This is a genomic window from Archangium primigenium, from assembly GCF_016904885.1.
GTDB lineage: Bacteria > Myxococcota > Myxococcia > Myxococcales > Myxococcaceae > Cystobacter > Cystobacter primigenius.
The window spans coordinates 5,548,466-5,663,808 of sequence record NZ_JADWYI010000001.1 but is presented as its reverse complement, the minus strand read 5'-3'; the positions used below and the strand labels follow the sequence as shown (position 1 = coordinate 5,663,808).

General features: G+C 71.5%; 85 protein-coding genes and 1 pseudogene (2 of these 86 running past the window's edge). 51 read left to right on the top strand and 35 right to left on the bottom strand.

Annotated elements, in window-relative coordinates:
- Positions 1–666, bottom strand: partial view of a methylmalonyl-CoA mutase subunit beta gene (locus tag I3V78_RS23185; RefSeq protein WP_204490633.1) — the start only. 1,143 nt of this gene lie to the left of the window's left edge; the window shows 666 of its 1,809 coding nt (coding positions 1–666); the start codon lies at positions 664–666; its stop codon lies off the left edge, out of view.
- Between the two features lie 85 nt (positions 667–751).
- Positions 752–1,270, bottom strand: coding sequence for a hypothetical protein (locus tag I3V78_RS23180; RefSeq protein ID WP_204490632.1), 519 nt, complete (start codon positions 1,268–1,270; stop codon positions 752–754).
- Positions 1,271–1,421: 151 nt separating this feature from the next.
- On the opposite strand from I3V78_RS23180, the gene I3V78_RS23175 reads away from it, so the two are divergent.
- The 4 genes from I3V78_RS23175 to I3V78_RS23160 all read left to right on the top strand — a co-directional run bounded on the left by I3V78_RS23175 (position 1,422) and on the right by I3V78_RS23160 (position 6,490).
- Positions 1,422–4,148, top strand: a complete 2,727-nt coding sequence (locus I3V78_RS23175; protein ID WP_204490631.1) for a bifunctional acetate--CoA ligase family protein/GNAT family N-acetyltransferase — start codon at positions 1,422–1,424, stop codon at positions 4,146–4,148.
- Positions 4,145–5,233 carry a serine hydrolase domain-containing protein gene (locus I3V78_RS23170; protein WP_204490630.1) on the top strand — a complete coding sequence of 363 codons (1,089 nt, stop codon included), beginning with the start codon at positions 4,145–4,147 and terminating at the stop codon, positions 5,231–5,233. The genes I3V78_RS23175 and I3V78_RS23170 overlap by 4 nt, the downstream gene beginning before the upstream one ends.
- The gene (locus I3V78_RS23165) at positions 5,230–5,574 is read left to right on the top strand and encodes a hypothetical protein (protein ID WP_204490629.1); all 345 of its coding nucleotides are present in this window, start codon (positions 5,230–5,232) and stop codon (positions 5,572–5,574) included. The genes I3V78_RS23170 and I3V78_RS23165 overlap by 4 nt, the downstream gene beginning before the upstream one ends.
- 532 nt (positions 5,575–6,106) lie before the next feature.
- Positions 6,107–6,490, top strand: coding sequence for a DUSAM domain-containing protein (locus I3V78_RS23160; RefSeq protein ID WP_204490628.1), 384 nt, complete (start codon positions 6,107–6,109; stop codon positions 6,488–6,490).
- 81 nt (positions 6,491–6,571) lie between these two features.
- Here the strand turns inward: I3V78_RS23160 and I3V78_RS23155 are convergent, their stop codons facing one another.
- Positions 6,572–7,810, bottom strand: a complete 1,239-nt coding sequence (locus I3V78_RS23155; RefSeq protein ID WP_239576545.1) for an MFS transporter — start codon at positions 7,808–7,810, stop codon at positions 6,572–6,574.
- A gap of 137 nt (positions 7,811–7,947) precedes the next feature.
- On the opposite strand from I3V78_RS23155, the gene I3V78_RS23150 reads away from it, so the two are divergent.
- The gene (locus I3V78_RS23150) at positions 7,948–9,171 is read left to right on the top strand and encodes a vWA domain-containing protein (protein WP_204490627.1); all 1,224 of its coding nucleotides are present in this window, start codon (positions 7,948–7,950) and stop codon (positions 9,169–9,171) included.
- On the opposite strand, the gene I3V78_RS23145 is transcribed toward I3V78_RS23150, so the two are convergent.
- From I3V78_RS23145 to I3V78_RS23130, 4 genes are all read right to left on the bottom strand, one after another.
- Positions 9,168–10,034: a DUF1206 domain-containing protein gene (locus I3V78_RS23145; RefSeq protein ID WP_204490626.1), complete on the bottom strand. Its 867-nt coding sequence runs from the start codon at positions 10,032–10,034 to the stop codon at positions 9,168–9,170. The two genes, I3V78_RS23150 and I3V78_RS23145, sit on opposite strands and share 4 nt — an antisense overlap.
- A gap of 131 nt (positions 10,035–10,165) precedes the next feature.
- The gene (locus tag I3V78_RS23140) at positions 10,166–10,798 is read right to left on the bottom strand and encodes a DsbA family oxidoreductase (RefSeq protein ID WP_204490625.1); all 633 of its coding nucleotides are present in this window, start codon (positions 10,796–10,798) and stop codon (positions 10,166–10,168) included.
- A 76-nt stretch (positions 10,799–10,874) separates the two neighbouring features.
- Entirely contained in the window at positions 10,875–11,477 is a 603-nt protein-coding gene (locus I3V78_RS23135; protein WP_338023717.1) for a hypothetical protein, read from the bottom strand.
- A gap of 202 nt (positions 11,478–11,679) precedes the next feature.
- Entirely contained in the window at positions 11,680–12,441 is a 762-nt protein-coding gene (locus I3V78_RS23130) for a hypothetical protein (protein WP_204490624.1), read from the bottom strand.
- A 207-nt stretch (positions 12,442–12,648) separates the two neighbouring features.
- Between I3V78_RS23130 and I3V78_RS23125 the strand changes: the two genes are divergently transcribed.
- From I3V78_RS23125 to I3V78_RS40215, 5 genes are all read left to right on the top strand, one after another.
- Entirely contained in the window at positions 12,649–14,307 is a 1,659-nt protein-coding gene (locus I3V78_RS23125) for a carotenoid oxygenase family protein (protein ID WP_204490623.1), read from the top strand.
- A gap of 94 nt (positions 14,308–14,401) precedes the next feature.
- Entirely contained in the window at positions 14,402–15,211 is an 810-nt protein-coding gene (locus tag I3V78_RS23120; RefSeq protein ID WP_204490622.1) for an SDR family NAD(P)-dependent oxidoreductase, read from the top strand.
- A gap of 62 nt (positions 15,212–15,273) precedes the next feature.
- The gene (locus I3V78_RS23115; protein ID WP_204490621.1) at positions 15,274–15,924 is read left to right on the top strand and encodes an SMI1/KNR4 family protein; all 651 of its coding nucleotides are present in this window, start codon (positions 15,274–15,276) and stop codon (positions 15,922–15,924) included.
- 106 nt (positions 15,925–16,030) lie between these two features.
- Entirely contained in the window at positions 16,031–17,968 is a 1,938-nt protein-coding gene (locus I3V78_RS23110; RefSeq protein WP_204490620.1) for a hypothetical protein, read from the top strand.
- 73 nt (positions 17,969–18,041) lie between these two features.
- On the top strand, positions 18,042–19,241 hold the full coding sequence (locus I3V78_RS40215) for a trigger factor (RefSeq protein ID WP_204490619.1): 1,200 nt from the start codon (positions 18,042–18,044) through the stop codon (positions 19,239–19,241).
- Here the strand turns inward: I3V78_RS40215 and I3V78_RS23100 are convergent.
- Positions 19,238–21,229, bottom strand: coding sequence for a TIM44-like domain-containing protein (locus tag I3V78_RS23100; protein ID WP_204490618.1), 1,992 nt, complete (start codon positions 21,227–21,229; stop codon positions 19,238–19,240). The genes I3V78_RS40215 and I3V78_RS23100 overlap by 4 nt on opposite strands.
- Before the next feature lie 167 nt (positions 21,230–21,396).
- On the opposite strand from I3V78_RS23100, the gene I3V78_RS23095 reads away from it, so the two are divergent.
- Positions 21,397–22,173 carry an enoyl-CoA hydratase-related protein gene (locus I3V78_RS23095; RefSeq protein WP_204490617.1) on the top strand — a complete coding sequence of 259 codons (777 nt, stop codon included), beginning with the start codon at positions 21,397–21,399 and terminating at the stop codon, positions 22,171–22,173.
- 3 nt (positions 22,174–22,176) lie between these two features.
- Here the strand turns inward: I3V78_RS23095 and I3V78_RS40210 are convergent, their stop codons facing one another.
- A complete protein-coding gene (locus I3V78_RS40210) occupies positions 22,177–22,779 on the bottom strand; it encodes a TetR family transcriptional regulator (protein WP_204490616.1) in 603 nt (200 codons plus the stop codon).
- Positions 22,780–22,874: 95 nt separating this feature from the next.
- Between I3V78_RS40210 and I3V78_RS23085 the strand changes: the two genes are divergently transcribed.
- Positions 22,875–24,698, top strand: a complete 1,824-nt coding sequence (locus tag I3V78_RS23085; protein ID WP_204490615.1) for a flavin-containing monooxygenase — start codon at positions 22,875–22,877, stop codon at positions 24,696–24,698.
- 1 nt (position 24,699) lies between these two features.
- Here the strand turns inward: I3V78_RS23085 and I3V78_RS23080 are convergent, their stop codons facing one another.
- Positions 24,700–25,737 (bottom strand): NAD-dependent epimerase/dehydratase family protein, encoded by a 1,038-nt coding sequence (locus tag I3V78_RS23080; protein ID WP_204490614.1) that lies wholly within the window; start codon positions 25,735–25,737, stop codon positions 24,700–24,702.
- A gap of 75 nt (positions 25,738–25,812) precedes the next feature.
- Between I3V78_RS23080 and I3V78_RS23075 the strand changes: the two genes are divergently transcribed.
- From I3V78_RS23075 to I3V78_RS23060, 4 genes are all read left to right on the top strand, one after another.
- Complete coding sequence (locus tag I3V78_RS23075; RefSeq protein ID WP_204490613.1) at positions 25,813–26,706, top strand: LysR family transcriptional regulator; 894 nt, start codon at positions 25,813–25,815, stop codon at positions 26,704–26,706.
- A gap of 84 nt (positions 26,707–26,790) precedes the next feature.
- On the top strand, positions 26,791–27,369 hold the full coding sequence (locus I3V78_RS23070; RefSeq protein ID WP_204490612.1) for a hypothetical protein: 579 nt from the start codon (positions 26,791–26,793) through the stop codon (positions 27,367–27,369).
- A 184-nt stretch (positions 27,370–27,553) separates the two neighbouring features.
- Positions 27,554–28,150: a hypothetical protein gene (locus I3V78_RS23065; protein WP_204490611.1), complete on the top strand. Its 597-nt coding sequence runs from the start codon at positions 27,554–27,556 to the stop codon at positions 28,148–28,150.
- 114 nt (positions 28,151–28,264) lie between these two features.
- Positions 28,265–29,617 carry a hypothetical protein gene (locus tag I3V78_RS23060; RefSeq protein ID WP_204490610.1) on the top strand — a complete coding sequence of 451 codons (1,353 nt, stop codon included), beginning with the start codon at positions 28,265–28,267 and terminating at the stop codon, positions 29,615–29,617.
- Between the two features lie 3 nt (positions 29,618–29,620).
- On the opposite strand, the gene I3V78_RS23055 is transcribed toward I3V78_RS23060, so the two are convergent.
- Both I3V78_RS23055 and I3V78_RS23050 read right to left on the bottom strand, forming a co-directional pair.
- On the bottom strand, positions 29,621–32,218 hold the full coding sequence (locus I3V78_RS23055; protein ID WP_204490609.1) for a tetratricopeptide repeat protein: 2,598 nt from the start codon (positions 32,216–32,218) through the stop codon (positions 29,621–29,623).
- The gene (locus I3V78_RS23050; RefSeq protein ID WP_204490608.1) at positions 32,215–33,561 is read right to left on the bottom strand and encodes a DEAD/DEAH box-containing ATP-dependent helicase; all 1,347 of its coding nucleotides are present in this window, start codon (positions 33,559–33,561) and stop codon (positions 32,215–32,217) included. The genes I3V78_RS23055 and I3V78_RS23050 overlap by 4 nt, the downstream gene beginning before the upstream one ends.
- A gap of 255 nt (positions 33,562–33,816) precedes the next feature.
- Between I3V78_RS23050 and I3V78_RS23045 the strand changes: the two genes are divergently transcribed.
- The 3 genes from I3V78_RS23045 to I3V78_RS23035 all read left to right on the top strand — a co-directional run bounded on the left by I3V78_RS23045 (position 33,817) and on the right by I3V78_RS23035 (position 37,566).
- Positions 33,817–34,530 (top strand): transglutaminase domain-containing protein, encoded by a 714-nt coding sequence (locus tag I3V78_RS23045; RefSeq protein ID WP_204490607.1) that lies wholly within the window; start codon positions 33,817–33,819, stop codon positions 34,528–34,530.
- A 113-nt stretch (positions 34,531–34,643) separates the two neighbouring features.
- Entirely contained in the window at positions 34,644–36,371 is a 1,728-nt protein-coding gene (locus I3V78_RS23040; RefSeq protein WP_204490606.1) for an RICIN domain-containing protein, read from the top strand.
- A 274-nt stretch (positions 36,372–36,645) separates the two neighbouring features.
- The gene (locus tag I3V78_RS23035; RefSeq protein WP_204490605.1) at positions 36,646–37,566 is read left to right on the top strand and encodes a glycoside hydrolase family 19 protein; all 921 of its coding nucleotides are present in this window, start codon (positions 36,646–36,648) and stop codon (positions 37,564–37,566) included.
- Between the two features lie 182 nt (positions 37,567–37,748).
- Here the strand turns inward: I3V78_RS23035 and I3V78_RS23030 are convergent, their stop codons facing one another.
- On the bottom strand, positions 37,749–39,506 hold the full coding sequence (locus tag I3V78_RS23030; protein WP_204490604.1) for a LysM peptidoglycan-binding domain-containing protein: 1,758 nt from the start codon (positions 39,504–39,506) through the stop codon (positions 37,749–37,751).
- 134 nt (positions 39,507–39,640) lie between these two features.
- Complete coding sequence (locus I3V78_RS23025) at positions 39,641–40,543, bottom strand: LysR family transcriptional regulator (RefSeq protein ID WP_204490603.1); 903 nt, start codon at positions 40,541–40,543, stop codon at positions 39,641–39,643.
- A gap of 114 nt (positions 40,544–40,657) precedes the next feature.
- On the opposite strand from I3V78_RS23025, the gene I3V78_RS23020 reads away from it, so the two are divergent.
- Together I3V78_RS23020 and I3V78_RS23015 are read left to right on the top strand one after the other, a co-directional pair.
- A complete protein-coding gene (locus tag I3V78_RS23020) occupies positions 40,658–41,395 on the top strand; it encodes an SDR family oxidoreductase (RefSeq protein WP_204490602.1) in 738 nt (245 codons plus the stop codon).
- A 26-nt stretch (positions 41,396–41,421) separates the two neighbouring features.
- Positions 41,422–41,688, top strand: a complete 267-nt coding sequence (locus I3V78_RS23015; RefSeq protein ID WP_204490601.1) for a DUF2277 domain-containing protein — start codon at positions 41,422–41,424, stop codon at positions 41,686–41,688.
- A 13-nt stretch (positions 41,689–41,701) separates the two neighbouring features.
- Here the strand turns inward: I3V78_RS23015 and tpx are convergent, their stop codons facing one another.
- Complete coding sequence (gene tpx / locus I3V78_RS23010; RefSeq protein WP_204490600.1) at positions 41,702–42,193, bottom strand: thiol peroxidase; 492 nt, start codon at positions 42,191–42,193, stop codon at positions 41,702–41,704.
- A gap of 90 nt (positions 42,194–42,283) precedes the next feature.
- Between tpx and I3V78_RS23005 the strand changes: the two genes are divergently transcribed.
- Genes I3V78_RS23005 through I3V78_RS40205 form a run of 4 tightly spaced genes read left to right on the top strand, consistent with a single transcriptional unit; the run spans position 42,284 to position 47,404 of the window.
- The gene (locus I3V78_RS23005) at positions 42,284–43,177 is read left to right on the top strand and encodes a VanW family protein (RefSeq protein WP_204490599.1); all 894 of its coding nucleotides are present in this window, start codon (positions 42,284–42,286) and stop codon (positions 43,175–43,177) included.
- Complete coding sequence (locus tag I3V78_RS23000; protein ID WP_204490598.1) at positions 43,174–44,223, top strand: hypothetical protein; 1,050 nt, start codon at positions 43,174–43,176, stop codon at positions 44,221–44,223. The genes I3V78_RS23005 and I3V78_RS23000 overlap by 4 nt, the downstream gene beginning before the upstream one ends.
- A gap of 18 nt (positions 44,224–44,241) precedes the next feature.
- On the top strand, positions 44,242–44,982 hold the full coding sequence (locus tag I3V78_RS22995; RefSeq protein WP_204490597.1) for a hypothetical protein: 741 nt from the start codon (positions 44,242–44,244) through the stop codon (positions 44,980–44,982).
- On the top strand, positions 44,903–47,404 hold the full coding sequence (locus I3V78_RS40205; RefSeq protein ID WP_204490596.1) for a tetratricopeptide repeat protein: 2,502 nt from the start codon (positions 44,903–44,905) through the stop codon (positions 47,402–47,404). The genes I3V78_RS22995 and I3V78_RS40205 overlap by 80 nt, the downstream gene beginning before the upstream one ends.
- 120 nt (positions 47,405–47,524) lie before the next feature.
- Here the strand turns inward: I3V78_RS40205 and I3V78_RS22985 are convergent, their stop codons facing one another.
- On the bottom strand, positions 47,525–48,133 hold the full coding sequence (locus tag I3V78_RS22985) for a hypothetical protein (protein ID WP_204490595.1): 609 nt from the start codon (positions 48,131–48,133) through the stop codon (positions 47,525–47,527).
- 138 nt (positions 48,134–48,271) lie between these two features.
- On the bottom strand, positions 48,272–50,347 hold the full coding sequence (locus tag I3V78_RS22980) for a fascin domain-containing protein (RefSeq protein WP_239576543.1): 2,076 nt from the start codon (positions 50,345–50,347) through the stop codon (positions 48,272–48,274).
- Between the two features lie 241 nt (positions 50,348–50,588).
- Between I3V78_RS22980 and sitI6 the strand changes: the two genes are divergently transcribed.
- Positions 50,589–51,305: a SitI6 family double-CXXCG motif immunity protein gene (sitI6, locus tag I3V78_RS22975; RefSeq protein WP_204490594.1), complete on the top strand. Its 717-nt coding sequence runs from the start codon at positions 50,589–50,591 to the stop codon at positions 51,303–51,305.
- A gap of 6 nt (positions 51,306–51,311) precedes the next feature.
- Here sitI6 and I3V78_RS22970 read toward each other — a convergent pair whose 3' ends face one another.
- On the bottom strand, positions 51,312–51,656 hold the full coding sequence (locus I3V78_RS22970) for a DUF3703 domain-containing protein (RefSeq protein ID WP_204490593.1): 345 nt from the start codon (positions 51,654–51,656) through the stop codon (positions 51,312–51,314).
- Positions 51,657–51,733: 77 nt separating this feature from the next.
- Here I3V78_RS22970 and I3V78_RS22965 point away from each other — a divergent pair, with 77 nt between their 5' ends.
- The 5 genes from I3V78_RS22965 to I3V78_RS22945 all read left to right on the top strand — a co-directional run bounded on the left by I3V78_RS22965 (position 51,734) and on the right by I3V78_RS22945 (position 56,839).
- Positions 51,734–52,339, top strand: a complete 606-nt coding sequence (locus tag I3V78_RS22965; RefSeq protein WP_204490592.1) for a hypothetical protein — start codon at positions 51,734–51,736, stop codon at positions 52,337–52,339.
- Between the two features lie 210 nt (positions 52,340–52,549).
- A complete protein-coding gene (locus tag I3V78_RS22960) occupies positions 52,550–52,948 on the top strand; it encodes a hypothetical protein (RefSeq protein WP_204490591.1) in 399 nt (132 codons plus the stop codon).
- A gap of 16 nt (positions 52,949–52,964) precedes the next feature.
- Positions 52,965–54,770, top strand: a complete 1,806-nt coding sequence (locus I3V78_RS39400; RefSeq protein WP_239576542.1) for an RICIN domain-containing protein — start codon at positions 52,965–52,967, stop codon at positions 54,768–54,770.
- Between the two features lie 486 nt (positions 54,771–55,256).
- The gene (locus I3V78_RS22950) at positions 55,257–55,895 is read left to right on the top strand and encodes a hypothetical protein (protein WP_204490590.1); all 639 of its coding nucleotides are present in this window, start codon (positions 55,257–55,259) and stop codon (positions 55,893–55,895) included.
- Positions 55,895–56,839, top strand: coding sequence for a type VI immunity family protein (locus tag I3V78_RS22945; RefSeq protein ID WP_239576541.1), 945 nt, complete (start codon positions 55,895–55,897; stop codon positions 56,837–56,839). Before I3V78_RS22950 ends, I3V78_RS22945 begins: the two co-directional genes overlap by 1 nt.
- 22 nt (positions 56,840–56,861) lie before the next feature.
- On the opposite strand, the gene I3V78_RS22940 is transcribed toward I3V78_RS22945, so the two are convergent.
- The 3 genes from I3V78_RS22940 to I3V78_RS22930 form a co-directional block, all read right to left on the bottom strand.
- The gene (locus I3V78_RS22940; protein ID WP_204490588.1) at positions 56,862–57,206 is read right to left on the bottom strand and encodes a DUF3703 domain-containing protein; all 345 of its coding nucleotides are present in this window, start codon (positions 57,204–57,206) and stop codon (positions 56,862–56,864) included.
- A gap of 31 nt (positions 57,207–57,237) precedes the next feature.
- Positions 57,238–57,534 (bottom strand): hypothetical protein, encoded by a 297-nt coding sequence (locus I3V78_RS39395; RefSeq protein WP_239576540.1) that lies wholly within the window; start codon positions 57,532–57,534, stop codon positions 57,238–57,240.
- Between the two features lie 425 nt (positions 57,535–57,959).
- Positions 57,960–59,315: a cytochrome P450 gene (locus tag I3V78_RS22930; protein ID WP_204490587.1), complete on the bottom strand. Its 1,356-nt coding sequence runs from the start codon at positions 59,313–59,315 to the stop codon at positions 57,960–57,962.
- 142 nt (positions 59,316–59,457) lie between these two features.
- On the opposite strand from I3V78_RS22930, the gene I3V78_RS22925 reads away from it, so the two are divergent.
- A complete protein-coding gene (locus I3V78_RS22925; RefSeq protein WP_204490586.1) occupies positions 59,458–60,747 on the top strand; it encodes a hypothetical protein in 1,290 nt (429 codons plus the stop codon).
- A gap of 16 nt (positions 60,748–60,763) precedes the next feature.
- Here the strand turns inward: I3V78_RS22925 and I3V78_RS22920 are convergent, their stop codons facing one another.
- Positions 60,764–63,283, bottom strand: a complete 2,520-nt coding sequence (locus I3V78_RS22920) for an excinuclease ABC subunit UvrA (RefSeq protein ID WP_204490585.1) — start codon at positions 63,281–63,283, stop codon at positions 60,764–60,766.
- Between the two features lie 108 nt (positions 63,284–63,391).
- On the opposite strand from I3V78_RS22920, the gene I3V78_RS22915 reads away from it, so the two are divergent.
- From I3V78_RS22915 to I3V78_RS22905, 3 genes are all read left to right on the top strand, one after another.
- Positions 63,392–64,756 (top strand): DUF2380 domain-containing protein, encoded by a 1,365-nt coding sequence (locus I3V78_RS22915; RefSeq protein WP_204490584.1) that lies wholly within the window; start codon positions 63,392–63,394, stop codon positions 64,754–64,756.
- Entirely contained in the window at positions 64,753–65,223 is a 471-nt protein-coding gene (locus I3V78_RS22910) for an NUDIX hydrolase (protein WP_204490583.1), read from the top strand. The genes I3V78_RS22915 and I3V78_RS22910 overlap by 4 nt, the downstream gene beginning before the upstream one ends.
- 86 nt (positions 65,224–65,309) lie before the next feature.
- Positions 65,310–67,634, top strand: a complete 2,325-nt coding sequence (locus tag I3V78_RS22905; protein ID WP_204490582.1) for a GH92 family glycosyl hydrolase — start codon at positions 65,310–65,312, stop codon at positions 67,632–67,634.
- On the opposite strand, the gene I3V78_RS22900 is transcribed toward I3V78_RS22905, so the two are convergent.
- Together I3V78_RS22900 and I3V78_RS22895 are read right to left on the bottom strand one after the other, a co-directional pair.
- On the bottom strand, positions 67,622–69,523 hold the full coding sequence (locus tag I3V78_RS22900) for a hypothetical protein (protein ID WP_204490581.1): 1,902 nt from the start codon (positions 69,521–69,523) through the stop codon (positions 67,622–67,624). The genes I3V78_RS22905 and I3V78_RS22900 overlap by 13 nt on opposite strands.
- Positions 69,524–69,587: 64 nt before the next feature.
- Entirely contained in the window at positions 69,588–71,132 is a 1,545-nt protein-coding gene (locus tag I3V78_RS22895) for a carbohydrate-binding protein (RefSeq protein WP_204490580.1), read from the bottom strand.
- Between the two features lie 211 nt (positions 71,133–71,343).
- On the opposite strand from I3V78_RS22895, the gene I3V78_RS22890 reads away from it, so the two are divergent.
- Together I3V78_RS22890 and I3V78_RS22885 are read left to right on the top strand one after the other, a co-directional pair.
- Positions 71,344–73,230 (top strand): hybrid sensor histidine kinase/response regulator, encoded by a 1,887-nt coding sequence (locus I3V78_RS22890; RefSeq protein WP_204490579.1) that lies wholly within the window; start codon positions 71,344–71,346, stop codon positions 73,228–73,230.
- 47 nt (positions 73,231–73,277) lie between these two features.
- Positions 73,278–73,862 carry a chloramphenicol phosphotransferase CPT family protein gene (locus I3V78_RS22885; RefSeq protein WP_204490578.1) on the top strand — a complete coding sequence of 195 codons (585 nt, stop codon included), beginning with the start codon at positions 73,278–73,280 and terminating at the stop codon, positions 73,860–73,862.
- A 4-nt stretch (positions 73,863–73,866) separates the two neighbouring features.
- Here the strand turns inward: I3V78_RS22885 and I3V78_RS22880 are convergent, their stop codons facing one another.
- Positions 73,867–74,301, bottom strand: a complete 435-nt coding sequence (locus tag I3V78_RS22880; protein WP_204490577.1) for a nuclear transport factor 2 family protein — start codon at positions 74,299–74,301, stop codon at positions 73,867–73,869.
- A 74-nt stretch (positions 74,302–74,375) separates the two neighbouring features.
- On the opposite strand from I3V78_RS22880, the gene I3V78_RS22875 reads away from it, so the two are divergent.
- The 7 genes from I3V78_RS22875 (at position 74,376) to I3V78_RS22845 (ending at position 80,561) form a co-directional block, all read left to right on the top strand.
- On the top strand, positions 74,376–75,962 hold the full coding sequence (locus tag I3V78_RS22875) for a HEAT repeat domain-containing protein (RefSeq protein ID WP_204490576.1): 1,587 nt from the start codon (positions 74,376–74,378) through the stop codon (positions 75,960–75,962).
- 42 nt (positions 75,963–76,004) lie between these two features.
- Entirely contained in the window at positions 76,005–76,502 is a 498-nt protein-coding gene (locus tag I3V78_RS22870) for an ABA4-like family protein (protein WP_204490575.1), read from the top strand.
- Positions 76,503–76,516: 14 nt separating this feature from the next.
- On the top strand, positions 76,517–77,506 hold the full coding sequence (locus I3V78_RS22865) for a hypothetical protein (RefSeq protein ID WP_204490574.1): 990 nt from the start codon (positions 76,517–76,519) through the stop codon (positions 77,504–77,506).
- Positions 77,507–77,889: 383 nt separating this feature from the next.
- Complete coding sequence (locus I3V78_RS22860; protein ID WP_204490573.1) at positions 77,890–78,450, top strand: hypothetical protein; 561 nt, start codon at positions 77,890–77,892, stop codon at positions 78,448–78,450.
- 60 nt (positions 78,451–78,510) lie between these two features.
- On the top strand, positions 78,511–79,182 hold the full coding sequence (locus tag I3V78_RS22855) for a hypothetical protein (protein WP_204490572.1): 672 nt from the start codon (positions 78,511–78,513) through the stop codon (positions 79,180–79,182).
- An 8-nt stretch (positions 79,183–79,190) separates the two neighbouring features.
- Positions 79,191–79,856, top strand: a complete 666-nt coding sequence (locus I3V78_RS22850; RefSeq protein WP_204490571.1) for a hypothetical protein — start codon at positions 79,191–79,193, stop codon at positions 79,854–79,856.
- 30 nt (positions 79,857–79,886) lie between these two features.
- The gene (locus tag I3V78_RS22845) at positions 79,887–80,561 is read left to right on the top strand and encodes a hypothetical protein (RefSeq protein ID WP_204490570.1); all 675 of its coding nucleotides are present in this window, start codon (positions 79,887–79,889) and stop codon (positions 80,559–80,561) included.
- A gap of 3 nt (positions 80,562–80,564) precedes the next feature.
- Here I3V78_RS22845 and I3V78_RS22840 read toward each other — a convergent pair whose 3' ends face one another.
- The 6 genes from I3V78_RS22840 to I3V78_RS22815 form a co-directional block, all read right to left on the bottom strand.
- Entirely contained in the window at positions 80,565–84,404 is a 3,840-nt protein-coding gene (locus I3V78_RS22840; protein WP_204490569.1) for an ATP-binding protein, read from the bottom strand.
- 48 nt (positions 84,405–84,452) lie between these two features.
- On the bottom strand, positions 84,453–85,241 hold the full coding sequence (locus tag I3V78_RS39390; RefSeq protein WP_239576539.1) for a c-type cytochrome: 789 nt from the start codon (positions 85,239–85,241) through the stop codon (positions 84,453–84,455).
- Positions 85,242–85,254: 13 nt separating this feature from the next.
- Entirely contained in the window at positions 85,255–86,373 is a 1,119-nt protein-coding gene (locus I3V78_RS22830; protein WP_204490568.1) for a metallophosphoesterase family protein, read from the bottom strand.
- A 3-nt stretch (positions 86,374–86,376) separates the two neighbouring features.
- Positions 86,377–87,648, bottom strand: a complete 1,272-nt coding sequence (locus I3V78_RS22825) for a cytochrome-c peroxidase (RefSeq protein WP_204490567.1) — start codon at positions 87,646–87,648, stop codon at positions 86,377–86,379.
- Between the two features lie 117 nt (positions 87,649–87,765).
- Complete coding sequence (locus I3V78_RS22820; RefSeq protein WP_204490566.1) at positions 87,766–88,221, bottom strand: acyl-CoA thioesterase; 456 nt, start codon at positions 88,219–88,221, stop codon at positions 87,766–87,768.
- A 20-nt stretch (positions 88,222–88,241) separates the two neighbouring features.
- Complete coding sequence (locus tag I3V78_RS22815; protein ID WP_204490565.1) at positions 88,242–89,543, bottom strand: hydroxyacid-oxoacid transhydrogenase; 1,302 nt, start codon at positions 89,541–89,543, stop codon at positions 88,242–88,244.
- A gap of 276 nt (positions 89,544–89,819) precedes the next feature.
- On the opposite strand from I3V78_RS22815, the gene I3V78_RS22810 reads away from it, so the two are divergent.
- The 3 genes from I3V78_RS22810 to I3V78_RS22800 all read left to right on the top strand — a co-directional run bounded on the left by I3V78_RS22810 (position 89,820) and on the right by I3V78_RS22800 (position 93,248).
- On the top strand, positions 89,820–90,839 hold the full coding sequence (locus I3V78_RS22810) for a zinc-dependent alcohol dehydrogenase family protein (RefSeq protein WP_204490564.1): 1,020 nt from the start codon (positions 89,820–89,822) through the stop codon (positions 90,837–90,839).
- 61 nt (positions 90,840–90,900) lie between these two features.
- Positions 90,901–91,845 (top strand): hypothetical protein, encoded by a 945-nt coding sequence (locus I3V78_RS22805; protein ID WP_239576538.1) that lies wholly within the window; start codon positions 90,901–90,903, stop codon positions 91,843–91,845.
- A 131-nt stretch (positions 91,846–91,976) separates the two neighbouring features.
- Entirely contained in the window at positions 91,977–93,248 is a 1,272-nt protein-coding gene (locus I3V78_RS22800; RefSeq protein WP_204490563.1) for a vWA domain-containing protein, read from the top strand.
- Between the two features lie 5 nt (positions 93,249–93,253).
- Here the strand turns inward: I3V78_RS22800 and I3V78_RS22795 are convergent, their stop codons facing one another.
- Entirely contained in the window at positions 93,254–93,814 is a 561-nt protein-coding gene (locus tag I3V78_RS22795) for a DUF1801 domain-containing protein (RefSeq protein ID WP_204490562.1), read from the bottom strand.
- A 99-nt stretch (positions 93,815–93,913) separates the two neighbouring features.
- On the opposite strand from I3V78_RS22795, the pseudogene sitA5 reads away from it, so the two are divergent.
- Both sitA5 and I3V78_RS22785 read left to right on the top strand, forming a co-directional pair.
- A pseudogene (gene sitA5 / locus I3V78_RS40460) lies at positions 93,914–95,082 on the top strand (SitA5 family polymorphic toxin); the annotation flags it as partial.
- A gap of 12 nt (positions 95,083–95,094) precedes the next feature.
- Entirely contained in the window at positions 95,095–95,724 is a 630-nt protein-coding gene (locus I3V78_RS22785; RefSeq protein ID WP_204490561.1) for a hypothetical protein, read from the top strand.
- A 6-nt stretch (positions 95,725–95,730) separates the two neighbouring features.
- Here the strand turns inward: I3V78_RS22785 and I3V78_RS22780 are convergent, their stop codons facing one another.
- From I3V78_RS22780 to I3V78_RS22770, 3 genes are all read right to left on the bottom strand, one after another.
- Positions 95,731–96,945: a cytochrome P450 family protein gene (locus I3V78_RS22780; protein WP_204490560.1), complete on the bottom strand. Its 1,215-nt coding sequence runs from the start codon at positions 96,943–96,945 to the stop codon at positions 95,731–95,733.
- A 57-nt stretch (positions 96,946–97,002) separates the two neighbouring features.
- Positions 97,003–98,577, bottom strand: coding sequence for a PAS domain-containing sensor histidine kinase (locus tag I3V78_RS22775; RefSeq protein ID WP_204490559.1), 1,575 nt, complete (start codon positions 98,575–98,577; stop codon positions 97,003–97,005).
- A gap of 128 nt (positions 98,578–98,705) precedes the next feature.
- Positions 98,706–99,824 (bottom strand): glycoside hydrolase family 43 protein, encoded by a 1,119-nt coding sequence (locus tag I3V78_RS22770; protein WP_204490558.1) that lies wholly within the window; start codon positions 99,822–99,824, stop codon positions 98,706–98,708.
- A 431-nt stretch (positions 99,825–100,255) separates the two neighbouring features.
- On the opposite strand from I3V78_RS22770, the gene I3V78_RS22765 reads away from it, so the two are divergent.
- A complete protein-coding gene (locus tag I3V78_RS22765; protein WP_204490557.1) occupies positions 100,256–103,078 on the top strand; it encodes a M28 family peptidase in 2,823 nt (940 codons plus the stop codon).
- Positions 103,079–103,207: 129 nt separating this feature from the next.
- Positions 103,208–115,343, top strand: the 5' portion of a protein-coding gene (locus tag I3V78_RS22760) for a type I polyketide synthase (RefSeq protein ID WP_204490556.1). It continues 1,004 nt past the right edge of the window; the window shows 12,136 of its 13,140 coding nt (coding positions 1–12,136); its start codon is at positions 103,208–103,210; its stop codon lies off the right edge, out of view.

Sequence of the window (115,343 nt, the reverse complement as noted above, 5' to 3'; positions counted from 1 at the left end):
CAGCTCGTGCACGGCGGTGGCGCCCGCGTCCGCCCAGGGACGGGTGGACACGAGCAGCGCGCGCAGGCCCGGCGCCTCCTGGCGCAGGCGGGTGACGAGCGGCGCGGCCTCGGCCAGGGCGGAGAGGGGATCGATGCCGAGACAGCCCCGGAGGGCCGAGCGCGGGACCCGGGCCTGATCGGCGGCCCGCATGAGGAAGGGCGCGAAGGCGAGCGGCTCCGACGCCGGCTCCAGGTAGACGGGCGTGCGATCCAGGGGGACGTGGGCGAGCAGCCGCTCCAGGTCGGCCGCGTCCTTCACGGGGATGCCGCGCTCGCCCAGGTGCAGCCAGACGCCCTGGGTGCCGCGCTCCAGGTCCACCCGGAGGGCCTCGGCGGCGCGGGCCACGTCGGGCTCGCGGTACTCCTGGCACAGCAGCCAGCCGCCCTCGGTGTGACCCAGGGGGTGGTTGCCGCGCACGTAGGGCGCGACGCCCGGGGGCTCCGGGGGCGGGGTGCTGGCCGCGTCCCGCTGGGTGTAGAGCGGCTGGAGCGACAGGCCGCCTTCCAGCGGGGACTGGAGCGACGTGAAGGGCTTGCCCTTCAGGTCCTTGTCCACGAGCTTGCGCCACGCCTCCTCGGAGGGGGCGGGGAAGTCCTTGGCGATGGGGAGAGGCTCTCGCGACATGCCTTCTCCCATAGGCGCAATGCCGCGGCGGGGCAACCAGCGGATTGGGTGACACGTGCCCGTGACGCGGGGCGTCGCCCGGCGCTCACCGAGGAGCGCAGGTGGGCGGCCCCGTGACGAGGAATTCCTGATCCGTCGTGCGGCCCTGGCCATCCATCACGGAGACCACGATGACGTGGATGCTTCCGCCGAACCAGCACGGGGGCGCCGTCCACGTGACCTGGCTTTCATGCGGCGTATTGGCCTGCTTGTTCAACGCGCCCTCGGGCGAGAACCACATGAAGACCAGGGGGACGGACCTGGGATCCTCCCGGGGCATCCGCGCCTTGACCCGCAGGGTGACGTCCTCCCCGGGATTGGCCATGGTCGCCGACTGGTGCACCTCCTCGATGATCGGCGGCCCGTCGGCGACGGGCGTGTCCGTGCCCGCGTCCGTGCCGGTCTCCGGGTGGGCCTCGGGTGCCGGTGGCGTACACGTCGAGGGCTCGCGGACACATTCCGACCGCCGCAGTTCCTCGTCGAAGTCCACGCACCCTCCGCTCGCGAGCACCAGCACCATCCAAGCGGCGGTCCACCCTGGATGGAATGCACCACGACGCATCATCTCGAGGCCTCCTCGTTGGCGGACAACCTAGGAATCCGCACGAGGTGTGAAACCCGCGTGTCGCCCTGGAGTGACGGCTGGTGGACAGGAGCCGGAGCGCGCGCGAAGGGGGTTTGAATCGGGCGGGCCGGTCGGACGACAACGGGGGGCCATGGCCCAGCCCCCGCGTCCCTCGCCCAGCGATCCGTCCTATGACCTGCCGCACCAGCAAGGGCGCCACCCGCTGGAGGCCCTGTTCGCCCCGCGCAGCGTGGCGGTGGTGGGCGCGAGCGAGCGGCCGGGGAGCGTGGGCCGCACGCTGTTGTGGAACCTCATCAGCAGCCCGTTTGGCGGCACCGTCTACCCCATCAACCCCAAGCGCACCAACGTGCTGGGCATCCGCGCGTGGCCGTCCTTGCGCGCCCTGCCCGAGCCCGTGGAGTTGGTGGTCATCGTGACGCCCGCGGCCACGGTGCCCGAGGTGATGCGCGAGTGCGCCGAGGTGGGGGTGAAGAACGTCATCATCATCTCCGCGGGCTTCAAGGAGGTGGGGGCCGAGGGCGCGCGGCTGGAGCGTGAGGTGATGGAGATCGCCCGCGCGGCGCGCATCCGGGTCATCGGGCCCAACTGCCTGGGCGTCATGCGGCCGCCCACGGGGCTCAACGCCACCTTCGCGGGGGCCATGGCGCGCCCGGGCAACGTGGCCTTCATCAGCCAGAGCGGCGCGCTGCTCACCGCCATCCTCGACTGGAGCATGCGCGAGGGCGTGGGCTTCAGCACCATCGTCTCGCTGGGCTCGATGATGGACGTGGGGTGGGGCGATCTCATCGACTTCCTGGGGGATGATCCGCGCACGCGCAGCATCCTCATCTACATGGAGTCCATCGGGGACGCGCGGGCCTTCCTGTCCGCGGCGCGCGAGGTGGCGCAGCACAAGCCCATCATCGTCATCAAGGCGGGGCGCACGGCGCAGGCGGCGGCGGCGGCGGCCTCGCACACGGGCTCGCTCGCGGGCAGCGACGAGGTGCTCAGCGCGGCGTTCCGGCGCGCGGGCGTCCTGCGCGTGGACAGCATCGCGGACCTCTTCCACATGGCCGAGGTGCTCGCCCGCCAGCCGCGTCCCGAGGGCCGACGCCTCACGGTGCTCACCAACGCGGGCGGCCCGGGCGTGCTCGCCACGGACGCGCTGGTGACGGGCGGAGGCGAGCTGGCGAAGCTGTCGGACGCCACGCGCGCCCAGCTGGACACCTTCCTGCCCACGGCGTGGAGCCACGCCAACCCGGTGGACATCCTCGGCGACGCGGACCCCGAGCGTTACGCCCGGGCACTCCAGGTGGCCGGCGCGGACGAGAACAGTGACGGCCTGCTCGTCATCCTCACGCCCCAGGACATGACCGAGCCCACGCAGACGGCGGACCGGCTCAAGCCCTACGCGAAGCTGGGCAAGCCCGTGCTGGCCAGCTGGATGGGGGGCTCGGAGGTGGCCGCCGGCGAGCGCATCCTCAACGACGCGGGCATCCCCACCTTCGGCTATCCGGACACGGCCGCGCGCATCTTCAATTACATGTGGCGCTACAGCTACAACGTGGCCGCCCTGTACGAGACGCCCGTGCTCACCGAGGCGCCCGAGCGCCGCGAGGAGGCGGGCACCCTCATCCACGAGGCGCGCAGCGCGGGCCGCACGCTGCTCACGGAGCTCGAGTCCAAGCGCCTGCTCGCGGCCTATGGCATCCCCACGGTGGAGACGCGCCTGGCCACGAGCGCGGACGAGGCCGTGCGCGAGGCGCTCGCCCTGGGGCTGCCCGTGGTGCTCAAGCTGCACTCGCTCACCGTCACCCACAAGACGGACGTGGGCGGGGTGCGGCTCAACCTCGGGACCGAGGAGGCGGTGCGCGCGGCCTTCGCGGGCATCCGCCAGCGGCTGGAGGAGCTGGGCCAGGCGGACGCCTTCCAGGGCGTGACGGTGCAGCCCATGGTGCGGCTGGACGGCTACGAGCTCATCCTCGGCAGCAGCCTGGACGCGCAGTTCGGCCCGGTGCTGCTGTTCGGCGCCGGGGGCACACTGGTGGAGGTGTTCAAGGATCGGGCGCTGGGGCTGCCGCCGCTCAACACCACGCTCGCGCGGCGGATGATGGAGCAGACGCGCATCCACGAGGCCTTGCGCGGCGTGCGCGGGCGCAAGCCGGTGGACCTGGCGGCGCTGCAGAAGCTGCTCGTGCGCTTCAGCCAGCTCGTGGTGGAGCAGCGCTTCATCAAGGAGGTGGACATCAACCCGCTGCTCGCCTCGGACGAGCGGCTGGTGGCGCTGGACGCGCGCGTGGTGCTGCACGGCCCCGAGGTGACGGAGGCCGAGCTGCCCCGGCTCGCCATCCTCCCGTACCCCCAGGCGTACGTGGACCGCTGGCGCGCCCGGGACGGGGAGGAGCTGTTCATCCGCCCCATCCGCCCCGAGGACGAGCCGCGCATGGTGGACTTCCACCAGACGCTCTCCGAGCAGTCCGTGTTCCTGCGCTACGCGGGGATGATGAAGCTGGATCAACGCGTGGCGCACGAGCGGCTCGCGCGCATCTGCTTCATCGACTACGCGCGGGAGATGGCGCTCCTGGCCACGCGCGCGGACGGCACGGTGCTCGGGGTGGGGCGGCTCACGCGCCTGCCGGGCACCGAGGACGCGGAGTTCGCCATGCTCATCAGCGACACCGTGCAGCGCCAGGGCCTGGGCACGGAGATGCTCGGTCGGCTGGAGCAGGTGGGCCGCGACTGGGGCCTGCGCTGCATCGTGGCGGACATCCTCTCGCAGAACGGCGCCATGCAGCACGTCTGCCGCAAGCGCGGCTTCCGCATCCACACGGGCGAGCTGGGCGCGGACATGGTGAAGGCCGTCAAGGTGCTGTCATGAGCGTCTCGAGGCGCGCGGTGCTGGTGGGGACCCTCGGACTGGCCGGCGCGGCCTGTTCGTCGCGGCGGGGCCGGGCGCGGCACGAGGCCGAGGCCCTGGTCCGGGCCCAGGCCTTCAACGGCGTCGTGCTGTTGGGGGAGGGCGACCGTGTCGTGCACGCCTGGGGCGAGGGCATGGCGGACTTCGAGGCGGGCGTGCCCTCGACGCCCGGGACGAAGTACCAGATGGGCTCGCTGTCCAAGTGGATCGCGTCGATCGTCGTGCTCCAGCTCGTGGACGCGGGCGTGCTGTCCTTGACGGCGCCCATCGGGGACTACCTGCCGGACTACCGGCGGGACACGGGCGCGAAGCTCACGCTGCACCACCTGCTGTCGCACACCAGCGGGGTGCCCAACGCATTGGCGGTCGCCCTGCGCGAGACGCCGGAGCTGGCGGCCTTCATGGATGTCGGACTGGACGAGGCCGTGGCCCGGTACGCGAGCGGCGACCTCGTCTTCGAGCCGGGCACCCGGTTCGACTACGCGCACTCCAACTGGCTCCTGGTCCAGGCCATCCTTGAGCGGGTCACGCACCAGCCCTACCGCGAGGCGGTCCCCGCGCGGCTGTTCGCCCCGCTGCGGCTGGAGGACAGCGGCATCCTGCACGGGGACATCCTGGGGCTGCCCGGCATGGCCCAGGGCTACGGCACCCTCGTGCCCACGCCCACGCGCACGCCCGCGAGCCGGGTCTCGCCCATGCCCGACATCCTTACGTGCGTGGGGGGCTTCTACGCCACGGCGCCGGACCTGCTGCGGCTGATGGAGGCCGTGATCGGGGGGGACGTGTTGAGCCGGGCCTCGCGCGAGCGGCTGGGCACGGTGGTGGTCCCCGAGGAAGACTATGCCTACGGCGGTCGCGTGCGCACGCGGACGCTCGGGGGCCGGGCGCGGCGCGTGTTCTGGAACACCGGCTCCAACGGCGCCTACAAGACGCTGTCGGTCCACACCGAGGACGGCAAGAGCGTGGTGCTGCTCAACAACACCCGCGCCGACCTGGATGTGATCAATACGCTCGGCGCGGCGCTCCTGGAGCTGTTGTACCGATGAGCCTCAATGTCTCTGCCTACCGGCGTGAGGATCCGGAAAGTCCGCCCACCTTCCTCGATGAGGGGATGGCTCCGCCGTTCAATGAGCTTGCGGGACCCGAAACGGCCCGCCAGCTCTTCTGGGGCTCGTTGGCACTTGAGCGCCGGGGTCTTCGCCTGTTGCCGCTCCTCCATCACGGGGAGGTATGGGCTGAAGGAGCGGCGGAGCTCGATGCGTTGGAGTCAGAAGCCAGGCAAATCCTCGCCGGCCTCGATGCCATCTGCCGTGAGACGAAGAGCCGCCCGGGGGTGGAGTACTGGATTCAAAACATCCTCGAGGCATCCGGGTCGCGCGTCGAGTGACGAATGGAGTTGGGGGCGTCTACATCGGTTGAACCATGCTTCCCGAATCCCACTGCGGCCAGCCCGTCACCCCCTGTCCGGTTCTGGCGTCCCATGGTTGACTGCCTTAGCCTTGGCGGCATGGAAAACTTGCATTTTGCCTTTCGCCTCGGGGTAGTGGTGTGGGGGGTGCTCGCGTCGGGTTGCTCGGCTGGGACTGCTGCCTTGGGCCCAGCAGACTGCCGACCGGGAGACTCCACGATGGTGTGCTGTATCAAGAAACACCCCTATGAGCCGTTGGGGGCTTGTGGCGCCTCTCCCTCCGAGGTCGAGCAGGTGCTGAGAGCCGTGCGCTCCGATGTGGACGAGGACGAAGACGACTTCGCCAATAACGCTTCCCTGCCGGAGTGGAAACAGCGTTGCATGCGGTACTACTACGACTGCCAGCAAGAGGGGTGGTCGGGTAGATGTGATGATTGCCTGCGATACTGCGAGGGGCAACAGGGTGATTGGCCCTTCAATAGGTGTGACCGGCGCAGGAGGAGATAGGCGCATGACGGAAGAAACAGACTGGGATGATCTGCGAGCATTGGCGCAGCAGGTTCTTGATCGGGGCACCCCGTTAGAACTCACAGACGAAACGCGCGCCCTTCTTACTCGGACCGGGCTGCAAGTGGCCATCTGCCAGCGGGACGCTGAAAGCGCTCTGTACAGTCGATCCACCGCTACGACGTTGCTCCGGGAGATCCGCCAGCGCATCCGGGACGGGGGGATTCGGTATGGGGATGCTCTGCACCGAGCCTACCGCCTGCGGGATCAAGGGAACCTCGATGGAGCACGTCAACAAATGCGTGACGTTCTCTCCGTGGAGGTCGTGCCCTTCTACCGTGGCCGCGCAGAAATGGCCCTGGAGGATATGGACGCCGGAACGTTTTGAGCATAGCCGCAGGAGCACGGCCAGCATCTAGAGTGGGATTGATCCGCTGACGTGGCTCTCCGTCACTTCATGTGCTTCATATCAGGGCGCCACGTCCGGGTGCGCCAATGTCCCGGGCCGCACCGTCGCCGCCACCCACGCCACCGCCAGGGCACACACCGCCGCCGCGAGCGTGAAGTGCGCCGCGTAGCCCAGCGCCTCGGCGCTCCAGCCGCTCACCGCCGCCGCGCTGCCCGTGGCCAGCACCACCAGCGAGGCCTGGAGCGTGTAGTCCGAGGCGGCGTGCTCCGGGCGGCACAGGTCCATCATCCCGGTGAACAGCGCGGCGGTGGCCATGCCGCTGGCCAGGTGCTCCACGCCGCACACGAGCGCGAGCACCGGCAGCGACGCGCCCCCCCGCGCCGCCAGGGCATAGAGGCCCACGGCCACCGCCTGGAAGGTGCCGAAGACGAGCAGCGCCCGCCGGTGGCCCAGCCGGTTCACCAGCGCGCCGCCGCCCAGTGCCCCGAGCAGCCCCGTGGTGAAGCCCACGAAGCCGAGCATCCAGCCCACCTGCTCCAGGCCCAGCCCCACGTCCACCAGGAAGGTGCGCACCATGCCCGACGCCATGCTCTCGCCCGCCTTGAAGAGCACGAGCAGGGTGAACCACGCCCCCATGCCGGGCCGACGGCCCCAGTACGCCAGCGACTCGCCCAGCCAGCGCCACGCGCTCGCGGCGCGGGCGGCGGGCGGTGGGCCGCGTGGCTCGCGGAAGAGCGCCACCGGCACCGTGGCGACGAGCAGCATCGCGCCCAGGCTCCACAGGGTGGGGCGCCAGCCCAGCCGCGCGAAGACGAGCAGCATCAGCCCGCCCCCGAGGATCATCCCCACGCGGTAGCCCGCCACCTGGATGCCGTTGCCCCAGCCCCGCTCGGCCGGCGCGAGCAGCTCCACCGCCAGCCCGTCCGTCGCCACGTCCTGCGTGGCCGCCAGCAGGTTGACGAGCAGCACCGCCCCCATCAACACCGGCATGCCCACCGTGCCCTCGGACAGCCCCAGCCCCAGCAGCAACGCCGCCGACAGCGCCTGCAAGGGCAGGATGTAGCCGCGCCGCCGCCCCCACGTCTCCGAGCCGTACCGGTCCATCCACGGCGCCCAGAGGAACTTGAGCGCCCAGGGCAGGGCCAACAGGTGCGTCATCCCGATGGCCGGCAGGGACAGGCCCTGCTCGCGCAACAGCACCGGCAGCGCCTGGGTGAAGAAGCCATAGGGCAACCCCTGCGAGAGGTAGAGGCTCGTGAGCAGGCCGAGCTTCCGGGGCGTCGTCAGCGAGGTCTTCATAAGTTGGTCAAGCGACCTATAAACCCCCGGGTGTCTTTTCGTCAACCGGCGGTAGATCCGCCGCGCGGCCCGTCCGTTACAGCCCTCACTCCCGCTGACGGCCCTGACGGCTGGCGGCTCGACCCGGACCTCCCACCATGACCTTGAAGCCCTTCTCGCGCCCCCTCGCCGGGGCCGCGCTCGCCCTCTCCACGCTCGCCCTTCCTCTGGCCTTCGCGGAGACGCCCAAGCCCGCCCCGGTGGCCGAGCCCATGAAGAAGCCCGTGCTCCCCAAGGCGCCGCAACAGCCCGCGCAGGACTCGCGGCCGCGCATCGACCTGGTCTTCGTGCTGGACACCACGGGCTCCATGGGCGGGCTGCTCGACGGCGCCAAGCAGAAGATCTTCTCCATCGCCTCGCGCATCGCCCAGGGCAAGCCCACCCCCCGGGTGCGCGTGGGCCTGGTGGCCTACCGGGACGAGGGAGACACCTACGTCACCCGGCGCTTCGAGCTCACCGAGGATCTGGACAGCGTGTTCACCGAGCTGCGCAAGCTCGAGGCGGACGGCGGCGGCGACACGCCCGAGCACGTGGGGCGGGGGCTCGGCGAGGCCGTGTCCAAGCTGTCCTGGGACGAGCGCCGCGAGACCATGAAGCTGCTCTTCCTGGTGGGCGATGCGCCTCCCGCCGCGCGCCAGGACGGCTGGGACTTCAAGACGTGGGTGAAGAAGGCGGCGGACAAGCACATCGTGGTGAACACGGTGCGCTGCGGCGACGACGGCGAGACGGAGACGGCGTGGAAGTACGCCGCGAAGACGACGGACGGGCGCTACGAGTCGCTGGCGCAGTCCGGCGGCATGGTGGCGGTGGCGACGCCCTATGACGCCGAGCTGGCCAAGGTGAACGCGGAGCTGGCCGGCAAGGTGCTCTACGCCGGGCGGCGCGAGGTGCGGGCGATGAACGCGGCCCGCGCCGAACAGATGGCGACCCTGGCCCCCGAGGCCGCGGCCGAGCGCATCCAGTTCCTCAAGAAGACGCGCGGCGCGAGCGAGGGCGGGGGCGCGGCGGCCCCGGCGGCGGTGAGCAGCGCACCCGCGGCGGTGGGCGGCGCGGTGGACCTGACGGCGCGGCCCGACGCGCTCGCGGGCGTCAAGGACGACGAGCTGCCGCCCGAGCTGCGCGCCCTGGACGCCCCGGCCCGCCAGCAGAAGGTCCAGCAGCTCGCCGAGGAGCGCAAGGCGCTGGAGGCCCGCGCGGCCACGCTCGCCGAGCAGCGCGACAGCTGGCGCGCCAAGAACGTGGCGGACAAGGACGACGCCTTCGACGCCAGCGTCATGAGCGGCGTGAAGGCCAAGGCCGCGGCCTTTGGTCTCAAGTACTAGGCGTCGACGAAGCGGCGGTAGCGGGACACCACGGCCATGTACACCGCGTAGGCCACGAGTCCCGCCGCCGCGATCGCCAGCAGCACCGTGCCATGGGGCTGCTCGGCGAGCGCCGCCAGCGCGCCATCCAGGCCCCGCGCCTCGCGCGGGTTGGAGCGCAGCGCCGCCAGCAGGAAGAAGACGCCCATCAGCACGAACACGGCGCCCCGGGCCATGATGCCGCCCTTGCACACGTGCATCACCCACGCGGCGTGCCGGGCGTCCAGCTCGCCCAGCCGCAGCTTGTCGCGGAACTTCTCCGTCCACGCCTTGCGCACCTGCCACACCCCCACGCCCGCGATGACCAGGCCCACCACCGCCACGAGCGCCTGACCGAAGGGCTCCGACAGCAGGCGCGCCGTCCACGACTGGGCGCTCTGGTCTCCGTGCTTGCCCACGCCGCCCGCGCCCACCGCGAGCTTGAGCGCCGCCAGCGCGAGCGAGGCATGGATGCCCGCGCTCACCAGGTAGCCCACGCGGACGGCGATCCCCTTGGGCCCCGTGCCCTTGTCATCCGGGTCCATCCACGCCTGCACCACGCGCCAGAGCACGTAGCCCATCAGCCCCACCGCGAGCACCGCGAGCAGCACCGAGCCCCAGGTCTCCCGCGCCAGCGAGGCCAGTGCCCCGCGCGTGTCCGTCATCTCTCCGCCCTGACCGAAGGCGACCTGGAGCGCCAGGACACCCACCACGGCGTACACCACGCCCTTGGCCAGGTAACCCAGGCGGGCGAGCTTCTCCACCCAGGGGTGGCGCAAGGCCCGCTCCCCGAGTTGATCGCCTTGCTCCTTGAGTCGCGCTGCCTTGTGGCCGAGCCCGTTCATCCGTGCGCCCCCCTCGTGGCCGGACGTGCGCGGGCATCGTCCGGTGGTGGGAGCCAAGGTAGCCACCGTCCGCCCAGGCCTCCGCGCGGGCCCGAGTGGCCGCATGCCCTCCGAGGCGCGGCGATTTCGCCTTATTCCTGGAGCGCTTGCCGCAGGGCCTCGCGGAAGACGTTCTCCGGCTGGGCCCCGGACAGGGCGAGGCGATCATTGAAGATGAAGAAGGGCACGCCCTGGATGCCTTGCTGACGGGCCTCGTCGGCGTCGGCGCGGGTGGTGGCCAGCTCCTCGGTGTCCTGGAGGATCCGGAGCGTCTCCTCGTCGGTGAAGCCGTGCGCGCGCGCGAGGCGCTGGAGCACGTCCGGCGAGGAGATGTCGAGCGCGTCGTGGAAGTGCGCCTCGAAGAGCGCGCGGGCCAGGGCCTCCTGGGTGCCCTTGGCGTGGGCGTGGCGCAGGAGCGTGTGGGCGCGCACGGTGGGGTAGCTCATGGTCTGCCGGGACAGGTCGAGCGCGAGGCCGCTCTCGCGCGCGGCGGCCTCGACCCGGGCGAACATGGCCTGGGGATCCGCGCCGTACTTGGCCCGCAGCTCCTCGCGCAGGTGGGTGCCGCCCTCGGGAGCATCCGGCCGCAGCATGAACGCGTGGTAGCGCACCTGGGCCGTCTCCCGCAGGCCCTGGGACACGAGGACCTTGTTCAGCCGCTCGGTGCCGATGAGGCACCACGGGCACACGACGTCGGAGAAAATGTCGATCTTCACGGGCTTCATTCACGCGCTCCCGGGTTCACCGCGCCCATGCTCATAAGACCCGGAGGCGTCCTGGCGCAACCCGATGCGCGCGGGGTCAACGCCGTCCCAGGGCCCTGTCCCAGGCGTAGAGCTGTCCGTTCACCGCGTAGCGGTCGGCGCTGGAGAGCGAGGCGAAGTCTCCAGGCGAGAGCGCGGCGAGCCCCTCGCGCAGGAAGACGGGATCGGTGAGTCGCTCGCGGTTCTGGAGGTCCGTGTTCATCCGGACCAAGGAGGGCGCCACCCGGAGGATGGCTTCCAAGCAGTCCTCACGGGTCGCTCGGGCCATGTGCTCCACGGTCCGCGCCAGGTGCTCGCGCACCGAGGCCGATTCGCGAGGGCACCACGCCTCCAGGGTGAGGCCGTAGATGTACGCGATGAGTGCATCGAGGGTGTGGTGGGTGTCGGGAACCCTGTACGCGTAGCGGGGCCCCTGGAGCACGTCCCAGAAGCGCAGCAGCGCGGCGAGACGCGTGGCCATGTGCTCCGCGTCTCGTTGCGGGGGAGGGGAGATGGCATGGTAGAGCGCGCCCCACGGTGTTCCCAGGCAGAAGGTCTCGAAGGATTCCTCGACACGCTGCCGCTGATTGTCCGGAACGCCTTCCGCCAGTTCCATGAAGACGTCGACGAACATGTGGAGCCGCCAACTCGGACGGTCCATGAATTCGAACTCGGCCGCCGAATGCATCACCAAGGGCTCTTCAGATGGCACCTGGACCATCGCCGGGGAAGGGTGAAACCCCCGGTCTCGAGATACGCCCTCGCCCATTGTTGGCCCTGCGTTCTCACCTGACGCCGGATGGCACCAATGGAGCCGTGGAGCATCGCGGGGAACGCGAGGACAGGAGCGGGAGGCACCGTCGTCAGGGCTCCACGGCACGGGGCTCGGCGGGCGGCTTCGCCTTGGGCATGTAGCACTTGCCCTGGTGCTCGGCCTGGTCCTCGTCGCAGGGCGGCTTCTGGGCGACCTCCACCCAGCATCCGCCGTTGATCTCCACGACCACCTTCCTGCGCACACAAGGCGGCACGGCCTGATGGCGGAAGGGCTTGTCCGGCATGGGATAGCCGAGCGTTGCCAGCGGGTCCGCGTTCCCCAGGTACATCAACCTGTGCTCATCCCGGAGCGCCTCTCCGCCCGCCCTGTGTTCCCAGACCTGAGACATGTGCGGCCGCGCCAACAGGGTTCCTCCCGCCAGCAGGGCGAGTGCCAGGGGCAGGCGCCCCCGGAGTCGCCTCGATGAGGAAGGTCCGCCATCGCGTCCCGAGCCCAGGTGGGCGCCGAGCCGGGCATTGCCCTCCACGCGGGTGAGCGCGGCGGACGTCAGCACCAGCACGTTCGCCAACTCCTTCGTGGGCACGCCCGGAGGCGCTTCATCCACCTGGAGGGTGATGGGCGCGGCCGAGGTGTCTCCGGGTGGCGGCTGGCAGGCGATCCGCACCGCCCACCGCCCCGAGGGCCTCCAGTCCATCTGCTCCGTGAGGTAGAGCCGCAGGGCCGGCCGGCCCGTCCGCGCGTGCCAGGCCTCATGGAGACGTCCGAGGTCGGGTCCCACCTCGTCGTAGCTCCGACCCAACTCGAACGGCCCCACGCCCTCGTCCTGTCCGCCGCGCTTCTCGTCCGCCACGTGTGTTCCCTCCCGAGTCACCATCCAATCAACCGGACGGGATGTTTAAAGTCAAGTAGGGAAGGGTGCCTTTTCGAGTCACGTCCGCGTCATCGACTCCGTTGCCCTCGGAGCCTGAACTCCGCTGGACGGGCGGGAGCCGGGCGGGCGGCGCCCCGGAGGGAACGGAGGCGGGGGTGAAGAAGTTGATCGCCCCAGGAGGTGTCCATGTCCGTATCCGGTGGGATGATGCGCGCGCCCGGCCTGCCGCCGGGCACCCTGCGGCTCGAGGTGCGCGAGGGGCGCTGGCCCGAGGGGCTCCCGGGGCACACGTTCGTCATCGGGCCCACGCCCCTGCCGGGTCAGCCCTTCTTCTTCGGGCCCGGGGCCCTGCACCGCCTGGACCTGGCGCCCGTCGAGGGCCGCCTGCACTGGCACACGGGTCGGGTGATGACCGAGGGCCTCCAGGTCCTCTCCCAACTGCCGCGCGAGCTCTTCCAGGATCCCCGCTTCCTGCCGATGTTCGGGCCCGTGCCCAACGCCGCCAACACCGCCCTGGTGCCGATTCAGGACGGGCGGCTGCTGGCCACCTTCGACGCGGGTCGGCCCGTGGAGGTGGATCCCCGCGCGCTCGCGTACGTCACCCCCGTGGGCGCCCTCAGCGAGTGGAAGATCACCGCCCCGGGCGTGGTCCAGCCGCTCGTCATGTCGCCGGCGCACCCCTTCTTCGATCCCTTCGAGTCGCGCCTGTACACCACCAACACCACGAGCCAGCCGCTGCACGGCACCTCGCTGTCGCGCAAGGCGCTGGACACCTGGGTGTGCCGCTGGGACGGGGAGGGCGCCCTCCAGCGCTGGCACGTGAACGGCGCGCCGTTCTCCCAGTACATCCACGAGGTGCTCGCCACGCGCTCGTTCCTCGTGTGGACCGACTCGGCCGTCTACCCGCAGGAGCCCGGCGAGCGCTGGGGCCTGCCGCGCGCGCTGCCGCAGAACCCGTACACGGACATCGCCATCGTGCGCAAACGCGACCTCGTGGACGGGGCGCGCGAGGTCGAGGCGCGGGTCATCCGCGTGCCCCTGGAGGGGGCCCACATCTTCGCGGATTACGACGACGATGGCGAGCGGCTCACGCTCTGGCTCGCGCACGCCAACGCCATCGAGCTGCCCACCGTGGTGGCCCCCGGTGACGTGCAGTACCTCACCGGCGAGCCCGTGGATCCCGCCCTGTATGGCCTGCCCACCCAGGCGGACCTCAACCCCTTCGGCCGCTACGTGCTCCACGTGGACTCGGGCGAGGTGGAGTCGCACACGCGCGTGCTCAGCCCCGAGCTGTGGGGCCTGGGCCTGTTCGCGCGCGACCAGCGGCCCCAGGCGCTCGGCCGTCACCACACGGCCTGGGTCGCCTACTCGGGCTTCGAGCCCGGCGCGCTCACCCGGCGCATGATGGCGCTCTATGGCAACCACCCGCACCGCGTGGTGCCCCCGGCGCAGCTGCCCCGCGAGCGCAAGTCCTCGGCGCTCGTGCGCGTGGAGCTCGGGCGCATGGAGGTGACGGACGGGTACGCGCTGGGCGGGGGTCGGGTGGCCTCCTCGCCCACGTGGATTCCCGGCGACGGGGAGGGGTGGTTGCAGGCGCTCGTGTGGAGCGAGCAGGACACCGAGGTGTGGCTGTTCCGCGCGGACCGGCTCTCGGCGGGCCCGGTGGCGCGCCTGGGGGCGGAGGGCTTCCGGCTGCCCTACACCCTGCACACGGCGTGGCTGCCCGAGGCGCGCGCGCGCACGAGCGGCTACCGGGTGGACTTCGCCGAGGACATCGGCCCGGACTACCAGCGGCTGGCCGCGCCCGTGCGCGAGGCGGTGGAGCGGATTCTCGACCGCGGGTAGCAGTCCCCGGGCCGCGCCAGCACCCGGAGTGCGCTCCGGGAAGCGCCGCGTCACTCCCTTGACGGCCCCTTGGCGCCGGGAAAGGGTGCGCCCCATGAGACGCGCATACGCGGTGGTGACGGGGGCCTCCAGTGGGATTGGCCGGGAGCTGGCGAAGGTGCTCGCGCGCGAGGGTTATGCGCTGGTGTTGGTGGCCCGGCGCACCGAGGCGCTGCGCGAGCTGGCGGACGCGCTGCTGCAAGCGCACGGCACGCCCTCGGTGGTGGTGGGGGTGGACCTGGTGACGCCCGAGGGCGTGGACGAGCTGGTGCGCGAGGTGCGCACCCGCGGGCTGGACGTCGAGGTGCTGGTGAACAGCGCGGGCAGTGGCCTGGCGGGGGCCTTCACCTCGCTGTCCGTGGAGCCGCAACTGGCGATGATCGATCTCAACGTCCGGGTGCTCACCGCGCTCACCCATGCCTTCCTGCCCGCGCTGGTGACGCGGCGGCGCGGGTACGTGCTGCACCTGGCGTCGATGGCCGCCTTCCAGCCCGGGCCGCTCATGGCCGTCTACTACGCCACCAAGGCGTACGTGTTGTCCTTCTCCCATGCCCTCCACGAGGAGATGCGGGGCACGGGCGTGCACGTGACGGCGCTGTGCCCGGGCTACACGGAGACGGAGTTCGCCGCCCGGGCGGCCGAGGACAGCCGGCCCCGGCTCTTCCAGGGCTCGTTCGGCCGGAGCGAGCCGCGCGTGGTGGCCGAGGTGGGGTGGCGGGCCGTGCGCCGCAACCAGGCCCAGGTGGTGCCCGGCCTGCGGGGCGTGCTCGGCACGTGGTTCATGCGGCTGCTGCCCCGGCCGCTCCAGGTGCGCATGGCGCGCTACATCAATACGAGCACGGGCCCCGGGGTGTCCCGGGCGTGAGCGGGAGGGGGGAGGGGGGGGATGGCAACCCGGACGCGCTCGGGCAAGAATCCCGCCTCCCTATGGAAGACTCCCGCGCCCTCGTTCGACACATCCGCACCCGGCTCGGCGTGGCGCGGGACGTGTGGCGCGCGAGCGACGCGCGCGGCGGCGCGGCACGGGGCCACTTCTTCGGCGCGCGCAAGCACCGCTTCGAGCTGTCGCCCCCGGTGTCCGAGGAGGCCGTGCACCAGTGGGAGGCGGCGTTCCAGGTGGAGCTGCCCGGGGCCTACCGCACGTTCCTGACCCAACTGGGCGTGCAGGGCGCGGGGCCCTTCTATGGGCTGGACAGCCCCTGGGGCCTGTCGCGCAAGAGCGCCGAGGCCCGCGCCGACTACGGGCGGTGGATGCGGGCGCCCTGTCCGGTGCTCGAGCAGCTGCCCCCCGGAGACGCCGAGGACACGCGCTGGCTGGAGCTCATGGGCGGGCCGGACTGGGAGGCGCGCTTCGATCAGGATGTCTGGTCCCCCTCCCAGGGCACGCTGCCGCTCGTCCAGGTGGGCTGTGGCGAGGAGATCGTCCTCATCCTCAATGGCCCCCTGCGCGGGCGGCTGTGCCAGCTGTGCGAGGTGTGGCAGACCCCCCGGGTGCACGCCGCGCCGGACTTCCTCACCTGGTACGCGGACTGGCTCGAGGACGTGATCCTCGGCGCGGACCTGTCCGTCCGCGCCTGACGCGACGCGCCAAGACCCGGATCCTCCCCACTTCTCGCTTCCCAAGGAAACTTCGGGAGGGGGGAGGCGATAATGGAACTTCCTCTCAACTTCCAAGGTGGAAGCCATGTCCCTGCTCGGAATCGGTCGCAACCTCACCCGCCGTCTGTTCCGTCCGCCGCCTCCGCCCCCGCCGCCGCCCCGGCCCGCCGCGCGCGCCAACCCCATCGCCGCGCGCGCCGCCAGCACCTTCACCCCGAAGGCCGCCGCGCCGCGCCCGCTGGCCAACCTGGGCCGCACCGCCGCGGCCGTGGGCCGCACCGCCGCGCGCGTGGCCAGCACCACCGCCAAGGCCGTGGCCCGTCCGGCGCCCCGCGCGGCGGCGGCCTCCGCGGGCGGCGTGCTCGGTGGCATCGCCAACCGCGTGGCCAACGTGGCGCGGCAGCAGGCGAGCCGGATCGCCCCGGCCGCTCGCGCCGTGACGCAGGCCGCCGCGCCGGTGGCGAGGGCCGCCGCCCAGGTCGCCACCCAGCGCGTGCAGCAGACCGCCTCCAAGGTGGCCACGCGCGCCCTCGACAACCCCGTCACCCAGACGCTCTCGCGCGCGGGGGGCCTCGCCCAGCGCGCGCTCGAGCGCGCCAAGCCCGTCCAGGAGCTCAAGCAGAGCGTCCAGAAGGTGTCCACCCAGGCGCGGACGGCCGTGCGCGACGTGCGCGACGCCGTGCGCAACCGGGACCTCGGCCAGGGCCTGACGGCGGCTCGCTCCGTGGCGGACACCGTGCGCGCGGGCGGCGAGGTCGTCGCCAAGGCCGCTGGCGTCCGGGACGCGGCGCGCACCCTGCGCAACGACTTCCAGAGCACCTTCCCCCGCGCCGCCCAGCGCCTCGGTCAGACGTACCAGCGCGCCGCGGGCGTGGCCAACCAGGTGGCCCAGCGCACCGGACTGACCCGCGTGGCGGACACCGCCCAGCGACTTGCCACGCGCGTCACCCAGAACCCCGCCGCACAAGCGTTCCGGCGCACCGCGGGATTTGCCGCCCGGAGCCTGGGCAACGCCGAGAAGGTGCTCGGCCTGGGCGAGAAGGTGCGCGACGTGGCCACCAACGCCGGCACCGCGATGCGCGATGTCCGCGAGGCCATCCGCAACCCCAGCCTGGAGTCGGTGGGCAGCGCGCTCAACTCCGGCTACAACGCCGCGCGCTCCGTCGGGGACGTGGTCACCGCGGGCCGCGAGGCGCGCGACGCCGTGCGCGCCATCGGCCAGGACTTCTCCAAGACGTTCCCCCGGGCGGCCGCCCGCGTGGGCCAGACGTTCCAGCGCGCCGCCACCACGGCGGGCAACGTGGCCAACCGCCTGGGCCTGGACCGCGTGAAGGACGGCGCGAGCCGCCTGCTCACCCGCGCGGCCCAGACGCCGGTGGCGCGGGGCCTGCAGACCCTCCGGCAGAACACCCGTGGCCTGGGCGGCGCGGTGAACACGCTGGTGGACTTCGGCCGCAACGTGCGCAGCACGGCCAGCACCGTGGGCGGCGCCCTGGGTGACATCGGCAAGGCCGTGCGCGGCTTCAACCCGGCGGACATCTCCAAGGCGATCGACTCCACCAAGAGCGCCGTCCAGGCCGGCCGCGGCGTGTTCGAGGCCATCCCCGGCGTGCGCGGCGCGTTGAACACCGTGGGCAACGTGGCCCAGCGCGTGGCGCCGGCGGTGAGCGCGCGCGTGGCGGGCGCGGCGGGCCGTGCCGCCCAGGCCGTCACCCACTCCGCGCCGGCCCGCATGGCCGCGCGCGCCGCCGAGAGCGTGGGCGAGGCCGCGGCCCGCTCCGGCCTGCGCACGGCCGCCAAGTCCGCGGCCCGCTTCGTGCCGGGCGCCAACGTGGGCATGGCCATCGTGGACTCGGCCACCTTCGTGAAGAACCTGCGCGACCCCAACGCCAGCCTGGGCACGAAGATCACCAGCGGCATCACCGCGCTGGGCTCCATCGCCTCGGCCACCAACATCCCCATCGTCAGCCAGGTGGGCGCCGGCGTCTCCATGGTGTCCGACTTCATCGGCGGCTTCTTCTAGGCTTCAGTCCCATCCGTTTCCCGGGGGGAGGGCCGCTCCCTCCCCCCGGTGTCTTTTTCGTCAAGGAGTCATGGTGTCTGCTCGCAAGACTGTCGGGGGCGCGGGTCCTACCCGCACGAGTACGGGTTCCTTCGAGGGCGATCACCTCCTGCGCAAGCTGGAGTCGGCGCGCAAGGGGCCCGCCGCGGCGGCGCCGCCCGCCGACGTCCAGGATCTGGGTGACGAGGGGACCGACCCCGGGGCCAAGGCCCTGGTGGAGGGCCTCGAGGACGTCGTGGCCCCCTCGCTGGAGAACCTCAAGGTCACCGTGCCCAACGACCTGGGCGTCTCCCAGGGCGAGCTGCTGATGCGCTTTCACGAGCTCGTGCGCGCCCACTCGCCCTCGCGTCCGCGCAAGGCCGGGGAGCCCGTGCGCATGGGGGACCAGGTGGAGCTGGACACGCTCGGCTACGCCCAGGGCCGCCTCATTCCCTTCAGCGCCCGCACGGGCCTGGAGCTGGAGATGGCGCCCTCGGATCTGCTGCCCGGCCTGTGCGAGGGCCTGGAGGGCACGCCCGTGGGCGGCAGCACGCAGGTGGACGTGGTGCTGCCGGACAGCTACCCCGTGGAGGCGCTGCGCGGCACGCCCGCCACCTTCCTCGTGGACGTGGTGTCCGCGCGCGAGGTGAAGGTGCCCAAGGACGCCGAGAGCGATGCCTTCGTGCGCAAGCTGGGCCGCGGCGACACGCTCGAGGCGCTCATGGAGGCGCTCGCCTCGGACATCGCCGACGAGCGCGCGGACGACGCGTGGCTGGAGGCCCAGGAGCGCGTGCTCGACGAAGTCATCCTGCGCACCGAGGTGGCCATCACCCCGGAGCTGGTGGACGAGGAGATCCGCCGCAACTGGAACACCGGCGAGGCCCCCCTGTTGGTGAGCAAGAACTTCGGGCCGGACGAGATGCAGGAGTCGCTCGACGGCTGGATGATGGACCCCAACACCCGTCTGGAGACGGACCGGCGCCTGCGCATCGCGTACGCGCTCCGGGCCATCATCGAGCGCGACGGCGTGACGCTCACCCCCGAGTCGCTCGAGGAGGTGCTGCAGGAGGCCATCATCCCGTTCGGCCTGTCGCTGGAGGAGGCACGGAGCGCGCTGGCGGATCCCGCGCTGGCCGAGACCATCCGCCACTCGGCGCTCCAGGTGGTGGCGGTGCGCCACGTGATGCGCCACGCGGAGGTGGAGTTCGAGGGCGTGCCCGGCCGCTTCTCCGGCTCGGGCAAGCCCCTGCGCTAGCCGCGCCCCGCGAGCAGCTGGTTGAGCTTCGCCTCGAGCCCCAAGTGGGCGGCGGCGAACTCCAGCATGCGCCGCTCCTTGCGGTCGATGCGGCCGTCCACCAGCGCCATCTCCACGAGCCGCGCGAGGAAGACTTCCGCCGCGGGCGTGCCGCGCTGCACGAGCTTGGTGAAGAGGCTCGGGCCGGTGTTGATGGCCATCTGCACCTGACTCCAGGGCACGCTCCAGCGCCGGGCGCAGTCCTCCAGCAGCTTGCGCTCGGCGGCGTCCACCTGGCCGTCCGCGGTGGCGAGCGCGGCCATCATGAACAGCAGGCGCTGGCGCTCCTGGGGATCCGCGATGACGTCGTCTCCCCGGACGTCGTCGCCCCGGATGTCGTCTCCCCGGGCGGCGGCCGGTGGCGCCTCCGCGTGCGCGGCGACGGGCGGCGGGGCCAGGGGCCGCGCTCTGGACGCGGGGCGCTCGGGACGCCGGGCCCCGGCGCGCCAGGACTCCACGGGCTCGGCCGAGACGAGCACCCAGTCGCGCTCGCCCGTGCCCAGCCGCGTGCCGCAGAAGTCACACGTGGTGGCGGCCGAGTCCGTCAAGGGCGCGTTGCACTGGGCGCAGCGATCCGTGGACATGCCGTTGGAGGTGTTGGTGGTGGCGCCGTGCTGGCGCCGCAGCGTGAACACCCAGCGCTGGGGCACGGTGGGCAGGGCGGGGGGCTTCTCGTTCGCGGGGCCCTGGCCGGTGCGCGCGCTCCAGCGCACCTCGACGTGGACCCGGTCGAAGCCGCCGGGCTCCTGATCGAAGCCGCGCACGATCACCCCGCCCACGGCGCACTCGAGGAACACCCGCCGCAACTGGCGCTCGCGCAGCCGGGCCTGCTCCTCGTCCAGTCCGGCGATGAAGTCCGGGGTGGCCACCTTGTGCAGGCCCTGGGTGCTGGCGCGGCTCTGGGCGTCCACCCACTTCCAGAACAGGAGCGAGGTGCGATCCTCGAGGATCTCCAGGTTGAGCGCCGGGTCCGCCTCGCGCGCCTCGTCCAGCCGGTCCACGTGGAGGGCGTGGCGCGTGTACTCCACGCCCTGGGTGATCTCCGAGAGCGTCCAGTCGTAGTTGCCCGAGTTGACGATCGCCTGGCAGTAGCCGCACTGGTTGCTGGCGCCGCCGTCGTAGGGCGCGCCGCAGTGGGGGCACTTGCCCTGGAAGAGATCCGCGCCGATGCGCGTGCCCACGCCGGGCTTGCGCACGAAGGACCAGACCTCGGTGAAGGTCTCCATCCGGGCGCTCCGGGCGGCCTGGAGCGCCTCGGCATCCGAGGCGGTGGCGGGCACGTCCGTGTCGCGCATGCGCGCGCGCACGCGCAGGTGCACCGTGTCGAACCACTCGCTTTGCTCCAGCCCGATGAGCCCCACGTCCAGCACCTGGATGTCGGTGAGGGCGTCGCGCACGCCCTGCGCCTGCATCAGCCGCAGCTGCACGCCGAAGCGCTGGGACGTGGCGTCCGACAGGAAGGGCCGCACCGGGGCCATGTCCCGCTTGAACCAGGCGTCCTGCACCGCCAGGAACAGCCGCCGCGTGCGGTCGAGCAGGGGCTCGAGCTGGAACTGGGGATCCGCGCGCTGGAGCGCCTGGACCCAACCGTCCACGTCCCGCGCGGAGACGACGGTCTGCAGCTCGGCGTCGCGCTGATCCAGGGCGCGCTGGGTGGCGCCCGTGGGGTGCAGGTTCTTGCGGTAGAAGTACCAGGCCACGGCGCCCGCTCCGACGAGGGGCAGCATGATGTGCGGGTAGGAGATGACGAGCCGCACCAGCCAGTACACGAGCTCGATGGGGAGGGCACCGCCGCCGCCCCCTCCGGAGTCCCGGTCCCGACCCGAGCTGTAGTGCTCTCCGCCGCCGCCCCGGGCCTCGGCCACGAGGGGCAGGAGCAGCGGCACGAGCCCCAGGCCTCCGAGCAGCCAGGGGGTCCACGAGACGAGGCGATTGAACGAGGTCCGCATGGTGTCCTCAGGGTAACCCCTGTCGCGGCCCCGGGCCCGCGGGAAGTGCGGTCTTCGATTCTCCCCGGAGTCCAAGTGCTTCCTGCTTGTCAGGTCCCCGGACACACCGCAGGCTGGGCCACGTTCGAGCGACGGCCCGCGAGGGTCGGACCGGGAGGAGCGGGTACATGGCGGAGTTCAAGGTCGACGCACGCGGGCCCATCGAGATCTGGACCATCGACGGCGAGGGACGGCGCAACGCCATCAGCCGGGCGATGCTGGCGGAGTTCCAGGGCATGGTGGCCCGGGTGTCCCAGGGGCACGACACGCGCGTGGTCATCCTCACCGGCGCGGGGGACAAGGCCTTCTGCGCGGGGGCGGACCTCAAGGAGCGCGGCACCATGAGCGAGGCCGAGGTGCGCGCCTTCCTCGAGGGGCTGCGGCACACGCTCCGGGCGCTGGAGAAGAGCGACTGCGTGTTCATCGCGGCGCTCAACGGCGCGGCGCTCGGCGGCGGCACGGAGCTGGCGCTCACGTGTGACCTGCGCGTGGCGGCGCCCGCGGCGGAGCTGGGGCTGACCGAGGTGCGCCTGGGCATCATCCCCGGCGGCGGCGGCACCCAGCGGCTCACGCGGCTGGTGGGGCCGGGCCGGGCCAAGGATCTCATCCTCACGGGCCGCCGGCTCAACGCCGCGGAGGCCTTCAGCCTGGGCATCGTCAACCGGCTGGCGCCCGAGGGGCACCTGCTCGACACGGCCTTCTCCCTGGCGGAGAGCATCGTGGAGAACGCCCCCATCGCCGTGGCCACCGCCAAGCACGCCATCGACGACGGCGTGTCCCTGGCGCTCGACGACGCGCTCGCGCTGGAGCTCAAGCACTACGAGAAGGTGCTCACCACCGAGGACCGGCTGGAGGGGCTCAAGGCCTTCGCCGAGAAGCGCAAGCCCGTCTACCAGGGCCGCTAGGCCTCACTCGGCGCCCCGGATCGGGCGCCCGTCGACGATCGCCTGGGTCTCCGCCTCCAGCCAGCGGCGCGTGGAGGCCAGGCGCTCGTCGGTGAGCGCCCGCACGGGCAACAGCCGCGAGGCCGTGAGGAAGCCCGCCCAGAGGATGTTGAGCCGCGCCGCGCGCTCGTCTCCATCCGGCGGGCCCAGCCACTCGGCCAGCGGCGTGAGCACCTTGTCCTGGAGGAACTGCACGCTCGCCGCGTGCGCCGCCGGATCCGCCGCCGAGAGGATCATCATCGCCAGCGGGCCCGAGGCGCCCTCGTGGTGCACGAGCACCTCCGTCATCTCCTGGCCCAGGCGGGGCCGCAGCGCCTCGGTGAGGATGGGGGTGATGTCGATGACGTGCTCCAGCGTGGCGCGAAACAGCCCCTCCTTGGAGCCGAAGTAGCGCCCCACGAGCGAGGAGTTCACCCCCGCCAGCTCCGCCACCTCGCGCACCCCGGTGTTGGTGTAGCCCCGGGTGGAGAAGAGCGTCCGGGCGGCCTGGAGGATGGCCCCCCGGGTGCGCTCGGCGTCTCGCGGGCGGGAGGCCGTCTTGGGCTCGGGGGCGGGCGGGATGTACACAGTGGTTTACTTACAACGGGGGATGGGTTATGTCCATTCATGTACACGGCCGTGTACATGGACCGCGGCCGTCGAGCCGAAAGGACGCGAAGCACATGACGACGACCACTCCGGGTGAACGTTCCTTCTCTCCGGAAGCACTCAAGGAGAAGTACCGGCTCGAGCGCGAGAAGCGGCTGCGGACGGACGGCAACACCCAGTACCTGGAGCTCAGCGCGCTCTACGCGGACTTCGACAAGGACCCGTACGTGGAGCCGGGCTTCACGCGCCCCGCGCTGAGCGAGGACACCGAGGTGGTGATCGTCGGCGGAGGCTTTGGCGGCATGCTGGCGGCGGCCCAGCTGCGCAAGGCGGGCGTGCACGCCTTCCGCATCGTGGAGAAGGGCGGCGACTTCGGCGGCACCTGGTACTGGAACCGCTACCCGGGCGCCGCGTGTGACGTGGAGTCCTACGTCTACCTGCCGCTCCTGGAGGAGACGGGCTACATGCCCACGGAGAAGTACGCCAAGGCGCCGGAGATCTTCGCCCACTGCCAGCGCATTGGCCGGCACTTCGACCTGTACAAGGCGGCGCTGTTCCAGACCCAGGTGTCGGGCATGCACTGGGACGACACCGCGCGGCGCTGGCGCGTGACGACCCACCGGGGCGACACGCTCGCCGCGCGCTTCGTCATCATCGCCGGTGGCGTGCTGCACAAGGCCAAGCTGCCGGGCATCCCGGGCATCGAGACCTTCCAGGGCCACACCTTCCACACCAGCCGCTGGGACTACAACTACACGGGCGGCGGCCCCACGCGCCCCATGGACAAGCTGGGCGACAAGCGCGTGGGCATCATCGGCACGGGCGCCACGTCGGTGCAGGCCATTCCCCAGCTCGGGGCGGTGGCCCAGCAGCTCTACGTCTTCCAGCGCACGCCCTCGGGCGTGGGCGTGCGGGGCAACCAGCCCACGGACGAGTCCTGGGTGAAGACGCTCCAGCCGGGCTGGCAGCAGCAGCGCATCGACAACTTCAGCGCCATCGTCTCCGGCAAGCGCATGGACGTGGACCTGGTGCGCGACGGCTGGACGTACATCTTCGAGCGCGCCCAGGGCCCCAAGCCCACCTCGGCCGAGGAGGCCATGGAGCGCCGCCAGCTGCACGACTTCGGCAAGATGGAGGAGATCCGCGCGCGGGTGGACCGCATCGTGAAGGATCCCGCCACCGCCGAGGCGCTCAAGCCCTACTACAACCAGCTGTGCAAGCGGCCGTGCTTCCACGACGAGTACCTGGAGACGTTCAACCGGCCCAACGTGAAGCTCGTGGACACCAACGGCAAAGGCGTGGAGCGCATCACCCCCACGGGCGTGGTCGTCGACGGCCAGGAGTACCCGGTGGACTGCCTCATCTACGCCTCGGGCTTCGAGCTGTCGTCGAGCTACAGCCGGCGCCTGGGCTTCGAGATCCACGGCCGCGGGGGCACGACGCTCACCGACAGCTGGGCCACGAATGGCCCGTCCACGCTGCACGGCATGCACTGCCGGGGCTTTCCCAACCTGATGATGTTCAGCACGACCCAGAGCGGCTACGCCATCAACTTCGTGCACATCCTCGCGGAGCAGGCCCGGCACGCCGCCCACATCGTCCAGCACTGCGCCCAGCAGGGTGTCCAGGTCATCGAGCCCTCGGAAAAGGCGCAGGAGCAGTGGTGGCAGGTCATCCTCGCCCAGCTCATGAAGACGCCCATGGCCTTCGGCGGTCCGGACTGCACGCCGGGCTACTACAACAACGAGGGCGTGGCCCCGGGCCCGAACGCCATGCGCTACGCCGGCTTCGCGGGCGGCACGCTGGAGTTCGTCGAGATGCTCGACCTGTGGCGCAAGCAGGGAGACCTGGCGGGCCTGGAGCTCACGCGGGCCGGGAGCGCGCCCACGCCCGCCTGATTCAGGGCGCCAAGAGCCCGAAGCGCGCCAGGCTCTCGGCGGTGGCCACGAGCGCCTCCTCGTTGGAGCGGGGGTTCCAGCCCAACAGGCGGCGCGCCTTGTCGGACGTGGCGTTCTTGACCTTGCCGAGCTCCGGCAGCATCGCGCGCACCTCGGGATTCCACCGGGCGCTCAGGCGCACGAGCCAGTCGGGGAACTGCCGGGTGGGCACCTTCCGGGCCCGGGGGCCCAGGTGCCGCCGGAGCACCAGGGCGACCTCGCGCAGGGACAGGCACTCGCCCGCGACGGCGAGGAAGCGCTCGCCCCGGGCGGCCGGACTCGTCATGGCGCGCAGGTGCAGGTCCGCCACGTCCCGCACGTCGACGATCCCGAAGGAGCTGCGCGGAAAGCCCGGCATGGCTCCCTCGAGCATGCGCTTGAGCAGCAGGACCGAGCTCGCGAAGTCCGCCCCCAGTACCGGGCCGAACACCCCCACCGGGTTGATCACGACCAACTCCAGGGCGCCCCCCTCCCGGGCGATGAAGTCCCAGGCCGCGCGCTCGGCCAGCGTCTTGGACTTCACGTAGGCGGTCGCGCCGGGGCTCTGGGTGTCGGTCCAGTGCGTCTCGTCGAACGGGGTGTCCCGGGGCGGATGCCCATAGCCCACGGCCGCGAACGACGACGTCATCACCACGCGCCGCACCCCGGCGTCCCGCGCGGCGCGCAACACCCGGAGCGCGCCGTCGCGCGCGGGGCGGATCAGCTCGTCCTCGTGCTGGGGCTCGCCCGGGGGAAAGGGCGAGGCCACGTGCAGCACGTACGTGCAGCCGCGCACCGCGTCCGCCCAGCCCGCGTCCGCTTGGAGGTCCGCGGCGACGAACCCGAGGCGCTCGCCCGGCTCGGCGCCCGCCTGTCTCAACTGGGCGCGCACCTCGCCCTCGCGCTTGAGGTCTCGCACGGTGGTGCGCACCGTGTGGCCCGCCGCCAGGAGTTGAAGGAGGCAATGGCCCCCGATGAAACCGGAGCCTCCGGTGACCAGGACCGTCGTGGGGGAGTTCATGCCCGGAAGTGTGCGCGCGGACAGGCCCGGGGAGAACGGATGGAATCGAAAAGGACCTTGAAGTAGAGCTTCAGAATGTCCTTCACGCCCCTGCATGGCCTTCACGCCTTCGCCGTGGTCGCCCGCCATCGCGGCTTCTCGGCGGCGGCCCGGGAGCTGGGGGTGTCTCCCTCGGCGCTGAGCCAGTCCGTGCGGCAGCTCGAGGAGCGGCTCGGTGTGGTGCTGCTGTCCCGGACGACCCGCAGTGTCGCGCCGACGGAGGTGGGCGCGCGACTGCTGGAGCGCAGTGGGGTGCCCTTGGAGCGGGCGCTCGAGGGGCTGCGCACGGTGGTGCACGAGGCGGGCGAGCTGACCGGGACCGTGCGCCTGAGCGTGCCCGAGTTCGTGACGGAGCACGTCCTCGCGCCCCTCGTCGCGCGCTTCCTGGAGGCGCACCCCCGGGTGACGCTGGAGATCGACGTGGACAGCCGGCGGGTGGATCTGGTGCGCGAGGGCTACGACGCGGGCGTGCGGATGGAGAACATCCCCAAGGACATGATCCGCTCGCGGCTGGGCGCGCCGTTCCGGCTGCTGGTGGTGGGCGCGCCGTCGTACCTGGCGCGCCACGGCGAGCCGCTCAAGCCCGAGGACTTGCTGCGCCATCGGTGCCTCGGCATGCGCGCGGCCTCGGGGCAGGCGCACCCGTGGGAGCTGGAGCGGGGCCGGCGCGTCTGGAAGGTGCCCGTGAAGCCCGTGCTGCTCTGCGATGAGCGCAGGGCCCGGTTGGCCATGGTGGAGGCGGGCGTGGGGCTCGGCTACGTCGCCGAGCCCGAGGTCGAGCAGCACCTCGCGCGCGGCACCTTGCGGCCCGTGCTCGAGGCGTATGCCGCGCGCGTGCCGGGCCTCTTCCTCTACTACCCGAGCCGGCGTCAGGCGTCGCCGGCGTTCCGGGCGTTCGTCGAGAGTGTCCAGCGACACCGCCGGCCTTGAGCGGCGCCATGCGCGTCACGCGGAGGGCGTGCCGGTCCACGCCTTGCATCGCGCGGGGGCATGCTCCCGCCTCCCGCGTCTCCGATGCGTCGTCTGCGTCCGTTGTTCCTCGGCCTGCTCCTGTCGGGAGAAGTCCTCGCCGCCGGGGATGCGCCCCGGCTCGCGCGGCTCGAGGCGCCCCGGGAGGAGGAGGCGCGCCCGCCCGTGAACCGGGGCGCGCGCATCCTCGCGGAGGCGGGCGTGGGCGGCCTGGCCGCCGTGAGCGGTGCCCTCGTGCTGGGCCTGGGCAGCGCGGGCCTGTGTGAGGTGTCGGGCTGGGGCGGGGAATGGGACTGCCTGGGCGTGGGGCTGTTGGGCGGCGGCGCGGGCCTGCTCGCGGGCTACGGCCTGGGCGTCTGGGGCACGGGCGAGGCCCTGGGCGGTGACGGCCGCTTGTGGGCCACGCTGCTCGGGATGGGGCTGGGCGTGGGCCTGGGCGTGCCGCTGGTCCAGGACACCCACGGCGCGAGTCCCTTCGTGCTGGGCGCGGTGGGCGGCCTCCTCGGCTACGAGCTGTCCCAGTCCGAGGCACCCGAGGCCGTGGCGCTCACGCGGCCGCGCCTCGTGCCCGTGGTGTCCTTCTCCAAGCAGGGCGGGCTCCTGGGGCTGAGCGGACGCTTCTGAGTCCCCAGGCGTCCCCGGTGGGCGTGCAGCGCGCTGCACACCGCCGTGAACGACTCGGTACACACGGGGCACCCGCGGGCGTCGGAGGCCCCCTTCGCCCGGGTGGGGGTGGGCTGGTCCTCGCCTTGCAGTCGGGCCCGGCATGCCCCGTTCCCGTCCATGTGGTCTCTCGCTTCACGTGTGCGTGTCGTCCCTCGTCCTGTTGCTGTCCGGGGAGGTGTTCGCCGCCGGGGACGCCCCGCGGCTCGCGCGGCTCGAGGCGCGCGGGGACGGGGAGGAGGACCTGAGGGCCGAGGCGCGCCCGCCCATGAACCGGGGCGTGCGCATTCTCGCGGAAGTGGGCATGGGGGGCCTCGTCGCGTTGGGCGGAGGCTTCGTGGGCGGCGCGGTGGGGCTCGGCTTGTGCGAGACGGTGGGCCTGGGCCGCAAGGGCCACCTGCCGTGTCTGGGCACCACCCTGCTGGGCGCGGGCGCGGGCATCGCCGCGGGCTACGGCCTGGGCGTCTGGACCGCGGGCGAGCGCCTGGACGGCGATGGGCGGTTGTGGGCGGCGCTGCTCGGCACCGGCCTGGGTGTGGGACTGGGCCTGCCCCTGATCGAGCACGTCGGCGGTGCGAGTCCCTTCGTGCTGGGCGCGGTGGGCGGCGTGCTCGGCTACGAGCTGTCCCAGGCCGAGGTGCCCGCGTCGGGGGAGGCCCTGGCGCTCACGCGGCCACGCCTCGTGCCCGTGGTGTCCTTCTCCCGCGACGGGGGCCTGGTCGGCATGAGCGGTCGCTTCTGATGCGAGGTGTCATTTATTCACTTGTAGTGATTTTCATGTGACTCGGGGAGGATGTTCCTGGGTCCGGGCAGGGTGGGGTGGCCGCCCGCTGGATCCCCGAGGAGAACACAGTCGATGAAGCGATCGGTCCTGGTGTGGAGCTGCTGTGCCGTGTTGTGGGGGGCGTGTGGTGTGGATGATCCAGGGGTCGTCGACCGTCCCACGGACGGTGGGACCCGCCCCCCCGTTGAAAAACCCCCTCGCCCGGCGGAGCCGATCACCGTGCGCGGCAAGGTGCTCGGCGTGCTGGGGGCGCCCGCCACGGCCATGTCCGTCCTCATCCCCGGCGAGGGCCGCCAGGTGGTGCGCGTGGATGGCACGGGGGCCTTCAGCATCGCGGGCGTCACGCCGCCCTACGAGCTCATCGTGGCGGATCCAACGCGCCGCTTCGCCGCCGTCTACCAGGGCCTGACGCTCGCGACCCCCACGCTCGCCCCCGAGTTCGACTCCGAGGCCCCCCGGCGCTCGGCCACCGTGACGGGCTACGTCCTGGGCTCGCTGGGGAACGACACGCGGCTGAGGATCTCGCTGGGCGGCTCGGGAGCCAACGGCTCGGGCGTCGTGGAGTCCGTCCGGGGCAACGAGAACAACTACTCGCTGAGCGCGGAGTGGCGCGGGTACCCGTCGGTGGCCGCCACGGTCTACGCGCTCCAGGTGGAGGCGAGCGATGACGACGCGCCGCCCACGCGCTACCTGCGCTTCGGTCAGCGCGACGTGTCCCTGACCGACGATGTCACCTTGAGCCTGCAGGACTTCGACCTGCGGAGCATCACCCAGGCCAACCTCGAGGGCACCGTCTCCGTGCCGGCCGGACATGAGCTCCGAAGTCGCCGGATGTTCCTCTCGCCCAAGCCGGGCAGCGAGTTCGAGCTGTTCAGCGACACGTCCTCGGCGGGCCCGTTCAACTTCGTGGTGCCGCGGATCGACGGGGCCACGCTCGCCCTGTCCGTCTACGCGACCGAGACCCCCGAGACGGAGGACCGCGTCGAGCTGACCTACATCAAGCGGGGCCTGAGCGCCCGCGCCACCCCGGCCCCCCTGGTGCTCCCGGAGACGGTCCGGCCGCTCCAACCCGCGAACGAGGCGACGGCCCTGACGCGCGGCAGTGACTTCTCCTGGTCGGCCTTCCCCGGCGGCGTGCATCGGCTCCTCGTCGTGCAGGACGACGACGCGACCGAGACGCCCTACGCGCTGGCCGTGTTCACGAAGGACACCCGGGCCACGCTCCCGGACCTGAGCCCGTTCGGCATCTCCGTGCCCGCCAGCGCCGAGTTCTTCTGGTACGTCGACGGGCTGGGCCCCGCGGCCTCCGTGGACGACCTGGTCAAGCTCGTGGAGGGGGGTGACCCCCGCTTCCATGGCACGGGGGACTACGCCCTGAGCAGGACGCGCCGGCCGCGCGCGTTCACCACGTCCGCGACGCCCTGAGCGTCACGCCGGCCCTTGCTCCTCCAGTCGCTCGCGCAAGGCCCGGGCCTCCTCGCGTGCCTGGGCCGCGCGCTCGTGCTGGCCCAGGGCCTCGCGGACGACCGAGACATTGAGGAGCGCGGTGGCGAGTGCATCGAGGTCCCGGGGACTGTCGCCCACGCGCTCGTGGATCCGACGCCGCAGCGCCAGGGCTTCCTCCAGGGCGGCGAAGGCGGCCGCGCGGTCCAGATGCCATTGGACGGCGCCCACGTGATGGAGGGCACCGGCGAGGTCCCGCAGCGCCTTGGTCGTGTCCCCCCAGGTGGCGAGGCTCTGGCGGTCGAGCGCCAGGGCTTCCTCGACGGAGGCGAGGGCGGCCGGGAAGTCACCTCGGCTCTTCTGTTCCTGACCCACCCGGCCGAGCGAGAGGGAGAGATCTCGCAGGGTGCCGGGGGTGTCGCCCCCCAGGGCCCGAAGCTCGCGAGTGAGGGCCAGGGCCTCCTCGAAAGCGGCGAGGGCGGCCTCGCCGTCTCCCGTGGCCTGCCGCGTGTCCCCCGTCTTCGCCAGGATGACGACGAGGTCACGCAAGGCGTGAGGCGTCTCACCCAGGAGCGTGAGCGAGCGTCGGCAGAGGACCAGGGCTTCCTCGAGGGCGGCGCGGGCGGCCTCGCCTTCGCCCAGGGTCAACCGCATGTCGCCGACACGTTCGAGGGCCCTGGCGAGCTCCGACAGGGACTCGCCCGTCTCCCCCTGGAGGGCATGGAGCCGGCGATGCACGGTGAGCGCCTCCTCGAGGAGGGGCTGAGCGGCCTCGACGTCGCCCAGGCGCGAGCGCACGTCGCCCACGTCCATGAGGCTGTCGGCGAGCGCATCCAGCGCCTGGGCCGTATCCCCCCAGGCGGCGTGGAGCCTACGACGCAGCGCGAGCGCTTCCTCGTAGATGGGGAGGGCCTCCTCGAGGTCATCCAGCAGGAAGTGCATGCTGCCCACGAAGGAGAGGGCCGTGGCGAGCTCGGCGAGCGCCTCGGGGGTGTCTCCCCGGAGGGTGTGGAGTCGGCGGTGCAGCGCGAGCGCTTCCTCGTAGGCCGTGCGCGTGGCCTCGCGCTCTCCCAGATGATGCCGCACGTTGCCCACTCGCTCGAGCGCCGCGGCGAGGGTATTCAAGGCCTCGGGCGCGTCTCCCCAGGTGGCACGCATCTGGCGGGCGAGGGCCACGGTCTCGTCGTAGGCCTCACGGGCGGTCGTATGATCCCCCAGGCTCTGCCAGAGGCCGCCGACATTGGCGAGCGAGGTGATCAGGCCGTGCAGGGTCTGGGGCGTGTCGCCCTGGAGGGCGCGCAGCTCGCGGGCGAGGGCCAGGCTTTCCTCGAAGGAGGCGCGGGCGGCCGAGAGCTGACCCAGGCGCCGCTGGAGGGCGCCGACCCGACCGAGGGTGAGGGAGAGGTCATGCAGGGTATAGGGCGTGTCTCCCTGGAGGACACGCAGTTGGCGGGTCAGGGCGAGGGACTCGTCGAGGTACACCCGGGCGGCCTCGAGGTCCCCCAGATCCTCGCGCGCGCTGCTGGCCTTCTCCAGGGCGATGGCGAGGACCCGCAGGGTGGTGGGCGTCTCTCCCTGGGTGGCGCGCGCCTGGCGGCCCAGTTCGAGCGCCTGCTCGAACGCGGCGAGGGCCGAGGTCAGCTCTCCCCGTGACAGGGCGATGTCGCCTAGGGCGTTCAGCAGTTGCGCCCGATACGGAGCGTCGGAGGCGCCCACCGTGGCGAGCGCCTGCTCCAGGTGATCCGTCGCGGCGGCCGGGTCTCCTTGGGCTTCCTCGATCCGGGCGAGCAGGTGAAGGAGGATGGCGCGTTGCCGCGGGGTCAGCGTGGGGTGCCGGGCGGCGAGCCGTTGGGCCTCGCGGGCCGTCTTCAGCGCCTCGTGCGTCTGCCCCTCCTGGAGCAACGTTTCCGCGCGCTGTCCCAACACCTCCACCCGCCGGGGGTCGTCCTGCTCCGCCGTCGCCAGCAGCCGCTCGGACTCGGCGAGGGTGAACGCCGTCAGGGCCCGGGCCTCGGGGGAGGGCTCGCTCGCGCGCGGCACCGGCGGAGCGCTCGCGGGTGGACGCGCGCCCTCCGACCCGCGCTCCACCACGAGGGGCAGCTCGATCACCAGGCCCCGGATGGACCAGAGATCCGAGGCCGCCTCGCGCAGGAGGGGCTTCAGCTCCGGAGGCGCGGCGAGCACGAGGCCCCCGCGCAGGTGCCGGCGCAGGGCATCGCGTCGCTCGTTCAGGCGCGAGAGCAGCTCCAACCAGGCCTCGCGCCAGGGCCGCTCCGGCCCCTCACCGGGATCGAGCCGCAGGGCCTCCACCCACGTGCAGTCCGCGCTCGCGGCCTCGGGGGAGAACAGCACGGGCAGCAGCGCGCGCAACGCCGAGGGGCTCTCAGGCAGGTGGGTGTCCAGCCGGCGCGTCTGGCCTCGGAGCTGCCACTCGGCGCGGCGGCGCAGCACGCCCGTGCCCAGGGGGGAGGGCGCGAAGACGAAGCCGAGCCAGAACCCCTCGGACAGCTCCAACTGACGCCGGAGTCGCAGCCACTCCGCCTCGCCCTCGGGGCCGAGGTCCGCCTCGCCGGGCGGCCTCACGGCGCCGTCGCCGCGCGCAGACGCGTCTCCTCCACCTGGCGCCTCACGACGTCGCGCACGAGCGGGTGCACGTCGTACCACTCGTCGCCGTTGCGGTAGTAGAGCGCCAGGTGCGTGTCCAGGTAGCGCGCGAGATCATGCAGCTGCTTGATCTCCGGCAGCGCGACGCCGTGCGTGGTGGCGATGAGGTGGAGCCACCTGGCGTCCGCGTCGGCGATGGGGAGGAACTCGGTGCGCACCTGGGCGATGGCCGCGTCCACCGTCTCCGGGGACACGGGGAGCGTGTCGGCCCGGCGGATGATCTCGGAGAACAGCCGCAGGAAGTCGCGCAGGTGGCCGCCGGACAGGAGGCTCAGCCGATCGAGCGTCTCGCGCTCCGGGCCGAGCAGCCGCCGCCAGTCGCCGCGCGCGGAGACGAGCCGCTCGAGCAGCTCGAGCCCCGGGGGGAAGACCTCGCCGGCGGTGGCGCGCAGCTTCGGGTTGTTGCGCACCTTGAGGGCCGGCAGCACCTGGACACCGCCCGGCGAGTAGAGCGTGCCCAGGTTCGGGTAGAGCACCTTGAGGTAGGGGGGAATCGTGTAGACGACGTGCAGGTGATCGAAGTGCAGCTTGTCGCTGTGGCTGGTGAACAGGTTCACCACGGAGTCCTGCACGGCGGTGGCGTTGGTGGACGTGCCCCGGATGTGCTCCATGGAGTCCAGCAGGAGCACGACCTCCGTGTTGGGGCCGTGCTTGTCCTTGACCCGCTTCACGCAGCCGGTGACGTAGGCGCGCACGTCCTCCACCAGCGCGCCCAGGTGCCCGGACATGCGCTTTTGCAGCGTGTCGCGGAAAGACGGGTCGCTCTTGAGCGCCACCTTGATGCCCGACGTGGACAGGTCCGGCAGGCTGATATGGGTGCGCGTGAGCAGCTTCGCGAAGCGCTCCCAATAGCCCTCCCGGGCGGGATCGTTCGGCAGGAAGCCCTCCTTCTGGAGCGCGTCCCCGAAGGCACCGGCCACGGCCAGCAGGAAGTCGATGATGTCCACGCTCTGCGAGAGGTTGATGTAGTCCTCGATGTCGCAGAGCACGACCTTGTAGTCCCCCTGGGCGCTCAGGGCGCGGCGCAGGCGGTGCAGCTCGGTGCTCTTGCCGCTGCCCCGGAAGCCCGAGAAGAGCTGCACGCTCTGCCCGAGCGCGAACTGGATGGGCCGCGCCAGCAGCTTGACCGGATCATGCGGCGCCAGCTCGGGCGTCTCGTACAGGGGGACGTAGCGGCCCGCGTCGCTGCCCGTGAATTCGATGGGCTGATCGGTGACCGCGCGGAAGAAGGAACGGAGGAACGGCAGGTCGTCGGTCTTCATGCGCGGGGTTCCACGGGGAGGGAAGCGGCGGACACTCGGTCCGGCTCTAACAGATGCGCACGGGGCTGGGGCGGCGATCCGCGCTCCGGGGTGGAGACCGTTGTCATCAGGGGTCCTCTCCTCTGGTGAGTGATGTCACCGGGGGGATGGGCTCCGGAGACAGCGCGGCTGAGGAAAATCCAGGGGTTGGAGCTTGGCACGCGCGGTGCTTTGGGTCCTGGACATCCCCGCCGCCGAACTCCGAGCACCCACGCCATGTCCATCTCCCGCCTCTCCTCGTCCCCGTCGCCGTCCTTCCAGAAGTGCTCGCGCGCGCCCGAGGCCTCCGCGGGCGCCAAGGCGTCGCGGTGTGGCTCCACCCAGGCGGGAGGACCCCAGGCCGAGCAGCAGCTGGACGCGGTGGTGCAGCAGATCCAGCAGCTGCTCAAGAAGCTCAACTCGGACGGCTTCGACGCCGCGCCCAAGGGCGCCGGGAGCGCGGGCAAGCGCTGTGGGAGCGCGGGCGGCGCGGGTCCTGCCCCCCAGGCCGCGATCGCGCCGGAGTCCGCCCCGAAGGCGCCCGTCACGAAGGGCGCGGCCAACGCGGACGAGGTGGCCAGGCAGATCGCCCAGGACGCGACGAACTGGAAGTACGACTACTCGGGCGGCAAGTCGTTCGACCAGGCGGTGCGCAACGAGGACACCTTCGACAGCGGCAAGGCCGGCGTCTGCACCGACATGGCCCTGGAGGCCGCGCAGCGCTTCGAGGCCAAGGGCGTGGATGCCCGCGTCGTGGCCGGAGAGACCGATCGGGGCCTCCACGCCTGGGTCGAGTACAAGGGCGAGGACGGCCAGTACAAGCGGTTCGATCCCACCGCGGCCACCACCAAGGACGCCAGCAAGGCCATCGACACGGACAGCAACGGCTACGGCTACGGCAAGATCGTCGAGACCTACAACGACATCCCCGCCGAGGTGCCGTCCCTCTGACGCACGCGAGGACTCGGCGCGCTCCGGCCCCGCTTTTTGACGGGGCCGCGCCCGGGTGGGATATGTCTCCAGGTAACCCGATTATCCGGGTTAACCCCAACCCTCCGAGCCCCATGATCCGTTTGCTCCTCGGCGCCGTCACCGGTGCCTTGCTGTTGACCTCCGTCTCCCCGGCGCACGCCGCCGACCCCGTTCCCCAGGCCCGAGGCACGGCCTTCCACACCGAGGTGCACCCGCCGCACTGGATGCCGTGGACCACGGATGGCGCGCCCGCGATCACCAGTGGCCCGGCCTTCCTCACGCATGGCCTGCGCTGCAGCGGGCGCTATTGCGACGACGTGAGCCTGCTCAACGTGGAGTCGGGCTTCACGCACACCACCAGCTGGTGGACGGACGGCTTCTCGGAGGAGGGCAACAACGAGCGGGTGTGCGCCAACAACGGCTTCGTCACGGGCCTGTCGTGCGCGAGCGACTACTGCGACACGATCGCGCTGCGCTGCTCGCAGCTCGACAACGGCGGGGTGCGCGCCAACTGCTACTGGTCCGAGGCCGTCTCGGACGAGAGCGGCGGCACGTTCGTGGCGCCCGAGTCGATGTTCCTCGCGGGCGTGCGGTGCAGTGGCCGCTACTGTGACAACAAGCAGCTCTACCTCTGCCAGGCCAACGCGGGGGGGCCCACGCTGGACGTGAACGCGATGGCGCGGCAGTTCGCGCCCCGGCTGCGCTTCGATCAGGAGTTCTCCACGGGCTCGGGCGAGCAGAGCAAGTGCTTCCCGAGCGACCCTGGCACCTACTACACCCAGCGCGCGCAGGGGGTCTCGGCCGTGTCGCTGTGCAACAAGGACTACGGGCTCATCCGCGACAACCGGGTGCCCACGTACTACGTGGCGCAGCAGATCGGCACCAACACGGTGATGCTGCGCTACTGGTATTTCTATGCGTGGCAGAGCACGTGCTTCGCGTCGGCGGGCGCCCATGCCGCGGACTGGGAGTCGATGGCGGCGCTGATCGTCGACGGCAAGCTGAGCCGGGTGGCCTACTACCAGCACGGCGGATGGTACAGCAAGGAAGCGGGCACCTTCGAGCTGGCCGATGGCACGCACCCGGTGGGCTACGTGGGCAAGAATGCCCATGGCACCTATCACGACAACGGCGGCACGGGCGGCTGTCTGTATTTCGAGGACTACCGCAACCCCGGCGGCAATGACTATCGCATGGACACGTGGAACAACCTGGTGCCGCTCGCGCGGGGCAGCGGGGCGCCCGCGTGGGTGAACTGCACGGGCTCGGGCTGCTTCGATGGCATCGGCCACCCGCTGGAGCAGACGGGCGACCTGCGCGCCATGCGCGGCTGCGGCAAGGACGGCTGTGGCAAGTCGTCGGTGGGGGAGCTCATTCCCTTCCAGACGGATCCCACGGGCGCGGACCACACGGGCCTGTTCCCGCAGCACAGCGGCAAGGTGATCGAGGTGCCCGGCGCGAGCACCAGTGACGGCGCCAGGCTCACCCAGTCCACGAACCGGGGCACGGCCCACCAGCGCTGGCTGCTCGAGGCCACGGGGGATGGGTACTTCACGCTGCGCGCGCGCCACAGCGGCAAGTGCATGGACGTGGCGGGCGCGTCCACGGCGGGCGGCATGAACGTGAGCCAGTACACCTGCAACGCCAAGGACAACCAGCGCTACCGCCTGACCCCGGGCGCCAACGGCGTCTTCACCCTCCAGGCCAAGCACAGCGGCCAGTGTCTGGATGTCGCGGGCGCCACCCAGGACGACGGCGGCTTCCTCGTGCAGTGGCCCTGCGCCGGGACGACGAACGAGAACTTCCGCTTCGCCCGCTGAGCCCTTTGTCCCCCGCGTCCGCCGGTGATTGTGCTCCGTCTGGAACAATCCAGCGGAGCCGTCCCGGCGGGCCGGAAGGGGATGGCCAGACAAGAAAGTTTTTATCAGACAAGACAGACATCAACCCTGACCTGCCGTGAAATCGGGTTTAAACCCGAAAAAATGAGGGAACGGCTCAATACGGATGTCTTGCACATGCTGGACGATGGGGACGGCGCTGGTCGCCCTCCCGCTCGCACCCCCGCATCCCTTCGAAAGTCAGGAGACACGGATCATGATGGGTCTGAAGAAGCTGTTCTCGGCGGCGATGATGTTCTCGGCCATGGCCATGGGATTTGTCGCGCAGGACGCCGCGGCCGCCTGTCGTGGCAACTGGGCCGAGGGCACCGCCTATAGCGTCGGCGACGGCGTGAGCTACAACGGTGGCAAGTACACGGCGCTCCAGGCCCACACGGCCTGCGTGGGCTGCGGCTGGAACCCGGCGGCGACCCCGTCCTTGTGGAAGACCGGCGGTGACTGCAGCGGTGGCACCACGCCTCCTCCCACCGAGCCGCCTCCGTCCACGGGCGGCAAGGGCATCGCGGCCTTCCTGAGCGAGTCGCAGTTCAACCAGATGTTCCCCGGCCGCAACGGCTTCTACTCCTACTCGGCGCTGGTGGCCGCGGCCAACACCTTCTCCGGGTTCGCCACCCAGGGCAGCACCGACAACCAGAAGCGTGAGGTCGCCGCGTTCCTGGCCAACGTCGCGCACGAGACGGGCAACCTCGTCTACATCGAGGAGATCGCCAAGTCGACCATGTGCGACACCAGCTGGGGCCCCCCGGGCTGCGGCTGCGCCGCGGGCAAGCAGTACTACGGCCGTGGCCCCATCCAGCTGTCGTGGAACGGCAACTACTGCGCCGCGGGCAACGCCCTGGGCGTGGACCTGAAGAACGATCCGGACCGCGTGGCGCGTGACGCGACCATCGCCTGGCGCACGGGCTTCTGGTTCTGGATGACCCAGACGGGCGCGGGCTCCATGACGGCGCACAACGCCATGGCCAACGGCGTCGGCTTCGGCGAGACCATCCGCACCATCAACGGCGCGCTGGAGTGCGGGGGCCGCAACCCCGCCCAGGTCCAGAGCCGCATCAATAACTACACCCGCTTCTGCCAGATCCTCGGCGTGAGCGTGGGCAGCAACACCGGCTGCTAGGCCGCACGCGCAACACCTGACGTGAACGAGCCCCGGGGGGACACGGTCCCCCCGGGGCTTCGTCATGTCCGGGGTCGGGCGAGGGCGGGGGCGGGTGCTCCGGACATGAAAAGAGCCCCGGGAGAGGCGGGCCTCTCCCGGGGCTCTTCGTGCTTCATGGGCGGGGCGCGAGGCCCGGCCGGCTAGCCGTTGCGGCGCACCATGGCCACGTCGTAGCGGCGCTCGGTCACGGCGCCCGTGGCGGCCGAGCCCGGACGCGTCATCGCGCCCGTCTTGGCGTCCACGTAGAAGCGGTTGTTGGGGTTGGTGTCCTTGCCGCGGCTCGCGTTGGTCGTGCCCGGATCGTGGAACGTGTAGAAGGTGCGGCCCTTGTCGTCCACGCCCCGGCCGGTGATGGTGACGAAGTGATCGGTCAGCCCGTCCACGTTGTAGTCGGAGTCCTTGTGGCTCACGCCCACGACCACCGGCTTGCCCTTGTCGAGCTGCTGGTCGATGTAGGCGCGGCCCTCGGCGGCCTTCTTGGAGTTGACCTCGAGCTGGCCCTTGCTGTTCTCGCTCGTGCCCACCTGGATGCGGTCGGCCGGCCCGAGCACCCGGGCGCCCGAGGCACCCGCCATGGCCGTGGCCGCCTTGAAGCACGCGGTGTTGCTCGGCTCGTAGCCGTGGCCGCCCTCGAACTGGCTGTAGAAGGGCACGTTCACGTGCTTGGCCGGCGTGGCGCCCGGCTTCACCTGCGTGGTGTCGTTGGGGTGGGTCTCGGTGCTGGGGCCGGAGTTCGCCGGGCGGTTGGGGCGGGGGGCCGGCGTGGGCACGGGCTTGTTCGTCGCGGGCTGGCTGGCCGCGGGCTGGGCGGCGGGCGCGGCCGGCTTGGAGCCCTCGCGCTCGAGCATGGCCAGCGCGTCACGGGACTCGGCCTTGAAGCGATCGGCCACGCCCTTCTGCACGTCGGTGGAGCTGCGGGGGAAGTGCGCCAGCTTGCCGTCGGCGCGCACGCGGCCGCGCTCGGCGTAGATGTCCTTGATGAGCTGCGCGTCGCTCACCGTGGCGGGGTCGCGCCCCTTGAGCGCCGTCTTGAAGATGTCATCGGCCGCCTTGGGGCCGTGCTGCACGGAGGTGGACCAGGCCACGTCCCGCAGGGCGTGCGAGCGCGTGTTCACGTCCAGGCCGGTGGCCTTCTTGATCTCCGCGGCGCCCACGTCGTAGTGCGTGGCCTGGATGTAGTCGTGCTGGGCCTTGTCGAAGCCCTGGGGATCCTTGGCGGCCAGATCCTTCCAGGCGGCGGAGAAGGCCTTGGAGCCGGGCTCGTGGCCGCCGAGGGCCGCGTGGTACTGCGGGTGGCTCGTCTTGAGCGAGTTGACGAAGGCCTGCGCCGAGCCGTTGTTGGTGGCGAACTGGTAGGAGCCGTAGGACACGCCGCCGTGGTCCCCCTTGCCGGTGGACACGGTGCCGGCGCCGCGCGCCTCGTACTTGCGGCTCAGGCCGCCGAGCACCTCGCCCGCGGGCGGCGCTCCGGCCGGAGCGGACGGCCGGGAGGTGGCCGGGGCCGGGGTCGGCGCCGGGGTGGAGGGCCGCGGGGCGGACTTGCCCGGGGCGGTGGGCTCGAAGCTGGACGCGCCCGGCATCTTCAGCTGCTGGCCCACGGAAATCTTGTTCGTGTTCTTGATGCCGTTGGCCTGGGCGAGCGCGGCCACCGTGGTGTTGTTGCGCTGGGCGATGCCCGACAGGGTGTCACCGGAGCGCACCGTGTACGCGCCGCCCGACTTGCCGCCCTTGGAGGCGTCGAAGCCGTCCGGCATCTTCAAGGTCTGTCCGGCGGTGAGCCTGTCCGGGTTCTTGATGCCGTTGGCCTTGGCCAGCGCATCCACCGTGGTGTTGTTGCGCGCCGCGATCCCCGACAGCGTGTCACCCGAACGAACCTTGTAGTTGCTCACTCCAGCCATGGACACCGTTCCGGAAGGCCTCATCCCGAGGGACGGGCAAGTCGTGGGGGGATTATCGCGGCTCCCAGGGCGAAGTTTCCTTTTCCCCTCGAATCTTTTCACCCGGAGGCGAAGGGCGGTGGTGGGGCGAGCCGTCAGGCGAGCGTCTGGAGGAAGTCGAGGAAGGCACGCACCTTGGCGGCCGGGTGCTCGCGCGAGCGGTGGTACACATGCACCGGGTAGTGTTCGTCCGACCAGTCGGGGAGCAGCTGCACGAGCCGGCCCGCGTCGAGCAGCTCCCGCACGGCGAACTCGAAAGGTTGGCCGATGCCATGGCCCCCGAGCAGGGCCCCGATGAGGCTGCCCGCGTCGTTCACCACGAGCCGCCCCCCGACGTCGATTGGGAGTACCTCCTCGCCCCGCTGGAACTCCCACTCGAAGAAGCGCCCGGTGAAGGGCTCGCGGATCCGGATGCACTCGTGCGCCGCGTGCAGGAGGTCGCTCGGATGCTGGGGCAGGCCGTGGCGCGCCACGTAGTCGGGCGAGGCGCACGTCACCACCCGGTAGTACGCGAGCCGCAGGCGGATGAGGCCCGAGGGCTCGGGGTCCCCGAAGCGCACCGCCACGTCCAGGCCCTCGGCCACCAGGTCCCCGATGCGGTCGCGCACCACGAGCTCCAGCTCCAGCTCCGGGTGGCGCGCGAGGAAGGTGCCCAGGTGGGGGGAGAGCACGTAGTGCCCGAACGCCGCGTCCACGTTCACCCGCAGGCGGCCCCGCACCGTCGTGCGGGCCCCGGCCACCGCCGCCGTCGCGTCCTCGATGCCCGCGAGCAGCGGGGCCACCTCCTCATAGAAGCGCCGGCCCTCGTCCGTCAGGGTGACGGCGCGCGAGGTGCGATCGAACAGCCGCAGGCCCACCCGCTGCTCCAGCCGTGCCACCGCGCGGCTCACCCCGGACTGCGTCAGCCCCAGCACCCGCGCCGCCCCGATGAAATTGCCCGCCTCCACCACCGCCGCCACCACGCCGAGTCCACTGAGCAGCCCACCGTCGATCGCCATCCATGACTCCCTGTCATGCTTGAACTGAGCCACATGCGCTGGAAGCATTCTAATCCGCCGCGTACTTCTGTCCCAACAGCACGAGGCCCTTGAGGGCCCGACAAGGAGTGGGACATGCGGATGGAAGACAAGGTCGTCGCGATCACCGGCGCGTCCAGCGGCATTGGCGAGGCCACGGCGCGGGTGTTGGCCGCGCGGGGCGCGAAGGTGGTCATTGGGGCGCGGCGCACCGAGCGGCTGGCGGCGCTGGCCTCGGAGCTGGAGGGGAAGGGCGGCCGGGTGGCGTTCCGGGCGCTGGACGTGACGCGGCGCGAGGACGTGCGTGCCTTCGTGGACTTCGCCGGGGAGCGCTTCGGCCGGCTGGACGTGCTCGTGAGCAACGCGGGGCTCATGCCGCTCTCGCCCATCGCGCAGCTCAAGGTGGACGAGTGGGAGCGCATGGTGGACGTGAACCTCAAGGGCGTGCTCTTCGGCATCGCCGCCGCGCTGCCCGGGTTCCAGCGCCAGGGCTCGGGGCAGTTCATCCACGTCACCTCGGTGGCCGACCGCGTCGTGGTGCCCACCGCCGCCGTGTACTCGGGCACCAAGTTCGCCGTGCGCGCCATCTCCGAGGGCCTGCGCCAGGAGGTGGGCGGCTCCATCCGCGTGACGCTCGTGGCCCCGGGCGCCACCGAGAGCGAGCTGGCCCTGTCCATCTCGGATCCCGAGCTGCGGCGCCTGGCGATCGAGCAGTACCGCAAGGATCTGCTCCCGGCCGAGGCCATCGCCCGGGCCATCGCCTTCGCCATCGATCAGCCGGCGGACGTGGACGTCAACGAGCTCGTGGTGCGGCCGACCGCCCAGGGCTACTGAGCGCGGGGTGGGGTAGGCTCGGGGGCATGTGCCGAAGCATCAAGCCCCTGTTCAACTTCGCGCCCCCCGCCACCAAGGAGGACGTGCGCGCCGCGGCGCTCCAGTTCGTCCGGAAGATCGCCGGCACGCGCAAGCCCTCCCAGAAGAACACCGAGGCCTTCGAGCGCGCCGTGGAGGAGATCTTCCAGAGCTCCCAGCGACTGCTCGAGGGGCTCGTGGCCACCACGCCCCCGAAGGATCGGGCGCGCTTCGAGGCCCTCCAGCGCGCGCGCGTCAAACGCGCCGCGCCGTGAGGCCCCGCGCGGGCTACAGCTTCGCGAGCGCCGCGTCGTAGTTGGGCTCCTGGGCGATCTCCGGCACCTGCTCGGTGTGCAGCACCTTGCCGCCCTCGTCCAGCACGACGATGGCGCGCGCGTACAGGCCCGCCAGGCCCCCGTCCTGGATGGTGACGCCGAACTGCTGGCCGAAGTCTCCCCGGAAGCCCGAGAAGCTCTGCGCCTTCTCGATGTCCTCGGCGCCGCAGAAGCGCTTGAGCGCGAAGGGCAGATCCATGGAGATGTTGAGCACGGTGACGCCCGGCGTCTGGGTGGCGCGCTGGTTGAACTCGCGCACCGACGCGGCGCACACCCCGGTGTCGATGCTGGGGAAGATGTTGAGCACGCGCTTGCCCGGAATGGACGAGAGCTTCTTGTCCGCCAGGTCCGTGCCCGTGAGCGTGGCGTCCGGCGCCGTGCTGCCCACGGCGGGCAGCTCGCCCTGGGTGTGGATGGGGTTGCCCTTCAAGGTGATCTTCGCCATGGCGTCCGTGTCTCCGGGGAGGGGAAAGGCGCCCCGTCTACCCGGCCCCCCGGGACGAGCGCCAGGGAAACGTTGCATCATCCCCATCTCATGCGCCCTCCGGCCCCCCGTCTCTCCGACCTGTCCGCTCCGGCGTTGTGGTGGCGGCGCGGCAAGCAGCTCGTGCTCCAGGCCCAGCGGCTGGCACGCTGGACGGCCACGCCCGAGCGCTGGCCCGCGCCCCGGCTCGCGCCCTCCCAGGGGTTGTCCGTCCTCCAGGCCGTCCACCGCGTGGACCTGGCGCGGGCGGATCCCGAGGCGGACCCGAGGCTGGAGGCCGGCAAGCAGCACAACGTGCGGCTCGCGGCGCCCGCCTTCGACGGGCTGTGGGTGACCCCCGAGCGGCCCGTGTCCTTCTGGCGGGTGCTCGGGCGGCTCTCGGCGCACGCGGGCTTCCAGCACGGCCTGTCCTTGCGCGGCGGGTGCCTCACGCCCTCGCTCGGCGGCGGCATCTGCCTGCTGGCCAATGCGCTCTTCGAGCTGGCGGCGCGTCAGGGCTGGCACATCCTCGAGCGCTCCGGGCACACGCTGGAGGCCGTGCCCCCCGCGCCGGGCGTGCTCTGGGGCCTGGATGCCACGGTGGCCTGGCCCTACGTGGATCTGGTGGTGGCGCCGCGCGAGGGGCCGGTGCGGCTCGGGGCCCGGGTGGTGGACGGGCAGTTGCGGCTGAGCCTCCACGGCGAGGCGCCCCCCCGGACGCGCTCCCGGTTGTGGGCCGAGGACGACACCCGCGTGGAGACCGCCGAGGGCCCGGTGCGCTCCAACCGCATCGTGCGCGCGGTGGAGGACGTGGCCACGGGCCGGCTCCTGGAGACGGGGACGATCGCGGAGAACCGGCGCCGGCTGCTCGATGCGGCGGCGCGCCAGCGCACCTGTCTGTCGTGCGGCGAGACGGCGTGCCACGCCCGGGTCGAGGTGCCCGCGCACGAGGGCCGTGGGCCATGAGGCTCGTGCTCGTGCCGGAGCCCGCGCCGTGGCTCGCGCGGCTGGCCACCGTGCTGGGCGAGGGCCCACCCGCGGACGTGTGCGCCCCCTGGTCCCTGCCCGCGGGCCCCGAGCGCTGGTCCGCCGTGCCCGCGCGGCTGCGCGCGGCGTGGCGCCGCCGGGTGCCCGCCGTGTCCGAGGGCGCGCGGGTGTGGGGCCTTCCGGGCTGGTGGGCGGTGGAGGCGGGGCTGCGGCTGCGGGGGCGCTCGGCCTCGGCGGTCTTCCAGTCCCGCTTCCTGCTGCGCGAGGGGCTGGCGCATGCCGTCGCGCCGCTCGTACCCGCGCGGGTGGAGACGGTGGTGGCGCCCTCCCTGTGCGCCCGCGAGCCCTTCGCGGCGGCGCGGCGGCGGGGGGCGCGGTGTGTGTTGATCGAGGACTTGCCCTCGCTGCGGCAGTTGCACGCGGACCTGGACGAGGCGGCGGCGTGTCACCCGGAAGAGGCCTTCCTGCGCAACCACCGGGCGCGGGCGCGGGACGTGGCGCGCCAGGAGGCCGAGCGCGTGCTGGCGGACGAGATCTGGGTGCGCGGGGCCTTCGCCCATGCGCGACTCGTGGCCGCGGGTGTCCCGGCGGAGAAGCTGCGGGAACTGCGGCCTCCGGAGCCACCGCACGCCCGACGCGCCCCACGCACGGGGGAGGGCGAGCGCGTGGCGCTGCTCGCGGGTCCCGCCCTGGCGCGCGGAGGTCTGAACGAGGCCCTGGCCGTGCTCGAGGCCCGGCCCGGGTGGCGCTTGTGGGTGCGGCCCACGGAGGGCACGGCGCTCGCGCGGCTCGTGCACCCCCGGGTGACCCGGGTGACGGAGGCCGCCCAGCGGGGCCTCGAGGGCGTGGACGCCGTGCTGGCCCTGTCCTGGTGCGAGAGCCACCCCGTGGAGGTGGCGCTCGCGGCGGCGCGGGGCCTGCCCGTCATCGCCACGGACCGGGCCGCCGGCTTCGGGCCCTGTACGCGGGTGCCGCGCGGCGATGTGCCCGCCGTGCTCGCGGCGCTGGACGCCCTGGATGCCTGAATCCATTGTACCCAGTTCATGGATACGAGAGCACCCGCCCGTTCAGTCCTCTGTGGCCTGTTTTTCTTCCTGGGGGGCGCCCAGCCTGGACTCGCCCAATCGTCCGCCCCCTGGGATCAGAGCGCCAGCGCCTGTCCCGCGACCCTGGCGAACGTCCGGCGGTCGTGTGGGTGCGAGCCTCGTGAAGAGGCCGTCTTCAACAGCCTGGCGCAGACCCGGCTGAACTCGGACAACCTGCGCTCGCACGTGACGGGTTGCTTCAAGCTCGACGGCGACTTGAACGTCGACCGGTTGAAGGTGAAGGGGGTCGCGGGACTGTCCGGGTGCCTGTCGAAGGCGGAGGACCAGTACCCGGAGTACCGACAGACGCTCGCGGAGCTCGTGGCGGCGGCCAAGAACGTCCCGGATCGCAAGCTGGACATCTGGCTCGATTGCTACGGGAAGGTGCTCGGACAGGGACGCGAGTCGAGCCGACAGAAGCCCGAGCGCTCCGAGCCCACGCGGGCGCGTTCCAACACCGCAACGTCCACCGACGCCCCGCGGGTGAAGGCGCAGCCTGGTGCCGCGGCGTCGACGCCCGCGTCCGCGCCGGACATCGAGCAGCACATCGAGGCCGATGGCCGGGGTCGTGTCGAGATGGAAGGAATGGAGGCGATTCACGATGGCAGGACGGGCTCCGGTGTCATTCGGCAATCCATCAAGGCGAGCGGCGATGGGGTCATCACCACGGGCTCGGTCAAGGCGCGCGTTGGGCCTTAGTCTCCTGGTCGTCGTCCTGCTCGCCGCGTCCGCCGGACACGCGGGCGGTCCGTCGAGGAACAAGGGCGGAGGGGGCCCCAGCGGCACGTCTTCCGTCCACGAGCGGAGCGCGAGGGAATTCGTCTTCTGCGGCGAGGAGACGGTTCCGCGCAAGGCATTCCAGCGCAAGGGGGCGACGCACTTCGTCGTGGCCGATTTCCGCCCCCGCTCCGAGCGGGCGGAGGACATCGAGCTGGGTCGCGCGGCGGCCAATACCGTGGACCGCCTGCTGCGCGACTACATGGTCCGTGTGGCCATGGAAGAGGATGAGAAGCAGGCGCAGACGCAGACGTCGAAGGAATTGGAGGTCTACCGCTTGAGGTGCGTCATCCAGGACGCGACGGCGGCGCTCGCCATCGGGAAGGCGATGGGGGCCGACCTGCTCCTCTGGGGAGACGCGGTGTGTCCCCTGGGCCAGGGGCAGGGCGCGCGGTTGGTGAACATCATCACGACGATCGAGGCGAAGGACAACTCCCGCATCCACACGGGCGAGGTCTCGGCGGGGGTGGAATTGCCCAAGGTGGAGACGGGCTCGTTCTGCGCGCGTGCCTCCATGACCACACCCGACTGGCCCATGATGGACAGCGGTGGCGATGAGGCCCGCTCCGCATGGGTCCTGGAGTTGGGCAACGTGGAGCTGCCTCAAGTCGTCGCGGGCGACGCGTTGGGACTCACGCTGTTCGTGGGCGGACTGCACTTCTACAAGCGGGACGACTACCCGCGCGCGCTGCGCCTGTTTCGCCGTGCCTCGGAGACGCTGCGCACGGACTCACGAAGCGCGGCGACGTTGCTGCGGGTCATGGGACTGACCGAGTTCAAGGCGGGGCGCTCCGATCGCGCCGCGAACTTCTTCCAGCGTTGCGAGACCGTGGCGGAGGCGGACGCTCCAGTCTGGTGGAGCTGTCGTTCTCTGCGGGTGACGGCACACGCCCTCGCGGCGCACCTGACCGAGGCCAAGGCGCTCGCCGAAGACGCGCTCCAACGCGCTCGGCGGACGGGGCACCGGAACGGCGAGGCACTCAGTCTGATGAGCCTGAGTGTCCTGGCCCTGCACCTGTCGGATTTCAAGGAGGCCCGGGCCAGATACACGGAGGCCCTGTCGGTGGACCAGACGACTGGACTGACGACGATGCGCCTTCCCCTGTCGGCATTGGAAGACGAGGGCCTGGACACATCGGAGTTGAAGGAGGCGAGGGGGCGCCGTGAAATGGAGTTGGCCCTGTATGGATTCCTGGGGCGCCGCATGGAGATGGCGGTCACGCGGTTGGAACTGGGCGATCTCTCGCTGCGCCTCCTCGAGCCCGAGGAGGCTCGGAGTCAATATGAGCAGGCCCTGGGCCTGCGGGACGCCATCGGTGTCCCCGTGTTCGCCGCGGCGGTGTTGAACAGGTTGGGAAGCGTGGCACTGCTCACGTCGGACGTGAAGGAGGCCCGCGCGCGGTATCTAGAGGCGCTGTCGCTCTTTCGTGAACACGGCTCTCCCTTGGGGGAGGCGGAGTCATTGGCCACTCTGGGCGGTGTCGCGCTGCTCATCTCGGACATGAAAGAGGCCCGAGCACGATGCGCGGAAGCACTCGCTCTGTACCGGTCCATCGGATCACGGCAGGGCGAGCCTTATGCCCTGTCCTGCCTGGGCAGTGTCGCGCTGCTCACCTCGGACATGAAGGAGGCCCGCTCACGGTTCGCGGAAGCGCTCGCGCTGTACCGGACGCTCGGCCAGGTCATGGGTGAGGCCAATACGCTCAAGAGCCAGGGCGATCTGGCCTCGCGCCTGGCGGAGTTCGATGCGGCCCGGGAGAAGTACACGCAAGCCCTCGCGCTGTACCGGACCGCCCAACTGCCACTCGGAGAGGCCAGCGTGTTGAGGAGTCAGGGAGACTTGGCCCTGCGCATGTCGGAGGAGAACGAGGCGCGCGACACGTACGAGCAAGCGCTCGCCCTCTATCAGTCCCACCGCTTCCGCCTGGGAGAAGCGCACACGCTCAAGAGCCAGGGCGATCTGGCCCTGCACCTATCGAAGCCACAAGAGGCCCAGGAGAAGTACGAAGGGGCGCTGAAGCTGTTCCAGGCCATCGAGCCCGGTGCCCTTGAGGCGGGTGCACGCTTCGGACTGGGACGGGTCGCCGAGGCCCTGGGCCGCGAGGACGAGGCCTCCGCGGCGCACGCACAAGCGCGCGCGGGCTTCGAGCGGACCGGTTGCCGTCAGTGCCTCGTCACGATGGACTGGCGGCGAGGACTCGTCCTCTCCAAACGGGGCGAGACGCAGCGGGCCCGTGAGGTGCTCGTCGGCGCACGGCAAGCCGCGATGGACCTTGGCGAAGTGGCCTTGACCCGTGACATCCAAGCCTCTCTGGACGCGCTCGGCGGGGCGGCGCGTCCGTGACGTCACCTCGCGACGAGCGTGTCGCCACCATTGCTCGTCGCCGGGCACTCACGCGCGGCCGGTCGTGCCCCTTTGGGAGGGGACCACCGGCCTCACGTTGACCCGTCCGGCAGACCGCGCCTAGCGGTTCGTCTGATCGCGCGGGCCGGGCACCTGGCTCTTGGCCTTGTTGCGCGGCTCGGTGGGGTTGGTGTCCGTGCTGATGTTCGAGCCGGTCGCGTTGGTGCGCGAGCCCGCCTCGTTGTTCCACATGCCGTCACGGTAGCGCAGGTCGCGAGCCTGGCCGGTCTCCGAGTCCGTGGTGTCCCGGTTCATGCCCGACGAGGAGTCCACCTTCGTGCCCGAGCCGCCCGTGCCGTAGTCGGTCGTGCTCCCGGTGTTCATCTCCTCCTGGTGCGCCGTGGTCTCGGACGTGGTGCCCGCGCCGCCCAGGCCCTGCTGGGAGCTGGAGCCGTGCATCGGCGAGCCCATGGCGGAGGTGCCCGAGAGGTCCCGGTGGTGAACGTCGGAGTCCTGACCCGGCAGGCCGCGCAGGCTGTCCTGGCTGGGCGGCACGGTGCTGGGCGCCATCGTGCCGGAGGTGGACTCCAGGCCTGAGCCGCCCGTGCCCTGCAGATCCTGGACGTTCTCCCGTTGTGCGTCGCGGGGCTGATCCGAACGGCAGCCGGTCGCGCCCAGCAGCAGGGCCGCCGCCGCGGCGCCCACGATCATCAGTCGGGTGTTCTTCATGGAATGTCCTCCCAAGGGTGCGTTGTCCTGGAAGGTAGGGGGCGACATGCCGGGGTCACAGCGGCCTTGGACTTGAGGCGGGTCGCCCCACTGGCCCAGTGACCAGGAGCCAGGGGCCCGCCTGCCTGGCCGCCGTGCTCAGGGCACCGTGTAGAAGCCCACGGCGTTGGGATCCAGGGTGCCGCTCTCCAGTCGCAGGCCGGTGGCGGAGGCGATGGAGGCCAGGTCCGTGACGCCCAGATCCGCGAGCGAGAACGTCGCCGCCCCGAGCTTGGACTGCACCGTGCCCGCGGGGCTGCCGGTGACGCTCGCCACGCCACCCGTGTAGTAGACCGTGGCCAGGGCGTTGGACGTGTTGCCCGCGGCCGAGGCGGTGAAGTCCCCCGCGCTCAGCGCGAGCGAGAACGCGCCCACGCGCTGGTTGGACGCGTCGACGAGCGTGACGAGGGTGTCATCGCCGAGGGTGCCCGAGGCGAGGCCGCTCTCCAGGATGAAGAAGCGCGTCCTGGCGGTGAAGCCCGCGCCGAGCTGGAAATAGCCGGTGCCCAGGTTGTTGGCGCCGAGGTTCGCCCCCAGGCCCGAGGCGGCGGCATTGGCGGAGGCGGGCGCGGTGCCGCGCGAGTTGGGCGTGTTGGTGCCGGTGACGCCCGAGGCCGTGGCGCCCACGAGGTTGGAGAAGGTGCCCTCCGAGGTGGTGAGCGAGGTGAGCGTCGCCGTGCCGGTGAGCTGGGCCGGGGTGCCGCTCGTCACCGCGCCCGAGAAGGTGGCGCGCGTGGCGGGCTGGCGCCGGGACGGGAGCGGCTCGGCCTGGGCGGAGATCTCATACGCGATGCGGTGGATGTTGACCGCCTCGGTGGCGCTCAGGCCCAGGGCCGCCGCGGCGCTGCCCGAGCCCGTGGCCAGGGCGCGGGGATCCGCGCCAGTGAGCCGGGTGAACAGCACGGACGCGGACAGGTAGCTGCCGTACTTGCCCGCGTGGCGGCTGTCCGAGGCGCTCCAGAGGTTGAACTGGCCCGGGGTGATGCCGTTGGAGGGATCCGGATCCGCCACGCCCTGATCGATGGCGCGCAGGAAGCCCTCGCCCACGCGGGCCACGCCGGTGAAGCCGTACTGGGCCGCGGCGTTGGCATAGGCGCTGCGCAGGTCCTCCTGCATGGCCTTGAGGCCCGTGACGCCGCTGGGGTAGCCCTGGTTGGCGACCGAGGTGGGCGAGGCCCACGTCTGGTAGAGGAACACGCGGGCCGAGGGGTTGGCCGACAGCACGAGCCGCCGCAGGTTGTCCGCGCCGGTGGTGAACGCGGTGGGGTTGCCGCCCCGGGCGGTGGGCAGGGGCACGGTGCTGTTCTCCTGGAGCACCACGGTGTCCCAGGCGCGGCCGATGATGGCGGCCTTGGTGGCGTAGTGCCCGCCGAGCGTCTCGCCGCTCATGGTCTCGAGGGTGACGGCGTACGAGAGCCCCGCCTGCACGGTGAGCTGCTTGAAGATGCCCGGCACGCCGCCCTGCGCGCTGCCGTTGGCGTCGGTGACGGCGCCCCGGTTGTACGAATAGACGGGCTCCTCGTGGCCGTGGGTGAAGCTGTTGCCCACGAAGAGCACGGTGCTCGCCGCGATGCCGTTGCCGGGCACGCCCAGGGTGAACGTCTCCCACTCGCGCGCCGCGGCGCCCGTGGCGCTCACGGTGCCGCCGCCCGCGTTGGCCGCCGAGACGTACTGCCCGGTGACGACCGTCTTGAGCGCGAGCGTGTCCCCGGCGCCGATGGCGCCCGTGCCGTTGAGCTTGGTGACGGTGAACTGCTCCCAGGACTGGGCCGCAGTGGCGGTGAAGCGGATGGCGCCGCCGCCGCCATTGAGGGCCGAGCCGTACTGCCCGCTGACGCTCCGGAGCGTCACCACGTCGCCGCTCACGAGCGAGCCCCCGTTCAGGTCCGTGAGGGTGAACGACTCCCACTCCTGGGGCGTGGTGCTGGAGGCCAGGAGGTCCGCGCCGCCGCCCTTGTCCGCCAGGAGGTAGTGGCCCGACCAGGTGCGCAGGGTGACCGTTCCGGGCACGGCCGCGAGCGCGGCGGCCTGGGTCTCCGACTCCTCGCGCTCGTCAGGTGACGGGAGACCGCCACACCCGGCGCCTGTCACCAGCAGCATCACGGCGGCGAGGCCCGTCGGGACGCGGGCACGGCGGGGCGGGGAGAACAGCGCGGGGGCGGGACGTGGCTGCATGGGGCTCTTCCTCGTCGATGTCGGGGGGACCGCCCCCCGTCTTAGTGAAAAAGGCCCGTTTTTCAACGAAAACTGGTTTTGACAGTAGGTTCGTCCGCCGACATGCACCGTCGACCCTCCGCGACATGGCTCCTGCTCCTGCTGGCGTTCACCGCGTGCGCGGGTGCCACCCCAGGTTCCGCCTGAACGGACCGCTCACCTCCTACTATTGTCAGGGCTGACGCCAGGGGCACACCGATCGATGCGCTTCTTTAGAATCGAGGAGGACTCCTCCTCGCGCTACACCGGCGTCGTGGACGGTGTGCACCGCTGGGTGCTTCCTGGGATTCGCGATTGCCCAGGCTGCGGCGCCACCTGGAGCGGCGGGTCCAAGACGTACCCATCGGTGGATCTGACGCCCATCGCCTCCGTGGAGGACGTCGAGGAAGCCCGGGCGGAGTCCCTTGAGGAATACGAGAGACTGCGCGAGTGCGTGCGTCCCTTCCTTCCGCCGGCCGCTCTCGTGGAGCCGGGCTCGTCCTTCGGGCCGCTCCAGGGAAAGGGCCGAGGTCACTTCGGAGCGCTCGCGGCGCCTGTTCCCTGGTGGCTATTGGTCCGACGTCCGGCGCTCTCGCGACTCCAGGGTGAGCGCCTTCAGGGCCTCAAGGCCTGCCCCACGTCATTGCGCTTCCGTGAGCGGGATGCGCCCGAATTCCTCGAACTGGAACTGCTGCCCGTGGGCCGGGTCCATCCCGCGTGCCTCCCTCCAGACAGAAAGCCGCCGTGCGGACGTTGCGGTCGACGTGGCCTCCGATTGCCCGATGCGCTCCTCTTGGAAAGGGCGACGCTTCCCAATGACCTGGACGTGTTCCGGCTCGAGGACTTCTCCACGGTCGTCGTCTGCACCGAACGCTTCGCCGAGGCGTGTCGACGCCTGGGCTTGGACGGCGTGGGCTTCAGCGCCTTGGACACGCGATAGCGGGGCTCAGGGCTCGCGCAGCAGGGCCTGGAGATCCTCGGGGATGGGCATGGGGGTGAAGATGCCGACATCCGCTCCGCCCGTGTTGCCCCGGGGCGCCCGGCCGAGCACGGAGCCCGGCGCGGCGAGCAGCAGGCGCGGCAGTTGGCCGAGCAGCTCGCGCGTGTCCCGCCCGCGCCACGCGACGCCGAACATGCGCCCGTGCACCCGGAGGTGGGGCAGGGCGTGGGCCTGGCTGAGCACGTGCGCGCGCTCGAGGCACCGCCACGCCTCGGCCCGCGCGCCCCGCGCCTCGGCCTCCAGCGCCAGGGTCAACTCCCGCTCGAAGTGCGCGCGCAGTCGAGGGGTCATGGACAGCAGGACCGGACGATGGGGGAGTGCATGCGGGGGCCTCGATGCGTGAGTCCCGGGATGATAGTGCCCATCCCATGCTCCTTCCCACGCTTTTGCGAGGCACCCACGCGCAGGTCGCGGCGCGTTGCCGAAAGCTGCTGAGCCCGCTCAAGAAGGGGCGGATGCTGGCCGAGCTCGTCGGACCGGTGGACGGCGATCCGACGGCGGAGGGACGGCTGGTGGTGACCGTGGGTCCCAGTGCGGCCCTGAAGGGGACCGAGGCGTTCCACATCTACTTGCTGCACGGCGCGGTGCGGACGGCGGCGGTCGACGGCACGCTGGCGGACGCGGTCGAGGCGCGCGTCTTCGCGGAGTCGCTCGGCGTCCCGTGGGGCGTGGTGGCGCTCAACGCCCAGCGCAGCCTCGACTGGTTCCACACGGACGCGCGGTGGGTGTCGCTCATCGACGCGACGGCGCGGTTCTGGGAGGAGCTCCAAGCGGCGGGCGACGTGTTCGCCGGGCGGTTCCCGCCGGGCACGTCGTTCTGGGACGCGCTGCCCACCGCGCGTCCGGGCCTGAAGAAGCTTGGATTGGGCGACGATGAGATCCACGCCGTCGCGACCGACGGACTGCCCGCGGTCCTGCGGCGCAACGGCTGGACGGCGGGCGAAGGCTTCACGGCGCACACACGGACATCCTGAACACCGTCGTTGCTCTGTATGGGTTCAATTGCTATGACGCGGTGAGTGAAAATCAGTGTGACATCGAGTCGCACTGGAAAATCACCAAGACAGCGAAGGGGTCCGTCATCGCCTCGAGACAGGTGATGCGCGGATGGCGCCAGGCCGCTCGCGGTGAGTGGCCCGCTTGTCTTTGTTTCACCTCCCCGTGACATGAAAGCAATTGTTCCGATGAATCGAACTTCTCTGGCATCTGTGTTCGCGCTGGTGTGCCTGCTCGGCATCAGCACGACGGCGTCCGCTGGCGTCCCCGAGGATCTCACCGCCTTCAAGACCGCGGCCTCGGAGCTCAAGGCCGCCATGGAGTCCATCAAGGACGAGGCCACCGCCAAGGCCCAGCTCGGCAAACTGGAAGCCGCGATCACCAAGTACAATCAAGCCAGCACGGCGCTGGATGCCTCGTTGGGCAAGCTGGACCGCACGAAGGAGGCCGACGCCAACCTCTACCAGAACTCCTCGGCGGAGAAGCAGACCGCGAGCCAGTCCCTCGTGGACGAGCAGCTCCGGCTGCTCTCGGCGCGCGCCCTCAGCGAAGTGGTCTCCACCAAGCTCAACACGCTTCGTCAATAAAATGAACGAGACCTCCATGACCCAACCGATGCGGCTGCCCCTCTTGTTGTGGGCCATGGCCGTGCTGTGGCTCCTGCCCACCCCGGCCCAGGCGGGCTTCTGCTGGCGTGACTCCTATGGCCGAGGGGTCGGTGCCATCCCCAACGCCTGTCCCAACGGACAGAACGACGCGGGGCTCTGCTACCCCACCTGCAACGCGGGCTACACGGGCGTGGGCCCCGTCTGCTGGCAGAATTGCCCCTCCGGCTACCCGGACTTCGGGGTGGGCTGCAGCAAGCCGGGGCCCTATGGCCGTGGCGCGGGCTACCCCTGGAAGTTCGGCGATGCCCTCAACGACAGCGGCATGTACAGCCGGTGCGAGAGCGACAACGGGGGCTCGGGCACGTGTGAGAAGAATGGCCTGATCGTCTATCCCAAGTGTCGGCAGGGCTTTCACCAGGTGGGCTGCTGCATCTGCTCCCCGGACTGCCCGGGTGATCTCATCGACAGCGGCGCGACGTGCACGAAGAACACCTACGGCCGCGGCGTGGGCACCATTCCCTCCTGTGGCCAGGGTCTCCAGTATGACGCGGGCCTGTGCTACCCGGCCGCCCGGACGGGCTACACAGGCGTCGGGCCCGTGGCCTGGGGCAACTGCCCGGCGTCCATGCCCGTCAACTGCGGTGCCGGTTGTGCGTCCAGCAGCGCCGATTGTGCTCAAGCCATCACGGATCAGGTGACGTCCGTGCTGGAGATGGTGCAGACCGTCGTGGAGTCCGTGGTGACGGGCGGCGCCGGAGGCGCGCTCAAGGCGGGCGTCAAGGCGGGCGTCAAGACGACGGTCAAGAACTTCGCGTCCAAGCTGACCAAGGACCAGATCCGCAAGAAGATCAAGGAGCAGGCGAAGGACATGGCCGAGTCCCAGATCGAGAGCCTGGTCGCCGCCGCGGCGGGCGAGGAGTTCGATCCCACCAGCCTGGATCCGACGGGCATCGGGGCCATCGTCCAGGCCTACAACCACTCGAAGTGCGAGGCGCCCGCCGCCAACTCGACCCCGCCGCCTCCCGTGGTCGCCCAGACGAGCGGCCCCGTCGTCGCGGGCAAGCTGTACACGCTGACCAACAAGAACAGCGGCCAGTTCCTGAGCGTGATGGGGGGCAGCACCGAGGACCTGGCCACCATCGTTCAGTGGCCCTCGGACGGAGGGGACAACCAGAAGTGGTGGTTCCAGGAGGTGGGCGACAACACCTACCGGTTCGTCAGCAAGCGCAGTGACAAGGTGCTCGACGTCCGGGGGCGGAGCACGGCGGATGGCGCCGACATCATCCAGTACACCAACGCGAACAGCGACAACCAGCTCTGGCTCCTGGAGCCGCAAGCGGATGGCTACTACGTGATCGTCAGCAAGAACAGCGGGAAGGCCGTCGCGGTCTCCGGGGCGAGCCAGGTGAACGGCACCCAGGTCATCCAATGGCCCAAGAGCACCCAGGACCACTTCAAGTGGCGCTTCGATCCCGCGGAGTCTCCGCAGGCCACCGCGCTCGCGGAGTGCGCGAGCTACGACCTCAAGACCTTGCGCAACCAGGTGGGCACGCAGATTTCCTGCCGCTGCGCCCAGGTAGGGGGCGGCTCGGTGTGGGGGACGGATACCTATACCGATGACTCGAACGTGTGCGCGGCGGCGGTCTACGGGGGCATCATCCCCGCGAACCTCTCGTCCAGCGGCGAGGCGGTGAAGGTCACCATCAAGGCGGGCCAGTCCAGCTACGCGGCTGGAACGCGCAGGGGCATCACCACGAAGCGCTACGATTCGTGGCCGGGCAGCTTCTCCGTCAGCCGCTGAGCCGAGCGGAGTCTCCTTGAAGCGGGGCCCGGAGCCGGAAGGCTCCGGGCCTTCGCCCGAACCTCGTCCGGGGCAGGTCTGAGTCAGTCGAGTTGACCTTTTCCCTGCCCATCGAATACCTGGAGGTCGAGGGTCCTGTACTCAAGGCGGATCCCTTCACTGGCCCAGGAACCAGGGACCCGCCTGCCTGACCGCCGTGCGCAGGGCACCGTGTGGGGAATAAGGCTCACCAGCACGTTCACGATGGGTCATGTCATGCGCGCTTTCCGCCTCACGCTCCGTTGTCGGCCTGCGCCCCTGGTGGGGGCTGTGCTCCTCGGCGTGTTTGGCACCGGTTGCTTGCACTCGGGTCGTCCTGACTGCACGCCGGCCGATAGCACCTACTCCTGCTGTTTGAAGAGACACGCACTCGCGCATCAGGTCTGTGATGGCCTCGAAGGCCCCGAGGCCTTGGCCTTCCGGCGTACCGCGGGGAGGGAGTCCGCCGTGGCGGTGGCCGTCGGTGCGTCGGCGGGTTGGGCCGTGGGGGTGCTGGTGCGCGGCACGGATGACGAGCTCGACGAGCTCCAGGATGAACTGGACGCGCTCATGGAGGAGTGCGCGGAGCGCGCGGAGCAGACCATCAATCGGCGGCGACTGGGCGGCCGCGTCCTCTCTCCCATGGAGTGCAACGAAGAGGTGGGCACGGAGGGGGACGGCAAGCGCATGACCCGCGCGATGGCCTTGGGCAGCGAGAAGCACACGGAAGCCTTCGCCTGTCTGCGGACCGAGCTGGAAAAGCTCATGGCGGGGTTCTTCCTCATCGAGCAGCGCTACCGCTTCGATCAGAAGACGGGACGTATCGAGCCCATTGGCCGTGAGGAAGAAGACCGTCTTGGACGCTCAGGACGAAGCAGGGACCTCGAGGGGACACTGAAGCCCGACCTCGTCATTCACTCGGGAGACCCCAGTCAGGTTCGCTTCGTCTACGACTTCAAGTTCCCTTGCGTGAAGGGGACGCCAGCGACCTGGAGGGTCTACGCTCGTGGGCCCTACCGCGACCAGACGCAAGGGCAGATCTATTCGAGGGCCTTCGGAGTTCCTCCGGGACGCGTCGAGCCGGGCAGGAAGGGAGTCATCCGTTGATGGAGCACTATCCCCGTATCCGACGGCACGACGAGGACGGACGCCTGGCGGTGCGTGAGGGCCTCCTGCTGTGCTTCTTCATGCGGCGTCCCCACGAGGCGCTGTCGGATGGCCTTCGCCGTGCCCTGAACCTGTACCTCGAGGCGGTGGGCCCGGAAAAGCTCGGCTGGTACCTGGATTCTCGAGGCGAGTACGACCCGGAGGACGACAAGGACGTCACGGCGGAGATGCGCCCCTTGGATGATCGGGGATGGGCCCGAGTGCGGAGTGAACTGAATGACTCCTCCGGATGCGTGCTCCAACTGGACGAGCACCGTGACCAGGTGGGCGGGTTCCATGTCGAGTACTACGGCAGACAACCCGAGACGCTCTCCAGTCCCGGATGCGAGCACGTCGTGAGTGCGGTGTCCTTCTGGCTGCCCACCGAGTTCCTGGAAGAGCGAGGCCCGGCACGCATCAAGACACTGGCGACGGACATCGCTCGCCAGCTTCCCTTCGACTCGGGCTATGTCAGCCTCGCGTTCAACGCCCTCGCTCGGTTCAGGAACGTGATTGAACTCGTCCACGCGCACTGCTTTCGCTACCCGGGAATGGACGTCCATGACCTGGGCCGCGCATCGATGGTCATGGGCACGCGGGTGCGGGGCGCTTACTGGCTGAACTTCTACGGTCGAGCGTTGCTCGGGTCTCTGGGGACCGCCGAGGCGCTTCGCCAGGAACTGGGCGCCTCGGGCGCGTCCGTCGAGGACCTGGGCGATGACAAGCTCCTGGTCTCCCTGGGGGAATGGCCGGAGACCGGCGGTCCGGAGCGGGACGCGCACTTGAGGCCCTATCGTGTCCTGGCGCGCGTGTTGGAGCCCCACCTGTACGAGGAACGCCAGCGCTCCTGGTTTGGCTTCTCCCGAGACCAGCTCCGGCGTTGGCAGCGTCGGTTCCTCGACTGAAAACCTCCCGCCCATCGCGCGCTCAGGGCTCGCGCAGCAGGGCCTGGAGATCCTCGGGGATGGGCATGGGGGTGAAGATGCCGACATCCGCTCCGCCCGTGTTGCCCCGGGGCGCCCGGCCGAGCACGGAGCCAGGCGCGGCGAGCAGCAGGCGCGGCAGTTGGCCGAGCAGCTCGCGCGTGTCCCGCCCGCGCCACGCGACGCCGAACATGCGCCCGTGCACCCGGAGGTGGGGCAGGGCGTGGGCCTGGCTGAGCACGTGCGCGCGCTCGAGGCACCGCCACGCCTCGGCCCGCGCGCCCCGCGCCTCGGCCTCCACCGCCAGGGTCAGCTCCCGCTCGAAGTGCGCGCGCAATCGGGGGGTCATCGTGTCGTCCTTCGGAGCGCTGGAGGGACGCTCAGGGTTGGAGGGACCGGGGTTCGGGAGGCGGGGCGGGACGCGGCGGCGGCGCGAGGTCGACCCAACTCACGGGCTCTCCCGCCACGGTCTCCATGCCCTCCGAGTCCCGCGTCTGGACCTCGGGCGCGAGCGTTCGAGTCCAGAGCAGCAGGACGGCGAGGGCCGCGCTCCCGAGCACGAGCAGGCTCGCGCCCAGGGCGCGCGGAGACAGGTGCCGACGCGGGCCAGGTCGAGCGAGGAAGGCGGCCGTGTCCTCGCGCTCCTCGACACAGGCGAGGGCTCCCGACAGGCGCATGTGCAGCAGCGTCAGTTCATGAAGCGCCCGAGGGGTTGCCCCCGGTGACCGTTCCACCTCCACCGCGAGAAACGGCGGAGAGGACTCACTGAGCGCGCGCACGGCCCATGAGACCCGGGGGGCCCAAGGCATGTCGGGGTCGGGCACCAATACCAGGGCCGGAGCGCCCGTCTCGATGTGGTGTGCTTCGTAGATGTGACCCAGGGCGGGATCCGAGTCTGGATGGCGCCTGCCGAGCCGATACGGTCCCAACTGAGTGCCCTCATGTGGGGGAGTGTCGCTCATGTCGTTCTGTCCTCGTGAGGTGAGGTGGAGAAGCTTACCTCGCGAGTCGGCTGGGCGAGAAGCGTGGACCTCTCCCGGGCGCATGTTGGGAGCCTCGTCACCCGGCGATCCGTGGGCATGCGCCGTGAGGACTGACAGCGTCAGCGCGCCGTCCCCGGTGCGCCGAGGCGCCGCATGCGCAACTGGATGCCGCTGCGCGGCTGGGGGAAGGGGATCTGGACGTACTCGAGATCCTGACCCGGCACGAGCTCCCACGTGTAGTGCTGGAGCAGCAGCGCCAGCACCACGCTCATCTCCACCATCGCGAAGTGCTGGCCCAGGCAGATGCGTGGCCCGCCCCCGAAGGGCACGAAGGTACCGGGCTTGCGGGGCTCCGTCCGCTCCGCGCCGAAGCGCTCCGGATCGAAGCGGTCCGGCTCCGGCCAGGTGGCCTCCGTCAGGTGCGCGCTCCGGATGCTCACCGGCACCGTCCACCCCTTGGGAATCCGGTAGCCCTTGAAGGCCACGTCCCGCGTGGTGACGCGGAAGGCCCCGCCGATGGGCGGAATGGTGCGCATGCCCTCGTGCAAGAGCTGCATGAGGTAGGGCGTGGCGCGCAGCGCGTCCAGCGTGAGCGGCCCCGTGAGGCCCGCCACCGCCGCGCGGCCCTTCTCGAGCGCCTCCGGATGCCGGGCCAGCAGCAGCATGAGGTTGCTCAGGGCGGTGACCGTGGTGTCGTGCCCGGCGAAGAGCAGCAGTTGCAGCTCGTCGATGATGGCCTCGCGCGACAGCGGTGCCTCGCCCTCGCGGGGGCTCAGGAGCGAGCCGAGCAGATCCAGCGGCTGCTCGGCGAGCGCCTGCCGCTCGGCGACGAGCCGGTGCAGCGCGTCGAGCATCGCCCGCTTGGAGGCCAGCGCCCGCCCGAACTTCGTCCAGGGCAGGTCGATGGGCACGGGGACGAAGAGCCCCGCCGTCCACCGCTGGAAGTGGTGCATGAAGTAGGGCACGTCCACCGCGCGCTCGCCGAAGAGCAGCGTGAGGGCGATCTCGAAGGCCAGCTCGCGCATGGCGGGCCAGAGCGTGAAGTCCCCGGGCCGCTCGGCCCAGCGCGTCAGGTGCCGGGCGGCGAGCGACTCGATGACGGGCACGAAGCCGCGCATCGCCGCGTAGCTGAAGTGCGGCGCGAGCAGGCGGCGGCGCTCCAGGTGCGCATCGCCCTCGAGCAGCGCCAGGCTGTTGGCGCCGAGCAAGCGGCGCACGGCGGGGCTCCAGCGGTTCTGGAGGTACTTGCCCTCGCCCGCGAAGATCCACTGCAGGGCCTCGGGACCGACCAGGAACGCGGCGGGCGAGCCCAGGATGTGCGAGCGGAACACGTCGCCGTGGCGCGCCTGGCGGCGCTCGATGAAGTGGCGGCTGGAGCGCAGGAACTCCAGGGTCTCGCCCATCAAGGGAAGGCCCGGGTTTCCGGGAGGAAGGGGAAGGGTATCGGGAGAGGCATCGGCCGCCAGCGGTGTCATGTATCGGTCACCTCCGGGCCATGGGGGGCGGGCCCGGGACGCCCCGAGGATAACGCGCCCCTCCCACGGTGATGGCGCCTGGGACCCGTGGTGGCGCCCGTCCCTCCGGATGCGCAGCTTGTCGCGCGAGCGGAGGGTGCCCATGACCGGAAAGCGTTCGCGGTGGGTGAAGGCGGGAGCCATGCTCCTGATCATGCAGGGGGTGGGGTGTTCCCAGGTGGAGCCGACGCCGGAAGCGCCCCCGGGGGCGGAGCTGCCCGCGGACCCCGGCGAGCGTCCGGCCCCGCCGGCACCGGAGACTCCCTCCAGGCCCTCGGAGACTCCTTCCGAGCCGCCCGCGCCGCCGCCCGCGCCGTCGTCGGATGCACCCGAGACCGCGTTGTCCTGCGAGGCCCTCTGGCCCGGGGAGCCCGGCACGAGCCGGAGCATCACCCTGGACCCGAATGCCCGGGACGCGGATTGCGGCCCCGGCACGAGCAACGGCGCGGGGTTCCTGGCGCTCATGAACTCGGGGTATCCGGGCGTCTCGGCCTGGGACATCGTCACCCCGGACGGGGTGGACACGGAGTACGTCATCGTGGCCGGCGACTCGACGGTCGACATCTATCCTCAGCCCCGCGGGTTCTATGTCACCCCGTCGTCGCCCGGCGGCGTCTGGATGTCGATGAACGTCGCCAACGGCGATTGGCTCGGGTCGTTCACGGTGACCGACTCCTGGAACACTCCCTACGACGTGGCCCCGGACCCCGCCGGGGGCGCGCTGGTGACCGTGTGGGAGCCGCGGGAGGGGGACCTCCAGGTGCTGACCTCCCGGTTCGTCGAGGCCTATGCCCAGCCGCGCACGTCCGTCAGGGAGTGGGTGTCCGCTCCGACGGACGAGGCGCGCTTCGTCATCGCCGGCGTGGACACCCGAGGGCGTGGGCTCCTGCTGTGGCCCGAGCCCTCGGGCACGGGGTGGGGGGGCCGCTGGCTGAAACCGGACGGCACCGCCCTCACCGCGTCCTTCACCTTCCCCGCGCCGCCCGTCACCCCGCATGACGTGACGAACCTCTACCCGCTGGCTGGAGGCGGACTCGCGCTGCGCAGTGGGGCACAGTGGATCGCGCACTTCCCCAGCGGCGAGACCACGGCCGCGCCCGCGCCGGGATGGCTCGCGAGCCATCCCGGGTCAGACCTGGTGCTCGTGCGCGGCGGGCGGGCCAACGCCCTGATTCCCCCGTCGACCTTCGTCGAGGGCGCGGGCTGCCGCGAGACGCTGCTCCTGTTCACCCAGGACGGCACCGCCTGCGGCGAGGTGGCCTTCCCCCTGGACGGCGACACGTGCTTCCGGCGGCGCCTGGGCATCGGGGTGGACGGCACCGTCGTGCAGCAGGTGGACGCGCGGGCCACCAACCAGTGCGCCTGGCGTTGGTGGCCGGAGTTCCTGAAGTAGCGCTCGGACGCGGCGCTCAGAGCGCGCGGGCGAGGAACGGGGCCGTGCGGCTCTGGGCCGAGCGGGCCACCGTGGCGGGAGGGCCCGCGACGACCACGCGGCCGCCCTCGTCGCCCGCGCCCGGGCCGATGTCGATGACCCAGTCGCTCTGGGCCACGACGCGCAGGTCGTGCTCCACGAGCAGCACGGTGTGCCCCTGCGCCACCAGGCCGTTGAGCTGGGTGAGCAGCTTCTCCACGTCCGCGGGGTGCAGGCCCGTGGTGGGCTCGTCCAGCACGTAGAGCGTGTGGCCCCGCTGCACGCGTTGCAGCTCGGTGGCGAGTTTGATGCGTTGGGCCTCGCCGCCGGACAGCTCGGTGGCGGGCTGGCCCAGGCGCAGGTAGCCCAGGCCCACCTCCTTCAAGACGCCCAGGGCGCGCCGCAGCGGAGGCTCCTCGGCGAAGAAGTCATGGGCCGTGTCCACCGTCATGCCCAGCACGTCGGCGATGCTCTGGTCCCGGTAGTGGATCTCCAGCGTCTTCGCGTTGTAGCGGGCGCCGTGGCAGGTGGGGCAGGGCGCGAAGACGTCGGGCATGAAGATGAGCTCCACGCTCACGAAGCCCTCGCCCTCGCACGTCTCGCACCGGCCCTTGGCCACGTTGAAGGAGAAGCGCCCCGCGTCGTACTTGCGCGCCCGCGCGGCTTTCGTGGCGGCGAAGAGCTTGCGCACGGTGTCGAACAGGCCCGTGTACGTGGCCAGGTTGGAGCGGGGCGTGCGGCCGATGGGCTTCTGATCCACGCGCACCAGCCGGGTGACCCCCTCCATCCCCGAGACGATGCGGCCCTCGGCGGGCGCGGTGGGCGTGCGCTCCAGGGCCTCGCCTTCCTCCTCGTCCTCGGGGGGCGGGTGGCCCAGGTGCGCGGAGACGAGCTCCACCAGCACCTGGCTCACGAGGCTCGACTTGCCCGAGCCCGAGATGCCCGTCACCGTGGTGAACACCCCCAGGGGGAAGTCCACGTCCAGCCCGCGCAGGTTGTGGCGGCGCACGCCCGCGAGCCGCAGCCAGCCGGTGGGCGCGCGGAGCGGGTGCCGCGGGCCGGGGTGGGCCTCCAGCAGGTAGTGGCGGGTCTGGGAGGCCTCGACGGCCGCGAGGCCCTCGGGAGGGCCGCTGTAGAGCACCTGGCCGCCGTGCTCGCCCGCAGCGGGCCCCACGTCGACGATCCAATCCGCCTCGCGGATGACGTCCACCTCGTGCTCGACGACGAAGAGCGAGTTGCCGGCGCGCTTGAGCTGCGCGAGCGCCGCGAGCAAGGCCTGGGTGTCCGCCGGGTGCAGGCCCGCCGAGGGCTCGTCGAGCACGTACACCACGCCGAACAGGTTGGAGCGGATCTGCGTGGCGAGCCGCAGCCGTTGCAGCTCGCCGGGAGACAGGGTGGGGGTGCCGCGCTCGAGCGAGAGGTAGCCCAGACCCAGCTCGCGCAGGGTCTGGATGCGGCCCAGGAGGTCCTTGGCGAAGCGCTCGGCGACGAGCGCCTTCTCCGGGTGCGCGCGCCGCAGCTTCCCGAGGTCGGGCGCGGTGCCCTCGGCGGTGGGGCGCAGCACGTCGGCCAGGCGCGAGAGCGGCAGTCGGGACAGCTCGCCGATGTCCATGCCCGCGAAGGTGACGGACAGGGACTCACGGCGCAGGCGCTTGCCCTCGCACAGGGGACACGCGGTGCTCAGCAGGTGGCGGGCCACGCGCCGCTTGATGGACTCGCTCTCGGTGGTGGCGAAGGCCTGGAGCACGTACTTGCGCGCGCTCGTGAAGGTGCCCATGTAGCTGGGCGGCTCCTTGCGCTTGAGGGCGCGGCGCGTCTCGGCGGGGGTGAGGCCGGCGTAGACGGGCACCGTGGGCTGCTCCTCGGTGAAGAGGATCCAGTCGCGGTCCTTCCGGGACAGCTCGCGCCAGGGCGTGTCCACGTCGTGGCCGAGCGTCACCAGGATGTCGCGCAGGTTCTGCCCGTGCCAGGCGGGCGGCCACGCGGCGATGGCGCGCTGGCGGATGGTGAGCGAGTCGTCGGGCACGAGCGAGCGCTCGGTCACCTCGTGGATGCGGCCGAGCCCGTGGCATTGGGGGCAGGCGCCCGCGGGGGTGTTGGGCGAGAAGGCCTCGGCCTCCAGGTGGGCCTGGCCGGGCGGGTAGTGGCCGGCGCGCGAGTAGAGCAGGCGCAGGGAGTTGGAGACGGTGGTGACGCTGCCCACGGAGGAGCGGGTGGTGGGCGCGCCGCGTTGCTGCTGGAGGGCCACGGCGGGAGGCAGACCCTCGATGGTGTCCACGTCCGGCACGCCGACCTGATCCATCAGGCGCCGGGCATAGGGGGCCACGGACTCGAAGTAGCGCCGTTGGGCCTCGGCGTAGAGCGTGCCGAAGGCGAGCGACGACTTGCCCGAGCCCGACACGCCGGTGAACACCACCAGCGCATCGCGCGGGATGTCCACGTCCACGTTCCGGAGGTTGTGCGTGCGCGCGCCCCGGACCTGGACGGTGCCGCGGGGAGGTTCACTTCGTTTGGGCATGGCGCTGGATCTCCCACACGACGAAAGCACGCGCCACCTCTCCGAGGATCGGGGCCGCCTGATAGATTGGAAATCCCCCATCGGAATCCGTGGGCCTGGGTATGGACGATGCGCGCTGACTCATCCAGGGGCAGGGGAACAGGGCTTCTGCTCACCCTGGCCCTGCTGTCCAACGCCTGTGCGTCGCTGGAGCCTCTTCCCGACAGGGGCGAGGGGACGGAGTGGCGTGGCGTCCTCGCGACCCATGTGGCGTTTCTTGGTGCCTTGGATGAGGTGTCCGCCTCCTCGCGCCGCATTTCCAGCGCGCTCTCCAAGCTCAAGGCGAGCCACCTGGGCATCGCGGGCGCGGGCAACGGCATCTTCGTCCGGTACGCCGAGTATGGAGAACGTCGACTGCGGTGGGTTGACGCCGAACTCACGGTCGCCAGCCGGTTGGCCACTGCCGCCTCGGAAGCGGAAGACCCGGACCTGCAACTCGCTCTGCTGCGGATGGCAGGCCCACGATTGGAGGCCGCCATGATGGGCTCCCTCTTGCTGGCCGTGTGGTTCGACTTCCTTGAACTCACCGACGCCGCGCTCTCCCGGCACCTCCAAGGCGTGGAGGCGCTGGTCATGCACATGGACCACGTCCAGAAGATGCTCGAGCCCATCATGACGGCGCTCTCCGCACTGGAGCCAGAGCAGGTGGACGCCGCGGCCCGAGACGTCCCCGCCCTGGTCGGGCACCTCACCGGCGAGTTCGCCACACGCCGTGAGGCCCTCCGCAAAAGCGCGGACGTCCTCCAGAAAGCACTGGCACTGAAGGAGGCCATGGAGTCGCTCCCTCTATTGTCGGCGCTGCGGTTCTCTCTGCCTCGGCTGATGCCGCGAGCCGGCCCGGCGACACTCGGCGTGGGTCTCATGGTGAGCGCCAACGGCGTGATGAGCGGTACGCGGATGGTCGTCTCCGCTGAGTGGGTGGAGATGATGCGCGGATTGGTGCGGGCGGGGATCCTCTCCATGCCAACCGTCAGCGCCGTCGTGCGGATTCAGGCCGGGCACGTGATGATGGCCGAGGCGCGCGGCGAGCTGCCCCGAGGGGTGCGCGAAGCACTGGGCGACAGCCCCGAAGTGCGGGGCATGCGCGTGACGGGCAAGGTGGGCGCCGGTATGGCCGAGCTCCCGCGACACCATGTCCTGCCGAAAGAGTTCCGCGCGTGGTTCGAAAAGCGCGGCTTCACCGGCGAGATGGACATCGACCAGTTCTGCGTCAGGCTGGAGCGGGCGCACCACGAGGCCATTCACGGTGGGGGTAATTGGAAACGTGGGCGCACCTGGCCGGGGGAGTGGAACCGGATGCTCATGGAAGCGCTGCTCGATGCCGAGGCCGAAGCTGGCCGGATGTTGACTCGGAACGAGATCTTGAAGCTCGTCACGAAGCGGATGAAGTTCTACGACCTCCCGATGAACTTCATGCCCTGGGGAAAGTCATGACGGACGGCCGCTCCTGGGAAGGCAACTGGGTGGTCCGCCTGTACGAGCGGGTTCGCGAGCGGGGTCATGACTCGTTGACCGCCTTCGCCGAGGCGCGCCCCGCCGTTCCTTGGGTGGTGCTGGCCGAGGAGCTTGGCCCGCACGATGTCGCCGGGGTGCAGGTGTTCAGAGGGTTGCTCTCCGAGGCGGAGCGAAGCCACCGCGTCACTCGCTTCGTGCGCGACGCCCTCGTGCGCGAGCTCGCGGAGAGTTTCCCGGAAGGCTGGCCGAGCGTGCTGGACGATGCGAGCCGGGGAGAGCTCGCCATGACACTCGGCACGTGGAGCGCCAACACGCCAGAAACGCATAAGGAGCGCGTCAGGCAGGCCCGCGCGGTTCTGCGCGCCACGCCACCACCGCCCGGCTGGCGCCCACTCGGCCCTGACGACGAACTGCTGCGCACGCTCCTGCCTGACGAGGACGTCTGACGTCATCTCCAGTCTGGACGCTGCGTCGGGGCGAGCGGAAGATGCGCGCGAGAAGGCGCCTTCCGCTTTCCCCTGAGGAGCGAGTGATGCGTGTGGCGATCGGAGTGTCCCTGGTGCTTTGTGTCGTCCTGCCGACGAGAGCGGTCCAGGCGGCGGAGGCGCCCTCGGCCTACGAGGCGGTGGATCCGTTCATCGGCACGGGCGGCGCGGGCCACACCTTCCCCGGCGCGGTGGCGCCCTTCGGCATGGTGCAGCTCAGCCCCGACACGGACATCCGGCCCTTCCGCAAGAGCTATGACTGGGCCGCCGGCTACCGCCATGGCGATCCGACGATCCTCGGCTTCTCGCACACCCATTTCTCCGGCGCGGGCCACTCGGACCTGGGAGACGTGCTGCTCACGCCGTTCTCCGGTGAGGTGAAGCTGGATGCGGGCGACGCGGGCACGCCGGGCTCGGGCTACCGCTCGCGCTACGGCGAGGAGACCGCCCGGCCGGGCTACTACGCCGTCACGCTGTCCGACAGCCAGGTGCGCGCCGAGCTCACCGCGGGCTTGCGCACCGGTCTGCACCGCTACACGTTCGCCCGGGGCGCGAAGGCGGGTGTACTCCTGGACCTGCGCACCTCCATCTACGACTACCCGGGCAAGGTGCTGTGGTCGCGCATCCGCGTGGCGCCGGATGGCACGGTGACGGGCTTCCGTCAGACGCGCGGGTGGGCGCTCGGACGCAAGGTGTTCTTCGCCCTGCGCTTCGACCGGGAGATGACCGCGCACGCGCTGCACAACCGCGAGGAGGACATCCCCTACAAGGGCTTCCGCCAGCCGGGGCGCACGCCCGCGGACAAGGCCCAACTGGAGGGCCGGGCGCTGGAGGCCGTCTTCGAGTTCGGCGCCGTGGACGGGCCGCTCGTGGCCAAGGTGGCCCTGTCGTCGGTCAGCGAGGACAACGCGCTGCTCAACCTCCAGAGCGACCAGAAGGACTTCGACTTCGACGCCCTGGCCTCACGGACCCGCCGGGACTGGGAGAAGGCCCTGTCGGCGGTGGAGCTCACCGCGCCCGCGCCCCTGCGCACGAGCGTCTACACCGCGCTCTACCATGCGCTGATCGCCCCGAGCATCTTCTCGGACGCCGATGGCCGCTACCGGGGCCCGGACGATCAGGTGCACACCGCCCAGGGCTTCACGTTCCACTCGACCTTCTCGCTGTGGGACACGTTCCGCGCCGAGCACCCGCTGCTCACGCTCGTGCAGCCGCCCCAGCGCACCACGGACATGGTGCGCTCGCTGCTCGCCTCGCGGCGGCACAGCCCGTATGGCCTGCTCCCGGTGTGGCAGTTCCACGGCCTGGAGACGTGGACGATGATCGGCTACCACGCCGTGCCCGTCATCGCGGACGCGTGGCTCAAGGGCATCCGGGGCTTCGATGGCAACGAGGCCCTGGACGCCATGGTCCAGAGCGCCACGTACGCGCCCTATGGGGGCCTGGGGGACTACCAGTCGCTGGGGTACGTGCCGATCGACCGGGAGCCGGAGGCGGCGTCCAAGACGGTGGAGTACGCCTATGACGACTGGACGATCGCGCGGATGGCGCGGGCGCTGGGCAAGCAGGACGTGGCGAAGACGTTCGAGGCGCGCGCCGGGAACTGGCGCCACACCTTCGACGCCGAGACGGGCTTCGTCCGGGCGCGCAAGAGCGACGGGGCCTTCCGGGTGCCGTTCGACGCGACGGCCATCAACTACGGCAGCGACTACACTGAGGGCAATGCCTGGCAGTACTCGTGGTTCGTGCCCCAGGACGTGGGCGGGCTCATCCAGGCCATGGGGGGGGACGCGGCGGTGGTGAAGAAGCTCGACGCGATGTTCGACTACGACAACTCGAAGCTGGACTACTCGCACGCCGAGGACATCGCCGGGCTCATCGGGCAGTACATCCACGGCAACGAGCCGAGCCACCACGTGGCCTACCTGTACGGCTACGCGGGCGCGCCGTGGCGCACCCAGGCGCGGCTCAAGCAGATCGTGGACAGCCAGTACCGGCCCACGCCCGATGGCCTGTCGGGCAACGACGACCTGGGTCAGATGTCGGCCTGGCTGGTGTTCACGGCGCTGGGCTTCTACCCGGTGACGCCGGGCTCGAACGAGTACGTGCTCGGGCGGCCCTTCGTGGAGCGGGCGGTGCTGAACCTGCCCAAGGGCAAGCGCTTCACGGTGAGCACGCGGGGGCTGTCGGACGCGCACCCGTACGTGGGCCAGGTGTGGCTCAACGGCAAGCCGCTCGCGCGGGGCTTCCTCCGCCACGAGGAGATTGTCGCCGGGGGCGAGCTGCGCTTCGAGATGCAGGCCGAGCCGAACACCACCTGGGCGGTGAAGCCCGCCGAGCGGCCGATGACGACCACGCCCTACGGCGGGTAGGGCGCGGCGTCGAGCGCGGCGCCCGTCACGAGCGCCGCGCCGTAGAAGTCGCAGGACTCCGATTCCACCCGCGTGCGCACGCGCAGCGTCACCTGCTCGATCGGCCGCGCGCCCTTCAGGTGCACGCGCCACACGCCCAGGTCCCCCTCCAGCCGGGCCTCGTCCGCGCCGGGCGCCTCGACCTCGATGCCTCCGGGCGACGCCCGCGAGGCCACGAGCAACAGGCCCCGCTCGACGGGCCGCTCGAAGTGCACGGTGACGGCGGCGCCGGCCTCGCACGGCTGGAAGCCCCGCTCGGGCGCGAGCCGCACGGGCACCGTGTTCCGCTTCTCGTTCACGTAGCGCGCCACGTGGAAGGGCGGCTCCACCACCGCGTCCGCCTCGGCGAGCCGCAGCGCCGTGCCGTACTGGAGCAGCCACGGCGGCGCGGTCGCGGTGCGCGCCGCTTCGCCCTCCCACCGGAAGACGACCCAGGCCCCCGCGCCCTCCCGCAGGTCGCGCCTCCAGAACGGGGTGCGCAGGTACTCGCCCTCGAACACCACCGTGGGCAGCCGCCGCTGGGGATCCAGCGCGCCCACGAGGTAGCTGTCCCAATAGCCCCCGAGCAGCACGTGGCCGGGCGCCCGCTCGGCCAGGGTGGTCGCGACGCCCTGGGCCCGCGCCATCAGGGGATCGTCCAGCAGGGGCTCCCGGGCGAACACATAGCCGCCCAGCAGCAACCCCGAGGCGAGCAGCGCGCCGAGTCCCGGGGCCCGCGTGCGCAGCGCGGGCACCCCCGTGAGCAGGAACAGCACGCCCACGGCCAGCGCCAGGCAACCGAACACGAAGGTGGGCACGAGGTAGCGGGCCTCGTAGCCGTTGAGCCGCACGTGCGTCACCAGCACCGTCAGCAGGGCGTTGGCCACGGACCCGGCGGTGAACGTCAGCGTGAGCGCCGCCAGGCGGGCCAGGTCGGAGCGGGGGTCCAGGGTGCGCCGGAGCGCCCGGGAGACGAGGAAGGCCAGGGCCCCGAGCCCCAGTCCCCAGCCGACCAGCACCCACGGGCCCGGGGCGTCCGTCTGGAGCCGCTCGAGGATGGCGCGGGTGTTCTCGCCCAGATGGCCCAGGTCCACCGTCATGTTCGTGCCGTAGCCGCTCCCGAAGCTCTTCTTGGCGAAGCGGTGGTAGCGCTGGCGCAGCAGCACCTCGGTGAGGATGCCGAGGCCCACCGGCAACACGCTCCACGCCAGCCGCCACCGGGCGCGTCCGGCGGGACCCTCCAGGGCCACGAACAGCCCCCAGACGCTCAGGAACGCGAGCAGCATCGGCCCCGAGGTGGGGGACGACCAGCAGGCGAGGGCGGCGAGGACGGCGGCCCCGGCGCCCCAGCGCGTCGCCCCGGCGGCGAGGGGCGCGGGCCCGGCGAGGGCCTCGAGCATGCGTGTCAGGGCCCACCAGGAGCCGAGCATCGCGGTGGTCTGCCACCCGAAGGCATGGCCGAGCGCGAACAGGTGCTCCACGCTCTGCCCGGGCAGCACCATCAGCAGCGCGGCGTAGGCGGCGGCGAGCACCGGGCCGCCCCCGCGGTGCAGCCGCACGAGCGCGAAGCCGCCCGCGCAGGTCCACAGGGTCTGCCAGAGGATCAGCGCGGGGACGGTCCAGCCCCCGCCGGACAACGGGCGCAGGGCCTGCATGAGCATCCACGGCCACGCGCCGAGCCGATCCTGGCCGTAGTAGTAGAACCGGAACGGGTCGAGGACGGGATCGTTGATCTGCAGCACCGGGATGGCCATGTCCGAGTTCCAGCCCACCCAGCAGGCCCCCGGCGGCAGCAGCGACAGCACCCGCGTCACGACGAGTACCCACAGGCCGACGAGGAGGCCCTGGCGCGGCAATTCACGGCGACTCATGGTGTGTGCGTCTTCACCATGAGCCGCCCGGGACTGTCACCCGTTTTCCACGGGCGGTGGGGCCTCAGATTTTCGTGATGCGCACCCAGTTGAGGTTCCAGCCTCCCGCCGTGGCGTAGATGCCCAGGTTGTAGGTGCCCGCCGTCACGGTGACGGTGTGCGAGACGGTGGTCCAGTTCTGCCAGCCGCCCGTGGAGGGCACGTCCAGCGTGCCGAGCACCGTGGCGCCCGCGTTGAGATCCAACGACAGCTTGCCGCCGCCGGACAGGCTCGCCACGCGGTACTCGATCTTGTAGGTGCCCGAGCTCGCGAACGCGATGCCGTTGTAGGCCAGCCAGTCCGCCGTATCGATGGAGCCCACGTTGAGGCCGCCGCCCGAGTCGCTGGTGCCCTCGGTCATCACGCCGTTCATGGCGCTGAAGTTCTCCGCCTCGATCGTGGTGGCGGGCGCGGAGGAGCCGTTCGTGGCCACCACGAGCGAGGTGGCGACGTCGTTGAAGGTGTCGTCCACGAGCGAGGCGTCATCCGCCGTCTTGGTGACGCTCGCGCCGGTGAAGTTGTCGTCGGCGTAGAAGGTGACCTTGTAGCCGCTGGCCACGCGCACCGAGGTGATGTCGTTGTCGCGCACGCCCCAGGCGCTCAGGGCGGCCAGGTTGTAGCGGCCCACCGGCAGCGCCGCGGCGTAGCCCCCGTGGTTCTGATCCTGGAACACGGTGACGGGCGCGGGCCCCGGGTTGGCGTAGGTGAAGGGGTAGGCCTTCTGGGCCTGGACGAACTGCGTCTCCCACTCCGTGGGCCAGCCGAACGCCGTCGTGGCCATGCCCTTGAGGTTCACGCCCGCCGCGCCGCTCCAGAAGTGGATGAACTCCCCCCAGTTGAGGCTCTTGCCGTAGTCCCGGCCGTTCTTGGGCAGGTACTGCGCGAGCAGCACGAAGTAGCGGTTGAGCACCTGGGCGCCGCCGTAATTCTTGTAGACGGGGTAGAACCAGTCGCGGAACCAGCGGGTGTTGGCCCGCGGGAAGCCGTCCGTGCCGTTGATCATCAGGTTGTACCAGCGGTTGGCGTCCGCGGTGCGGCCCAGCCCCAGGTAGGCGTCGTAGATGAAGATCTCCGCCCACTTGCTGTCGCCCCACAGGCCGAACGCGGGCGAGTTGTGCACGCCCTTGCTCGCGCCCTCCACGATGTGCGCCACCTCGTGGGTGGTGATGTCCAGATCGTTGCCCGCGCCGCTCGTCCACGCGTTGGGGTCGCTCGAGCCGATGTCGATGACGTTGCGCGAGTCGTGGCTCGTGTCGAAGTAGGTGGAGGGGTGGCCGCCGCTGTACTTGCCCGCGTGGAACAGCGCGTAGAGCTGCGCGTCCGTGCCGAAGTGCCCGTAGGTGCGCCGGGTGTACTTCCACAGGTCCGCCACGAACTTGTTGGGCCAGGTGATGGAGCGGTTCACCGCCGCGTCGAAGTAGATGGCCACGTCCGCGTCCTGGTAGACGCGGGTCATGGTCTGGTTATGTTCGAACCAGTGCTCCGTCCAGGTGGCGGGCGCGTTCTGCGCCCAGACCGGGGTGGACAAGAGGGACAGCGCGAGGGTCAACGACGCGGGGCGGAGTTTCATGGCGGGGGAGGCTCCTGTCTGTGAAAGCCTGAATTCCGCGATAGGCCCATCTTCACGGCATGTCAACGAAGACGCGTCTCCGGGTGGACACGGGAAGTGTTGCCTGATCCGCCCTCCCGGTATTTTTTCAACCTATTCGGTCTTAAAACACGTATAAGCAGCAAGCTCTCCAAGCCTTTGGAGTCCCCGAATCCTCCTTTTCGGAGTGTGAATGCAGCCGCAGTGGGCGCAGCGGTTCTTCGAGCTGTCGACGGACATGTTCGCCGTGATGGACCGCGAGGGCCGTCTGTTGCAGGTGAACGCCGCGTGGACCCGGGAGCTCGGGTGGAGGTCGGAGACCTTGCTGGCCGGAGGCGCGGTGCGCTTCGTCCACCCGGAGGATCTCGGCTACGTGAGGGACTGGCTGCGCGCGGCGCGCCCGAACGAGGCGCCCGTGCGCTTCTCCAGCCGGTGGCGGTGCGGGGATGGGACGTGGAAGCGGCTGATGTGGTCCGGGGTCGCCGCCGAGGACGGGCTCGTCTACGGCACGGCGCACCCCGAGCCCGGCGTGGAGGACGAGTCGCGCCGCGTGGAGGAGGAGCTGCGGCGCGCCGCGCTCGGCTTCCACAAGCTCATCGAGAGCCTGCCCGACGGCCTCTTCGTCCACCACGCGCTGCGCTTCGTCTACGTCAACCCCACGATGTGCGCCATGCTCGGCTACGAGCGGATGGAGCAGCTGGTGGGCCAGCCCGTCTGGAGCATGGTGCACCCGGACGATCATCCGCTGGTGCGCCGGCGCATGGTGACGGTGAACACCGGGTCGACCGCGCCCATCGAGGAGCTGCGCTACCTGCGGCGCGACGGCACGCTCGTGCACGTGGAGAGCACCGCCCTGGGGCTGGAGTTCGACGGCCAGCCGTGCGTGGTGGTGATGGCGCGCGACATCACCGAGCGCAAGCGCCTGCAGACGCACCTGCAGCGCATGGATCGCATGGCGCTCGTGGGCACGCTCGCCGCGGGGGTGGGGCACGAGATCAACAACCCCCTGTCCTACGTGCTCACCAACCTGCGCCTCGCGCTGGAGAACACCCGGCGGCTCCAGGAGCCCGTGGGCGAGCAGGAGCGCGTGGACAACCTCCAGGAGACGGTGGAGATGCTCCAGGAGGCGCACGAGGGGGGCCTGCGGGTGCGCGACATCGTGCGCGATCTCAAGCTCTTCTCGCGCCAGCCGGAGGAGGAGCGCCGCGTCGAGGTGGACGTGCTCAAGCCGCTGGAGTTCTCGCTCAAGATGGCCCAGGGCGAGCTGCGCTCGCGCGCCCAGCTCACCCGGCGCTACGAGCCCGTGCCCCTCGTGCACGCGGACGAGTCGCGGCTCGGGCAGGTGTTCCTCAACCTGCTGATGAACGCGGTGCAATCCATTCCCGAGGGGGATGCCACCCACCACGAGATCGCCCTGTGGGTGCGGCCCGGGCCCTCGGGCGGCGTGGCCATCGACGTGCGCGACACGGGCTCGGGCATCCCCCCGGAGATGCTCGAGCGCATCTTCGATCCCTTCTTCACCACCAAGCCGGTGGGCATGGGCACGGGGCTGGGGCTGGCCATCTGTCAGGGCATCCTGAGCGAGCTGGGCGGCGGGCTGAGCGTGCGCAGCGAGCCGGGGCAGGGCAGCACCTTCACCGTGCAGCTGCCTGCGGCCCTGCCCGCGTCCGTGAGCCGACCGCCCTCGCGCCAGCTGCCCGCGCTGCGCCCCAGCCGCATGCTCGTCATCGACGACGAGCCGGCCGTGGCGCGCGCGCTCGTGCGGCTCATCGGCCCGCACCACCAGGTGGCGCTCGCGGGGGGCGGGCTCGACGGCATGGCGCGGCTCGCGGATCCGGCCGAGTCCTTCGACGTCATCTTCTGCGACCTGATGATGCCGGACGCCGCGGGCATGGACGTCTACGAGCAGGTGCGCCAGGCGCGGCCCGAGCTCGCCCGGCGCTTCATCTTCATCACCGGGGGCTCGTTCACCCCCCGCGCGCGGCGCTTCCTGGAGACGGTGCCGGACCGGTGGCTGGAGAAGCCCTTCGACGAGCAGCGGCTGCGGCGGCTCATCGGCGAGGTGCTGGGCGACGCGTGAGCCGCGGTTTGCGGCGCGCCCGGCGAGTCGGCAGAGTGGGGCGCGCCATGAGCACTTCCCACGCGCGGATCATCTACCTGAATGGCCCCTCGAGCGCGGGCAAGAGCAGCATCGCCCGCGTGCTCCAGGCCCGGCTGCCGGAGCCCTACCTCCACATCGGGATCGATCACCTCATCGCGCTCATGCCCGCGCACCTGAACGACTGGGAGACCGGGCGCGGCATGCCGGGCTTCGGCTTTCGCGCGGAGCGGGACGCGGGTGGGGTGCTCCGCCGCGAGCTCCAGATCGGCCCCTACGGGCGGAAGATGGTGGAGGCGTACGTGGCGGTCGTGGCGGAACTCGCGCGCCTGGGCCATGGCCTGATCGTCGACGACGTGGCGATCCGGCCCGGTGACACGGAGGATGAATGGGCGCCCGCCTTCGCCGGCCGACGTGTGCTCCGGGTGGGCGTGACCGCGAGCCTCGAGGTCCTCGAACGCCGGGAGGCGGCCCGGGGGGACCGGCCCCCGGGCTCGGCGCGCGCGCAGAAGGAGCGGATCCACTACGACGCGCGCTACGACCTGGTCGTCGACACGGCCGAGCGCGACGTGGAGGCGTGCGCGGCGGAGATCCTCGCCGCGGCCCTGCGCTGAGCGCTCACGGGGCGGGGAAGGAGGAGCCCAGCGCCTCGACCACGGCGTAGGAGTCGCCGAACAGGCGCATGGTGTCGATCTTCCCCTCGCTCAGCGTGGCCACGAAGGTGAGCGGGTTGGCGAACGTCTTGCCCGTGGTGCGCACGCGCAGCTGCTCCACGCCGATGACGATGACGGTGTCCTCCTGCTCCACCACCTTGTGCACCTCCATGCTCAGCGCCTCGGCGGACGCGAACATGCGCTCGAGCATCCGGCACACGGCGTCCGGGCCCTTCACCTCGCCCCCGAAGGGCAGCCGGTGGGCGGGGTAGTTGGAGGTCCAGATGATGTTCGGGGACATGCCCGCGCTGGCCGTGGGGAAGTCGCCCAGCTTGGCGGCGTGGACGATGCTCTGCACGAAGGCGAGGGGCGCGAGGGACAGGGAGGGCGCGAGGGACATGGGCCGAGGGTCTCCGGTGGGGTAAGGGGCTCGAGCGCGTGCGGCTACTATACGGGCCGCGCCCCCCATCGCCCATGCTCACGCTCGTCTGGTCTTCCCGCGCCCCCCTGTGCGCGCAGCTCCTGTCCTTCCTCGACACCTTGCCCGTGGGGGCCTTCGACACGCGGATGCGTGCCTTGCGGCTCTTGCGGCTCTTCGGGGGCGCCGAGCAGCTGCCCCTCGTGCGCCGGCTGCTGCTCGACGCCGGCGAGCCCCTGCCGGTGCGGGCCTGGGCGCTGGAGGTGGGGGTGTCCCTGGGGCTGCGGCTCGAGGGCGCCGAGCTGCGGGGGCTGCTCGAGGAGGGCGTGTTGGAGCCGTACCCGTGCCTGCACCTGGCGCGGAGCGAGGCGGACGTGGCCGCGCTCGTGCCCTGGCTCGGCGCGGTGTCCGCCTGGGTGCGCACGGACTGGGTGCTCGCGTCCCGCCGTCAGGCCACGCCCCTGCCGGGCGCGGTGCTGGGGTGGTTGTACGGCCAGTGGTGCCGTGAGGATCGGCCCGCCCTCGAGGCCGAGCCCGGCGGCCCGGAGCGCAACCTCCAGGTGGCCGCCGCCACGTGGACGCGGCCCGAGTCCTGGGCGCTCCTGTCCACCGAGGCCCGCCGGCTGCCCGCGGACGCGCTCCCCCAAGAAGCCCTGCACCAGCTGCTGCGGGAGGACCCGGAGGCCCTGCGCGAGGCGGCCGAGGCGCTGCGGCTGCCCGTGCCCTCGCTCCTGCTGGCGTTGGGGACGGAGGGGCTCGTGCGCCGGCTGGAGCAGGTGGTGCGGGCCCAGGGGGTGGCGCTGAACGTGCCCTATGGGCTCGTCCCGCCGCCGGAGGGGTACGAGCGGGCCCTGGCGCTGCTCGGGGAGTGGCCCGAGGCCCGGGCGTTGCGCCTGCGCCTGTTGTGCGACTTCGCCGTGGCGCTGGAGATCCGCGACGCGCTGGCGCGGCAGCTCCTGCGCCACGAGCGGCCCACGGCGCTGCGCTGGGCCCGGGCGGCGCTCGCGTGGCCCGCCAACGCGTCGCTCGTGCACACCGTGCTCCGGGAGGCCGCGGCCTCGCCCCAGCCGGAGGACCGGCCGCTCTTCCTCGCCGCGCTGGAGGGCCCGGACGCGGTCGCGGGCTGCTTCGCGCTCGAGGGGCTGCTGCTCCTGGAGGGAGACCCCGGCGCGGCCTGGACGGCGCGGCTGGAGGCCCTGGGCTACGCGGCGCACCCCCTGCTGCGGGTGCGCGCGGCGGCGGGGCTCGCGCGGCGCGGGGAGGCGGCGGGGTGGGAGGCGCTGCGGCACACGGCGCACACGTCCGACGAGCCCTGGCTGCGCGCCGAGGCCCTGCGCTGGCTCGGACACTGGAACGCGCCCGGGCACGTGGAGCTCCTCACCCGGGGCCTGCGCGACGACAGCTGGGAGAAGCGGCGCTGGCCGGAGGCGGACGAGGCCGCCTGGGCCCTGTTCCGCTGGGGCTCGCCCGAGGCCCTGGGCGCCTTGCTCACCGCGCACCTGCACGGCGGCACCGCCGACATCGAGGGCTACCTGGAGGCGCACCTCTCCCGCCAGGAGGGCCGCCCCGAGCCCCCGCTCGCGCCGCCCCGCACGCGCGCGCTCGTGGCCCGCTTCATCGAGCGGCCCGACTCGGGCGGGTAGGGGGCCCTCCCGCGCGGCGCCATTCATGTTGACACGAGAAACATGCGTGTTTACGCTGTCTACATGACGGACGAACTCCTGTTGCGACTTCTCAACCCCCTGGTGCTGTTCGGCTGGGGGGCCCTGCTGCTGGCGCCCCGGGCCCGCGTGACGCGCTGGTGGCTGGAGAGCGACGTGCTGCCGCTGGTGATTGGCGTGCTCTACCTGGTGAAGGTGGGGCCGCACCTGCCGGGCCTGCTCGGCCAGTACGACACGCTGGCCCACATCACCGAGGCGCTGAGCCTGCCGGGCATGATGCTGGCGGGGTGGATGCACTACCTCGCGTTCGACTTCCTGGTGGGCCGGGTCATCCTCGCGGATTCCCAGCGCCGGGGCCTGCCGCACCTGCTCGTCGTGCCGTGCCTGGTGCTGACCTTCATGCTCGGGCCCTCGGGCTACCTCGCCTACGCCCTGGTGCGCCTGGTGTCCCGTCGCTTCCTGCCCCCCGTGGCGCCGCTGCCTCCCGTGGCCGCCGCCGCCGCGCTTTCCCCCTCGCCCTAGTCGTGGAGCCCCCCATGCCTGCCCCCCTGACGATGTCATCCCCGCGTGGCCTGGTGTCCCGGGCCTGGTCCCTGTCTCCCGCGCTCACCCTGGGCACGGGGGCGATGCTGCTCGGGCTCGTGGCCTCCGCCATCGGCCTCGCGGTGGATCCGCGCCAGCTCGTCGGCGAGCCCGTGTGGCTCAAGCCCACCAAGTTCTACGCGTCGCTGGCCATCTACGACGTCACGCTGCTCTACCTGTTCCATGTCCTGGAGTCCCCCGAGCGGCGCCTGCGCCCCATCGGCCTCATCCTCTCCCTGTGTGGCCTGCAGGAGCTGGCCGTCATCACGATCCAGGCGGCGCGGGGGATGCGCAGCCACTTCAGTGTCGGCACGACCCTGGACAGGCTGCTGTCCGCCAGCATGGGCGTCACCGTCGTCGTGCTGTGGGTGACGATGATGGTGCTCGCGGGCGTGTTGATGCGCGCCAGGCTGCGCGATGGCGTCCTGGCCTCGGCGCTGCGGCTGGGCGTCATGGTGTCGGTGGTGGGCATGGGCCTGGCCTTCTTCATGAGCGTGCCCCATGGCGCGCAGCGCACGGAGCTGGCGGCCGGTCGCGCGTTGAGCGAGCAGGGCGGACACTCCTTCGGGGGCGAGGACGGGGGCCCGGGCCTGCCGGGGGTGGGGTGGAGCACCACGGTGGGGGACATGCGGCCCGCGCACTTCTTCGGCATCCACGCGCTGCAGGGACTGCCGCTGCTCTCCGCGCTGCTCGGGCGCACGCGGCGCTCGGAGTGGGCGAACCGGGCCATCGTGCGCGCCGCGGGCGTGGCGTGGCTGGGCCTCACCCTGGTGCTGGGGATGCAGGCCTTGCGCGGCCAGCCCGTCATCCACTGGGACGCGGTGGGGCTCATGGGGCTGGGCACCGTGCTCCTCATGAGCCTGGCCACGCTCGCCGCCCACCGCGCGCCCCGGGCCCAGCTCGTCGGCGCGGAGGGGTTGGGGGGCGCGCCGCGCCTGGAGTAGGGTGGTGCCGGGGGGGATTCCCTTTCAGCGCACCACACCGCGTCCGGACGCCGTCCGGAGTTCACGGCCCTGTTCCAGGAAACAGGGACACCAGACCCATGCGTTCTCTTCTGTTCTCGCGTCGGAGCTGGGCTTGTCGGACGAGCGGCCCTCCCCGCCGCCCCCGCGCTCCGTGGGCCTCCAGGCCCGGCTGTCCGCCCAGCTCGGCGCGGGCGGCGGGCGGCTGCTGCTCAGCGGCTCCTTCTGAGGCGCGCCTCGGGAGCTTCCAACAGTCCCAAGGCCTTTTCGTTGAGCAAACCACTTTTCATGGAATCCTGGACTTGAAGCATTTCCGGGGATGGCCATAAAGGGTTGCGACGTTCGTCTCCACGCCAGGAGCCCTCATGAATCGCTCGCATTCGTCGCGCTCGAAGCCGTGCTGGAAGAAGGCCCTCTCCGTTCTCGCCGCCCTGGGCCTCGGGGGCCTGGGGTTGCACGCGCCGGCGGCGCACGCGGGCCTGACCCTGCTGACCTGCCTGGGGGCCGAGCACGCCACGTTCTCGCCCGGGCTCACCTTCACGCCCCAGGAGGTCTCCACGCGCATCGAGCAGCAGATGGGCCCGTGCGTGGGCTTGGGGGCACCCGCCAATTTCTCTGGCACGGCCGTGCTGGCGTTCACGGCGGAGCAGAGCTGCCTGAGCACGGCGCCGCTGGAGGCGGTTCCCGGCTCCCAGCTCATCCGCTGGAGCACGGGCGAGACGAGCACGTTCACCTACGTGAAGACCTACGTCCAGAACGCCGGGCAGGTGGTGGCCGTCAAGGCCGGGACGATCACGGCGGGACGGTTCGCCGGGAACAAGGCGGTGATGACGATCCCCGCCACCGGCGACCTGGTGGCCTGCGCCACCCCGGACGGCAGCACCGAGAACTCCGCCCTCATCCAGTTCGTGATCTCCCCGCTCTGAGCACGGCCTGACGCCGCCCCGGAGCGGCGTGCGCCGTGGGTCGGCTAGGATGGGCCGGGCATGGACACCTTCCCCGGACTTCCGCTCGACCTGCCCACCGCCCTCTCGACGCTGCTCTTCGGCGCCCTGATGGTGGGGACCTTCGCCTGGCAGCGCTTCAAGGCGCGGCATCAGCAGTCCTGGCGCTCGGCCCTGGAGCTGCTCTCCTTGCGCCTGGAGCTGGACGCCGTTCCCGGCGAACGCGACGCCTTCGAGGGCGAGTACCGGGACACGCGGCTGTGGATGGGGTTGCAGCCGCGGCCCGTGGGCTCCGAGGACGAGCAGACCCTGCCCACGCTGCGCCTGGACGTGGGCGTGGCGCTGCCCCGGGACTTCGTGGCCGTGCCCCGCGCCTGGACCCGGGTGCTGGATCGCGTGGGACTGCCGGGGCTCTTCTCCGCGGAGGATCCGGTGCTCGACAAGCGCTTCGTCTTCCAATGCGACTTCGTCACGCCGGCCCAGGCGCTCGTGCGCGACGCGGGGGTGCGGGAGGCCCTGTCCCGGCTCGGGAGCGACGACGCCGTGGCCTTCATCGAGAAGAACCAGGTGGGCCTGAGCTTCACGCGGGCGGTGCACGACGAGGCCTCCCTGCGCGCGCACCTCGAGGCGATGCGCGCCGTGGCGTCCGCCCTGCGCGCGGCCCTGGAGGCCACCGGCGGGGTGGCCGAGCCCCCCCGGCAGCGGGTCGGTTAGGAGGGCGCATGGAGACCGTTCTCGGAGTTCCGTTCAACCCGCTCGCCGTGGCGATGGTGGGGCTCATGGCCCTGATGTTGGGGGCCCTCATCGCCTTCAGCCTGCGCGAGCGGCTGCGCGAGGAGGACTGGCGCTCGGCCCTGGAAGTGCTCGCCACCGAGCTGAACCTCCACACGGCGCCCGGCACCCGCGACGCCTTCGTGGGCGAGGTCCGGGGGGAGTGGCTGTGGGTGGGCTTCAAGATCGAGCGCAAGGGCTCGCGCCACCAGAAGTCCGTGCCGACGCTGCGCCTGGACGTGGGCGCCGAGCTGCCCCGGGGCTTCGTGATCGCGCCCCGCTCGTGGAACGACGCGCTCGTGTCCGGCCTGCTGGAGGGCATCTTCACCGCGGAGGACCCGGTGCTCGACAAGCGCTTCGTCTTCCAGTGCGCCGACGTCCCGCGCGCCCAGGCCCTGGTGCTCCATCCGGCGGTCCGCGAGCCCCTGTCCCGCCTGGGCGGCGGGGCGGCCATGGCCTGCGTCGAGAAGAACCAGGTGTGCCTGAGCTTCACTCGGGACGTGCTGCCCTCGGACGTCCTGCACGCGCACCTGGAGTCCCTGCGCGCCGTGGCGTCCGCCCTGCGCGTGGCCCTGGCGGAGGCCCCTCCCGAGAAGAGCGCCCGCGCGGGCGGCTGACGGGGACAGGTCGCGCTATGCTCCGGGCCCATGGCGCGAGAAACGAAGCTGCCCACGACCCTGGAGGAATTCGTCGTGGCGCTGGCCGTCGCCGCGGCGGTCATCGCGGTGGCGGGTGTGCTGTACTGGCTGCAGACGCTGGGGCAGGCGAAGCAGCGGGCCGCCCTGAAGGCGCTCGCCGAGCGGCTGCACTGGCATCCCGAACCCGAGGACACGGCGGAGGACGCCTTCGTGCACCTGCACCAGGGCTGGCTGGTGTGGCTGGGCATGCGATCGAACGCCATGCGCGGGCGGATGGTGTGCCTGCGGCCCACCCTGCACCTCGACCTGGGCCTGGAGCTGCCCCGACACTTCGAGCTCATTCCGAGGATCTGGGACTGGACCCGGACCCAGGCCGAGCAACACCGGTACTTCAAGTCGGGACGCGCGGAACTGGACGTGCACTTCGTGTTCTTGTGCGACCGCGCGGAGCAGCCCCGGGCCCAGGAACTGCTGTGCGAGCCCGACGTCCGGCGGGCGCTGCTGGCGCTGAGCGTGAGCGCGCATGAGTTCGTGCGCATCGAGAAGGGTCGGGTGAATTTGATTTTCGAGACCCTGCCCGATGATGCCGCCCTGGGCACGCGTCTGGAGGAACTGGCCGCCGTGGCGACGGCCCTGCGTCAGGCCCTGGGCCCCGCGCGGGACGAGGTCCGGCGGGGCGCCTGAGGCTCACCGCGACAGGATCATCTCGCGGATCTTGTTGGCGAGCGCCTCCAGGGCGAAGGGCTTGAGGATCATGTCCATCCGGGGCCCGAGGAACTCGCCGCGCACGTCGGCGTTCTGCGCGTAGCCGGTGATGAACAGGATCTTCAGGTCCGGACGCAGCTGGCGCGCCAGGTCCGCGAGCTGTCGTCCGTTGAGTCCCGGCAGCCCGATGTCCGACACCATGAGATCGATCCACCCGGGGGCGCGCAGGAACGTCTGGGCGGAGGTGGCATCGGTGGCCTCCAGCGCCCGGTAGCCCAGCTCCTCGAGCACGTCGAGCACGAGCATGCGCACCGCGGGATCGTCCTCCACGACGAGCACCGTCTCCCCCGTGCCTCGGGCGGCCTCGGCCTCCTTGGCGGCGGCGGCCTCCGCCTCGCCCCGGTGGCGCGGCAGGTAGAGGGAGAAGGTGCTGCCCCGGCCGGGCTCGCTCTCCAGCTCCAGGTGTCCCGAGGACTGCTTGATGAAGCCGTAGATCATCGACAGGCCCAGGCCCGTGCCCTGGCCGATGGGCTTGGTGGTGAAGAAGGGCTCGAAGATGCGCTCGCGCAGCTCGGGGGGGATGCCGGTGCCGGTGTCGGTGACGGACAAGACGACGTAGTCGCCGGGCGCGAGCCCCTCGTGCCGTCGGGTGAAGCGCTCGTCCAGGTGGGCCTGGCCCGTGCGGATCGTCAGGGTGCCGCCCCCGGGCATGGCGTCGCGCGCGTTGATGCACAGGTTGAGCAGGGCGTTCTCCAACTGGTGGGCGTCGGTGTTCACGCGCCACGTCGTCGCGCCGGGGTGCACCTTCAGGGCGATGCGCTCGCCGAGCGTGCGCCCGAGCAGCTCCCCCATGCCCTCCACCAGGGCGTTCATGTCCACGGGCTTGAGGTCGAGCGACTGGCGGCGCGAGAAGGCGAGCAGCCGGTGGGTGAGCGACGCGGCGCGCTGCGCCGAGCTGGTGGCGGCCGAGACGTAGCGATCGAGCTTGTCGTACTCGCCGCGGGACACGCGCAGCTTGAGCAGCTCGAGCGAGCCGCTGATGCCGGTGAGCAGGTTGTTGAAGTCGTGCGCGATGCCGCCGGTGAGCTTGCCCACCGCCTCCATCTTCTGGCTCTGGCGCAGCGCCGCCTGGGCCTGCTCCAGCTCCGCCTGCCGGGCCTTGTCCTCGGTCACGTCGCGCACGACGCAGTAGAGCACGCCCTCGTCCGGCACCGCCGTCCACGAGAACCAGTGCCAGGCGCCCTGGGTGTCACGAAAGCGGTTCTCGAAGCGGGAGGTGGTCCGTCCCGAGGCGAGGAGGGAGATCTCCTGGCGCGTCCTGTCCCGGTCGTCCGGGTGCTCCATCCACGCGGACGTGCGGCCGACGAGCTCGTCCTCGCGCCACCCGAGGGTGCGCGTCCACGCGGGATTCACCCGCAGCCAGACGCCCTGGGCGTCCGCGATGAGCAGGTGGTCCTGGCTCACCTGCCAGATGCGGTTGAGCTCGCGCGTGCGCTGGGCGACCTGGAGCTCCAGCTCCTCGTTGGCGCGGCGCAGGGTCTCGGTCGTCTCGCGGCGCAGGCGCGCCAGGCGCAGCGCGCCCTCCACGCGCGCGAGCAGCTCCCGGGCGCTGAAGGGTTTGACGAGGTAGTCATCCGCGCCCGCCTCGATGCCTTCCACGGACGACTCCTCGCCGGCCCGGGCCGACAGGAGGATGACGGGCAGCGAGGAGGTGACCGGATCCGCGCGCAGCGCCGCGAGCAGCCCGAAGCCATCCAGCCGGGGCATCATCACGTCGGAGAGCACCAGCTCGGGCGCGGTGGCGCGGATGGCGGCCAGGGCCTCGGCGCCATCCGCGGTGGCCCGCACGGCGTAGCCCGCGTCCGTGAGCAGGCGCCGCACGTAGTCGCGCATGTCCGCGTTGTCGTCCGCCAGCACGATCCGGCCGCCCCGCGCCGCCTGGGCACCCGGTGCCCCCCGGAGCGACGCCTCCTGGGCCGCCGGGGGCTCGCCGGGCAGCAGCCCCAGGGCCTCCTCCACGTAGACGGACGTGCGCGGGGAGGGGTGCGCCTGGGTCACGCTCCCCAGGGGCGGCGAGGGCGCGCGCGCGTTGGCGCGAGGCGGCAGGCGCACGGTGAAGGTGGTGCCGCGCCCCGGCGGGCTCTCCACGCCCACCGTGCCCTGGTGCAGCCGGGTCAGCTCCTGCACCAGCGCCAGGCCGATGCCCGTGCCCTCGTGGGTGCGGCCCTGCTGGCCCTCGATGCGATGGAAGCGCTCGAACACCCGCGACAGCTCCCGCTCGGGAATGCCCACGCCGGTGTCGCTCACGCTCAGCTCGGCGAGCCCGTCCACCCACCGCAGCCGCACCGTCACCGCGCCCTGGAGCGTGTACTTGAAGGCGTTGGACAGCAGGTTGAGGACGATCTTCTCCCACATGTCCCGGTCCACCCACACGGGCTCGGGCAGGGGCGGGCACTCCACGTGGAAGGCGAGGCCCGCGCGCTCCATGGCCGAGCGGAAGGTGCTCGCCAGCTCGGCGGTGTAGGCCGACACGTCCACCGGCTCGAACGCCGCGCGCACGCGGCCCGCCTCCAGCCGGGAGAAGTCCAAGAGCACGTTGACGAGCTTGAGCAGGCGCAGGCCGTTGCGGTGCACCAGCTCCAGGCCCTGGCGCTCGATCCGCAGCGTGTGGGCGCCCGCGCCCGGGGGCGCCGTGGTGAGCATGTCCTCCAGCGGCCCGAGCATGAGGGTGAGCGGCGTGCGGAACTCGTGGCTGGCGTTGGAGAAGAAGGCCGTCTTGGCCCGATCGATCTCCGCGAGCTGCTCGGCCCGCTTGCGCTCCACCTCGTAGGCCCGCGCGTTGCCGATGGCCGTGGAGATGTGGCCCGCCACGCGCTCGAACAGCGTGCGGTAGGCGGCGTCCAGCCGCCGGCGCGGGCTGATGCCCGTCACCAGGAAGCCGTGGGGCACGCCCGGACGGGCGCCCAGGATGGGGGTGACGAGCGCCTCCTCGATGGGCTCGGGCCAGGGCGTTCCCGGCAGCGGGGGGGACAGGCGCGCGGCCAGGCCCGTCACGGCCACCGCCTCGCCCCGGGCGAGCACCTCGGCCAGCGGCCACGGACAGGCCGCGTCCGGAGGGGCCGCGAGGTCGATCCGCTCGGGGGCCAGCGCCGCGCGCCCCTCCAGCTGGATCTGGTCCACCCGGCGCGCCTGGTGCGTGGCCTCGTCGTAGAGGTAGACGAGCCCGAAGGGCATCTCGGTGGGCAGGGCCGCGAGCGTGCGCAGGGCGGCGGTGCACGCCTCCTCGTCCGAGCGCGCCTGGGCGGTGCGCTCGGACACCTCGCGCAAGAGCCGCTCGCGGCGCTCGGCGAGCACGCGGTAGGTGGTCTCGGTGACGGCGGTGAAGATGCCCTCGACCCGGCCGTCCTCGCCGCGCACGGGGCTGTAGGAGTAGTAGAAGTAGCACTCCTCGGTGTAGCCGAAGCGGTGCAGGGGCAGGAGTTGATCCTCCGACCAGGTCGCCTCGCCGGTGTCCATGACGTGGTCGAACATGGGCCCGATGATGTCCCAGATCTCCGCCCACACCTCGGTCCCCGGACGGCCGAGCGCCCAGGGGTGCTTCTGTCCGGGCACCGGGCTCCAGGCGTCGTTGTAAATGAGGGCGCGTGTGGGACCCCAGTACAGGACGATGGGGAAGCGCGAGCCCAGGCAGATGCCAACCGCCGAGCGCAGCGCGACGGACCAGGTCTCCACGGGCCCGAAGGGGGTCTGGGACCAATCCTTGGCGCGCATGAGCGCGCCCATGTCACCGCCCCCCTCCAGGAAACCGAGACTGTTGGACATGGGCCCATTGAATGCCCACCCCCGTCGGGACATACAAGAGCGGAACGCTCAGTGCTTGCCGTACTCGAGCTTCACGCCCTTGCGCTGCGCGAGGATGTAGGCCTCCATGGCCTTCATGCGCGGGTCATCCTCGGCCATGGGCTTGCCGCGCACGGGGTTCTCGATGCACCAGTTGATCATGTCGCGCAGGAGCGCCGTGCGGCCCAGCTGCACCTGGTACTTCGGGTAGGTCTCCGGGTGGGTGTTGGCCGCGTCCGGGTGGCACATGTCGCAGGACACCGCCACCGTGCTGCCCAGGGACTTGGCGTCGTGGAACACCCGGTGGCCCTCGGTCACCATCTGCTCGGCGGAGGCCTTCCACAGCGCCTCGTCCCGGGCGCTGTACGCCCCGTAGGTGTGGCCCGACTGCACCGCCTCGCCTTGCTTCTGGCCCACCGCCGCCGCGTCCGAGGCCGCGCTGTCGCCTCCGGGCGTGGCCGGGGCCTTGCTCGCCGGCGGGGGCGTGGGCGGGTTGGGCGCCGCGGGCTTCTGGGCCAGCGCCACCTTCACCGGCACGGGGTCCCAGTTCGCCTGGGGGTTCTTGCGGTGCCACTCGGCCATGAGCCGGTCCGAGATGGCCTGGGCCTGGGTCCGGTCGATGGCCGCCGGATCCTTCACGCCCTTCACCTCGAGCGTCGTCTGGCCATCGCACAGGGCGACCACCACGTTGCCGTCCGCCGAGCGGGGCACCTCGTGCTTCGCCGGAGCGGGGGGCTTCGTGTCCGCCGCGGACGCGGCCCCGAGTGACAGGCCCAGGGCGCCGAGCGCCGCGATTCCAAGGGTCTTGCGCGCGTTCATGGGAGGAGTCTCCTTAGTAGGACGGGAGCTTGGTGGCCGCCGGGCGATCCTTCTTGCCGTGGGAGGCGAGGTAGCTGGAGCGGACGGAGACGGGATCGCGATCCCACAGGTTGTAGAGCGAGTCGGCCAGGCCCGCGGCGAGCACGTCGAAGCGGCCGTTGCCGCAGCCGTCGAAGTTGCTGAACGGGTCCGCGCGGTTCATCTGCACGGTGAGCGAGGGCAGGCCCTCGGGGGCGTAGGGCCACGGCCAGGCGGTGGACAGCATCCCGTGGAACTGGATGTTGCCGATCTGGTTGCTGAGCATCTGGTGCGTGTGGCCGTGGATGACGGTCACGTTCTCGAAGGGCTTGAGCAGCGCCTGGACGTCGTCCGCGTCCTCCGTCCAGAAGTTCCACGGCCGGTAGTACTTGTAGAGCGGCGAGTGGCTGAAGACGATGAGGGGCGTCTTCTTGTCGACCTTGGCCAGGTCCTGCTTGAGCCACTCGCGGCCGGCGGCCCCCACCTCGAAGCGCGACTGGAGCCCGTTGTCCAGGCCCGCCACCGTCTGCATGCGCTCCTCGGGCGTCATGCCGCGCTCGGTCCAGAAGTCCTTCTCGTTCACGCTCATGAGCGTGACGAAGTGCACGCCCTTGTGATCGAAGGAGTACTGGGGGGCGCCGAAGAGCGCGCGCCAGTGCTCGCCCATGTCGAGGAACCAGTCGTGCTCGCCCACCATCATCTTCACCGGGGCCTTCACCGACTTGAGCAGCTCCTTGCCCAGGTCCAGCTCCTCCTTCTTGCCCAACTGCGCCAGATCCCCCCCGAAGAGGACGAAGTCCGGCTGGGGATCCAGGCGGTTCACGTCGTCCACCGCGCGCAGGATGGAGCGCACGAAGCGGTCGTTGAGGTCCTTCTTGTACAGGTGCGCGTCGGAGATGTACGCGAAGGTGAAGCGGGGCTTCGCGGCCGGGGCCGCGTCCGCCACGCTGACGAGCTGGAAGCTCTGGGGGGTGATGAGGCCCTTGGCGGCGACGATGCCCGCGGACAGGCCCGCGAGCTTCATGAAGCCGCGCCGGTCGAGCTTGCGCAGCCCGTCGAAGAAGGCGTCGCGCTCCTCGTGATGCCTGGTCTCGATGCTCTTGAAGCGCTTCATGGCTCAGTTCTCCTTCGAGGCGCCAACGGGTCCATAGAAGCCGCGCGCGGCGGGGTTCTCGACGGCCAGGTCCGGCGTGACGCCGATGTCGCCCAGGTTGCCCTTCTGGCCGAGCGCCGCGGCGGTGTCGCGCTCGGGGCGCTTGTTCTTGCGCGCGCGCTGGGCGGTCAGCTCCTTCTTCTCCAGGGCGGACAGGTCCGTGGACGTGAGCGCGAAGAGGAACGCCACCACGTCGTCGATCTCCGGCTCGGTGAGCCCGAGCCGCTGCATGCCGCCGTCCAGGTAGGGGTTGGGCACGCCGCCCTTGTTGTAGTGGTCCATCACGTCCCACAGCGTGGCGAGCGAGCCGTCATGCATGTAGGGCCCGGTGACGCCCACGTTGCGCAGGGTGGGGGTCTTGAAGCCGCCAATGTCGTTCTCGTTCTTGGTGACGAGGAAGCGGCCCATCTCCGACAGGTCCGTCTGCAGCGCCAGCTCGTCGATCTGCTTGGCGTCGCCGGTGCGCACCACGCGCAGGGCCTCGCCGGCGAGCTTGGGGAAGTCGTGCGCGTGCGCGGCGATGCCGATGTTGTGGAACTTCTGATCGGAGAACAGCGGGGACACGGCGTTGCCCGCGTGGCAGCTGTTGCAGCGCGCCTTGCCGTTGAACAGCGCCCAGCCGCGCTTCTCCGAGGCACTCAGGGCGTTGGACTCGCCGGCGAGGAAGCGGTCGAAGCGCGCGTTGCCGGAGAACTGCGTGCGCTCGAAGGCGGCCAGCGCCGAGGCCAGGTCCTCCGCCGTCACCTCGCGGCCGTACACGTCGCGAAACGCGCTCGCGTACTCGGGGATGCCCTTCACCTTGGCCACCACGGCGTCCAGGTCCGGCATGCCCATCTCGATGGGGTTGATGATGGGCAGCACCGCCTGCTCCTCGAGCGTGCCCGAGCGGCCATCCCAGAACTGGGTGGCGTTGAAGAGGGCGTTGAGCACGGTGGGGCTGTTGCGCTTGCCCACCTGGTTCTTGATGCCCACCGAGCGCGCCTTGCCGTCGGTGAAGGCGCGCTGGGGATCGTGACACGTGGCGCAGCTCACCGAGTCATCGGCGCTCAGGCGCTTGTCGTTGAAGAGCTTGTCGCCCAGGGCGATGCGCGCGGGGGTGGGACGGTGCGCGGCGGGGACGGACAGCGCGTAGAGGGTGGCCGAGACCCCGAGGGGCAGCTTCGGCACGGGCTCGGGTTGCGCCGCCAGGGCCGCGCCGCTCGAGACGAGCACGGCCAGCCACGTGAACGCTTTCATGGATGCACCTCGCGAAGGCGATGAGGGGTCACACGCCCGGCCAGTGTCCTGCGCTCCCATGGACGCGGAAAACGGACCGCGCGTGGAGTGTCCTCAAGCGATCACGGCGAAGGGCGACTACTTCACACCTTCGGGCATGACGCGCTCCAGCACGAGCCGCTCGAGCGCCGCGCGCAAGCGCTCGGGCATGGGGGTGGCCTTGCGCGAGTGCCGGTCCACGAAGACGTGCACGAAGGTGCCGTGGGCGGCCGCCTGGGACTCGCCCTCCTTGAAGATGGCGATGCCGTAGGTCACCGAGCGGTTGCCCAGTTTGTCCACGCGCAGGCCCGCCCGGAGCGCGTCGGGGTAGGCGAGGGGCGCGCGGTAGGTGCACCGCGACTCCACCACCAGACCGATGACGGGGCCCGTGTGGATGTCCAGGCCGCCCTCGTGGATGAGGTAGTGGTTGGCCACCGTGTCGAAGTAGCTGTAGTAGGTGACGTTGTTGATGTGCCCGTAGGCGTCGTTGTCCATCCACCGCGTGGTGATGGGCAGCACGTAGCGGTAGCGATCGAGGGTTTCCGTGTCGGCCATGGGGGAGCGTCCTTCCGGTTTCAAGGGGCGTGCAGCGCCTGGCGGAACAGCTCGGTGAGCACTGGCCGCGTCATCTCGCGGGGCGCGTTCTGGAGCAGGCGCTGCTGGGGCAGGGTGCCGTGGGTGAGCGCGTCCAGGTCCGCCTCGGTGTAGCCCACGCCCCTCAAGTCCGCGGGCAGGCCCACCGCGCGCATGAGGTGCGAGAGCCGCGTGGCCAGCACCTCGCCCGCGTCCGACGCCGAGGCGCCCCGCACGTCCGCGCCCAGCCAGCCCGCGGCCTCCAGGTGCCGCTCGGGGCTCGTGGCCGCGGTGTAGCGGAACACGGCGGGGGCGTTGAGGATGACGGCCAGGCCATGCGGCACCAGGGGCGCGTCCGGGGGATAGCCCGAGGGCCGGAAGTCCCGCACGCCTCCGGCCACCGCGTAGGCCATGGCGTGGGGCACGTGCACCCCCGCGTTGCCGAAGGCGATGCCCGCGAGCGTCGCCGCCCACATCACCTGCTCGCGCGCCTCCCGGTCCCCCGCGTCCTTCACCGCGCGCTCCAGGTACAGGCCCATGAGCCGCAGGGCCTCGCGGCACCCCAGGTCGCTCCAGGGGTTGGCGCCCTGGCTCAGCGGACGGGGGCCGGGGCCCACGGGCCGGCGCGTGTAGGGCCGCGCCGTGTAGGACTCGAGCGCGTGGGACAGCACGTCCATGCCGCTGGCGGCCGTGACTTCCGCGGGCAGGGTGTCGGTGCAGTCCGGATCGATGAGGGCCTCGCTCGGGCGCAACAGCGGCGAGGCGATGCCCGTCTTGGCGTGCAGGGACACGAGGTCGAAGATGGTGATGCCGGTGACCTCGCTGCCGGTGCCCGAGGTGGTGGGGCATGCCAGGTGGGGCCTCAGGGGCCCGGGCACCGCGCGCCCCTCGCCCACGGGGGCGTTCACGTAGGCGAGGAAGTCCGCGGGGTGGGTGGCGTAGAGGTTGGCCGCCTTGCAGGTGTCGATGACCGAGCCGCCCCCGAGGGACACGTACCCGTCCGGCTGGAGCTCGGTGGCGAAGCGCGCCGCGTGCTGGAAGGAGGCGTCCGTGGGCTCCACGCGCACGTCCGTGTAGGGCACCACGTCCAGGCCCGCGGCCCGGAGCGCGTCGAGCACCGTCTGGAACACGGGCAGCCGGGCCACGCGCGCGTCGGAGAACAGGGCCACGCGCCGCATGCCGAGCGCCCGGGCCCGCGTGCCCACCTCGCGCAGACAGCCCCGGCCAAAGGTGACGCGCGAGGCGTCCACGGTGAAGGCCGAGTCACACCCGGGCGCGACGGAGTCGTAGTGGCAACAGCCCATGGGGATCCTCCCGGACAGCGAGCCCCCGGGAGGTTAGCCCAGCGACAGGGGGCACCGCTTCCAGGAAGGAGCGACAAGACGGCCGCGGGATGGGGCGTCCCTGGACGGTGGGCCATGCGTCAAAGGCAGACATGATTGGCTCGGGGGCCCGGATGGCGAGGGGCGGACACTCGCGGCGCCGGACCGGGCGATTCGCTGGCGGGCCCGCCGGGCTCCCACTTAAGTGGCGGTCCGCGTTTATCCCCCCGCATGACCCTCACGAACAGGAGCGTCCGAATGAAGGCCTATGAGCTGCGCAGGACCGGCGACCGGCAGGACTGGGTGAAGGTGGAGCGCCCCACGCCCCAGCCCGGTCCGGGCGAGGTGCTCGTGCGCATGCGCGCGGTGTCGCTCAACTACCGGGACGTGCTCGTCAAGCGGGGCCAGTACGGGGCGGCGCCCGGCGGCACCCGGCCCATTGTCCCCACGTCGGATGGCGCGGGCGAGGTGGTGGCCGTGGGGGCGGGGGTCACCCGGGTGAAGCCGGGCGATCGGGTGATGCCCACCTTCTTCCAGAACTGGACGGACGGCGAGTCCCCGCCGCGCCCGGAGCTGCGCGCCCTGGGCGCCGGAGACGTGGACGGCGTGCTGGCCGAGTTCGTCGTGGCCGGGGCCGAGGCGCTCGTGCCCGTTCCCGCGCACCTGTCCTTCGAGGAGGCCGCCACGCTGCCGTGCGCGGCGCTCACCGTGTGGCACGCGCTCTTCGCGCAAGGGGGCCTGAAGGCGGGGCAGACGGTGCTGGTGCAGGGCACGGGCGGGGTGTCCATCTTCGCGCTCCAGTTCGCCCACCATGCGGGCGCGCGAGTGCTCGCCACCTCCAGCCAGGACGCCAAGCTCGAGCGGGCGCGTCAGCTCGGCGCCGACGAGCTGTTCAACTACAAGAAGACGCCCAACTGGGAGGAGCCCGTCCTGGCGCGCACCGGCGGGCAGGGCGTGGACCATGTGCTGGAGGTGGGCGGCGTGGAGACGTTCCCCCATTCCGTGCGGGCCACGCGCGCCGGCGGCCACATCGCGCTCATCGGCCTCTTGTCGGGCAGCTGGGCCCAGGTGGATCCCAAACTCTCGGAAGCCAAGAACCTCCGCGTGCGGAACATCTTCGTGGGCAGCCGCGCCATGTTCGAGGACATGAACCGCTTCCTCACCCAGCACCGCATTCAGCCCGTCGTGGACCGCGTCTTCCCCTTCGACCAGGCGCCCGAGGCGCTCGCGCACATGGAGGCGGGCGCCCACTTCGGGAAGATTGTCGTCACGGTGTAGCGCCCACGTTTTGACGTAAGCTGGGCGGCACCTGTTCAACCCCCGTCTGGAGAGGTGCCCCATGAAGATGAAAGGCCCGAAGCTCGGCGGCGCGTCGCGTCCGCCGTCCATCGACACCCCGAAGCCGCCGCCGGTCGAGGCGAAGCCCAAGCCCACCGAGACGCCCAAGGCGCCGCCCACCGCCGCGCCCACCGCGCCGCCCCGGGACGGCTTCAGCACGCGCCCGCCGGCCTCCTCCGCGCCGGTGGCCCAGCCCCAGGCCAAACCGCCCGGAGGCAAGGACGTCACCACGCCCTTCGCGCAGGATCCGATGAAGTTCGCGGGCCAGAAGGACAACGTCCTCAACATCCAGAACACGCAGCGGCCCGCGGGCATCCCGGCGGCCACGGCCCAGCAGCCCTTCGTGCCCGCGTCGGATTCCATCGCCACGCTCTCGGTACACCAGCGGCCGGGCGGCAACGCCAACATGCACCTGTCGCCCGCGGGCGGAAAGGGCACGCCGGCCTACTACCTGGACTACCTGCCCGAGGGCTCGGGCCGCTTCGCCGGCCTGCAGGGCGTGCCCCAGCACCCCGGTCCCAACGATCCCAAGCTGCTCGTCACCGGGCAGCTCAACGGCTGCGCGGTCCATGCGCTGCACGACTCGCGCGACCAGTCGCTGTCGTTCCTGCACCACGCGAACTACTCGAAGAACGGGCAGCAGGAGCTCACCGACTTCCTGCGGGACAAGCCGCACCTGTCGCCCGCGGCGACCTTCGGGCCCCAGGACTACTCGCACAAGACGGGCAATGGTCAGGATCTCGCGGGCGCCACCGCCTTCGCGCAGTACCGGCCGCCGCACAACGGCCAGGGCCTGGGCCAGTGGCACCTGATGGGCCAGCTCAACGACATGACGGGCAAGGTGAGCCCGGACATGCGCCCCGAGCTCATGCGCCCCGACAAGCTCAAGGGCGTGCCGCCGGTGATGATGCTCCCCGTGCCGTCCCCCCAGACGCCCTCCATCTAGGACGGCCCTGACAGGGGTGCCCTGGTTTTCCGTGAGGCGCTACCCGGGCGGCCCCCTCCGGCCCCGGGTGCGCTCCGAGGAGGCGCCTCGGGGAGCGCACGGGAGGCAAGGGGCTTGCAGAGCGGCGGGGCATGAAAATGTCCCCGCTCGCCTGGTGTGCTCCGTGGTTGGGTCTGGTGCTGTTGTCGGCCTGTGGCATGGGAGGCGCGCCCTCCCGGGGAGACATGGGCGAGGGCGGCGTGCCGCCCATGAGCGCCCCGGAGTCTCCGCCGGGAGAGGTGCCCCGGCAGCCCTCGGCGGGACAGCTCACCGCGGGGGACTGGGACGACAACCTCAACTTCGACTTCTTCCAGAAGTACCTCCAGGCCTCCACGGAGCTGGGGCTGCGGGCGCCGCCCGTCGCGGACCGGGTGGTGCTCACCGTGCGCGACGAGGCGGGGCGGCCGGTGTCCAATGCCCGCGTCCAGGTGACGGGCGGCGGCCAGTCGCGCTTCGAGGGGCCCACGGCCTCGGACGGCCGGGTGTTGTTCCTGCCCACGCACGATGGGGCCTCGGCGGGCGAGGCCTTCGCGGTGACGGTGTCGCCGCCAGCGGGACGTGAGGGCGCGCCCATCACCACGGCGGTGGAGGGGGGGAAGGCCTGGGACGTGACGCTGCCGGGCGTGGAGGCCGCGCCGCCCACGGAGCTGGACGTGGCCTTCGTGGTGGACACCACGGGCAGCATGACGGACGAGCTGGCCTACCTGAAGGCGGAGATCCAGGAGATCGCCAACACGCTGGGCGAGCGCTTTCCCCAGGTGGCGGTGCGCTATGGCCTGGTGTTCTACCGGGACACGGGCGACGACTACGTGGTGCGCCGCTTCGACTTCACCTCCAACGTGGCGACGCTGCGCCTGCGGCTGGACGCGCAGTCGGCGGACGGGGGCGGGGACTACCCCGAGGCGATGGATCGGGGCCTGGAGGAGGGCGTGAAGCTGTCCTGGCGCACCGGCAACACCGCGCGGCTGCTGTTCCTGATGGCGGACGCGCCCACGCACGTGGACAAGCACGAGGCCTTCCTGGGAACGGCCGGGGCCGCGCGGCGCGCGGGCATCAAGGTGTATCCGGTGGCGGCCAGTGGGGTGTCGAGCGTGGCGGAGTATCAGATGCGGCTCGCGGCGCAGCACACCCGGGGCCGCTACCTCTTCCTCACCGACGACTCGGGCGTGGGCGACGCGCACGAGGAGCCGCACATCCCCTGCTACCAGGTGCAGCTGCTCAAGCACCTGCTCGTGCGCACCATCGGCTCGGAGCTCGAGGGCCGACGGCTGCCGGTCTCCGGCACCGAGCTCGTGCGCACCGTGGGCAATCCCACGCAGGACGGGGCCTGCGTGATGAAGGACGGCTCGACGACGTATTACTAGAAGGGTTACGCGCGCTTCTTGGCGGCCGTCTTCTTCACCGCGGCGGTCTTCTTCACCACGGCCGTCTTCTTGGCGGCCGTCTTCTTCGCCGCGGTCGGCGCCTTCGCCTTCGGGGCGGGCCGGATGACGGACGTGTAGTGCGCGATGTACGCGGAGGCGGGCGTGCGGCGGATGGCCTCGGCGATCACGTCGAGCGCCACGTGGTCGAGCGTCTTGAAGCGCACGCACGACTTGCCCATGTCGAGCTTCTTGCCCGTCTTGGCCCAGGCGTCGCGAAACCACCGCTCCTGCTCGGGCTGGCCGTAGACGCCCATCAGGTAGAGGGCCATGTGGCTCTTCTGCGAGGCGAGTGCCGCGAAGGGCAGGGGCTGGCGGGGATCGGTGTGGTAGCCCGCCGGGAAGACCGAGTGCGGGACGAAGTAGCCGATCATCCCGTACTGCATGCCCTCCTGGTAGTCCGCATCGAGGTGGGCGCGGATGACGTCGCGCACGGCGGAGAGCACCGCGCGGCGCTCCTCGGGAAGCGCCGCGAGGTACTGGTCGACAGTGGTGGCCTTGCTCTGCATGGCCGCCAGTGTAGCGGATGCTCACCTGGACGTGCCCACGGCGGGTCCTGAAGAATGGCGCGATGACGTACCGTACGCGGCTCGCCCGTGGAGGTGGTGCAGGCCCTCACCTGGATTCCCGAATGCCAGGACGGCGCCATCGTCCTCGTGCCCCAGGCAGAAGAAGCCCTGAGGGAGCGGTACGTGAAGTGGTGTGCACGCCAGGGCGGAGGTGACTGCCTGGGGCTGCTGGACGATGCGCCCTACTTGCGCGCGGACGACCGGCGCACGTTCGCCTTGGCCCTGGCCCTCGGAGGCGTCCTCGACGAGACGCACGAGGCGCTCAAGCATGAGCTGCTGGACGTGCCGAGACTCGTCTCCATGGTGGTCTGGACAGTGGCCCTCTTGCATGATGTGGGTCGTCCCCGAGCCGACCATGAAGGCCGTCGCGGCCAGCTTGACCCTCATCCTCACGGGCTACCTGGGCCTCGAGACCGTGTACGGACTGATGGACGGGTGGGCCCGACTGGCCGATGCGGCACACCATGCCACCACCTTCGAGGAGTTGCGCGCGGCGGGCGCTTCGTTCGGCAAGACGCTGGGTGAGGACGCCGCCCGGGCCATGATTCTCGCCGTGGCCGCCCTTGGCGGACACTCCCTGGGTCAAGTGCTGCCGCGGGTGCGAACTCTTCCTCGATTCGACCTCGCGGGGGCACGCTTCGAGGCGCAGGGAGGGGCCGCCGTGCTGGGGGCGGAGGGGGTGCTCACGACGGACGGGGCCTTGGCGCGAGCGGTCGTCGCGGTGGAGACGGTGGCCACCTCGGCGCAGGGGCTCCTGGCCGTGGTGATGCTCAAGAACAGGGCGGGCAGTGGAGCGGGAAGGACCACCGGCGGCCGCTCCGCCGAAACCGTCATTCATCACCGAGGCGGAAACCGACAGGTGGAACTCAGCGATGGCCAGCGCTGGCACCTGCCCCGCGACAGGTCGGCCGCGGACATTCCCGCCGAGGACAAAGTGGGGGACCTGCTTCAGGAGGCCGTCACCCGGGCCGCGAACCAGTGGGAGGCCCGGTGGCTGTCGGGTGCCGAGAAGCGGGCCATCGATGAGGCCAGGAGGCGGGGGAAGTACTGAGCAGTTCCAGCACCTCTACAACTTCAGCAGGGGCAAGGGAGTCGATGTGGACGTCCCTGGCGGCTACAAGTACGAGATTCTCTCCGGAACGGACTCGAACCTCGCGCGGCATGGCAGGCGGATGGCGGGCGAGTTCTTCCGGATGCTCACCTTCTGAAGAGGGCGGCCGATGCTCTACGACAAGGTCTTCTACCAAGGCCGGGAAATTGAGAACGAGCGTCTGGAGCTGACTGATAAGGGCGCGCTCTATTTCCTGGGCGAGGGGCTGATCCTGCGCAACTGCACGGTCGTCCTCAAGGTGCCCGGCAAGAACCTGTTCCTGGGCGGAACGCGGTTCATCGACTGCACCTTCGAGGTGAAGCAGGAGCTGAAGAATCATCAGACCTGGGTGGCCGCGTCGCTGACGGGCTGCCGGTTCAAGGGGCGGCTCACGGGATGCGATTTCGGGCACTGGCCTGAGTACGGAGGCTCGCCGGTCGCTCCGGTCGGGTCCATCGAATCCTGCGACTTCTCCGAGGCCCGACTGGACGCCTGCCGGATCATCGGGTCCGACCCCGCCACCCTCCGCTTCCCCCGCTGGCCCTGCTTCACCATCCTGGAGCCCATCGCGCGGGCCCCCGAACTGCGAGGCGTCAAGTGGCCGGGCCTGGTCGGTGACGTCATCGTGGATGAGCTTCACACCCATCCCGAGCAGACCCGGGCCCTGACCTATTACGCGCCCGTTCTGGCGCAACGGCTCGACGCCCCGCTCGAAGAGCTCAGGGCCCTCATCGAGACCTTCGACTGCATCCGCTTCTGACTTCGCTCAGAAGGCCACGGGCAGCTGCTTCATGCCGTGCACGAGGATGCCCTCGCGCCAGCTCAGCGCGGACTCGTCCACGGCGAGCCGCAGCCGGGGCAGCCGCTGGAGCAGCAGGGGGATGGCGATGTTGGCCTCCAGCCGCGCGAGCGGCGCGCCCAGGCAGAAGTGGATGCCGAAGCCGAAGCCGATGTGCCGGTTGGGCTCGCGGGCGATGTCGAAGCGCCCGGGCTCCGGGAACTGCTCGGGATCGTGGTTGGCCGCCATCAGCGAGGCGAGGATCGTCTCCCCCGCGGGAATCACCTGGCCGCGGAACTCCACGTCCTGGGGCGCCCAGCGCTGGGTGCTCGTCTCCACCGGGCCGCGGTAGCGCAGCATCTCCTCCACCGCCGACTCGATGAGGGCGGGCTCCCGGCGCAGCCGCTCGAGCTGCTCGGGGTTGCGCAGGAGCGCCCAGACGCCGTTGCCGATGAGGTTCACCGTCGTCTCGTGGCCGGCCACCAGGAGCAGGAACAGCATGCTGATGAGCTCCTGGGGCGAGAGCCGGTCGCCTTGCTCCTCCACGGACACGAGCGCCGAGAGCAGATCCTCGCGCGGCTCCCCCCGGCGCTTCTCCATGAGCGCCTGGAAGTACTGCATGAACTGGAAGCCGGCCGCGAACAAGGGCTCCATGTTCCCGTCCACGGGCGGGTTGACGATGATGCTCGTCCACTCCTGGAACTTGTCCTGATCCTCCACCGGCACGCCGAGCATCTCCGCGATGACCGTCACCGGCAGGGGGAAGGCGAAGGCGTCGAGCAGATCCGCGGAGCCCTGGGGCTCGAGGGTGTCCAGCAGCCGCTCGGTGATGGCGGTGACGCGCGGGCGCAGCTCCTCCACCCGGCGCGGGGTGAAGGCCTTGGACACGAGCGTGCGCAGGCGGGTGTGATCCGGCGGATCCGCCATGAGCATGTGCTTGTTGATGGCGGCCATGGCGTCATTGCGCCGCTGGCGGTGCAGGGACGTCTCGGGCAGCTTGTCCACGTTCTTGGTGAAGCGCGGGTCGCGCAACAGCTCCACCGCGTCCTTGTAGCGGCTGACGACCCAGACGGGGTGCTTGAAGTGGGGATCCTCCAGCCGCACCACCGGCGCCTCCTGGCGCAGGCGCGCGTAGAAGGGCAGGGGGTTCTGTCGCGTGACGGGAGACCACAGCTCTTGGAAGGGCGAGGGGGAGGGGCTCATGGAGGGGGGTCATAACGTCCAACCCCCCTCGGCCGCGAGCCGGGATGTGCCCGAGCGTCAGGTAGGCGGCGGCGCGAGCGGCAGGTGGAAGGAGAAGGTGCTGCCCTGGCCCGGCTGGCTCTCCACCGAGAGATCGCCCCCGAGCTCGCGCAGGAGGTTGCGCACCACGGGCAGCCCCAACCCTGTACCGCGGTCGGGGGGCTTGGTGGTGAACCAGGGCTCGAAGATGGAGGCGAGTACCTGCTCGGTCATGCCCACGCCGGTGTCCTCCACGTGGCAGTGCGCCACGCCGCGCGCCAGGTCCTCGCGCAGGCACACGCGCACCTCGGTGGGCCGGTCGCGCACGGACTCCACGGCGTCGGCGGCGTTGCGCAAGAGGTTGATGAGCACCTGCTCCACGCGGGTGCGGCTCACGTCCGTCCACACGGGGCGCGCGGGGCCCTGGAAGGACACGTTCACGTGGCGCAGGGTGCCCGCGGTGCGCAGCATGTTGAGCGCGCCCTGCACCAGCTCGCGCAAGTCCACCCGCTCCACCTTCGTCTGGCCGGGCTGGCCCAGGTTCATCAGGTGATGGCCGTGCGTGGCCACGTGCTCGCACGCCCAGCCGAGCTCCGTGAGCAGCTCCGCGTCGGGCGCCTCGCCGGTCTGGGCCCACTCGGTGAAGGCGGTGCGCAGGCTGTTGAGCACGGTGGAGATGTTGCGCAGCTCGTGGCCCACGCCGGCCGCCAGCGTGCCCAGCGTCGCCAGCCGCTCCACCTGCAGGAGCTGCGCGCGCGTGCGCTCCAGCTCCAGCTCCAGTTGCGCGCGCGCGCGCACGCGCTCCGTCACGTCCATGGCCAGGCCGATGGTGCCCGTGAGCTGACCCCGCTCGTCGAGCACCGGGGTGTAGCGCGTCTCGTAGTGGATGTCGGACGCGATGGTGAGCACCTGCGTGGTGCTCACGCCCGTGAGCGCCAGGCGCGCCTGTTTGAGCGCCTGGGGCTCGCCCGCGAACAGCTCGAAGAAGGACTCGCCCACGATCTGCTCGGGCCGGAGCCCCAGCATGCCCAGGCCGCCGCCGTCCACGAAGGTGAAGATGCCCTGGGGATCCAGGGACCAGAGGATGAGGTGCGCGCCCCGCACCGCCGTGCGCAGCCGCAGCTCGCTCTCGGCCAGGGCGCGCTCCATGGCCTCGCGCTCGCTGACCTGCTCGCGCAGGAGCCGGTTGGCCGTCTCGCGCTCGGACAGGGCGCGCCGCAGCCGCCGCACCCGCTCCTCGCGCTGCGCGGTGATGTCCACCAGCGAGCCGAGCACGCCCACGATGGTGCCGTGCTCGTCCACCAGCGGCGTCTTGTTCGTCTGGGTCCAGCGCTCCTGGCCCTCCGCGTCGCGCACGGGCTCCTCCAGGGCCTCGACCGGCCGGCCCGTGGCGAGCACGCGGCGGTCCATGCGCTGGAAGACGTCGGCCGCGTCCCGCCAGGGCAGCTCCTCGTCACTCAGGCCCACCACGGCCTCGGGCTCCAGGCCCACCAGCCGCGAGAAGGCGCGGTTGCATCCGAGGTAGCGCAGATCCACGCCCTTCCAGAAGAGGGGGTGGATGAGCGCGTCGAGAATGAGCCGTGGTAGCGCGTCCTCGTGCGTTGTCGACGCCATGGGCGTCCTCCCATTCGCGGCGCCCGGTCGTCGCCCGCGACGTGAAGCCTCCCTTATCCCGAGACCCCGGGGAATCACCAAGAACTTCTCCGCCCCCGGGGTCACGGAAGTCGCCGCGCGCCGAGCGGCTACTCGTAGAACTTCAGGCTCCAGCCCGTGGTGCGCTCGCTGCCGCGGGTGTAGGTGATGTTGCCCCACCACTGGAAGGTGCCCGAGTACCAGTAGCGCGCGCCCCAGAAGTCGCTCGGGTACTCGTTCTTGGCCACGCCGTGGTAGGCGAGCGGGAAGGTGGGCCCGGCGGGGGGGCTGGTGTTGGGGTCGCCGTCCACCAGCACGAAGGAGTGGTGGCCCACGCCCTTGGCGTAGAGCGTCGGATCCCACCCGCTCATGAGGGTGGAGCGGTTGGCGCCGAAGAGGCAGCCGTTGGACTTGAACCAGTCCCACACGTAGGTGGGGTCCCCGTCGAGCTTCAGGCGCAGGTCCGCCAGGCAGTAGCTCTCGCCCCAGCTGCCGTTGGCCGAGTAGACGACGTGCAACTGGCCGGCCGGATCGATGATGACCTCGGGGCCCTCGTTGACGCGGCAGGGGGGGTTGGGCTCCACCTTCTCGAAGGCCTCGCGGGGCTGGGAGATGACGAAGCGCGCGCCGGTGACGGTGGTGGGGCTGCTCATGCGCGCGAGGAAGAGCGTCTGCTCGCCGTCGCTGTCGCCCACCCAGCCGGACCACACGAAGTACCACTGGTTGCGGTACTTGAACGCCGTGCCGTCGATGGCCCACTTGTCGTCCGGCAGCGACATGCGCTGGGCGGTGCTCCAGCCGCTCGTGGGCGACTTGGACTGGATGACGTACATGCGGTGGGCCTTGTTCGCCCCCGCCGTGAAGTAGATGTAGTAGGTGCCCGTGGCGCTGTCGCGGATGATCTGCGGCGCCCACACCTCGGCCCAGCCGGAGGGGTTGCTCCACACCTGCTGCCGCGCCGCGCCGCCCAGGCCGTCCACTGACGTGGCCGTGCGCACGTACAGCCGCGAGCCGTCCGTCTCCGCGGAGATGTACGTGCTGCCCACGCGGATGACCGTGGGGTCGGCGTTGCGGATGTTCAGCCGCCCCAGCGCCTGCTCCTGGCTGCCGAGCAGGGGAGAGTCCGGCACCAGCGGCTCACCCGCCTCGGACGCCAGGGGCTCCGGCCCCCCGCACGCCTGCATCGCCATGCTCAACGCCAGAACACCCAGGGCCTTCGTGACGCGCATTGCTCTCTCCTGAAGAAGGGAACCGCGCGCCTCATACCCCAAAACCCGCATTCCTTGGAAAATAAAAAAACCGGGAAGAAGCCGCCCCCGCGACTCCTTCCCGGCATGACGTCCCGCCCCACGCCCCCGAGAACCCCCACCGACTGCGCCGCCCGACCGCCCCCCGCCCTCCGACCCGCCCGACCCCGACCACCCCGCCGACCCAACCCCGTCAGCTTCTCGGGGAGGAAGCAAAGCACCCCGCGTGCCAGCGCGCGCTCCGGCGGGAAGGACAACGAATCCAAGGGGTTGGCGGCGAGTCCAGGGCAGCCAGGCGCCGCCCGGGGGGTAAGAGTTACGGCCCTTCCTCCGGCACGTTCCCGTCGGAATTCCCTCGACATGGCGGGGCGAGTTGATACTGCCAATCAATCTCAACTCCAGGACCTTCACGCATGAAGAGATTCTCGCTGGGCCTCCTCGTCCTCGTGGGGTGCGCGCATGCGCCCCCGGCGCCGTCCTCTCCGTCGGGCCCGGCCGTGCCGCCGCCGCGGGGGGTGGAGCCGCACGCGGGCGAGACGCACTGGAAGGCGCTGCGGCAACTCACCTTCGAGGGCGAGAACGCCGAGGCCTACTGGGCCTTCTCGGGCCAGGCGCTCACGTTCCAGGCGCGCCACGAGGGGCAGGGGTGCGATCGCATCTACTGGCTGGACGCGCTCACGGGCGCCACGCGGCCCATCTCCAGCGGGGAGGGCGCCACCACGTGCGCCTATTCGTTCCCGCCCGATGACAAGGAGGTCCTCTACGCCTCCACCCACGAGGGCGGCAAGGCGTGCCCGCCCAAGCCCGACATGAGCCTGGGCTACGTGTGGCCGCTCTACGACACCTACGACATCTACAAGGCGAACGCGGACGGCACGAACGTGCGGCCGCTCACGCGCGAGAAGGGCTACGACGCCGAGGCGACGGTGTGCCCCAAGGACGGCGCCATCGTCTTCACCTCCGTGCGGGATGGGGATCTGGAGCTGTACCGGATGGACGCGGACGGCCAGAACGTGAAGCGGCTCACGCACACGCCCGGCTATGACGGTGGGGCGTTCTTCAGCCCGGACTGCTCCAAGATCGTCTGGCGGGCGAGCCGGCCCGCGCCGGGCAAGGAGCTGGAGGACTACCAGTCGCTGCTGGCCCAAGGGCTCGTGCGACCCACGAAGCTGGAGCTGTACGTGGCGGACGCGGACGGCTCCAACGCCACGCAGGTGACGTACCTCAACGCGGCGAGCTTCGCGCCCGCCTGGCACCCCACGCTGCCGCGCCTGCTCTTCTCCACCAACCATGGAGACCCCAAGGGGCGCGAGTTCGACATCTGGGCGGTGAACGTGGATGGCTCGGGGCTCGAGCGCATCACCACCGCGCCCGGCTTCGACGGCTTCCCGCTGTTCTCCCCGGACGGCAAGCAACTGGCGTTCTCCTCCAACCGCGCCACGGCCGCGGGCCGCCACGACACCAACGTCTTCATCGCCGAGTGGCAGGAGACGCGCACGCGCGAGCCCGGCGTCGCCTCGAGCGAAACCGGCGTCGCCGCGAGCGAGCCCAGGCCGCCGGATCGGGTGCTGGAGGACGTGCGCTTCCTCGCGGCGCCCGAGCAGGGGGGCCGGGGCATCGACACGCCCGGACTGGAGCAGGCCGCGGCGTGGCTGGAGCGGCGCTTCACGGCGCTGGGCCTCGAGCCCGCGGGGGACGCGGGGAGCTTCCGCCAGCGCTTCCCCGTGGTCACCGCGCTCCAGGCGGCGCCGGGCACGGCGCTGGAGTTGGGCGGCGTGCGGGCCCAGGAGGGCGCCTTCCTGCCGCTGGGCTTCTCCGCGGACGGCGAGGTGAAGGGGGACTTCGTGCTCGCCGGCCACGGCATCCGCGCCAAGGATCTGGGCGTGGACGACTACGCGGGCCTGGCGGTGAAGGGGAAGATCGTCGTCGTGCGGCGCTTCGTGCCGGACACGCCGGCGTTCGCCACCCCGGACGCGCAGCGGCGCCATGGAGACCTGCGCCACAAGGCGTGGGTGGCCAAGGAGGCCGGGGCGCGGGCGCTCGTGGTGGTGGACTGGCCGCTGGCGGGCGACAAGAACGCCCCCGCCGAGGCGGGCCTGCCCGCGCTCAAGCCCGAGGGCGCCCAGGACGCGGGCCTGCCCGTGGTGGCGCTCAAGCGCGCCGGCTTCGAGCCCGTGCTGGAGAAGCTCGCCAAGAAGCAAAAGGTGAGCGGCCGGGTGGCGGTGAAGCTCGAGCGGGTGCTCAAGGACACGTGGAACGTGGTGGCCCGGCTGCCCGCCGCCAAGGACGGCACGCGCGCCTCCGAGGCCGTGGTGGTGGGCGCGCACTACGATCACCTGGGCGAGGGGGGCCGGGGCTCGCTCGCGCCGGACCGCCGCGAGCCGCACCTGGGCGCGGACGACAACGCCTCGGGCGTGGCGGGCATGCTGGAGGCGGCGCGGCTGCTCTCCGGCCAGCGCGAGCGCCTGCGCCGCGACGTGTACTTCGCCGCCTTCTCCGGCGAGGAGACGGGGGTGCTCGGCTCCACCGCGTGGACGCGCACGCCCACCGCGGGCCTGGCGATGAAGGACGTGGCCGCCATGCTCAACCTCGACATGGTGGGGCGGCTGCGCGACAACCACCTGACGGTGCTGGGCGCCGACTCGGCGGGGGAGTGGCGCGAGCTGCTCGCCCCCGCGTGCGCCAAGGCCCGGGTGCGCTGTGACGGCTCGGGGGACGGCTACGGCCCCTCGGATCACACGCCTTTCTACGCGGCGGGTGTGCCCGTACTGCATTTTTTCACTGGCACGCACAATGACTACCACAAACCCTCGGACAGCGCGGAGCGGATCAACGCCGCGGGGTTGGCCCAGGTGGCGCTCGTGGTATCCGAGATGGCCGCGGAGGTGAGTGCCCGGCCCGGACGGGTGACGTACCGCAGCGTGCCGGCGCCCGCGCCGGTGGGGGATGCGCGCTCCTTCAATGCCTCGTTGGGCACCGTGCCCGACTACGCGCCCCCGGCCGGCACGCGGGGGGTGCTCCTCGCGGGCGTGCGGCCCGGGGGCGGGGCGGACCTGGGCGGCCTCAAGCGTGGGGACGTGCTCGTGCGGCTCGGCACGCATGAGGTTGGCAGCGTGGAGGACCTCATGTATGCCCTCAACGCCGCCCGGCCCGGCGAGACGGTGACCGCCGTCGTCCTGCGCGAGGGCGCCGAGGTGAAGCTCTCCGTGACGTACCAGGAGAGTAAACGCCGATGACGGGTTGTCTGCGGGAATGACTGATCAACATTCCCGCGGACCCTGTCCAGTCAATTCCTGTCGGCAAGAGGGAAAACCGGATTTTAGCGCTTATTGACATTAAGCCTGAAGACATGTGAAGTTTTTTACATGTCCATGTACGTTTCCGCGAAGACGCTGGTTGACCTCGCCCGCCGCCGTGCCGAGCAGGAGGCGGACAAACCCGCCTTCATCCTGCTGGGGGACGGAGAGCGCGAGAGCGAGCGACTGACCTTCGCGCAGTTGGATGCCAAGGCGCGCGCGATCGCCGCCCAGCTGCAGGCGTGGAACCTGGTGGGCCAGCGGGCGATGTTGATCTACCCCCACGGCCTGGATTTCCTCACGGCCTTCCTGGGCTGCTTCTACGCGGGCGTGGTGGCGGTGCCCACCTATCCGCCCAACCTGCGCAAGCGCCTGGGCTGGGGCAAGCTCGAGGCCATCATCTCCGACGCGGGGGCGTCCGTCGTCCTGTCCACCGCGGGGATGATGGGGCAGATGACGGAGCTGCTGGACTCGTCCGACGCCACCCGGTCGCTCAAGCGCCTGGCCACGGACGCGGTGGCGCCCGCGCTCGCCGGCGAGTGGAAGGAGTTCGTGCCCCGCGCCGAGGAGCTCGCCTTCCTGCAGTACTCCTCGGGCTCCACGGGTCGGCCCAAGGGCGTGATGCTCAGCCACGGCAACCTGCTCAACAACCAGCTCGTCTTCCAGTCCTTCTCCGAGGAGTGGCAGGAGGGCACGTACGTGAGCTGGCTGCCGCTCTACCACGACATGGGTCTGGGGCTGGCGCTGCAGACGGTGGCCCTGGGCTGCCTCAACGTGCTCATGTCGCCCACGGCCTTCGTGCAGAAGCCGCGGCGCTGGCTCTGGGCCGTCTCCCGCTACCAGGCGCACATCAGCGGCGGTCCCAACTTCAGCTACGACCTGTGCGTGCGCGACATGAAGCCCGAGTACTACGAGGGGTTGGATCTCTCCTCGTGGACCACGGCGCTCAACGGCGCCGAGGTCATCAACACCCGGGTGATGCAGGACTTCACCCGGCTCTTCGAGCCGTACGGTTTCAACCCGCGCACCATGCGCCCCGGCTACGGTCTGGCCGAGGCCACGGTGGCCGTCACGGTGGGTGACAAGTTCACGCTGCCCACCGTCAAGCACCTGGACGCCAAGGCGCTCCAGGTCAACCGCGTGGAGGCGCTGGCCGAGCCCCGCACGGGCAGCCTGAGCCTGGTGGGCTGCGGCCATCCGCGCCTGGGCCACGAGGTGATCATCGTCAACCCGGAGACGCGCCACACGAGCGGCGCCGGGGACGTGGGCGAGGTGTGGATCCGGGGCGACAGCGTCGGCATGGGCTACTGGCAGAACCCCCAGGCCACCGAGGACATCTTCCGGGCGCACACCGCGGACACCGCCCAGGGCCCCTACCTGCGCACGGGCGACCTGGGCTTCATCGAGAACAACTCGCTCTTCCTCACGGGCCGGATGAAGGAGCTGGTCATCATCCGTGGCCGCAATCACTACCCGGAAGACATCGAGCGCACGGTGCTCGCGTGCCACCCGGGCCTGCGCTCGCAGGGCGGCGCCGCGTTCTCGGTGCTGATCGACGGCGAGGAGCGGCTGGTGGTGGTGCAGGAGCCGGAGCGCGCGGCCATCCCCTCCATCGACGCGCCGGCGCTGTTCGACGAGGTGCGCGCCGCCATCGCGGCCAACCACGAGCTGCAGCTGCACGCGCTGTTGCTCATCGAGCCGGGCAGCCTGCCCAAGACGTCGAGCGGGAAGATCCAGCGGCGCGCGAGCCAGCAGATGTTCGTGGAGGGCACTCACACCGTCCTGGCGCGCTGGGACGCGCCCGTGGAAGTGAAGGCCGAGGTGAAGGCCGAGGCGAAGGCGCCCGCGTCCGCCGGGGCGCCCGAGCTGCCGCTGCCGACGCGCGCGGCGCCCACCGCGCTGGTGCTGCGGCTGGCCACGCTCGTCGCCACGCGCCTGGGCCTGACGCTCGAGCAGTACGACGTGGACAAGTCCTTCAACCACTACGGCCTGGACTCCAAGGCGCTGGTCGAGCTGTCCGGCGTGATGGCCGAGGCCCTGGGCGTGCCGCTCGCGCCCACCGCCCTGTACGAGTACCCCTCGGTGGCGGCCCTGGCCCGCTTCCTGGGAGGAGCACCCGAGGGCAACGGTTTCGCCGCGTCGGCTGAATCGAGCCATGCCGAGCCCATCGCCCTCATCGGCATGGGGTGCCGGTTCCCCGGAGGCGCGCGGTCGCCCGAGGCCTTCTGGTCGCTGCTGCGCGGTGGGGTGGACGCCATCTCCGAGGTGCCCGCGGAGCGGTGGAACGCCGAGGCGCTGTACTCGCCCACGGCGGCGCCGGGCCGGGTGACCACGCGCTGGGGTGGTTTCGTCGCGGACGTGGACCGCTTCGACGCGGACTTCTTCGACATCTCGCCCCGGGAAGCCGCGGCCATGGATCCGCAGCAGCGCCTGCTCTTGGAAGTGAGCTGGGACGCGCTGGAGAACGCGGGCCAGGCGCCGGACGGACTCGCGGGCAGCCAGACGGGCGTGTTCGTGGGCATCAGCACCCAGGACTACGCGCGCCTGCAGGTGGGCCGCGTGGGGGCCACCAACGCCTTCGCGGGCACGGGCACCGCGCTGAGCATCGCCGCCAACCGCCTGTCCTACGCGTTGGACCTGCGCGGACCGAGCCTGGCGGTGGACACGGCGTGCTCCTCGTCGCTCGTGGCGCTGCACACGGCGTGTCTGAGCCTCAACCAGGGCGAGTGCGACCTGGCGCTCGCCGGAGGCGTCAACCTGCTGCTGTCGCCGGACCACACCATCACGTTCTCCCAGGCGGGGATGATGGCGTCGGATGGCCGGTGCAAGACGTTCGACGCCAGCGCGGACGGCTACGTGCGCAGCGAGGGCTGCGGCGTCGTGGTGCTCAAGCGCCTGTCGGATGCCCAGCGGGACGGCGACCGTATCTTCGCGGTGGTGCGGGGCTCGGCGGTCAACCAGGACGGCCACAGCAACGGCCTGACGGCGCCCAACGGCCTGGCGCAGGAGGCGGTCATCCGCCGCGCCCTGTCGGCCGCCGACGCGCGGCCCGAGGAGATCGACTACGTCGAGGCGCACGGCACGGGGACCTCGCTGGGCGATCCCATCGAGGTGGGCGCGCTCGCGCGCGTGTTCAACCGGGGCCGTGACGCGCGCCGGCCGCTCAAGCTGGGCTCGGCGAAGACGAACGTGGGCCACCTGGAGGCGGCCGCGGGCATCGTGGGCGTCATCAAGGTCGCCCTGTCGCTGCACCACCGGCAGCTGCCCGGCAGCCTGCACCTCAAGACGCCCAACCCGCACATCCCCTGGGAGAAGCTGGCCCTGGAGGTGCCCACCACGCACCAGGACTGGGCGGGAGACGTGGATCGCCGGCGGCTCGCGGGCGTGAGCTCCTTCGGCTTCGGTGGCACCAACGCCCACGTCGTGCTGGAGCAGGCCCCGCTCGAGGAGGAGCGGTCGGCCGCGCTCGAGCGGCCCCAGCACGTGCTGGCCCTGTCCGCCAAGACGCCCGAGGCGCTGCGCCGGCTGATGACGCGCTACGTGGAGGCGCTGGCCACCGTGGAGCCCGAGGCGCTCGCGCACCTGTGCTTCAGCACCCACACGGGTCGCGCGCAGCTGCCCTGCCGCGTGGCGGTGGTGAGCCAGGACGCCCAGGAGCTGCGGCGCAAGCTGGAGCAGGCCATCCAGGCGCCCCCACGCGCTCCGGTCCATGCGTCCGCGCGCGAGGTGGCGTTCCTCTTCACCGGCCAGGGCGCGCTGTACCCGGGCGTGGGCCGCGAGCTGTACAACACCCAGCCGCTGTTCCGGGATCTCATCGACCAGTGCAACCGGCTGCTGCGCCCCTGGCTGGAGCACTCGCTGGTGTCGCTGCTGTGGGGCGAGCACAGCGCGCTGCAGCAGGAGACGCGCTACACCCAGCCGGTGCTCTTCGCGCTGGAGTACGCGCTGGCGCGCCTGTGGATGTCGTGGGGCCTGTTCCCCGCGGCCCTCATGGGCCACAGCATCGGCGAGTACGCGGCGGCGTGCATCGCGGGCGTGTTCAGCCTGGAGGACGGTCTGCGGCTGACGGCCGCCCGCGGCAAGCTCATGGACGTGCTCACGCGGCGCGGCGCCATGGCGGTGCTGTTCGCGCCCCTCGAGGAGGTGCGCGCCGCGGTGGAGCCCCACGCGGAGCATGTCGCCGTCGCCGCGGAGAACGGTCCCGCCAACGTCGTCATCTCCGGCGAGGCCGAGGTGGTGAAACGGTTGGTGGAGGAGGCCCGGGCCCGGGGCACGCGGGGTCAGCTGTTGAAGGTGTCGCACGCGTTCCACTCGCCGCTCGTGCAGCCCATGCTGGCGGCGTACACGGAGGTGGCGAATAGCGTCCGCTTCCACGCGCCCGCGCTGCCGCTGATGTCGGGCGTGACGGGGCAGCGCGCGGGCCAGGAAGTGGCGGATCCGTCCTACTGGATCGAGCACACGCGCGGCATGGTGCGCTTCTCCGAGTCCACGCGCGCGCTGGTCGCGCTGCGGCCCGGCTTCTTCCTGGAGATCGGTCCGGGCTCGACGCTCGTGTCCATGGCCTGCGCCCAGGACGAGCGCATCAAGGGCCTGCCCTCGCTGGATCGCGACCGGGGCGACTGGGCCCGGCTGCTGACGACCGTGGGCAAGTTGTTCGAGGGTGGGGTGCGCATCGACTGGAAGGGCGTGGAGCGGGGCTTCGCGCGGCGGCACGTGGACGTGCCCGCCTATCCCTTCGAGCAGCGCCGGCACTGGTTCGAGGAGTCCCCGGCGCCGGTGCTGCCCGCGCCGTCCTCCGCGTCCTCCGTGGGCGCGCCGGCGTCCGTGGACGAGCTGCTGGTCGAGCAGACGTGGGAGCGCGTGGCGGAGACGGTGGACGCCCAGGGCGCGGCGGAGGGCGTGTGGCTCGTGCTGGGCGGACAGTCGCTCGGCGAGTCCCTGGCGGCCCGCATCACCGCGCGGGGCGGACGGAGCGTGCGCGTCGAGGCGGGCGTCGTCTTCCAGCGCGGCGAGGGCACGTGGACCGTCGAGCCCTCGCGGCACGAGGACTTCACGCGCCTGCTCGCGGAGGTGGACGCGCCGGTGCGCGGCATCGTGCACCTGTGGAGCCTGGAGTCCGGCGCCGCCGAGGTGTCGGACCTGGGCCGCATGCCGTCGCTGGGCCTGCTGTCGCTGGTGCAGGCGCTCGCGCGGCGCGGCGCGGCGGGTGGCTCGCCCAAGGTGTGGGCGGTGACGCGGGCGGCGGTGCCCGCGGGCGCCGTGCCGGTGCCCCCCGCGCTGGAGCAGGCCGCCATCTGGGGCCTGGGCAAGGTCGTGGCGCTCGAGCACCCGGAGCTGTGGGGCGGGCTGGTGGATCTCCCCGAGCGGGTGGAGGCGGGCGAGGCCTCGCGGCTGCTGGGCGAGCTGCTCCACGCGACGGCGGAGCAGCAGGTGGCGCTGCGGCGCGAGGGCCGCTACGTGGCGCGGCTCATCCCCGCCAGCACCCACGCGAGCCGGCCGCTGTCGATCCGGGGCGACGCCACCTACCTGGTGACGGGCGGACTGGGCGCGCTGGGCCTGCGCACCGCGCGCTGGCTCGTGTCCCGGGGCGCGCGTCACCTGGTGCTCGTGGGCCGGTCCGCGCGGGAGGCCGCGGTCCGCAATGACCTCGAGGCCTTGATGCGCGCGGGGGCGACCCTGCGGGTGATGCGCGCGGACATGGCCCGGACGGACGAGGTGGCGCGGGTGCTGCGGGAGATCCGCGAGTCCCTGCCGCCCCTCAAGGGCATCTTCCACGCCGCGGGCGTGTCGGGTGGACGGCGCGCGCTCAAGGAGCTGCGGGCCGAGGACCTGGACGCGGTGTTCGGCGCCAAGGTGTTCGGCGCCTGGGCGCTGCACGAGGCCACGCGAGAGGAGTCCCTGGACTTCTTCGTCGGCTACTCGTCGATCGCCTCGGTGTGGGGCTCCTCGGGTCAGGCGCACTACGCCGCGGGCAACCACTTCCTGGACATGCTGGCGCACCACCGCCGGCTGCGCGGCCTGCCCGCGCTGACGATCAACTGGGGCCCCTGGGCCGAGTCGGGCATGGGCTCGGCCGCGGAGCTCGAGGCCTGGCTGGCGCCGCTGGGCATCCAGGCGCTCGCGCCCGCCTCGGGGCTCGCCGCCCTGGAGCGGCTGCTCTCCACGGATGGGGTGCAGGCCACCGTGGCGCGGGTGAATTGGAGCGTTTTCAAGGACGTCTACGAGGTCCGGGGCCGCCGTCCGCTGCTCGAGCGGCTGGTGCCCGAGACCGAGGCCGTGTCCACGCCGGTCCCCGAGACCGAGGCGGCGGGTGAGCCGTCGCGGGGCACGCCCGTCACGTTGGAGGACCTGGTCGGTCAGATCCAGCGCGTGGTGGGTCAGGTGCTCGGCTTCGAGCCGTCGCAGCTGCCCGAGCGGGACCGGGGCCTCACCACCCTGGGGATGAACTCCCTCATGGCGGTGGAGATCAAGACGGCGCTCCAGGCACTCGTGGGCCGCTCGCTGCCGGCGACGATCGCGTTCGACTACCCGACGATCGACGCCCTGGCCGCGCACCTGCTGGGGCTCGCCGCCCCCGTGGCCGCGCTCGCTCCGACCGTGGCGCCCTCGCGCGCCGAGGCCGTCGCCATCGTCGGCATCGGCTGCCGCTTCCCCGGCGGCGCGGACGGCCCGGAGGCCTTCTGGTCGCTGCTCCAGCGCGGCGTGGACGCCATCTCCGACGTGCCGTCGGAGCGCTGGGACGTGGCCACCTACCTCGACGCGAATCCCGACGCGCCGGGCAAGACGTACACGCTGAGCGCGGGCCTGCTGCGGCAGGTGGATCAGTTCGACGCCACCTTCTTCGGCATCTCGCCGCGCGAGGCCGAGGCGATGGATCCGCAGCAGCGCCTGGCGCTGGAGCTGAGCTGGGCGGCGGTCGAGTCCGCGGGCTATTCGCCGGCGGCGCTGGCGGGCACCCAGACGGGCGTCTTCCTCGGCGTGGGCGCCAACGAGTACGGCCGCATCTGCGAGGCGGCCGGTGACGCCATCGACGTGGCGTACACCTCCACGGGCAACGCCCTCAACGCCATCCCCGGTCGGGTGGCGTACACGCTCGGCCTGCAGGGCCCGAGCATGGCGATCGACACCGCGTGCTCCTCGTCCATGGTGGCCGTCCACCTGGCGTGCCAGAGCCTGCTGCGCGGCGAGTGCGACACGGCGCTGGCCGGTGGTGTGAACCTGCTCCTGGCCGCCGAGTCCTTCGTGGCGCTGTCCAAGGGCAAGATGCTCGCGCCCCGGGGCCGCTGCCGCACCTTCGACGCCGAGGCCGAGGGCTACGTGCGCGCGGAGGGCGGCGGTGTGCTCGTGCTCAAGCGCCTGTCCGAGGCCGAGGCGGCGGGGGATGCCATCGTCGCGGTCATCCGCGGCTCGGCCATCAACCAGGACGGCCGCAGCAGTGGCCTCACGGTGCCGCGCGGACCCGCGCAGCAGGCCGTCATCACCTCGGCGCTCAACGCGGCGGGCGTCACCCCGGACGCGGTGCGGCTGGTGGAGGCGCACGGCACGGGCACGTCGCTGGGCGATCCCATCGAGTTGCACGCGCTGGATGCCGTCTACGGCGCCGGGCGCGCGGCGGAGCGGCCGCTCGTCGTGGGCTCGGTGAAGACGAACATCGGTCACACCGAGGCGGCCTCCGGCGTGGCGAGCCTCATCAAGCTCGCGCTGGCGCTGCACCACGGGGAGATTCCCCCGCACCTGCACTTCCAGCGGCTCAACCCCCACATCCACGTGGACGCGAGCCACATCCAGATCCCCACCGAGCGCCTGGCGTGGCCGGCGGGGCAGGGTCGGCGTCTGGCCGCCGCGAGCGCGTTCGGCTTCAGCGGCACCAACGCCCACATCATCCTCGAGGAGGCGCCCGTCCGGGCCGAGAAGCGGGTGGAGCGGCGGGCGGCGGCCCAGGTGCTGACGCTCTCCGGTCGCTCGGAGGAGGCGGTGAAGGCGGCGGCGCGGGACTACGCGCGGCTGCTCGCCTCGGACGCGGCCCCGGCGCTGGAGGACGTCTGCCACACCACCCAGGTCGGGCGCGCGCACTTCAAGCACCGCCTGGCCGTGGCGGCCGAGGATCGCGCGGGCATGGTCGCCCGGCTCCAGGCCGTGGTGGACGGCGGCGAGGAGCAGGCGCACACGGCCCGGGGCGAGGCGAAGGCCACCCCGGACAAGGTGGCGTTCCTGTTCACGGGCCAGGGCTCGCAGTACGTGGGCATGGCGCGCGAGCTGTTCGAGACCGAGCCGGTGTTCGCGCGCACCCTGTCGCGGTGCGATGCGCTGCTCCAGCCCGTGCTGGGCCACTCGCTGCCGTCGCTCCTGTGGGGCGAGGCCAGCGCGCACCTGAACGACACGCGCTTCACCCAGCCGGTGATGTTCGCGATGCAGTACGCGCTCGCGGCGCTCTGGGCCTCGTGGGGCGTCACGCCCTCGGTGGTGATGGGCCACAGCGCGGGCGAGTTCGTCGCGGCCTGCGTGGCGGGCGTGTTCAGCCTGGAGGACGGCCTCAAGCTCATCGAGGCCCGCGGCCGGCTCATGGCCGGGGTGCCCGAGGGCGGCGAGATGGTGGCCGTCATGGCGGAGGAGCACCAGGTGAAGGACGTGCTCGCGCCGTACGCGGCGGAGCTGGCCATCGCCGGGTACAACGGCCCGGCGCAGCTCGTGCTGTCCGGCGCGACCCCCGCCATGCGCGCGGTGTGCGAGCAGCTGGAGCGCTCGGGCATCGAGACGCGCAAGCTGCCCATCTCCTTCGCCTCGCACTCGCCGCTGATGGAGCCGCTGCTCGCGCGCTTCGCGGAGGTGACGGCCACGGTGCGCTACACGGCGCCCCGGCTGCCCGTCGTCTCCAACGTGACGGGGGAGCTGGCGGGCGAGGAGATCGCCACGGCGGACTACTGGGTGCGCCACATCCGCGCGGCGGTGCGCTTCCAGCAGAGCATCGAGGCCGCGTGGGCGCACGGGTGCCGGATCTTCCTGGAGCTCGGTCCCCAGCACACGCTGGTGGCGCTCGGCCAGAAGTGCGCGCCGGAGGGGCAGGGCACGTGGCTCGCCTCGCTGCGCAAGAACGTGAAGGATGGCACGCAGCTCATGACGGCGCTGGCGCACCTGTACGTCCAGGGCCAGGAGCTGTCGTGGAGCGCGCTGCACGCGGGGACGGGGGCGCGCCGGGTGTCGGTGCCCACCTATCCCTTCCAGCGCAAGCGCTACTGGGCCGAGGCCCGGGGCTCGCGCCGCGCCTCGCTCGTGCCCACGCGCTCGCAGCAGTCCCTGGGCGCGCCGTACCCGGGCCGCCGCCTGCGGCTGCCCATGACCAAGGACTTGCGCTTCGAGATCGAGCTGTCCGCGCACTCGCCCACCTTCCTGGATGATCACCGCATCCACGGCACGGTGGTGGTGCCGGGCGCCTCGCACGTGTCCATGCTCCTGTCGGCGCTGGCCACGGTGCGCGACCCGCGCCTCGGGGTGAACTCCGTGCAGGACGTGACGTTCCTGCAGGCGCTGGTGCTGCCGGATCCGCAGCGGCGCACGGTGCAGCTGAGCATGGAGCGGGCGTCCAAGGACGGCTTCCACTTCCAGATCGGCAGCTTCCTGGGCGAGGGCGACGAGCCGGCCTGGGTCGTCCACGCCACGGGCCGCGCCCAGACGCAGACGCGTGCTCCGGCCGCGCTCGAGGCGCCCGACATCGTGGCCCTGCGCGCCGCGGCGACCAGCGGCTTCACGGGCGAGTCGTTCTACGCGGACTTCTGGGACATGGGCTACACGCTGGGCGCGTCGTTCCGGTGGATCGGCGAGGCGTGGCTCTCGGAGGGTGAGGTGCTCTGCGCCTTGACCCAGCCGGTGTCCAACGCGGAGGCCGAGCTGTACCAGCTGCACCCGGGCCTCATCGACTCGTGCTTCCAGCTCGTGGGCTGCGTGGCGGGCTCGCCCACCGCGCTCAAGAGCAAGGACGAGCTGTTCGTGCCCTTCCACATCGACGGCTTCCACTTCCACGGGCGGCCCAAGCCGGGCGCGCGGTTGTGGTGCCACGTGAAGCGCCGGGGCGAGTACGTGCCGGCCTCCAACAGCCTCACCGGCGACATCGTCATCTTCGACGAGGAGGGCCACCTGCTCGCCTCCGTCGAGGGCTTCCAGGTGCGGCGCACCCACCGGGACGTGTTCCTGCGGGTGCACCAGGACGCCTACCGCGACTGGCTCTACGCGCTGGAGTGGAAGCCCCAGGCGCCCGTGGGCGGCCTGCGGGTGGACTACCTGCCCGGCGCCGAGTCGCTGCGCGAGGGCCTGGTGCCGTACGCCCAGGAGCTGGCGCGCACGTTGGATCTCGACGGCTACACGGCGGTGCTCGGTGAGCTGGAGACGCTGAGCCTGTCCTACGTGCGCCAGGGCCTCGCCCGACTGGGCGTCGTCCTGGAGAAGGGCCAGACGTTCACCACCGCGTCGTTGATGGCGCGGGCGGGGGTCGTGGCCCGGCACCAGCGCATGTTCCACCGCGTCCTGGAGATGCTCGCCGAGGCGGGCGAGCTGCGGCGGGACGGGGAGGGGTGGACGGTGGTGGGCGCGGCGGGGGAGAGCGGCGCCTCGGCCGCCTCGCTCCTCGCGCGTCACCCCGCGCAGAAGGCGGAGCTGAACTTCCTCGAGCAGTGCGCCAGCCAGCTCGCGCCCGTGCTGCGCGGCGAGGTGGACCCGGTGCAGGTGCTCTTCCCGGGCGGTGACTTGAGCGCGGCCTCGGCCCTGTACTCGCAGTCGGTGGGGACGCGGGCGCTCAACCTGCTGGTGGAGAAGACGCTCGCCCTGGCCCTGGAGAAGCTGCCCGCGGGTCGGCCCCTGCGCATCCTCGAGGTGGGCGCGGGCACCGGTGGCACCACGGCGCGCATCCTGCCGCTCTTGTCCACGCTGAAGCTGGAGTACGTGTACACGGACATCTCGCCGCTCTTCACCGAGAAGGCGCGCGAGACGTTCCAGGCCTACCCGTTCGTGCGCTACGAGGTGCTGGACATCGAGCGCTCGCCGGTGGAGCAGGGCTTCGACGCCCACCGGTACGACATCGTGGTGGCCGCCAACGTGCTGCACACCACGCGGGACATGCACCAGACGCTGCGGCACGTGCACGAGCTGATGGCGCCGGGTGGCCTGCTGGTCATGGTGGAGGGCACCGAGCGCCAGCGCTGGCTGGATCTCATCTTCGGGCTCACCGATGGCTGGTGGCGCTTCGAGGACGTGGCGCTGCGGCCCGCCTACCCGCTGCTGTCTGGTGAGAGCTGGAAGCGCGTGCTGACGGAGACGGGCTTCACGGGCGCCGAGGTGCTCGTGCCCGGACGCGACATGCCCCAGGGCGTGCTCTTCGCCCGGGCCGCGGAGACCGCGGAAGAGACGCCCGCGCGGGCCGGACAGTGGCTCGTGCTGGCGGATGAAGGGGACACGGGCGAGCGGCTGGGTGAGCTGCTCGTCTCCGGTGGCGCGCGGAGTGTGCTGGCCCGGGTGGGCGAGCGCTACGAGCGGCACGCGGACGGCTCCTTCACGCTGCGCCCCACGCGGGCCGAGGACTTCCAGCGCATGCTGGAGGACCTGCGGGTCCACGAGGAGCCGCTGCACGGCGTCGTGCACCTGTGGAGCCTGAACGCGTCGCCCACCGAGGACTCGCTGCCGCTCGGCGAGCTGGCGGACGCCGCGACCCTGGGCTGCCAGAGCACGCTGCACCTGGTGCAATCGCTGGTGAAGGCGCAGGGCGCACGGCCGCCGTCGCTCTGGTTGGTGACGCAGGGGGCCCAGGCCCTCGAGCCCACCGCGCCCCTGCCGGGCCTCGTGCAGTCCTCGCTGTGGGGACTGGGCCGGGTCATCGCCCTGGAGCACCCGGAGCTCAACTGCGTGCGTGTGGATCTGCATCCCACGCGGCCCGACGCCGAGGCCCTGTACCGGGAGCTGCACGCCTCGCGGCGGGAGGATCAGGTCCTCCTGCACGGCGCGGCGCGGCACGTCGCCCGGCTCGCGCCCCTGCGCGACGAGGCCCCCACCAAGGTGACGTTCCACCCGGAGGCCACCTATCTGCTCACGGGTGGCACCGGCGGTCTGGGTCTGCTCACCGCGCAGTGGATGGTGCGTGAGGGCGCGCGGCACCTGGTGCTGCTCGGCCGCACGGACGCCGAGGCCCGCACCCGGACCGAGCGCGAGGAGTTGGAGCGCC

Coding starts and splice junctions, on each gene's coding strand:
- I3V78_RS23180 (WP_204490632.1), bottom strand. CDS start 1,270: ATGATGCGTCGTGGTGCATTCCATCCAGGGTGGACCGCCGCTTGGATG.
- I3V78_RS23175 (WP_204490631.1), top strand. CDS start 1,422: ATGGCCCAGCCCCCGCGTCCCTCGCCCAGCGATCCGTCCTATGACCTG.
- I3V78_RS23170 (WP_204490630.1), top strand. CDS start 4,145: ATGAGCGTCTCGAGGCGCGCGGTGCTGGTGGGGACCCTCGGACTGGCC.
- I3V78_RS23165 (WP_204490629.1), top strand. CDS start 5,230: ATGAGCCTCAATGTCTCTGCCTACCGGCGTGAGGATCCGGAAAGTCCG.
- I3V78_RS23160 (WP_204490628.1), top strand. CDS start 6,107: ATGACGGAAGAAACAGACTGGGATGATCTGCGAGCATTGGCGCAGCAG.
- I3V78_RS23155 (WP_239576545.1), bottom strand. CDS start 7,810: ATGAAGACCTCGCTGACGACGCCCCGGAAGCTCGGCCTGCTCACGAGC.
- I3V78_RS23150 (WP_204490627.1), top strand. CDS start 7,948: ATGACCTTGAAGCCCTTCTCGCGCCCCCTCGCCGGGGCCGCGCTCGCC.
- I3V78_RS23145 (WP_204490626.1), bottom strand. CDS start 10,034: ATGAACGGGCTCGGCCACAAGGCAGCGCGACTCAAGGAGCAAGGCGAT.
- I3V78_RS23140 (WP_204490625.1), bottom strand. CDS start 10,798: ATGAAGCCCGTGAAGATCGACATTTTCTCCGACGTCGTGTGCCCGTGG.
- I3V78_RS23135 (WP_338023717.1), bottom strand. CDS start 11,477: ATGGACCGTCCGAGTTGGCGGCTCCACATGTTCGTCGACGTCTTCATG.
- I3V78_RS23125 (WP_204490623.1), top strand. CDS start 12,649: ATGTCCGTATCCGGTGGGATGATGCGCGCGCCCGGCCTGCCGCCGGGC.
- I3V78_RS23120 (WP_204490622.1), top strand. CDS start 14,402: ATGAGACGCGCATACGCGGTGGTGACGGGGGCCTCCAGTGGGATTGGC.
- I3V78_RS23115 (WP_204490621.1), top strand. CDS start 15,274: ATGGAAGACTCCCGCGCCCTCGTTCGACACATCCGCACCCGGCTCGGC.
- I3V78_RS23110 (WP_204490620.1), top strand. CDS start 16,031: ATGTCCCTGCTCGGAATCGGTCGCAACCTCACCCGCCGTCTGTTCCGT.
- I3V78_RS23100 (WP_204490618.1), bottom strand. CDS start 21,229: ATGCGGACCTCGTTCAATCGCCTCGTCTCGTGGACCCCCTGGCTGCTC.
- I3V78_RS23095 (WP_204490617.1), top strand. CDS start 21,397: ATGGCGGAGTTCAAGGTCGACGCACGCGGGCCCATCGAGATCTGGACC.
- I3V78_RS23085 (WP_204490615.1), top strand. CDS start 22,875: ATGACGACGACCACTCCGGGTGAACGTTCCTTCTCTCCGGAAGCACTC.
- I3V78_RS23080 (WP_204490614.1), bottom strand. CDS start 25,737: ATGAACTCCCCCACGACGGTCCTGGTCACCGGAGGCTCCGGTTTCATC.
- I3V78_RS23075 (WP_204490613.1), top strand. CDS start 25,813: ATGTCCTTCACGCCCCTGCATGGCCTTCACGCCTTCGCCGTGGTCGCC.
- I3V78_RS23070 (WP_204490612.1), top strand. CDS start 26,791: ATGCGTCGTCTGCGTCCGTTGTTCCTCGGCCTGCTCCTGTCGGGAGAA.
- I3V78_RS23060 (WP_204490610.1), top strand. CDS start 28,265: ATGAAGCGATCGGTCCTGGTGTGGAGCTGCTGTGCCGTGTTGTGGGGG.
- I3V78_RS23050 (WP_204490608.1), bottom strand. CDS start 33,561: ATGAAGACCGACGACCTGCCGTTCCTCCGTTCCTTCTTCCGCGCGGTC.
- I3V78_RS23045 (WP_204490607.1), top strand. CDS start 33,817: ATGTCCATCTCCCGCCTCTCCTCGTCCCCGTCGCCGTCCTTCCAGAAG.
- I3V78_RS23040 (WP_204490606.1), top strand. CDS start 34,644: ATGATCCGTTTGCTCCTCGGCGCCGTCACCGGTGCCTTGCTGTTGACC.
- I3V78_RS23035 (WP_204490605.1), top strand. CDS start 36,646: ATGATGGGTCTGAAGAAGCTGTTCTCGGCGGCGATGATGTTCTCGGCC.
- I3V78_RS23030 (WP_204490604.1), bottom strand. CDS start 39,506: ATGGCTGGAGTGAGCAACTACAAGGTTCGTTCGGGTGACACGCTGTCG.
- I3V78_RS23025 (WP_204490603.1), bottom strand. CDS start 40,543: ATGGCGATCGACGGTGGGCTGCTCAGTGGACTCGGCGTGGTGGCGGCG.
- I3V78_RS23020 (WP_204490602.1), top strand. CDS start 40,658: ATGCGGATGGAAGACAAGGTCGTCGCGATCACCGGCGCGTCCAGCGGC.
- I3V78_RS23015 (WP_204490601.1), top strand. CDS start 41,422: ATGTGCCGAAGCATCAAGCCCCTGTTCAACTTCGCGCCCCCCGCCACC.
- tpx (WP_204490600.1), bottom strand. CDS start 42,193: ATGGCGAAGATCACCTTGAAGGGCAACCCCATCCACACCCAGGGCGAG.
- I3V78_RS23005 (WP_204490599.1), top strand. CDS start 42,284: ATGCGCCCTCCGGCCCCCCGTCTCTCCGACCTGTCCGCTCCGGCGTTG.
- I3V78_RS23000 (WP_204490598.1), top strand. CDS start 43,174: ATGAGGCTCGTGCTCGTGCCGGAGCCCGCGCCGTGGCTCGCGCGGCTG.
- I3V78_RS22995 (WP_204490597.1), top strand. CDS start 44,242: ATGGATACGAGAGCACCCGCCCGTTCAGTCCTCTGTGGCCTGTTTTTC.
- I3V78_RS22985 (WP_204490595.1), bottom strand. CDS start 48,133: ATGAAGAACACCCGACTGATGATCGTGGGCGCCGCGGCGGCGGCCCTG.
- I3V78_RS22980 (WP_239576543.1), bottom strand. CDS start 50,347: ATGCAGCCACGTCCCGCCCCCGCGCTGTTCTCCCCGCCCCGCCGTGCC.
- sitI6 (WP_204490594.1), top strand. CDS start 50,589: ATGCGCTTCTTTAGAATCGAGGAGGACTCCTCCTCGCGCTACACCGGC.
- I3V78_RS22970 (WP_204490593.1), bottom strand. CDS start 51,656: ATGACCCCTCGACTGCGCGCGCACTTCGAGCGGGAGTTGACCCTGGCG.
- I3V78_RS22965 (WP_204490592.1), top strand. CDS start 51,734: ATGCTCCTTCCCACGCTTTTGCGAGGCACCCACGCGCAGGTCGCGGCG.
- I3V78_RS22960 (WP_204490591.1), top strand. CDS start 52,550: ATGAATCGAACTTCTCTGGCATCTGTGTTCGCGCTGGTGTGCCTGCTC.
- I3V78_RS39400 (WP_239576542.1), top strand. CDS start 52,965: ATGACCCAACCGATGCGGCTGCCCCTCTTGTTGTGGGCCATGGCCGTG.
- I3V78_RS22945 (WP_239576541.1), top strand. CDS start 55,895: ATGGAGCACTATCCCCGTATCCGACGGCACGACGAGGACGGACGCCTG.
- I3V78_RS22940 (WP_204490588.1), bottom strand. CDS start 57,206: ATGACCCCCCGATTGCGCGCGCACTTCGAGCGGGAGCTGACCCTGGCG.
- I3V78_RS39395 (WP_239576540.1), bottom strand. CDS start 57,534: ATGCGCCTGTCGGGAGCCCTCGCCTGTGTCGAGGAGCGCGAGGACACG.
- I3V78_RS22930 (WP_204490587.1), bottom strand. CDS start 59,315: ATGACACCGCTGGCGGCCGATGCCTCTCCCGATACCCTTCCCCTTCCT.
- I3V78_RS22925 (WP_204490586.1), top strand. CDS start 59,458: ATGACCGGAAAGCGTTCGCGGTGGGTGAAGGCGGGAGCCATGCTCCTG.
- I3V78_RS22920 (WP_204490585.1), bottom strand. CDS start 63,283: ATGCCCAAACGAAGTGAACCTCCCCGCGGCACCGTCCAGGTCCGGGGC.
- I3V78_RS22915 (WP_204490584.1), top strand. CDS start 63,392: ATGCGCGCTGACTCATCCAGGGGCAGGGGAACAGGGCTTCTGCTCACC.
- I3V78_RS22910 (WP_204490583.1), top strand. CDS start 64,753: ATGACGGACGGCCGCTCCTGGGAAGGCAACTGGGTGGTCCGCCTGTAC.
- I3V78_RS22905 (WP_204490582.1), top strand. CDS start 65,310: ATGCGTGTGGCGATCGGAGTGTCCCTGGTGCTTTGTGTCGTCCTGCCG.
- I3V78_RS22900 (WP_204490581.1), bottom strand. CDS start 69,523: ATGAGTCGCCGTGAATTGCCGCGCCAGGGCCTCCTCGTCGGCCTGTGG.
- I3V78_RS22895 (WP_204490580.1), bottom strand. CDS start 71,132: ATGAAACTCCGCCCCGCGTCGTTGACCCTCGCGCTGTCCCTCTTGTCC.
- I3V78_RS22890 (WP_204490579.1), top strand. CDS start 71,344: ATGCAGCCGCAGTGGGCGCAGCGGTTCTTCGAGCTGTCGACGGACATG.
- I3V78_RS22885 (WP_204490578.1), top strand. CDS start 73,278: ATGAGCACTTCCCACGCGCGGATCATCTACCTGAATGGCCCCTCGAGC.
- I3V78_RS22880 (WP_204490577.1), bottom strand. CDS start 74,301: ATGTCCCTCGCGCCCTCCCTGTCCCTCGCGCCCCTCGCCTTCGTGCAG.
- I3V78_RS22875 (WP_204490576.1), top strand. CDS start 74,376: ATGCTCACGCTCGTCTGGTCTTCCCGCGCCCCCCTGTGCGCGCAGCTC.
- I3V78_RS22870 (WP_204490575.1), top strand. CDS start 76,005: ATGCGTGTTTACGCTGTCTACATGACGGACGAACTCCTGTTGCGACTT.
- I3V78_RS22865 (WP_204490574.1), top strand. CDS start 76,517: ATGCCTGCCCCCCTGACGATGTCATCCCCGCGTGGCCTGGTGTCCCGG.
- I3V78_RS22860 (WP_204490573.1), top strand. CDS start 77,890: ATGAATCGCTCGCATTCGTCGCGCTCGAAGCCGTGCTGGAAGAAGGCC.
- I3V78_RS22855 (WP_204490572.1), top strand. CDS start 78,511: ATGGACACCTTCCCCGGACTTCCGCTCGACCTGCCCACCGCCCTCTCG.
- I3V78_RS22850 (WP_204490571.1), top strand. CDS start 79,191: ATGGAGACCGTTCTCGGAGTTCCGTTCAACCCGCTCGCCGTGGCGATG.
- I3V78_RS22845 (WP_204490570.1), top strand. CDS start 79,887: ATGGCGCGAGAAACGAAGCTGCCCACGACCCTGGAGGAATTCGTCGTG.
- I3V78_RS22840 (WP_204490569.1), bottom strand. CDS start 84,404: ATGTCCAACAGTCTCGGTTTCCTGGAGGGGGGCGGTGACATGGGCGCG.
- I3V78_RS39390 (WP_239576539.1), bottom strand. CDS start 85,241: ATGAACGCGCGCAAGACCCTTGGAATCGCGGCGCTCGGCGCCCTGGGC.
- I3V78_RS22830 (WP_204490568.1), bottom strand. CDS start 86,373: ATGAAGCGCTTCAAGAGCATCGAGACCAGGCATCACGAGGAGCGCGAC.
- I3V78_RS22825 (WP_204490567.1), bottom strand. CDS start 87,648: ATGAAAGCGTTCACGTGGCTGGCCGTGCTCGTCTCGAGCGGCGCGGCC.
- I3V78_RS22820 (WP_204490566.1), bottom strand. CDS start 88,221: ATGGCCGACACGGAAACCCTCGATCGCTACCGCTACGTGCTGCCCATC.
- I3V78_RS22815 (WP_204490565.1), bottom strand. CDS start 89,543: ATGGGCTGTTGCCACTACGACTCCGTCGCGCCCGGGTGTGACTCGGCC.
- I3V78_RS22810 (WP_204490564.1), top strand. CDS start 89,820: ATGAAGGCCTATGAGCTGCGCAGGACCGGCGACCGGCAGGACTGGGTG.
- I3V78_RS22805 (WP_239576538.1), top strand. CDS start 90,901: ATGAAGATGAAAGGCCCGAAGCTCGGCGGCGCGTCGCGTCCGCCGTCC.
- I3V78_RS22800 (WP_204490563.1), top strand. CDS start 91,977: ATGAAAATGTCCCCGCTCGCCTGGTGTGCTCCGTGGTTGGGTCTGGTG.
- I3V78_RS22795 (WP_204490562.1), bottom strand. CDS start 93,814: ATGCAGAGCAAGGCCACCACTGTCGACCAGTACCTCGCGGCGCTTCCC.
- I3V78_RS22785 (WP_204490561.1), top strand. CDS start 95,095: ATGCTCTACGACAAGGTCTTCTACCAAGGCCGGGAAATTGAGAACGAG.
- I3V78_RS22780 (WP_204490560.1), bottom strand. CDS start 96,945: ATGAGCCCCTCCCCCTCGCCCTTCCAAGAGCTGTGGTCTCCCGTCACG.
- I3V78_RS22775 (WP_204490559.1), bottom strand. CDS start 98,577: ATGGCGTCGACAACGCACGAGGACGCGCTACCACGGCTCATTCTCGAC.
- I3V78_RS22770 (WP_204490558.1), bottom strand. CDS start 99,824: ATGCGCGTCACGAAGGCCCTGGGTGTTCTGGCGTTGAGCATGGCGATG.
- I3V78_RS22765 (WP_204490557.1), top strand. CDS start 100,256: ATGAAGAGATTCTCGCTGGGCCTCCTCGTCCTCGTGGGGTGCGCGCAT.